96 protein-coding genes and 4 pseudogenes (2 of these 100 running past the window's edge) are annotated in these 115,343 nt (G+C 61.6%); 38 read left to right on the plus strand and 62 right to left on the minus strand.

Going from position 1 to position 115,343, the window contains the following annotated elements; genetic code table 11:
- Positions 1–342: the 5' portion of an alpha/beta hydrolase gene (locus tag BWP39_RS23170; RefSeq protein ID WP_096724454.1), read on the minus strand. The gene continues 321 nt to the left of window position 1, outside the view; 342 of the gene's 663 nt are visible here — the first part of the coding sequence; its start codon is at positions 340–342; its stop codon lies beyond the left edge, outside the window.
- A gap of 197 nt (positions 343–539) precedes the next feature.
- On the opposite strand from BWP39_RS23170, the gene BWP39_RS23175 reads away from it, so the two are divergent.
- A complete protein-coding gene (locus BWP39_RS23175; protein WP_096724456.1) occupies positions 540–2,108 on the plus strand; it encodes a DHA2 family efflux MFS transporter permease subunit in 1,569 nt (522 codons plus the stop codon).
- Between the two features lie 168 nt (positions 2,109–2,276).
- Here BWP39_RS23175 and BWP39_RS23180 read toward each other — a convergent pair whose 3' ends face one another.
- Positions 2,277–3,047, minus strand: coding sequence for an AraC family transcriptional regulator (locus tag BWP39_RS23180; protein WP_096724458.1), 771 nt, complete (start codon positions 3,045–3,047; stop codon positions 2,277–2,279).
- A gap of 212 nt (positions 3,048–3,259) precedes the next feature.
- On the opposite strand from BWP39_RS23180, the gene BWP39_RS23185 reads away from it, so the two are divergent.
- Positions 3,260–4,174 carry a glutaminase gene (locus BWP39_RS23185; RefSeq protein WP_096724460.1) on the plus strand — a complete coding sequence of 305 codons (915 nt, stop codon included), beginning with the start codon at positions 3,260–3,262 and terminating at the stop codon, positions 4,172–4,174.
- 70 nt (positions 4,175–4,244) lie between these two features.
- On the opposite strand, the pseudogene BWP39_RS23190 reads toward BWP39_RS23185, so the two are convergent.
- A pseudogene (locus BWP39_RS23190) lies at positions 4,245–4,439 on the minus strand (helix-turn-helix domain-containing protein); the annotation flags it as partial.
- 198 nt (positions 4,440–4,637) lie between these two features.
- Between BWP39_RS23190 and BWP39_RS23195 the strand changes: the two are divergent.
- The 3 genes from BWP39_RS23195 (at position 4,638) to BWP39_RS23205 (ending at position 7,624) form a co-directional block, all read left to right on the plus strand.
- On the plus strand, positions 4,638–5,429 hold the full coding sequence (locus BWP39_RS23195; protein ID WP_096724462.1) for a PadR family transcriptional regulator: 792 nt from the start codon (positions 4,638–4,640) through the stop codon (positions 5,427–5,429).
- 73 nt (positions 5,430–5,502) lie between these two features.
- Positions 5,503–6,315, plus strand: coding sequence for a siderophore-interacting protein (locus BWP39_RS23200; protein ID WP_096724464.1), 813 nt, complete (start codon positions 5,503–5,505; stop codon positions 6,313–6,315).
- Positions 6,316–6,367: 52 nt separating this feature from the next.
- A complete protein-coding gene (locus tag BWP39_RS23205) occupies positions 6,368–7,624 on the plus strand; it encodes an MFS transporter (RefSeq protein WP_096724466.1) in 1,257 nt (418 codons plus the stop codon).
- Between the two features lie 77 nt (positions 7,625–7,701).
- Here BWP39_RS23205 and BWP39_RS23210 read toward each other — a convergent pair whose 3' ends face one another.
- Complete coding sequence (locus tag BWP39_RS23210; protein WP_096724468.1) at positions 7,702–9,435, minus strand: AMP-binding protein; 1,734 nt, start codon at positions 9,433–9,435, stop codon at positions 7,702–7,704.
- 50 nt (positions 9,436–9,485) lie between these two features.
- Positions 9,486–10,619, minus strand: a complete 1,134-nt coding sequence (locus BWP39_RS23215; protein WP_096724470.1) for an acyl-CoA dehydrogenase family protein — start codon at positions 10,617–10,619, stop codon at positions 9,486–9,488.
- Positions 10,620–10,882: 263 nt separating this feature from the next.
- Between BWP39_RS23215 and BWP39_RS23220 the strand changes: the two genes are divergently transcribed.
- From BWP39_RS23220 to BWP39_RS23230, 3 genes are all read left to right on the plus strand, one after another.
- Positions 10,883–11,932, plus strand: coding sequence for an AraC family transcriptional regulator (locus tag BWP39_RS23220; RefSeq protein ID WP_096724472.1), 1,050 nt, complete (start codon positions 10,883–10,885; stop codon positions 11,930–11,932).
- 112 nt (positions 11,933–12,044) lie between these two features.
- Positions 12,045–13,346 (plus strand): NCS2 family permease, encoded by a 1,302-nt coding sequence (locus BWP39_RS23225; RefSeq protein WP_091007143.1) that lies wholly within the window; start codon positions 12,045–12,047, stop codon positions 13,344–13,346.
- A 53-nt stretch (positions 13,347–13,399) separates the two neighbouring features.
- Positions 13,400–13,930 carry a cytochrome b gene (locus BWP39_RS23230; protein WP_096724474.1) on the plus strand — a complete coding sequence of 177 codons (531 nt, stop codon included), beginning with the start codon at positions 13,400–13,402 and terminating at the stop codon, positions 13,928–13,930.
- An 82-nt stretch (positions 13,931–14,012) separates the two neighbouring features.
- Here BWP39_RS23230 and BWP39_RS23235 read toward each other — a convergent pair whose 3' ends face one another.
- Positions 14,013–14,303 (minus strand): DUF1488 family protein, encoded by a 291-nt coding sequence (locus BWP39_RS23235; protein ID WP_091007147.1) that lies wholly within the window; start codon positions 14,301–14,303, stop codon positions 14,013–14,015.
- Positions 14,304–14,693: 390 nt separating this feature from the next.
- Here BWP39_RS23235 and BWP39_RS23240 point away from each other — a divergent pair, with 390 nt between their 5' ends.
- The 3 genes from BWP39_RS23240 (at position 14,694) to BWP39_RS23250 (ending at position 18,219) form a co-directional block, all read left to right on the plus strand.
- Entirely contained in the window at positions 14,694–16,658 is a 1,965-nt protein-coding gene (locus BWP39_RS23240; protein ID WP_096724476.1) for a sigma-54-dependent Fis family transcriptional regulator, read from the plus strand.
- A 129-nt stretch (positions 16,659–16,787) separates the two neighbouring features.
- On the plus strand, positions 16,788–17,918 hold the full coding sequence (locus tag BWP39_RS23245; RefSeq protein WP_096724478.1) for a VIT1/CCC1 transporter family protein: 1,131 nt from the start codon (positions 16,788–16,790) through the stop codon (positions 17,916–17,918).
- A 7-nt stretch (positions 17,919–17,925) separates the two neighbouring features.
- The gene (locus BWP39_RS23250) at positions 17,926–18,219 is read left to right on the plus strand and encodes a 2Fe-2S iron-sulfur cluster-binding protein (protein ID WP_096724480.1); all 294 of its coding nucleotides are present in this window, start codon (positions 17,926–17,928) and stop codon (positions 18,217–18,219) included.
- Positions 18,220–18,271: 52 nt separating this feature from the next.
- Here BWP39_RS23250 and BWP39_RS23255 read toward each other — a convergent pair whose 3' ends face one another.
- The 5 genes from BWP39_RS23255 to BWP39_RS23275 all read right to left on the minus strand — a co-directional run bounded on the left by BWP39_RS23255 (position 18,272) and on the right by BWP39_RS23275 (position 20,773).
- Positions 18,272–18,790, minus strand: coding sequence for a hypothetical protein (locus BWP39_RS23255; RefSeq protein ID WP_133116918.1), 519 nt, complete (start codon positions 18,788–18,790; stop codon positions 18,272–18,274).
- A 227-nt stretch (positions 18,791–19,017) separates the two neighbouring features.
- Positions 19,018–19,443 (minus strand): helix-turn-helix domain-containing protein, encoded by a 426-nt coding sequence (locus BWP39_RS23260; protein ID WP_096724484.1) that lies wholly within the window; start codon positions 19,441–19,443, stop codon positions 19,018–19,020.
- Positions 19,431–19,712, minus strand: coding sequence for a type II toxin-antitoxin system HigB family toxin (locus BWP39_RS23265; protein ID WP_096726116.1), 282 nt, complete (start codon positions 19,710–19,712; stop codon positions 19,431–19,433). The genes BWP39_RS23260 and BWP39_RS23265 overlap by 13 nt, the downstream gene beginning before the upstream one ends.
- A gap of 153 nt (positions 19,713–19,865) precedes the next feature.
- Positions 19,866–20,057, minus strand: coding sequence for a DUF1653 domain-containing protein (locus BWP39_RS23270; protein WP_096726117.1), 192 nt, complete (start codon positions 20,055–20,057; stop codon positions 19,866–19,868).
- A 71-nt stretch (positions 20,058–20,128) separates the two neighbouring features.
- On the minus strand, positions 20,129–20,773 hold the full coding sequence (locus BWP39_RS23275; protein WP_096726118.1) for a helix-turn-helix transcriptional regulator: 645 nt from the start codon (positions 20,771–20,773) through the stop codon (positions 20,129–20,131).
- Positions 20,774–21,034: 261 nt separating this feature from the next.
- Between BWP39_RS23275 and BWP39_RS23280 the strand changes: the two genes are divergently transcribed.
- The 8 genes from BWP39_RS23280 (at position 21,035) to BWP39_RS23315 (ending at position 30,263) form a co-directional block, all read left to right on the plus strand.
- The gene (locus BWP39_RS23280; RefSeq protein WP_091007165.1) at positions 21,035–21,250 is read left to right on the plus strand and encodes a hypothetical protein; all 216 of its coding nucleotides are present in this window, start codon (positions 21,035–21,037) and stop codon (positions 21,248–21,250) included.
- A 483-nt stretch (positions 21,251–21,733) separates the two neighbouring features.
- Positions 21,734–22,015 carry a hypothetical protein gene (locus BWP39_RS23285; RefSeq protein WP_096726119.1) on the plus strand — a complete coding sequence of 94 codons (282 nt, stop codon included), beginning with the start codon at positions 21,734–21,736 and terminating at the stop codon, positions 22,013–22,015.
- A 21-nt stretch (positions 22,016–22,036) separates the two neighbouring features.
- On the plus strand, positions 22,037–22,321 hold the full coding sequence (gene infA / locus BWP39_RS23290) for a translation initiation factor IF-1 (RefSeq protein ID WP_096724486.1): 285 nt from the start codon (positions 22,037–22,039) through the stop codon (positions 22,319–22,321).
- A gap of 653 nt (positions 22,322–22,974) precedes the next feature.
- Complete coding sequence (gene nirB / locus BWP39_RS23295) at positions 22,975–25,407, plus strand: nitrite reductase large subunit NirB (protein WP_096724488.1); 2,433 nt, start codon at positions 22,975–22,977, stop codon at positions 25,405–25,407.
- A gap of 11 nt (positions 25,408–25,418) precedes the next feature.
- Entirely contained in the window at positions 25,419–25,748 is a 330-nt protein-coding gene (nirD, locus tag BWP39_RS23300; protein WP_235851469.1) for a nitrite reductase small subunit NirD, read from the plus strand.
- Positions 25,749–25,807: 59 nt separating this feature from the next.
- Positions 25,808–28,498 carry a nitrate reductase gene (locus BWP39_RS23305; RefSeq protein WP_096724492.1) on the plus strand — a complete coding sequence of 897 codons (2,691 nt, stop codon included), beginning with the start codon at positions 25,808–25,810 and terminating at the stop codon, positions 28,496–28,498.
- A 27-nt stretch (positions 28,499–28,525) separates the two neighbouring features.
- Positions 28,526–29,101, plus strand: a complete 576-nt coding sequence (locus tag BWP39_RS23310; RefSeq protein ID WP_096724494.1) for an ANTAR domain-containing response regulator — start codon at positions 28,526–28,528, stop codon at positions 29,099–29,101.
- Positions 29,102–29,111: 10 nt separating this feature from the next.
- A complete protein-coding gene (locus BWP39_RS23315; protein ID WP_096724496.1) occupies positions 29,112–30,263 on the plus strand; it encodes a CmpA/NrtA family ABC transporter substrate-binding protein in 1,152 nt (383 codons plus the stop codon).
- A gap of 63 nt (positions 30,264–30,326) precedes the next feature.
- On the opposite strand, the gene BWP39_RS23320 is transcribed toward BWP39_RS23315, so the two are convergent.
- Positions 30,327–30,935 (minus strand): histidine phosphatase family protein, encoded by a 609-nt coding sequence (locus BWP39_RS23320; RefSeq protein ID WP_096724498.1) that lies wholly within the window; start codon positions 30,933–30,935, stop codon positions 30,327–30,329.
- A 240-nt stretch (positions 30,936–31,175) separates the two neighbouring features.
- Here BWP39_RS23320 and BWP39_RS23325 point away from each other — a divergent pair, with 240 nt between their 5' ends.
- From BWP39_RS23325 to BWP39_RS23355, 7 genes are all read left to right on the plus strand, one after another.
- Entirely contained in the window at positions 31,176–32,072 is an 897-nt protein-coding gene (locus BWP39_RS23325; RefSeq protein WP_096724500.1) for a fructose bisphosphate aldolase, read from the plus strand.
- 110 nt (positions 32,073–32,182) lie between these two features.
- Positions 32,183–32,737: a TetR/AcrR family transcriptional regulator gene (locus BWP39_RS23330; protein ID WP_096724502.1), complete on the plus strand. Its 555-nt coding sequence runs from the start codon at positions 32,183–32,185 to the stop codon at positions 32,735–32,737.
- 37 nt (positions 32,738–32,774) lie between these two features.
- Positions 32,775–33,698, plus strand: a complete 924-nt coding sequence (locus tag BWP39_RS23335; protein WP_096724504.1) for a CPBP family intramembrane glutamic endopeptidase — start codon at positions 32,775–32,777, stop codon at positions 33,696–33,698.
- Positions 33,699–34,110: 412 nt separating this feature from the next.
- Positions 34,111–34,953 carry a class I SAM-dependent methyltransferase gene (locus BWP39_RS23340; protein WP_096726120.1) on the plus strand — a complete coding sequence of 281 codons (843 nt, stop codon included), beginning with the start codon at positions 34,111–34,113 and terminating at the stop codon, positions 34,951–34,953.
- A gap of 452 nt (positions 34,954–35,405) precedes the next feature.
- Complete coding sequence (locus tag BWP39_RS23345; RefSeq protein WP_096724506.1) at positions 35,406–38,600, plus strand: efflux RND transporter permease subunit; 3,195 nt, start codon at positions 35,406–35,408, stop codon at positions 38,598–38,600.
- On the plus strand, positions 38,590–39,777 hold the full coding sequence (locus BWP39_RS23350; RefSeq protein WP_096724508.1) for an efflux RND transporter periplasmic adaptor subunit: 1,188 nt from the start codon (positions 38,590–38,592) through the stop codon (positions 39,775–39,777). The genes BWP39_RS23345 and BWP39_RS23350 overlap by 11 nt, the downstream gene beginning before the upstream one ends.
- Entirely contained in the window at positions 39,770–41,263 is a 1,494-nt protein-coding gene (locus BWP39_RS23355) for an efflux transporter outer membrane subunit (RefSeq protein WP_096724510.1), read from the plus strand. Before BWP39_RS23350 ends, BWP39_RS23355 begins: the two co-directional genes overlap by 8 nt.
- A gap of 90 nt (positions 41,264–41,353) precedes the next feature.
- On the opposite strand, the gene BWP39_RS23360 is transcribed toward BWP39_RS23355, so the two are convergent.
- The 5 genes from BWP39_RS23360 to BWP39_RS23380 form a co-directional block, all read right to left on the minus strand.
- Positions 41,354–42,208, minus strand: coding sequence for an oxidoreductase (locus BWP39_RS23360; RefSeq protein WP_096724512.1), 855 nt, complete (start codon positions 42,206–42,208; stop codon positions 41,354–41,356).
- A 338-nt stretch (positions 42,209–42,546) separates the two neighbouring features.
- Positions 42,547–44,127: a CocE/NonD family hydrolase gene (locus tag BWP39_RS23365; RefSeq protein ID WP_096724514.1), complete on the minus strand. Its 1,581-nt coding sequence runs from the start codon at positions 44,125–44,127 to the stop codon at positions 42,547–42,549.
- A 257-nt stretch (positions 44,128–44,384) separates the two neighbouring features.
- A complete protein-coding gene (locus BWP39_RS23370) occupies positions 44,385–46,019 on the minus strand; it encodes an AMP-binding protein (protein ID WP_096724516.1) in 1,635 nt (544 codons plus the stop codon).
- A 421-nt stretch (positions 46,020–46,440) separates the two neighbouring features.
- Entirely contained in the window at positions 46,441–47,442 is a 1,002-nt protein-coding gene (locus BWP39_RS23375) for an AraC family transcriptional regulator (protein WP_207557060.1), read from the minus strand.
- 123 nt (positions 47,443–47,565) lie between these two features.
- On the minus strand, positions 47,566–48,024 hold the full coding sequence (locus BWP39_RS23380; RefSeq protein WP_096724518.1) for a helix-turn-helix domain-containing protein: 459 nt from the start codon (positions 48,022–48,024) through the stop codon (positions 47,566–47,568).
- A 188-nt stretch (positions 48,025–48,212) separates the two neighbouring features.
- Between BWP39_RS23380 and BWP39_RS23385 the strand changes: the two genes are divergently transcribed.
- From BWP39_RS23385 to BWP39_RS23405, 4 genes are all read left to right on the plus strand, one after another.
- Positions 48,213–49,028 (plus strand): DinB family protein, encoded by an 816-nt coding sequence (locus BWP39_RS23385; protein ID WP_096724520.1) that lies wholly within the window; start codon positions 48,213–48,215, stop codon positions 49,026–49,028.
- A gap of 90 nt (positions 49,029–49,118) precedes the next feature.
- The gene (locus BWP39_RS23390; protein ID WP_096724522.1) at positions 49,119–49,751 is read left to right on the plus strand and encodes a LysE family translocator; all 633 of its coding nucleotides are present in this window, start codon (positions 49,119–49,121) and stop codon (positions 49,749–49,751) included.
- Between the two features lies 1 nt (position 49,752).
- Positions 49,753–50,589, plus strand: a complete 837-nt coding sequence (locus BWP39_RS23395) for an EamA family transporter (RefSeq protein WP_096724525.1) — start codon at positions 49,753–49,755, stop codon at positions 50,587–50,589.
- Between the two features lie 540 nt (positions 50,590–51,129).
- Positions 51,130–52,215: a porin gene (locus tag BWP39_RS23405; RefSeq protein ID WP_407944804.1), complete on the plus strand. Its 1,086-nt coding sequence runs from the start codon at positions 51,130–51,132 to the stop codon at positions 52,213–52,215.
- A 77-nt stretch (positions 52,216–52,292) separates the two neighbouring features.
- On the opposite strand, the gene BWP39_RS23410 is transcribed toward BWP39_RS23405, so the two are convergent.
- The 5 genes and pseudogenes from BWP39_RS23410 to BWP39_RS23430 all read right to left on the minus strand — a co-directional run bounded on the left by BWP39_RS23410 (position 52,293) and on the right by BWP39_RS23430 (position 57,448).
- On the minus strand, positions 52,293–53,246 hold the full coding sequence (locus BWP39_RS23410) for a choline ABC transporter substrate-binding protein (protein WP_096724531.1): 954 nt from the start codon (positions 53,244–53,246) through the stop codon (positions 52,293–52,295).
- Positions 53,247–53,272: 26 nt separating this feature from the next.
- The gene (locus tag BWP39_RS23415) at positions 53,273–54,262 is read right to left on the minus strand and encodes a GlxA family transcriptional regulator (protein WP_096724533.1); all 990 of its coding nucleotides are present in this window, start codon (positions 54,260–54,262) and stop codon (positions 53,273–53,275) included.
- Positions 54,263–54,359: 97 nt separating this feature from the next.
- Positions 54,360–55,262, minus strand: a complete 903-nt coding sequence (gene choW / locus BWP39_RS23420) for a choline ABC transporter permease subunit (protein WP_091007211.1) — start codon at positions 55,260–55,262, stop codon at positions 54,360–54,362.
- Positions 55,255–56,549: pseudogene (locus tag BWP39_RS23425) on the minus strand (quaternary amine ABC transporter ATP-binding protein); the annotation flags it as partial. The pseudogene BWP39_RS23425 and the gene choW, both read right to left, overlap by 8 nt.
- 209 nt (positions 56,550–56,758) lie before the next feature.
- Positions 56,759–57,448: a TetR/AcrR family transcriptional regulator gene (locus BWP39_RS23430; protein ID WP_157915169.1), complete on the minus strand. Its 690-nt coding sequence runs from the start codon at positions 57,446–57,448 to the stop codon at positions 56,759–56,761.
- 108 nt (positions 57,449–57,556) lie between these two features.
- Between BWP39_RS23430 and BWP39_RS23435 the strand changes: the two genes are divergently transcribed.
- A complete protein-coding gene (locus BWP39_RS23435) occupies positions 57,557–58,132 on the plus strand; it encodes an NnrU family protein (protein WP_096724537.1) in 576 nt (191 codons plus the stop codon).
- Positions 58,133–58,152: 20 nt separating this feature from the next.
- Here the strand turns inward: BWP39_RS23435 and BWP39_RS23440 are convergent, their stop codons facing one another.
- The 4 genes from BWP39_RS23440 to BWP39_RS23455 form a co-directional block, all read right to left on the minus strand.
- The gene (locus BWP39_RS23440) at positions 58,153–59,190 is read right to left on the minus strand and encodes a reverse transcriptase family protein (RefSeq protein ID WP_207557062.1); all 1,038 of its coding nucleotides are present in this window, start codon (positions 59,188–59,190) and stop codon (positions 58,153–58,155) included.
- Positions 59,191–59,728: 538 nt separating this feature from the next.
- Positions 59,729–60,907 carry a serine hydrolase domain-containing protein gene (locus BWP39_RS23445; protein ID WP_096724541.1) on the minus strand — a complete coding sequence of 393 codons (1,179 nt, stop codon included), beginning with the start codon at positions 60,905–60,907 and terminating at the stop codon, positions 59,729–59,731.
- A gap of 213 nt (positions 60,908–61,120) precedes the next feature.
- Positions 61,121–63,112, minus strand: a complete 1,992-nt coding sequence (locus BWP39_RS23450; RefSeq protein WP_157915170.1) for a filamentous hemagglutinin N-terminal domain-containing protein — start codon at positions 63,110–63,112, stop codon at positions 61,121–61,123.
- A 236-nt stretch (positions 63,113–63,348) separates the two neighbouring features.
- Entirely contained in the window at positions 63,349–65,031 is a 1,683-nt protein-coding gene (locus BWP39_RS23455) for a ShlB/FhaC/HecB family hemolysin secretion/activation protein (protein WP_133116919.1), read from the minus strand.
- 746 nt (positions 65,032–65,777) lie between these two features.
- On the opposite strand from BWP39_RS23455, the gene BWP39_RS23460 reads away from it, so the two are divergent.
- The 5 genes from BWP39_RS23460 (at position 65,778) to BWP39_RS23480 (ending at position 70,796) form a co-directional block, all read left to right on the plus strand.
- Entirely contained in the window at positions 65,778–66,437 is a 660-nt protein-coding gene (locus BWP39_RS23460) for an NADPH-dependent FMN reductase (RefSeq protein ID WP_096724547.1), read from the plus strand.
- Between the two features lie 378 nt (positions 66,438–66,815).
- Positions 66,816–67,031: an HlyU family transcriptional regulator gene (locus tag BWP39_RS23465; RefSeq protein ID WP_091007240.1), complete on the plus strand. Its 216-nt coding sequence runs from the start codon at positions 66,816–66,818 to the stop codon at positions 67,029–67,031.
- A 296-nt stretch (positions 67,032–67,327) separates the two neighbouring features.
- On the plus strand, positions 67,328–68,782 hold the full coding sequence (gene iaaH, locus BWP39_RS23470; RefSeq protein WP_096724549.1) for an indoleacetamide hydrolase: 1,455 nt from the start codon (positions 67,328–67,330) through the stop codon (positions 68,780–68,782).
- A 3-nt stretch (positions 68,783–68,785) separates the two neighbouring features.
- The gene (locus BWP39_RS23475) at positions 68,786–69,568 is read left to right on the plus strand and encodes a CDP-diacylglycerol diphosphatase (RefSeq protein ID WP_096724551.1); all 783 of its coding nucleotides are present in this window, start codon (positions 68,786–68,788) and stop codon (positions 69,566–69,568) included.
- Between the two features lie 232 nt (positions 69,569–69,800).
- Positions 69,801–70,796 carry a fatty acid desaturase gene (locus tag BWP39_RS23480; RefSeq protein WP_096724553.1) on the plus strand — a complete coding sequence of 332 codons (996 nt, stop codon included), beginning with the start codon at positions 69,801–69,803 and terminating at the stop codon, positions 70,794–70,796.
- Positions 70,797–70,805: 9 nt separating this feature from the next.
- Here BWP39_RS23480 and BWP39_RS23485 read toward each other — a convergent pair whose 3' ends face one another.
- The 21 genes from BWP39_RS23485 to BWP39_RS23585 form a co-directional block, all read right to left on the minus strand.
- Positions 70,806–71,252: a hypothetical protein gene (locus tag BWP39_RS23485; RefSeq protein ID WP_096724556.1), complete on the minus strand. Its 447-nt coding sequence runs from the start codon at positions 71,250–71,252 to the stop codon at positions 70,806–70,808.
- 36 nt (positions 71,253–71,288) lie between these two features.
- Positions 71,289–72,086, minus strand: a complete 798-nt coding sequence (locus tag BWP39_RS23490) for a hypothetical protein (RefSeq protein WP_096724558.1) — start codon at positions 72,084–72,086, stop codon at positions 71,289–71,291.
- Positions 72,087–72,131: 45 nt separating this feature from the next.
- Positions 72,132–73,373: a bifunctional glutamate N-acetyltransferase/amino-acid acetyltransferase ArgJ gene (gene argJ / locus BWP39_RS23495; RefSeq protein ID WP_096724560.1), complete on the minus strand. Its 1,242-nt coding sequence runs from the start codon at positions 73,371–73,373 to the stop codon at positions 72,132–72,134.
- Between the two features lie 24 nt (positions 73,374–73,397).
- Entirely contained in the window at positions 73,398–74,255 is an 858-nt protein-coding gene (locus BWP39_RS23500; RefSeq protein WP_157915171.1) for an SUMF1/EgtB/PvdO family nonheme iron enzyme, read from the minus strand.
- A gap of 145 nt (positions 74,256–74,400) precedes the next feature.
- Positions 74,401–75,147, minus strand: coding sequence for a tetratricopeptide repeat protein (locus BWP39_RS23505; RefSeq protein WP_096724564.1), 747 nt, complete (start codon positions 75,145–75,147; stop codon positions 74,401–74,403).
- Positions 75,148–75,187: 40 nt separating this feature from the next.
- Positions 75,188–76,081 carry a DMT family transporter gene (locus BWP39_RS23510; RefSeq protein ID WP_170043894.1) on the minus strand — a complete coding sequence of 298 codons (894 nt, stop codon included), beginning with the start codon at positions 76,079–76,081 and terminating at the stop codon, positions 75,188–75,190.
- A gap of 262 nt (positions 76,082–76,343) precedes the next feature.
- Complete coding sequence (locus tag BWP39_RS23515) at positions 76,344–77,132, minus strand: enoyl-CoA hydratase/isomerase family protein (RefSeq protein WP_096724568.1); 789 nt, start codon at positions 77,130–77,132, stop codon at positions 76,344–76,346.
- Positions 77,129–78,619 (minus strand): asparagine synthase family protein, encoded by a 1,491-nt coding sequence (locus BWP39_RS23520; RefSeq protein ID WP_096724570.1) that lies wholly within the window; start codon positions 78,617–78,619, stop codon positions 77,129–77,131. The genes BWP39_RS23515 and BWP39_RS23520 overlap by 4 nt, the downstream gene beginning before the upstream one ends.
- Positions 78,620–78,639: 20 nt before the next feature.
- Positions 78,640–79,449: an amino acid kinase family protein gene (locus BWP39_RS23525; protein ID WP_157915172.1), complete on the minus strand. Its 810-nt coding sequence runs from the start codon at positions 79,447–79,449 to the stop codon at positions 78,640–78,642.
- 308 nt (positions 79,450–79,757) lie between these two features.
- Complete coding sequence (locus BWP39_RS23530; RefSeq protein WP_096724574.1) at positions 79,758–80,624, minus strand: TauD/TfdA dioxygenase family protein; 867 nt, start codon at positions 80,622–80,624, stop codon at positions 79,758–79,760.
- A gap of 318 nt (positions 80,625–80,942) precedes the next feature.
- Positions 80,943–81,956: an autoinducer binding domain-containing protein gene (locus BWP39_RS23535; protein WP_096724576.1), complete on the minus strand. Its 1,014-nt coding sequence runs from the start codon at positions 81,954–81,956 to the stop codon at positions 80,943–80,945.
- Positions 81,957–83,013: 1,057 nt separating this feature from the next.
- Positions 83,014–84,648: a GMC family oxidoreductase gene (locus BWP39_RS23540; RefSeq protein ID WP_170043895.1), complete on the minus strand. Its 1,635-nt coding sequence runs from the start codon at positions 84,646–84,648 to the stop codon at positions 83,014–83,016.
- 58 nt (positions 84,649–84,706) lie between these two features.
- The gene (locus BWP39_RS23545; protein ID WP_096724580.1) at positions 84,707–85,888 is read right to left on the minus strand and encodes a cytochrome P450; all 1,182 of its coding nucleotides are present in this window, start codon (positions 85,886–85,888) and stop codon (positions 84,707–84,709) included.
- 28 nt (positions 85,889–85,916) lie between these two features.
- A complete protein-coding gene (locus BWP39_RS23550) occupies positions 85,917–86,759 on the minus strand; it encodes a hypothetical protein (protein ID WP_096724582.1) in 843 nt (280 codons plus the stop codon).
- Between the two features lie 67 nt (positions 86,760–86,826).
- Positions 86,827–88,362 (minus strand): class I adenylate-forming enzyme family protein, encoded by a 1,536-nt coding sequence (locus BWP39_RS23555; RefSeq protein WP_096724584.1) that lies wholly within the window; start codon positions 88,360–88,362, stop codon positions 86,827–86,829.
- Between the two features lie 3 nt (positions 88,363–88,365).
- Positions 88,366–88,905: a coronafacic acid synthetase gene (locus BWP39_RS23560; RefSeq protein ID WP_096724586.1), complete on the minus strand. Its 540-nt coding sequence runs from the start codon at positions 88,903–88,905 to the stop codon at positions 88,366–88,368.
- Between the two features lie 30 nt (positions 88,906–88,935).
- On the minus strand, positions 88,936–90,021 hold the full coding sequence (locus BWP39_RS23565; RefSeq protein WP_170043896.1) for a beta-ketoacyl synthase N-terminal-like domain-containing protein: 1,086 nt from the start codon (positions 90,019–90,021) through the stop codon (positions 88,936–88,938).
- A 94-nt stretch (positions 90,022–90,115) separates the two neighbouring features.
- The gene (locus BWP39_RS23570; protein ID WP_096724590.1) at positions 90,116–90,811 is read right to left on the minus strand and encodes a thioesterase II family protein; all 696 of its coding nucleotides are present in this window, start codon (positions 90,809–90,811) and stop codon (positions 90,116–90,118) included.
- Between the two features lie 51 nt (positions 90,812–90,862).
- A complete protein-coding gene (locus BWP39_RS23575; RefSeq protein WP_096724592.1) occupies positions 90,863–91,687 on the minus strand; it encodes an aldo/keto reductase in 825 nt (274 codons plus the stop codon).
- Between the two features lie 25 nt (positions 91,688–91,712).
- On the minus strand, positions 91,713–92,111 hold the full coding sequence (locus BWP39_RS23580; protein WP_096724594.1) for an ectoine synthase: 399 nt from the start codon (positions 92,109–92,111) through the stop codon (positions 91,713–91,715).
- Between the two features lie 27 nt (positions 92,112–92,138).
- A complete protein-coding gene (locus BWP39_RS23585; protein WP_096724596.1) occupies positions 92,139–93,494 on the minus strand; it encodes a class I adenylate-forming enzyme family protein in 1,356 nt (451 codons plus the stop codon).
- A gap of 697 nt (positions 93,495–94,191) precedes the next feature.
- Here BWP39_RS23585 and BWP39_RS23590 point away from each other — a divergent pair.
- The gene (locus BWP39_RS23590; RefSeq protein ID WP_096724598.1) at positions 94,192–94,452 is read left to right on the plus strand and encodes an acyl carrier protein; all 261 of its coding nucleotides are present in this window, start codon (positions 94,192–94,194) and stop codon (positions 94,450–94,452) included.
- 81 nt (positions 94,453–94,533) lie between these two features.
- Positions 94,534–95,721: a multidrug effflux MFS transporter gene (locus BWP39_RS23595; RefSeq protein WP_096724600.1), complete on the plus strand. Its 1,188-nt coding sequence runs from the start codon at positions 94,534–94,536 to the stop codon at positions 95,719–95,721.
- Positions 95,722–95,806: 85 nt separating this feature from the next.
- On the opposite strand, the gene BWP39_RS23600 is transcribed toward BWP39_RS23595, so the two are convergent.
- The 15 genes and pseudogenes from BWP39_RS23600 to BWP39_RS23670 all read right to left on the minus strand — a co-directional run.
- A complete protein-coding gene (locus BWP39_RS23600; RefSeq protein ID WP_133116921.1) occupies positions 95,807–96,922 on the minus strand; it encodes a hypothetical protein in 1,116 nt (371 codons plus the stop codon).
- A 145-nt stretch (positions 96,923–97,067) separates the two neighbouring features.
- Entirely contained in the window at positions 97,068–98,384 is a 1,317-nt protein-coding gene (locus BWP39_RS23605) for a sulfate adenylyltransferase subunit 1 (protein ID WP_235851501.1), read from the minus strand.
- Positions 98,385–98,395: 11 nt separating this feature from the next.
- Positions 98,396–99,358 carry a sulfate adenylyltransferase subunit CysD gene (gene cysD, locus BWP39_RS23610; protein ID WP_096724606.1) on the minus strand — a complete coding sequence of 321 codons (963 nt, stop codon included), beginning with the start codon at positions 99,356–99,358 and terminating at the stop codon, positions 98,396–98,398.
- Between the two features lie 101 nt (positions 99,359–99,459).
- Positions 99,460–100,254 (minus strand): annotated as a pseudogene (locus BWP39_RS23615) (glycosyltransferase family 2 protein); the annotation flags it as partial.
- 78 nt (positions 100,255–100,332) lie between these two features.
- The gene (locus BWP39_RS23620; protein ID WP_096724610.1) at positions 100,333–101,427 is read right to left on the minus strand and encodes a phosphoserine transaminase; all 1,095 of its coding nucleotides are present in this window, start codon (positions 101,425–101,427) and stop codon (positions 100,333–100,335) included.
- Between the two features lie 39 nt (positions 101,428–101,466).
- The gene (locus tag BWP39_RS23625) at positions 101,467–102,594 is read right to left on the minus strand and encodes an acyltransferase family protein (protein WP_096726123.1); all 1,128 of its coding nucleotides are present in this window, start codon (positions 102,592–102,594) and stop codon (positions 101,467–101,469) included.
- Positions 102,595–102,684: 90 nt separating this feature from the next.
- On the minus strand, positions 102,685–103,776 hold the full coding sequence (locus BWP39_RS23630) for a hypothetical protein (RefSeq protein WP_170043897.1): 1,092 nt from the start codon (positions 103,774–103,776) through the stop codon (positions 102,685–102,687).
- Positions 103,773–104,681 (minus strand): transketolase family protein, encoded by a 909-nt coding sequence (locus tag BWP39_RS23635; RefSeq protein WP_096724612.1) that lies wholly within the window; start codon positions 104,679–104,681, stop codon positions 103,773–103,775. Before BWP39_RS23635 ends, BWP39_RS23630 begins: the two co-directional genes overlap by 4 nt.
- Positions 104,678–105,502, minus strand: a complete 825-nt coding sequence (locus tag BWP39_RS23640) for a transketolase (protein WP_170043929.1) — start codon at positions 105,500–105,502, stop codon at positions 104,678–104,680. Before BWP39_RS23640 ends, BWP39_RS23635 begins: the two co-directional genes overlap by 4 nt.
- A gap of 19 nt (positions 105,503–105,521) precedes the next feature.
- The gene (locus BWP39_RS23645; protein WP_407944805.1) at positions 105,522–106,601 is read right to left on the minus strand and encodes a sulfotransferase; all 1,080 of its coding nucleotides are present in this window, start codon (positions 106,599–106,601) and stop codon (positions 105,522–105,524) included.
- Positions 106,595–107,374 (minus strand): ATP-grasp fold amidoligase family protein, encoded by a 780-nt coding sequence (locus BWP39_RS23650; protein WP_096726126.1) that lies wholly within the window; start codon positions 107,372–107,374, stop codon positions 106,595–106,597. Before BWP39_RS23650 ends, BWP39_RS23645 begins: the two co-directional genes overlap by 7 nt.
- A gap of 41 nt (positions 107,375–107,415) precedes the next feature.
- Positions 107,416–108,264, minus strand: coding sequence for a class I SAM-dependent methyltransferase (locus BWP39_RS23655; RefSeq protein ID WP_096724616.1), 849 nt, complete (start codon positions 108,262–108,264; stop codon positions 107,416–107,418).
- A gap of 73 nt (positions 108,265–108,337) precedes the next feature.
- Positions 108,338–109,213 (minus strand): annotated as a pseudogene (locus tag BWP39_RS23660) (TauD/TfdA dioxygenase family protein); the annotation flags it as partial.
- Between the two features lie 4 nt (positions 109,214–109,217).
- Positions 109,218–109,988 carry a sulfotransferase family protein gene (locus BWP39_RS23665; RefSeq protein ID WP_096724620.1) on the minus strand — a complete coding sequence of 257 codons (771 nt, stop codon included), beginning with the start codon at positions 109,986–109,988 and terminating at the stop codon, positions 109,218–109,220.
- Positions 109,985–115,343: the 3' portion of a non-ribosomal peptide synthetase gene (locus BWP39_RS23670; protein WP_096724622.1), read on the minus strand. Its footprint extends 3,596 nt past the window's final position; the window shows 5,359 of its 8,955 coding nt (coding positions 3,597–8,955); its start codon lies beyond the right edge, outside the window; it ends in the stop codon at positions 109,985–109,987. The genes BWP39_RS23665 and BWP39_RS23670 overlap by 4 nt, the downstream gene beginning before the upstream one ends.

Genomic DNA, 115,343 nt, shown 5'->3' on the forward strand with positions numbered 1-115,343 from the left:
ACCGACCAGCGCAAGCTTTTCGTAAGTAACACCCCAGTGCGCGAGTTCGGCGGTCAGCGTGTGTAGCAACGCCGGGTACGCCTGCGCGACACGCTCCACGCGGTTCGCTGCGTCGATCTCGCGCAGGCTAAACCATTGACGCCCGCCGAAGCCACCGTCGAACGGCTCACTGCCATCCAGCGACACGAACGCCGTGTCCGGCAGCACGCCACGCCAGAAATCGGCGAGCGGCATCAGGTCTCGCGCGTTGCTGCCCACGCCGTGTAACAGCACGACCAGTGACTTCGCCGGCAGGTCCACCGGCGCGAGCCGCCAGCCATGTTCGAATTGCTCCCAGGCCATCCTGAATCCCGTCGATGAGTTCGCGCAACGCGAACCCCGCTGCGCACAGCCGCGAGAATACTTCACCACTATGTTTTGCGGCAGCTTGTATACCCTGAAGCGCCCCGCCCCTGTTGAGTTCGGCGCCGCGATCCCGCGAATGAAGGTATCCTTTTCCACGCCTTACAGCCCTTATAGTCCCAAGCCCGGAGTTCCGTTTGAGTCAGCCTGCCGCCGCCCCTGCACCAGCCTCGCCACCCCCGCTTAAAGGTGGCCAGCTCGTGCTCGCAACCATTGCGGTCGCGCTCGCCACCTTCATGACCGTGCTCGACTCGTCGATCGCCAACGTCGCGATCCCGACGATCTCGGGCAATCTCGGCGCATCGGTCGATCAGGGCACGTGGGTCATCACCGTGTTCGCCGCGGCCAACGCCGTTTCGATTCCGCTCACGGGATGGCTCACGCAGCGCATCGGCCAGATCAAGCTGTTCGTCGGCGCGATCCTCGCGTTCGTGGTTGCCTCGTGGTTGTGCGGCATCGCACCGACCCTGCCGATCCTGCTGTTCGCGCGCGTGCTGCAGGGCGCGGTGGCCGGCCCGTTGATCCCGCTGTCGCAGGCCATCCTGCTCGGCTCGTATCCAAAGAACAAGTCGTCGACCGCGCTCGCCTTATGGGCGATGACCGCGACGGTCGGGCCGATTGCCGGGCCATTGCTCGGCGGCTGGATCACCGACAGCTACAGCTGGGCGTGGATCTTCTTCGTCAATATTCCGGTGGGCATCTTTGCGGCCGGTGTCACGTGGAGCATCTACCGCCATCGTGAAACGGCGACGAAGCGCCTGCCGATCGACGTCGTCGGTCTCGGGCTGCTCATCGCGTGGGTCGCGTCGCTGCAAATCATGCTCGACAAAGGCAAGGACCTCGACTGGTTCAATTCGCCGACGATCGTCATTCTTGGCTTATCGGCGGTGATCAGTTTCGCGTTCTTCCTCGTCTGGGAGCTGACCGCTGAGAACCCGATCATCGATATCCGGCTCTTCGGGCAACGCAATTTTCTGGGCGGCACCGTGGCGATTTCGATTGCCTATGGCGTGTTCTTCGGCAACTTCGTACTGCTGCCGCAATGGATGCAGGAGTACCTCAACTATCGTTCCGTCGATGCCGGGCTCGTCACCGCGCCGCTCGGCGTGTTCGCGGTGATCCTCGCGCCGATCATGGGCCGCGTGCTGCCGCGCTCCGACGCACGCATCATCGCCACCTTCGCATTTATCGGCTTCGCGATCGTGTTCTACATGCGCTCGAAGTACCTGATCGAGATCGACACGTGGCATCTCGTGCTGCCTACCTTGCTGCAAGGTATCCCGATGGCGATGTTCTTCGTGCCGCTCACCGCCATTATTCTGTCGGGGCAACCGCCGCACCGCATTCCGGCGGCCGCGGGGCTGTCGAATTTCGTGCGGGTGTTTTGCGGCGCGGTCGGTACCTCGCTGGCGGGCAATGCATGGAACAACCGCACGGTGCTGCATCATGCGCGGCTTACCGAGCAGGCCAGCATCGATAATCCGCTCTTCAACCAGCAGATCGCTTCCACACAATCGTTGCTGCAACTGAATACGCAGTCGTCGCATGCGCTGTTCGATTTCACTGTGAACACCCAGGCGGCGATGATGGGGCTGAACGATATTTTCTATGTGTCAGCGATCATCTTTCTGCTGATCATTCCACTGATCTGGATTACGCGGCCGGCGAAGGGTGGTGGTGGGGCGGATGCGGCAGGCGCGCATTGAGGGTTGAATGCGGCGGGCGCGGATGCATAAGGTCGATCATTGAGCGTTGAGCGCCGCGGGCGCGGATGCATAAGGTCGATCATTGAGCGTTGAGCGCCGCGGGCGCGAATGCATAAGGTCGATCACTGAGCGTTTAGCGCAGCGGGCGCGAATGCATCGCTCGATGCCTCAGCGCCCGTCCTGCCGGAAGTAACGCGCCGGAGTCTCGCCAAGTAAATCCTTGAATACGGCGATGAACGACGACACGTCGCTGTAACCGACTTCGAGTGCGACCTCCGTCACGCTCGCGCCGGTGTCGAGCCGTTCGAGCGCGACCAGTAGCCGCAACTGCTGGCGCCACTGCCCGAAGGTCTGGCCGGTTTCCTTGACGAAGAGGCGCGCCGCCGTGCGCGCGGTCACGCCCGCTGCGAGCGCATGGTCGTCGAGCACAGTGGGATCGGCGGGATGGGTGGTCAGCGTTCCGGCGATGCGCTGGATGCGCGGGTCGCGCGGATACGCCAGCGCGAGCGGCACCGCGGCGAGCTGCGGCAGACGATCGAGCAGCACACGCATCAGCCGCGCGTCGGGCCCATCGGCCGTATAGTCGGCGCCGAACCTGGCCGCGGCGCGCAGCAGTGCATCGGCGAGCCGGTCGATCGCCACGACGCGGCCCGGCAACGCGTCCGGCAGCGACGGCCATTCATCCGCGTCCACGTACAGCGTGTGCCACGCGAGCGGCCGCGACGACGACAACCGGAACAGCAGCCCCGGCGCGATCCATAGCGCGTGCTGCGGCGGGACCACCCACAGACCGCTCTCCGTGCGCACGGTCAGCACGCCGTCACACGCATGCAGTAGCTGCAGGCGACGGGATGCGTGCCAGGGTTCGTCGAGTGTCTCCGTGTGTTGCGCAACGACGAACGCCGCGCAATCGGTGCCATCCGGATCGGTTACTTCCATGAGGCTTTCGTTTCGCCCTACGGGTATTCAAAACGAATCAGACTAGCACGACGCCCCATCTCTGTGCACCGTGCAGTGCGGTAGCGGCGGCTCGGCCAGCAAGGGTTGGGACGGCTGCGACTACGCACTCGCCGGCCGTCGTCGTGGGCCATTACAATCGCGGCTGCATGCCCCGCATGATGCGTTGGCCCCGCGCTCAACCAGTCTCCTCCATGAACTATCCCGCGATCCTCGAACAGATTCACCGCGACATCCAGCCCTACCTCGGTACGGGCCGCGTCGCCGACTACATTCCCGAGCTGGCGAAGATCCCCGCCGATCGCTTCGGCATGGCGGTCGTCACTGCTACGGGCGACGTCCATCGCATCGGCGACGCCGACGAGCGCTTCTCGGTCCAGAGTATTTCGAAACTGTTCGCGTGCACGCTGGCGTTTCAACTGATCGACGACGAACTGTGGTCGCGGGTCGGACGCGAACCGTCCGGCACCGCGTTCAACTCGCTCGTCCAGCTCGAAACGGAACAGGGCAAGCCGCGCAATCCGTTCATCAATGCAGGCGCGCTGGTAGTCACCGATGTGCTGTGCCGCCGCTTCGTGAGCGCCGAAACCGCGCTGGTGGAATTCATGCGCCGGCTGACCGGCGAGCGCACCGTCGACTACGACCTGCGTGTCGCGCAATCGGAGCTGGCGAACGCACACCGCAACCGCGCGATGGCGCATTTCATCGCGAGCTTCGGCAATCTCGAGATGCCGGCCGAAGTGGTCGTCGATGCCTATTGCCGGCAGTGCGCGATCTCGATGAGCTGCGTCGAGCTTGCGCGCGCAGCGCTGTTTCTATGCAACGGCGGCGTGGTGCCGGCAACCGGTGAGCGGATTCTCGATAGCAGCTCGACGAAGCGGCTCTCCGCGCTGATGCTGACCTGCGGGACTTACGATGCCGCCGGGGACTTTGTCTTTCGAGTGGGCTTGCCGGCGAAAAGCGGCGTGGGCGGCGGCATCGTCGCGGTGCTGCCGGGTGAGATGGCGGTGTGCGTGTGGTCGCCGGGGCTCGATAGTAATGGGAATTCACTGGCGGGGACGCTGGCGCTTGAGTGGTTGACTACGCATACGGGGCAGTCGATTTTTTGAGGGGCTTCAGGGTGCGCTGCGGAAGTGGCTTGCATCGCAAGCATGCGCCTGACCCGGCCTGCTCCATTCAAAACTTGATCGCCTCGATCGGGTTCGGGCCCGGCAACGGGAAATGCGCGTCTTCGTATTGTTCCACCAAGATCGACAGGATCTCAAGACGATCTCCATCGGGCGTGCCGGGCTCCGGATCGGCGTCAATGAGTTCCGACACCACTGCGAGCGCGGCCTCGTAATCTTCCCCGGTGTGTAGCGGGCAAATATCCATGTGTCTTACTCCATCTCCACCGTTTCGGCATTGACCTGTCGAACGCGGCGTATGCGCCTGCAAATTTCACCGGAACCACGTCGATCCAACCCCCGCCGGCCATTGTGCCTGCCACGCCTAGCCCCAAAAACAAATTTGACAAACACTCTTAAGATATATATCTTACGACACATCTTATGACACATCAGGAGTGTCGCGATGCACCGTAACTCTCATCACACCCATCATTCACATCATTCCCGCCGCCACGCGTCCGACCGCGACGGCCTGAGCTTCCCCGAACGTTTCCGGGACTTCCCCTTCCATGCGCTGTGGCACGCTATCGGCCGTCATCGCGGCGGTGGTGGAGGCGGCGGCGGTCGTGGTGGCGCCTTCGGCGGCGGCACTGGCGACGGCGGCTTCCCCGGTGGTTTTGGCGGCCGCGGCGGTTTCGGCGACGGCGACGGTTTTCCGCGCGGCCGGACCTTCACCTCCGCCGATCTGCAACTGCTGTTGCTGGCACTGCTCGATAAAGAACCCAGCCACGGCTACGAACTGATCAAGGCGCTCGAAGCGCGTTCGAACGGCTTCTATAGCCCGAGCCCCGGCATGGTCTATCCGTCGCTGACGTATCTCGAAGAGCTAGGCTTCGTCACCGTCGAAGTGGAAGGCAACCGCAAGCGCTATGCGCTCGCCGAGCCGGGCGGCGCGCACCTCGCTGTGAACCGCGAACGCGCCGACATGATGCTGGCGAAGCTCTCGCACATCGCCCGCAAGATGGACTCGGTACGGCGCGCGTTTGCTGGCGAAGACCCGTCCGACGCAGCAGAAGGCGGCTGGGTGCCGGAGTTGATCCAGGCACGCCGCGCGTTGAAAACCCTGCTGTTTAGCCTTGACGACGTCCCCGCCGCCGAACAGCGCCGCATCGCTGCGATCCTGCAGCGGGCGACGCAGGAAATCGAAGACGGCCGCAAGCAGGACGACGCCAAACAGGACGGCAGCAACCCCTAACCGGCGCACCGTGCGCTCGCGCGAGCCGCGCGGGCACGTCTGCCGCCCTCCGAAATTCAGAAACAGGAACACCATGCAAGAGCAAACCGATCTGACGGTCGTCCGCGTGCGCCATCCGCTGAAGTTCCGTCTGCTGCGCGTGGCACGCATCGAATCCGTCACACCGCATCTGCTGAGCGTCACCTTGACCGGCGACGACCTGCACGACTTCGCCTCGGCGTCGTTCGACGATCACGTGAAGGTCTTTTTCCCTGCCCCCGGCGAAGACAAGCCGGCGTTGCCCACGGCCGGTCCGAACGGCCCGGTGTTCGCTGAAGGCACCCGGCCGGTCGCACGCGATTTCACGCCACGGCGCTTCAATTGCGAAGCACGCGAGCTCGATCTCGAGTTCGCGCTGCACGAAGCGGGTCCGGCCGCCGAATGGGCCGCGCAGGCGCAGGTCGGGCAGTACCTGGGTATCGGCGGCCCGCGCGGTTCACTGGTCATCCCGACCGGGTTCGACTGGCATCTGCTGATCGGTGACGACACTGCGTTGCCCGCCATCGCGCGGCGCCTCGAAGAACTGCCCGCGAACACGCGTGTCGCGGCCGTGGTCGAAGTCGCCGATCCGTCGGCGCGTATCGAGTTCGAGACCGCAGCGAACCTGCATATTGTCTGGCGCTATCGCAGCGACTCGCCGTACCGAGGCGATGCCTTGCTGCAGGCGGTGCGCGACACCTACCTGCCCGAAGGCGAGGGTTACGTATGGGCCGCCGGCGAATCGGCAACCATGCGCGCGGTCCGCTATCACCTGTGCACGGAGCGCGGCGTAGACAAGTCGCGCATCCGCGCCGCCAGCTACTGGAAACAAGGTGCGCAGGCCGTCCACGAAAACCTCGACGACTGATACCACGCGCCCTTTCTCTTTACTGCGGCCCGCTCGGCCGCAAGGACAATACATGTACTCATTGAGTGCACCACGCGAACGCCAGCTACTCTGGCTGCTCGCGCTGACGCAGTTCACCGTCATCATGGACTTCATGGTGATGATGCCGCTCGGACCGCAGATCATGCACGCGTTCCAGATCACGCCGGCCGCGTTTGCCGCGGCCGTCTCGGCGTATTCCTGGTGTTCGGGCCTGTCGGGTCTGTTCGCTGCCACCTACATCGACCGCTTCGACCGACGCAAGCTGCTGCTCACCGTGTACGCGTTGTTTGCCGTGTCGAACCTCGCCTGCGCGTTTGCCAGCAGCTATCCGTTGCTGCTCGCTGCACGCGCGTTCGCGGGCCTGACCGGCGGCATCCTCGGCTCGATCATCATGGCGATCGTCGGCGACCTGATTCCGGTTGCACGGCGCGGTGCGGCAAGCGGCACGATCATGACCGCGTTCTCGATCGCGGCGATTGCCGGCGTGCCGGCCGGTGTGATGCTCGGTGCGCATTTCAGCTGGGCCGCGCCGTTCGTGCTGCTGGTCGTGCTGTCGGTGCTGGTCTGGTTCGGCTGCTCGCGCATCCTGCCGTCGCTCGACCAGCATCTGTCGCAGCGGCCCGCTCCGCTCTCGCAGGTTCTGCCGGAGCTGTACCGGCTGTTTGCCAACCGGCGACACCTGAACGCGTTCGCGCTGACCTTCATGGTGATGGTGTCGCACATGCTGGTGATTCCGTTCATCTCGCCGACGCTCGTGGCCAATCACGGTATCGCACCGGCCCAGTTGTCGTGGCTGTATATGGCGGGTGGCGCGGCAACGTTCTTCACGTCGCGCGCAGTGGGCAAACTGTCGGATCGCTACGGCAAGCATCGGGTGTTTCGCATCGTCGTACTGCTGTCGATGCTGCCTGTCCTGTTCGTCACGCATCTTCCCGACGTGTCGCTTGCCGTGATGCTGGTGTTCTTCCCGATCTTCATGGTCGCGATGTCCGGGCGCTTCGTGCCGATGCAGGCGCTGCTGACGACCGTGCCGCAACCGCAACAGCGCGGCGCGTTCCTCAGCGCGAACAGTGCGTTGCAGGCACTCGGTATGGGTTGTGGCGCGTGGATCGGTGGGTTGATGCTGTCGACAGGTCCTGCCGGACAGATCGAAGGCTATGGCATCGTCGGTTGGGTCGCCGTGGCGATCGCACTGTGCGCGATCGTGTGGATTGGCCGCGTCACGTCGGCGGGGGATCATCCGGCTGCGCGGCCGCCGCTCGGTGGCGAAGCAATGGGCGAGATGTAATCGGGTAATCGAAGCAGCATGCTGAACGGTATGTCGGCCGGTGCGGAGCACCGGCCTCGTTCAGCACAGCGTTGATCTCACGACGCGTCGCCTTCGCGGCGCGCCGACAGGTCCGGAAAATCCTCTTCCCAATACTCGCCTGGCAATCGGGCCGGTTCCGCTTCGCGTTCCAGTTCCCGGCGCCGCAATTCGACACGGCGGATCTTGCCGGAGATGGTTTTCGGCAGCTCGCTGAATTGCAACCGACGAATCCGCTTGTACGGCGACAGCTTTTCCCGTGAAAACGCGAACACGCTGCGTGCGAGTTCGGGTCCCGCTTCGAAGCCATGACGCACGGTGACAAACGCTTTCGGCACCGACAGACGTAGCGGGTCGGCGCTCGGCACAACTGCCGCCTCGGCGATCGCCTCATGTTCGATCAATACGCTTTCGAGTTCGAACGGGCTTAGCCGGTAGTCGGACGACTTGAACACATCGTCAGCGCGGCCGACGTACACGTAGTAACCGTCCTCACGACGCAACGCGACATCCGACGTGTGGTAATAGCCGTTGCGCATCGCGTGCGCAGTCGCGTCCGGGTTGTTTGCATAGCCGGTCATCAAGGCGACCGGACGGTGCGCGAGCGACAGCGCGATCTCGCCTTCAGTAGCCGGTTGATCGTCGGCATCGACGAGTTCGATCGTATAGCCCGGCAACGGCCGACCCATCGATCCTGGCACGACCGGCTGCCCCGGCGAATTGCCGATCTGGCAGGTCGTTTCAGTCTGGCCGAAACCATCGCGTATCGTCACGTTCCAGGCGTGACGCACGCGCTCGATCACTTCCGGGTTCAATGGCTCGCCTGCTCCGACGATCTCGCGCAGTTGCACCGGATACGACGCAAGCGGCTCCTGCACGAGCATGCGCCAGACGGTCGGCGGTGCGCACAGCGTGGTCACGCGGAAATTCACCAATACATCGAGCGTGTCCTTCGGCACGAAGCGTGCGTAATTGAAAACGAACACGCAGGCCTGCGCATTCCACGGCGCGAAGAAGCAGCTCCACGCATGCTTCGCCCAGCCCGGCGAGCTGATGTTCCAGTGGATGTCGCCTGGTTGCAGACCGATCCAGTACATCGTCGACAGATGGCCAACCGGATAGCTCTCGTGCGTATGCTCGACGAGCTTCGGCTTCGAGGTCGTGCCGGATGTGAAGTACAGCAGCATCGGATCGCTCGCGCGGGTCGGCGCGTCGGGAACGAACGACGCCGACGCATCGTAGGCTGCAGCGAGATCGGTCCAGCCGGCACGCGGCGTGCCGACCGAAATGCGCTTGAGGTTCGCATCGAGCGTATCGAATTTGCCCAGCTCGGCACTATCCACGACGACGTAATTCGCACCGCCGATCTGCACGCGATCGCGCACATCATCCGCCGACAACTGGGTCGTAGCGGGCAACACGATCGCACCGAGCTTCATCGCGGCGAGCATCACGTCCCACAGTTCGACGCGATTGGGCAGCATCAGCAGCAGACGGTCGCCGCGGCGCACGCCGAGCCCGCGCAGAAAATTCGCCATGCGCGCGGAGCGTTCCGACATCTGTGCAAACGAGAGCTTGAGCCCAGGGCTTGCCGGATCGTCGACGATCCACAACGCGGGGTTGTCGTTGCCGCGCGCCATGACATCGAAATAGTCGAGTGCCCAGTTGAATTCGCCGAGCACCGGCCACGCGAATTCGCGGTACGCGCTCGCGTAGTCGCTGCGATGCCGCAACAGCAGATCGCGCGCATCGACAAAAGCCTGCGCGCCGGTGGCGCTGGTAGTCCCGCTCATGGTTGTCTCCTCACTGGCGCGGCTGCGCTCTCTGACGGATTATTCTGCGCTCAAACCTGGCGCGCGATCACCATTCTCTGTACTTCACTGGTGCCTTCATAGATCTGTGTGATGCGCGCATCGCGGTAGTGACGCTCGACCGCGTAGTCCTGCAGATAACCGTAGCCGCCGTGGATCTGGATCGCGTTCGAGCAGACCTCTTCGGCCATTTCCGATGCAAACAGTTTTGCCTGCGATGCCTCGGACAGACACGGCAGTCCCGCACTGCGCAGACGCGCCGCGTGATGCACGAGCAGCCGTGCAGCATTCAGCTGTGTCGTCATGTCGGCGAGCAGGTTGGCGATGGACTGATGTTCCTTGATGGCCTTGCCGAACTGCACGCGCTCGTTCGCATACGCGCGCGCCGCTTCGAATGCCGCGCGCGCGATGCCGACCGCCTGGGCCGCGATACCGATCCGGCCGCCTTCGAGATTCGACAGCGCGATGCGCAGGCCGTCGCCTCGCGCGCCGAGCAGATTCGCTTCGGGTACCGCGCACTGATCGAATGAGATCGGGCAGGTATCCGACGCGCGGATGCCGAGCTTTTTTTCGGGTGGCCCGACGTTGAACCCCGGCGTATCGGTAGGCACGATGAAGGCCGACAGACCGCGCTTGCCGAGTTCCGGATCGGTGACCGCGAAGACGATCGCGAGATCCGCGCGCGAGCCGTTCGTGACGAACTGCTTGCTGCCTTCCAGCACCCACTGGCCATCGCGCAGCGTCGCGCGGGTGTGCAGGTTGCTGGCTTCGGAACCCGCGTGTGGCTCGGTCAGACAGAACGCGCCGAGCTTACGGCCGGTCGCGAGGTCGCGCAGATAGCGCGCTTTCTGGTCCTCAGTGCCGAAGCTCAGGATCGGCCCGCAGCCGACCGAGTTATGCACGCTCATCAACGTTGCGCAGGAAGCGCAACCCACGGCCACCTCTTCGAGCGCAAGCGCATAGGCAATGTAGTCGGTGTACGAGCCGTCCCACTCCGACGGCACGATCATGCCGAGCAGTCCAAGCGCGCCCATCTCGGTCACGACTTCCGGCGGCAGCCGGCTCTCGCGATCCCACTGCGCCGCGTTCGGCGCGAGCCGCCCGGTTGAGAAATCGCGCGCTGCGTCGCGGATCATCCGTTGATCTTCGGTATAGAAATCGTTCATTGCGTCCACCTTTCGTGCCTGTTCATAGCGACTTTATCGCCGTTGCGACAAAGCGTGCCCCGGCCCAGTGTAGGCAACCTGCTGGACAGGTTCGATGCCGGGGCCGATCATTCTGGATGAGCGCATTTGCCATACTGACGTTTGCGCTTGCAGCAATTGTGGCCTGCCGATCTGTGCGGAAGGCCACAAACACGCCCCCTAACTGAGCGATTTTGCCAGCTTTCGCACCACCGCCCAACCCTCACTTACCAGCACGATGCCCGATGAAAAGCGACAAGGGAACCATCTCCGTTAGTCTCGTCGAGGAAACCCTGGCGCTCGCGCGCGCTCGCGGCCTTGACGTGGGGCCGCTCATCGAGGCCGCCGCCATTGCGCCGCCGATGCTCGCGTCGCCGAAAGGACGCGTCTCGCCGGAGCAGTACGGCGCGCTGTGGGCCGGCATCGCTCGCGCGCTCGACGACGAGTTCTTCGGCCAGGATTCGCATCCGATGCGCAGCGGCAGCTTCATCGCGATGACCCAGGCCGCGCTCGGCGCGCGGGATGGTGCGCATGCGCTCTCGCGTGCAGTCGGCTTCATGCGGCTGATTCTCGACGATCTGCGCGTGGAGATCGACACCAACGCGACCCGCGTGCGCCTGGTGTTCACGCATAGCGAAGGCACCCCACTACCGACGATGTTCGCGTATGCGACGTACTTCATTCTGGTCTACGGTCTGGTCTGCTGGCTCGTGGGACGGCGCATTCCGCTGCAGCGGGCGCACTTTCGCTGCGCGGAGCCGCCGGCCGCGCACGAATACCGCTTGATGTTCTGCGACGACATGGCGTTCGGGCAGCCCGCGTCGTATGTCGATCTCGCACCCGAGTTCATGAGCCTGCCGGTCGTGCAGACCACGCGCTCCGTCAAGCCGTTTCTGCGCGATGCGCCGGGCAGCTTCGTCGTCAAGTACCGCAATCCCGGTTCGTTTGCCGCGCGCGTGCGCAAAACGCTGCGCGCGCTCTCGATGTCGGCATGGCCCGCCGCCGACCAGATGGCCGCGTCGCTGCACGTCGCGGAAGCAACCATGCGCCGACGCCTGAAACAGGAAGGCCATACGTACCAGTCGATCAAGGACGACCTGCGCCGCGATATCGCGATTGCCGAGTTGCAGGACACCGACCGGACGATCGCGGACATCGCACAGGCGGTCGGTTTCGCGGAACCGAGCGCGTTTCATCGGGCGTTCCGTAAGTGGACCGGCATGCGGCCTACGGATTACCGCGCGACGCGCGCCGCAATGCACCATCCACACCGCACGCGGCAATCTGTCACCTGAAGCCCGATCCTGATTACAATTCAGCCTGCGCATACCCGGCCCCGGCCGCACTCATGCAGACGGCCGCCGCACCTCACCCTTCGATCCCCTCACATAACAAGAGATCCGGCTCATGAACTCCGTCAAACAGTATTTCGGCTTCGACGAAGCGGGCACGAACCTGCGCACGGAAGTGCTCGCGGGCCTCACCACCTTCCTGACGATGGCCTACATCGTCTTCGTCAATCCGTCGATTCTCGGTGACGCCGGCATGCCGAAAGACGCCGTGTTCGTCGCCACCTGTCTCGTCGCGGCGCTCGCCTCGCTGATCATGGGGCTGTACGCGAATTACCCGATCGCCTGCGCACCCGGCATGGGGCTCAACGCGTACTTCGCGTACACGGTCGTCAAGGGTATGGGGTTCACCTGGCAGGCGGCGCTCGGCGCGGTGTTCATCTCGGGGTGTCTGTTTCTCATCGTGACGCTGTTTCGCGTGCGCGAGGTGATCGTCAACGGTATTCCACATTCGATCCGCATTGCGATTACCGGCGGCATCGGGCTGTTCCTCGCGATCATTTCGCTGAAATCGGCCGGCGTCGTAGTCGGCAATCCGGCCACGCTCGTCACGCTCGGTAACCTGCACGATCCGCACGTCGTGCTCGCGATCATCGGCTTCTTTACCATCGTCACGCTCGACTTCCTGCGCGTGCGTGGTGCGATCCTGATCGGTATTGTCGGTGTGACGGTGCTTAGCTTCTTTTTCGGCGGCAACCAGTTTCATGGTGTCGTCTCGGCGCCGCCGTCGATCGACACGACGCTGTTTCATCTCGACATCCGCGGTGCGCTGTCCGCCGGTGTGCTGAACGTGATCCTCGTGTTCTTCCTCGTCGAGCTGTTCGATGCGACCGGTACGCTGATGGGTGTCGCGAACCGCGCGGGGCTGCTGGTCGAAGGCAAGATGCACCGGTTGAACAAGGCGCTGCTCGCCGACAGTACCGCCATCCTTGCGGGCTCCCTGCTCGGCACGTCGTCGACAACCGCGTATATCGAAAGCGCCTCGGGCGTGCAGGCTGGCGGGCGCACCGGCATGACGGCGATCACCGTAGCCGTGCTGTTTCTCGCCTGCCTGTTCTTCGCGCCGCTCGCGGGCGTTGTGCCCGCTTACGCGACCGCACCGGCGCTGCTGTACGTGTCGTGCCTGATGCTGCGCGAAATGGCCGAACTGCCGTGGGACGATGCAACCGAAGTCGTGCCGGCCGCGCTCACCGCACTGCTGATGCCGTTCACGTATTCGATCGCAAACGGCGTCGCGTTCGGCTTCATTTCATACGCGGGGCTCAAACTACTGACCGGACAGGCGCGCAAGGTGAAGCTCGTCGTCTGGGTCATCGCGGCGGTCTTCCTGTTCCGGTTCTTCTATCTCGGCGCGGAATAGCCGCTGTTACAGACCCTGTTCGCACGCCCAGGCCGGTTACCGGAGCAGCCCATATGCATTCCCGTTCGTCCGCCGACCGCTACTCGCGGCCGGCCATCTTCTTTCACTGGGCGATCGTACTGCTGATCGCACTCGCCTATCTGGCCATCGAGATTCGCGGCCCGAAAGGCAGCGACAGCCGTGTGTTCTGGACCGCGCTGCATCTGTGGGCCGGCACGCTCGTGCTCACGCTCGCGGTTCTGCGGCTGCTATGGCGCCTGTGGCGCCCCGCGCCGCCGGAGGTCAATACGAATGCGCTGCTCGCGTTTCTCGCCCGGCTCGTGCATCTCGCGCTCTATGTGTTCATTTTTGCGCAGCCGCTGCTGGGCATGCTGATGGTCAATACCGGCGGGCATCCGGTCACGCTGGCCGGATTGAATCTGAACATCACGCTGGTCGACGCGGACCCCGCTGCCCGTACAGCGCTTAAAACCCTACACGTGCTGCTCGGCAACGCGTTCTACTGGGTGATCGGCGTGCATGCGCTCGCCGCGATCGGGCATCAGGTTATTTTCCGCGACCGGACGTTGCAGCGGATGCTGTGACCGCTTTCGGTCGTTCTTCCGGTCATGCGAATACCGCGCGCGGGCATGGAGCCGGCGCGCGGAAGCATGGGATAAGAGGGAATCAGTTGCGCCAGTTCGCGTTGTAGAAGCGGACATAGCCGCTGCGCAGCACGAGACACTGCGCGCGCGTTTCCGACAGCAGACGACGGGTGGCTGCCTCGATCCGCTCACGATGCGTATCGAATGCGCCGACCATATCTTCGAGCCGCGTCGATGCCGCCCCGAAGTGATCTTCCAGCGCCTCGGCGGTGATCATGCATTCCACCCTCTCGCCATCGACCAGGGCCGGAAAGGCCAGAGTCAACTCGGGCCCCGAATAAGCCGGGGTTTCGTACGGGAAATTGATCTGCATGGGATTCACCTTCGATTGACCAACCGTCTCGGGGCCGCGCCTGCTTCTATCGAGCCTGCCTCCCTGTGATCTCACGCGCGGGCTGCCCAGCCAGGTGGCGGAGGGAACACCCGCTTTCTCCGGCTGATCTTATTCACTTTAGACGACTTCCAGCGCGCCGCAAGTTTTACTGAGCCTGCCTGCCCTGTCGCGCTTCGGCGCGGCGTGAAGGGCACGCCGCCGGCGTGGGTTTCGTGCGCTACGATCCTGTACCATGGCCGTTCGGCCGCGCTGCATCCGTGCCAGCAGTACGCGGATAGCAGCGCGCCAACGGTATTTGCTGCAGTGCACGCAGTTCGCCGCGCAAGGCAACGCACCTTGCGACGCCACCGATATGACCGGAGACAAGCAGTGACCCATCGTCCCGCCACGCCCTCGACGGCCGGTCGGCCCGACGTGATCGCGCAGGCTCACGCGCGTTCGCTGCAGGTCGGACTGCGAGCGTCCGAAATACCCGATTTCCAGCCCCTCGCGCGTTCCATGCTGCGCGGCGTGATCGAGCGTAACCAGTCGCTCTATACGCACGCGTTACCGGTGATGGAAACGCTGCATGCGCAGATCGTCGATACGCAAAGCATGGTGGTGCTCACCGACAGCAACGGCGTGATCCTGCATAGTCTCGGCGACAGCGACTTCATCGAAAAGGCCAACCGCGTGGCGCTGTGCCCCGGCGTGTCGTGGGCCGAAAGCGACCGCGGCACGAATGCGATCGGCACCGCACTGGTCGACGGCCAGCCGACCGTCGTGCATGCCGGCGAACACTTCCTGCAAGCGAACCACATCCTCACCTGCTCGTGTGCGCCGATTGTCGATCCGTTCGGCAACACGATCGGCGCACTCGACGTGAGCGGCGACACGCGCGGCTTTCACAAACACACGCTCGCGCTCGTGCGGATGTCCGCACAGATGATCGAGAACCACCTGTTCTCGAACCAGTTCGCCGATGCCGTGCGGATTCATTTTCATGCGCGTGCTGAGTTCATCGGTACGCTGTTTGAAGGGCTCGCTGCGTTCACGCCCGATGGTTTCTTTCTGTCGGCGAATCGCAGTGCGCTGTTTCAGCTTGGACGACCGCTCGGTGGAATGCGGCGGCAGCCGTTCGAAGCACTGTTCGGTTGCAGCTTTCCCGCGCTGTTGCAGCAGGTCGCACGCGCGCCCGGCGAAGCAATGACGCTGACGCTGCCAAGTGGTGTGCGCGTCGTCGCGCGCGGCGAGTTCAATGCGCCACGTGAGCGGATGGTGACCACGCTGACGAAGCTTATCGAGCGCCACGATCTGCCCACCGCACGCCTCGCCCCGCAGGCTGCCGACACCATCACGCTCGCCGCGCTCGATACCGGCGACGCGCAGATTGCCGCGATCCTGCGCCGCGTCGAGAAGGTGCACGGACGCGATATTCCGATTCTGGTGCTCGGCAAAACCGGTACCGGCAAGGAATGGCTCGCCCGCGCGATCCATCAGGATTCGCCGCGCCGCGACGCGCCGTTTGTCGCGGTGAATTGCGCGTCGCTGCCAGACACGTTGATCGAAGCCGAACTGTTCGGCTACGAAGACGGCGCATTCACAGGCGCGAAAAAGCGCGGCAGCGCGGGCAAGATCGTGCAGGCAGACGGCGGCACGCTGTTTCTCGACGAGATCGGCGATATGCCGCCCGCGCAGCAGGTTCGATTGATGCGCGTGTTGCAGGAACGCACCGTCGTGCCGCTCGGTGGCACGCGGGCGGCGCCGGTCGATTTGCGGATCGTCTGTGCGACCCACCGCAACCTGCGCGCGATGATCGAAGCGGGCACGTTCCGCGAAGACCTGTACTACCGGATCAACGGGCTCGTCGTCACGTTGCCTGCACTCGCCGAGCGTACCGATCTCGCCGCGCTGGTCAGCCGGATACTCAAACAGCAACGCGACAGCGAGCGGATTCCGCTGCGCGTGTCGGCGGCCGTGCTCGAGCGTTTTGCGCGCTGCCGCTGGCCCGGCAACCTGCGGCAACTGGCGAACGTGCTGCGTACGGCCGGCATCATGGCCGAAGGCGCGGCGCAGATCGACGTCGAACATCTGCCCGATGATTTTCTGCAGGACTGCATTACCGATGCTGCTAGTGTCGACAGCGGCCTTACCGCATCGGCGCCGGAATCGGCAACCGCCGATGCCCTGGCGATGCAACGCCCAGCGTCTGCGCACCGGATGGAAGACTGGCAAACCACCTTGATCGAGCAGACACTCGCGCGACATCGCGGCAACATATCGGCGGCAGCGCGCGAGTTGGGGTTGGCACGCAATACCGTGTATCGCTTCCTGCGGCGGCGCGACGCGCACTGATTAGCACGTCACTCGCGGCACAACCGGGCACCGTTCGCTGCAAATGGGCGAACGCGCCGCCTGCCATCCCACGCACGTGCCAGGGTAAGCTTCGAGCGTACCGAATGCAGACTCGTACGCTAATCCGACATGCCTTCCCGACACGATCTCAAACGCTTTCGCACCAACCTCGCCGACGAACTCGATAGCGCAACGCTCTACGAGACGCTGGCGCGCATCGAAAAAGACCCCGCGCGCAGCAAGCTATACGGCCAGCTGGCCGCTTCCGAGCGAGAGCACGCCCGCGTATGGCACAACAAGCTGAGCGCGAACGGCATACGCGTGCGGCCGCATCGGCGCAGCCTCAAGACCCATCTGATGCGCGTGCTGATCCATACGTTGGGACCATCGTTCGTACTGCCGTCGCTCGCTGCCGCCGAATACGCGGACCGTGACAAGTACGCAAACCAGCCCGACGCCGCACACCTTTCCGCCGACGAGCATCGTCACGCAACCGCCGTCCAGGCAGTCGCCACCGAGGACAAGCAAAAACGCACGTCGGTAGGCGCGCAGATCGCGGATGCGGAGACATGGCACAAGGGCGTGACATCGGGCAACGATCTGCGCGCCGCGGTACTCGGCGCGAACGACGGCCTCGTGTCGAACTTCTGCCTGATCATGGGCGTGGCCGGCGCGGGTACCGGCAACAAGGCGATCCTGCTGACCGGACTCGCCGGATTGATCGCGGGTGCATGCTCGATGGCGCTCGGCGAATGGCTATCGGTCACCAACGCACGCGAACTGGCGCGTACGCAGATCGCGAAGGAAGCCGATGAAATCGAACACACACCCGACGCCGAACGCAACGAACTCACGCTGATCTATCAGGCGAAGGGCATCGATCCAGAAGAAGCGCGTCGCGTTGCCGACCAGATCATGCGCGACAAGCAGAAGGCACTCGACACACTCACGCGCGAGGAGCTAGGCATCGATCCCGCCGAACTGGGTGGCAACCCGTGGTCGGCGGCGGGTGTGTCGTTCTGCCTGTTTTCGCTAGGCGCGATTTTTCCGGCGATGCCGTTCCTGTGGGCACACGGTCTCACCGCCATCTATCAGTGCATCGGTTTGAGTGCGTTCGGCCTTGCCGCGGTCGGTGTGTTCACGTCGCTCTTCAATGGGCGCAGCGCCGCGTTTTCAGCGTTTCGCCAGATCGCGATCGGGCTCGTCGCCGCGGCCTTCACGTACGGCGCGGGACGGTTGCTCGGCGTGTCGATCTCATGAGGACCGCATGAGCGAGCGTGTGTTCTCAGTGCGTGTCGAACCGCTTGGACAGACGTTCGAAGCGCCCGATTCGCTCACGGTCCTCGAAGCTGCGGGCTTTGCGAACTTGCGGCTGCCGCGGATGTGCCGCAACGGCACGTGCCGGACCTGTCTATGCCGGGTGACCAGCGGCGAGGTGCGCTATCTGATCGAATGGCCCGGCGTATCGCGCGAGGAAAAGGCAGAGGGTTTTATCCTGCCTTGTGTGGCGGTGGCGCAGTCGGATCTGGTGATCGAGGTGCCGGACGCGACCATGGAGTGACGACTTGGGTCGATCCAGGATCGGTCCGGCCTCGCGAACGGCAACGCATTCGCTAGTGGGGCTTCACAGCCAGCAATTGATGAATCTCGTCCTTGTGCGCCTCGTAGAACGCCATGTTGGCCGCGCTCACGTCCTTCGGCGGACCGAGTTTCTTCGCCAGGTCCGGACTCCGGGTCAACTGCATGTCGCGCAATCTGGCGCTCCCCAGAACGAAAGTGCCGAGCACAGCCTGCCGTGCCGTCAAACCATGCCGCTTCAAGATATCCATTTCGCCGGGATTCTGTTCTATGGCGACGGTGAACGTATCGAGCGTGGGCGTTTTACCCGAGGTTTGCTTCTGGATTTGACCCGGGTGTGTACCGACACCTTTTGCCTGAACCTCCTGATTGGCGGCCCCAAAGCGTTGCACAAAATCTTCTGTCAACGTGAAATTCTGGACTTCATCCTGTTCCGTCGGCGTGAGCGCGTGAGCCGCCGGCGAGCCCAACACCGTCATGCACAACAGGAACGCTGACACTGCAAATCTGGCGCTTCTGATATGTCCGCTCAATCGTTCGAATCCCTTGCTCATGCCATTACCTCCGGATAGGTGCATAAATGCGCGCTTCGTTGCGGAAATCGCACGAAGACGCTCGTAGACGAATGCGCGCAATTTCAACGCGCAGCACATGTCAAACGATGCAATCCGTTTTTTTTGTAAGGGATGAGGTTCTACTTGCGCACACTACTTCGGCATGCCGAGAGTTGTGTGTCGCCGGGATGTTTTCGGCGACTGCATAAGCAGATCTGGAAATCAGACTAGAGGAAGATGACCGGATTGACGCCAAAGCGCTCGGAGACTGCCCGGATTTGCCTCACGTTGAGCCCGCGCTTTCCGCTCAGAATCTCAGACACAACACCCTGGCTTCCGATTTCCGGCAAGTCGGCCTGGCGCACGCCGTTCTCGAGCATCAGATACTTCAAGACGTCCCCTGCCGACACGTTTGGCAACGGGTGGTGTGCGTCGTCATACTCACCGATGAACTCACCCAACGCGTCCACTAGTGCCGCCAGCCTATGATTTTCGTCAGCAGCGCCAGCATCGAGCAATCCATTCAGCGCACGCACTGCAAAATCGTAGTCCTCATCCGAAGTGATGGGACGCAGCGGAACCTTGTGCAAAATAGCTTCGAAGTGCCCTGCCAGATCCTCGATGTCAGTACGCGAGAATTTCAGCGCTTCCATTTGTCGTACTCCTTGTGCGTAAAGACGTGCCGCACGTACAGCTTCTGCACATTGAAATGCACGGCAGCAATCAGTCTGAACTTGTTGCCACCAATATTAAAAACGTAGAGATCGCCAACCTTGTCAACGGCGTTGAAAGCCCGCTTCAGACCGGCAAAATTCGTGAAAAAAACAGCTTCAACGGTCTTTCGCCAAATTTGAAGTGGAATGCCCGCATCCGGATGCTTCACTGAAAAATCGACCAGCGCCTTGTTGGAGATCACTCGCATGAACATGAAAAAGATAGTATCTCAACTTGAGATTAACTGCAAACATCATTCAACCAGCGGTCTGCCGGTCGGCCTCGAACTGCCGACGAAGCATGACTTCCAGCCCGGGCCTTGTCCCCTCGGCCTAACGGGCTACGCTCAAGAAAACAATATTCAATCGATCAACGCAAACCGCGCGACCAGCTTCCCCTCGTGCTCAACCTGCTCGAAGAACACCGAAGCCGGACGCGTCCAGATCGTTCCGTTGTGCGCGCGGTACACCACCATCGTCACGCCCGGATCGGACTCGAGCGTAGCCTCGCAGACGAGTTCGTACAGGCCGCCCTTGTAGTGCCGGTAGCGCACGGTTTTCTGTTCTTCGGAGGAAGTAGTAGAACGGGTATCGCGATCGATACCTTCAGGCTTCGCAGGCGACGTCAACTCGTACTCTCCTTCATCAGCTTCAGATGTTTGTAGACCGTGGCGCGCCCCATACCGAGCACGCTCGCGACGTAGTCCGCCGAGCTGCGGCCGCGAAACGCGCCTTCCGCATACAGCGCCTCGACCAGTTCCCGCCGATGTTCGCGCGTGAGGCCGTTCAGACCAAGCTGCCGTTCGCGCAACCAGCCATGCAAAAACGTGTTGATGCGTTCCTGCCAGTCATCGCGAAACAGTTCGTCGGGCTGCGCCACGATACCGGCACCCTTGATGAAGAGATCGAGCGTCGAGCGCACATCTTCGAACACGGCGATGTTGAAGTTGATGCACATCATGCCGGCCGGCTGACCAAGATCGTCGAACAGGACGTTACTCACGCAGCGCATCCGCCGGCCGTCCCAGTTCAGTTTTTCATACGGACCGATAACGCGTTCGCGCGCGGAACGACCGATCTCTTCGAGCGCGGATTCGTCGCCGATCTCGCGCTTCGACAGGTTGTTCGAGAGATACAGCACCGTCTGGTCGTGCAGGTCGTGAATCACGACCTCGGCGTACGGAAAAAAAAGCGCGGCGATGCTGTCCGCGATCGGCGCGTAGCGTGTCAGCAGCAGGTCCTTCACAGGAGAGGCTTTTTTCTTGCGCATCGAAATCGCTACCTTCAGTGGATCGGCGTCGCGCTGCCTGGGCAGAGCGAAAGCGGCCGGGATGAATCCAGTCTTCTTGAGCGGGCCAGACGCCCGCCTCGCATTGTAGCCATACCGACCGGCACGTTTCGCACGACATCGAAACACCCGGAAAGCCGAGCGACGCAAACCACCGCACACGACACCACCGCGAATTTTGTCCGCCTGCACAGGTCTTTTTGACATGCGATAACAGGAGCAACCCTTTACCGGAGCAACCCGATGGCCACGCTCGAAGCGTTCCGGGCCGTGCTCGACGACGAACGCACGCCCGAGATCATCCGCAATCACATCATCGATTCGCTGCAGTACACGCTGCGCAATCACGGTCAGGTCTTCACTGCGAAGGAAGTCGAATGGCTTGCCGTGTGGGACGACGCACGGATTCCACTCGCCGCATCCCGGGAACTGAAAAAGCGGGTCGTCGAACCCGGTTGAAAACCGGCCCGATACCCCAGGCTCCCCTGTCTACAGGCGGCTCCGCCCACGGCGGAAGCCCGCGTATTCCGGTCGTCCAGCGGACCACCGGAACATTCCACTATCCAAAAAGCTGCATTTAGGGCATCATGCGAGGATAGTTGTAGCCCGCAGTGTGCTGTACCAGTCGGCTGTACCGACCGGCATTTCCGCAACACCCCCGACTGCTCGAGACCGCCGCCCGCCGGCGGTCCCGTCATTTCGGCAATGCGCTGCACGCATTCGCCGTCGCGAGTTGCACAGCTTTTCATGCGCCCGGCATCCGCGCGATGCCAGCGTGTTTCTTCTCCATCGAATCCGCGCGTTCGCGGCTGCGTTCAAGCCCTCGTTTGGGCCTGAGCCAGGCTTTTTCCATTGCGGCGCGCCCTCGTGCGCGGCGCCGCTGAGCTGCCGTGGCCGCGCCCTGCGCGAAAACTGCGGCAACGTACTACACAGGACATGTTTATGACTCAAGCTGTAAAGACCTACAAAGGTTACGAAATTCATCCGCTGATCTATCCGCGCCGCCCGGCGGACGGCCAGCCGAGCCGCCGGCCCGATGCGGGCTACGAGGCATCGGTGCGGATTTGCCGGGTCGGTGCGAATCCGGCCGCAGACGGCCGCGTATTCCGCCTGCCTTACCTCTGGCCGTTCGAGGCCTCGGGCAAGGCCCGGCTTGCGTGCATGGCGCACGCGGAACAATTGATCGACGGCCGTGTTGACGGCCAGTCGGTCGCCGATCTTTGATTCATCGCCGAGGAGCTATGCATGGCAAAAGAAGAACTGCTTGAACTGGACGGTATCGTCGACGAAGTACTTCCGGATAGCCGCTATCGCGTCACGCTCGACAACGGCGTGGTGGTAGGTGCCTATGCGTCCGGACGCATGCGCAAGAATCACATCCGTATTCTCGCGGGCGACCGCGTCACGCTCGAACTGTCGGTCTACGATCTGACCAAAGGCCGGATCAATTTCCGCCACAAGGACGAGCGTGCTGGCGGTGGCGGTGGTGGTGGCGGCAACCGGAACGCAGCAGCACAGCGTCGCCGCTAATACAGCTGGCTGCAGCCATCGCGGCTGCAACCTGCTGGCATCACGTTTGAAGTTCCTCGTCGCTCCGGTTCGCATTGGCGAACCGCGTCGCGCGCCTGCATCGGCCCAGTCCGGCCGGTGAGGCGTGCAACGGCGGTGAGGTGTTGTATCGGGACACGCTCCGTCATCCCGCCCGCTTGCGTAGCCGCATCGGCGCCGCATGGCACAGCGCACGCGGCGCATCGTCCTGCGCCGCTTGCCGCGCACACCAACTCCCTTCGCTTCGCATCTACTCCGCACGTGAGTGTTCGGGCCATGCGCATCGACCATGCCGTTCATGCACGACGGTACACGGCGATCGCCTTGCCGCTCGCCACCGCAACTCATCGTTGCGCCACATCTGTGCAGCATCGCGGAAGGCGCACAGGCGCGGTGCGCCATGCGCGAGCATCGCTCGCCATAACACGCTCCAGCGCCCGGAAATCACCGCGAAACACCAGATGGCATACAGGTTGCTTAATACGTTGCAGCGCTTGCAACGATGCAAGACAGCATGAATCTGGTCGCGCCGCGCAACGTACCTGCCGCAGCCGGTCAATCCAGTCGGGCAACGACGTTCGACGTTTGTCGCATCCGCCGCATCGCGTAGCGGAGCGCTCCAACGACGGATCATCATGACTCAACCCCGACTCGTCGTCATCGGCAACGGCATGGCCGGTATCCGCACGCTCGAGGAGCTGCTGGCGATCGCCCCTGGCCACTACGACATCACCGTGTTCGGCGCGGAACCGCATCCGAACTACAACCGCATCCTGCTGTCGCCGGTACTCGCGGGCGAGCAGACCTTCAACGACATCGTGCTCAATCCGCTCGCGTGGTACGAGGAGCACGGCATCCGTCTGCATGTCGGCAAGACGGTCGAGCGCATCGACCGCGTACGCCGCACCGTCACCGCCAGCGACGGCACCGAAGCGCCCTACGACCGCCTGCTGATCGCCACCGGCTCGGTACCGTTCATCCTGCCGGTGCCAGGCAACACGCTGAAAGGCGTGATCACGTATCGCGACATTCACGACACGCAATCGATGATCGATGCGGCCACGGTGAAACGCCGGGCCATCGTGATCGGCGGTGGGCTGCTCGGTCTCGAAGCGGCCAACGGCCTGAAGCTGCGCGGCATGGACGTCACCGTCGTGCATCTGGCCGACACGCTGCTCGAGCGTCAACTCGACGCGACCGCGGGCAAGCTGCTGCAACGCTCGCTCGAAGCGCGCGGCCTGCAGTTCCTGCTGAACCGGCAAACCGCCGCGATCACCGGCAACGAAGCCGGTGAAGTGACCGGCGTCAGCTTCAAGGACGGCGAGAGCCTCCCCGCCGATCTCGTCGTAATGGCCGCCGGCATTCGCCCGAACACGGCGCTGGCGGAATCGGCGGGTCTTTACTGCAATCGCGGCATCGTCGTCAGCGACGCGCTGCAGACTTACGATCCGCGCGTCTACGCCGTCGGCGAATGTGTGAGCCATCGCGGCGTCGCGTATGGTCTCGTGGCACCGCTGTTCGAACAGGCGAAGGTCTGTGCGAACCATCTCGCGCTGATGGGCATCGGCAGCTACAAGGGCTCGGTGCTGTCGACCAAGCTCAAGGTCACCGGCATCGATCTGTTTTCGGCGGGCAACTTCTACGGCGGCGACCACACCGAAGAAATCGTGTTGTCGGACCCCGCGGGCGGCGTCTACAAGAAGCTCGTGATCAAGGACGATCAACTGGTGGGCGCGTGCCTCTACGGCGACACCACCGACGGCGCGTGGTACTTCAAGCTGCTGCGCGAAGGCCGCAAGCTCGGTGAGTTGCGCGACCACATCATGTTCGGCGAATCGAGCGTCGGCGATGCGGGCGTGCAAGGTCAAAGCCGCGCGGCCGCGATGGCCGACAGCGACGAAGTGTGCGGCTGCAACGGCGTCTGCAAAGGCACCATCGTCAAGGCAATCACCGAAAAAGGGCTCTTCACGCTCGACGACGTGAAGAAGCACACGAAGGCATCGAGTTCCTGCGGCTCGTGTACGGGTCTCGTTGAGCAGATCCTGATGAGTACGGTCGGCTCCAGCTTCCAGGAAACGCCGAAAACAAAAGCGGTATGCAGCTGTACCGATCGCAACCACGACGAAGTGCGCAAGGCGATCCGCGAACATCATCTGCTGACGCATCGCGCGGTCTACGACTTCCTCGAATGGCGCACACCGAACGGCTGCGCGACCTGCCGCCCGGCGATCAACTACTACCTGCTGTCCACCTGGCCGCGCGAAGCCATCGACGATCCGCAAAGCCGTTTCGTCAACGAACGCGTGCACGCGAACATCCAGAAGGACAACACGTTCTCGGTGATCCCGCAGATGAAGGGCGGCGTAACGACCGCGGCGGAACTGCGCCGCATCGCGGACGTTGCGGACAAATACCACGTACCGATGGTGAAGGTAACGGGCGGCCAGCGTATCGATCTGCTTGGCATCCGCAAGGAAGACCTGCCGCACGTCTGGCGGGATCTCGGCATGAAATCCGGCCACGCGTACGGCAAATCGATCCGTACCGTGAAGACCTGTGTAGGCAGCGAGTTCTGCCGCTTCGGCACGCAGAACAGCACGCAGATGGGCATCGACCTGGAGACGATGCTCGCGAACATGTGGTCGCCGCACAAGGTGAAGCTCGCGGTATCCGGTTGTCCGCGCAACTGTGCCGAAGGGGGTATCAAGGACGTTGGCGTGATCGCGGTGGATAGCGGCTGGGAACTGTACGTGGGCGGCAACGGCGGCATCAAGACCGAGGTCGCGCAGTTCCTCGTCAAGGTAAAAACCGCCGACGAAGTGAAGGAATACAGCGGCGCATTCCTGCAGCTGTATCGCGAGGAAGCGTACTACCTGGATCGCACCGTGCACTACATCGCGCGAGTCGGGCTCGACTACGTGAAGCGGAAAGTGGTCGACGATGCGGTCAACCGCAAGGCGCTCTACGAACGGCTGCTGTATTCGCTTGAAGGATTGCCTGATCCGTGGGAAGCGCGTATTGGCGGTGCGCAGAAGCAGGAATACATCCCGCTGAAAATCGTCGCATGAAGGATGCACCTATGGATATGCAAGTCACCTACTCATGGACGCGCGTGTGCGACGTGAACGACATTCCGCTGCTCGGTAGCCGTGTGCTCGAACGCGCCGATGGCAATGTCGCGATTTTCCGCACCGCACAGAATGCGATCTTCGCGCTGCTCGATCATTGCCCGCATAAGGGCGGTGCATTGTCGCAAGGCATCGTGCACGGCGAGAGCGTCACGTGTCCGCTGCATGCCTGGAACATCGACCTTGCGTCGGGTGAGGCGAAGGCGCCTGACGAAGGTTGTGCGCGTCATTTTCCGGTGCGCGTGGACGATGACGGCTCGGTGTTTGTCAGCCTCGTCTGAACCGCGTAAACGCACAATGAGCACACGATGAACGCCGCCCCCATCCGCCCGGAGATCCGATGAAGACTGTCACCCGCTCCACCTGCTGCTATTGCGGCGTCGGCTGCGGCGTACTGATCGAAGCGGAGGATGGGCGTATTACGGGCGTGGCGGGGGACCCTGAGCATCCGGCGAATTTCGGCAAGCTGTGCAGCAAGGGCATGGCGCTCGCATCGACGGCGCAGAGCGACACCGGTCGCGCGCTGCAACCCGAACTGCGCACGACACGCAACGCGGCGCGCGTGCCCGTCACGTGGGACACCGCGCTCGATACGGTTGCACAGCGCTTCACCGATATCGTCGCGCAGCACGGCCCGGATGCGGTCGCGTTCTACGTCTCCGGCCAGTTGCTCACCGAAGACTATTACGTCTTCAACAAGCTCGCGAAAGGGTTGATCGGCACCAACAACATCGATACCAATTCGCGGCTCTGCATGTCGAGCGCGGTCGTTGCGTACAAGATGGCGCTCGGCGCCGATGGCCCGCCGACCTGTTACGAAGATCTCGAACACGCGCAGACCGTGTTGTTCGCCGGCAGCAACATGGCGTGGGCGCACCCTGTCCTGTACCGTCGACTCGAAGAAGCGAAGGCGGCCAACCCCGATGTGCGCTGGATCGTCGTCGATCCGCGCCGCACCGACACCGCCGCGATGGCCGACCTGCACCTCGCGATCCAGCCCGGCACCGATGTCGCGCTGTTCAACGGCATGCTGCATCACCTGATCTGGGAAGGACTGATCGACCGTGAGTTTATCGCTCAACATACGTCGGGCTTCGATGCGCTGAAGACGCTCGTGCGCGATTTCACACCGCGTGTCGCGGCTGAGTTATGCGGCATCGCCGAGCGCGACCTGATGCAGGCGGCCGAATGGTTCGGTGCGAGCGACGCCGCGTTGTCGCTGTATTGCATGGGCCTGAACCAGTCGAGCCATGGCACCGACAAGAACCTCGCATTGATCAACCTGCATCTCGCGACGCGTCAGATCGGTCGTCCCGGTGCAGGTCCGTTCTCGCTGACTGGTCAGCCGAATGCGATGGGCGGCCGCGAAGTAGGCGGCATGGCGACGATGCTCGCCGCTCATCGCGACATCGGTAACCCTGCGCATCGCAGCGAAGTCGAGGCATTGTGGGGTCTCGACGGCATCCGCACGTTGTCGGATCGACCGGGGCTGCCAGCCGTCGAACTGTTCGATGCGGTGCGCAGCGGCAAGGTCAAGGCAGTCTGGATCGCGTGTACGAACCCGGTTCATTCGATGCCCGACATCGCGCGTGTACGCGAAGCGCTTTCCAGCGCCGAATTCGTCGTCGTGCAGGAAGCCTTCATGCAGACCGACACGGTGCCGTACGCCGACGTCGTGTTGCCCGCTGCCACCTGGGGCGAGAAGTCCGGCACCGTAACCAATTCGGAGCGGCGCATCTCGCGCGTGCGCGCAGCCGTGGCGCCGGCCGGCGATGCGCGCGCGGACTGGTGGATCGCCGCCCAGGTCGCACAACGCATCGAACGGCTGGTCGGCAGCCCGGTGAAACTGTTCGAGCATGCATCGCCGGAAGCGATCTTCGACGAGCATCGTGTGTTGACGAAGGGTCGCGATCTCGACATTGGCGGCCTTGGCTATGCGACGCTCGAAGCACGTGGTCCTCAACAGTGGCCGTTCCCGGACGGCGCACAAACTGGCGCCGCGCGCCGCTACACCGACGCCGTGTTCGCCACCGCCGACGGCCGTGCCCGCTTCCATGCGACGCGTTATCTACCGGTCGCCGATCCGGTCAACGCGCGCTATCCGTTCCGTCTGCTGACCGGACGCCTGCGCGACCAGTGGCATGGCATGAGCCGCAGCGGACGCATCGCGAAGCTGTTCACGCACGCCAGCGCGCCCGCATTGAGCATGGCGCGCGGCGACGCAGTCCGACGTGGCCTGCGCGAAGGCGAACTGGTGCGCGTCGCCAGCCGGCGCGGCAGTCTCGTGCTGCCGCTACAACTGTCCGACGAACTGCAATCGGGTACCGTCTACGCGCCGATGCACTGGAGCGCGCAGTTTCTGGCGAGCGGCGGCATCAACGAAACGACGGTTCCCGCCGTCGACCCGCTGTCGGCGCAGCCCGAATTGAAACACTCGGCGGTGCGCATCGAAGCGGTCGATCTGCCGTGGCGCGCCGTCGCCGTGCGGCGCGGCGAAATGCTCGCGATGCAAGCGGCCCTGCAACCGTTGCTGGCCGAATGCGCCTACGCAGCGCTCGCCGTCGAAGCCGACGACCTGATCGTGCTGCGCGCCGCCGACGTCGCGGCCCCGCCAGGCTGGCTCGAGCGGCTGTACGCGGCGCTCGACCTCGCCACCGGCGACGACACGCTCGAATACCGCGACGCGCGGCGCGGCCTTGACAAGCGCGTCGTATGGCGCGACAACATGATCGACGGTTTCGTTATGGCCGGCGATACAACGAACGCCGACGCGTTGCTCGCCGATCTGCGCGAACGCAAGCCCTGGGTCGGCCCGCGTTTCACGGTATTCGCGGCGCGACGTGGCAACACTGCGCCGCGCGAACGCACGATATGCAGTTGCAAGCAGGTCGGCGAAACGCAGATCAACGCGGCCATCGCACGCGGTGCGGACGTGGCCGAACTGAAGGCGACGCTCGGCTGCGGCACGGTGTGCGGCTCATGCGTACCGGAACTGAAGCGGCTATGCGACGCAGCCGCCCTCGCTCACTAGTTCTTTATCGACAACGACCCACCCTCGATGCTCCGCGTACTGCTCGTCACCGATACCGACAAGCCCATTGGCGATCTGCGCGACGCGCTCGCGCGGCTCGGCTACGACATGCTCGCCGGCACCGCGACACCGCAGGCGCTGCATCGTGTAGTGGAAAGCGAACGGCCCGATGTGATCATCATCGATACCGAATCGCCGTCGCGTGACACGCTCGAACAGCTTGCCGTGATGAACGAAACCGCACCGCGCCCGGTGCTGATGTTCAGCAACGATTCGAACCAGCAGTTGATCCGCGATGCAGTCAGTGCGGGCGTAACGGCCTATCTGGTCGAAGGACTCGCCACCGAACGCCTCGCGCCCATACTCGAAGTCGCACTCGCCCGCTTTGCCCAGGAAGCGCAACTGCGGCAGCGGCTCGCACAGGCCGAGAATGAACTCGCCGAACGCAAGCTGATCGATCGCGCGAAACGTCTACTGATGGATAGCCAGAAGCTCACCGAACCCGCCGCCTACGCCGCACTGCGCAGACTCGCGATGAACCAGGGCATGAAGCTCGCGGAAGTCGCGCGGCAGATCGTCGCCGCGTCCGAGTCGCCCCAATGATGCCCCGCCCATGAACCCATCCACTCCCCTCGCCCCCACCTCCGCCGCGGGCCGGCTCGAGAAAACGCATCTGCGGCTCGGCTTCGTCGCGCTCTCCGATGCCGCCCCGCTCGTCGCCGCGAAGCTGCTCGAATTCGGCCATGCGCACGGCCTCACGCTCGAACTGCAGCGCCAGCCTTCGTGGGCCGCCGTGCGCGACAAACTGCTGTCCGGCGATCTCGATGCAGCGCATACGCTGTATGGGCTCGTCTATGGTGTCGAGCTGGGCCTTGGTGGTCCGCAAACGGATATGGCCGTGCTGATGGTGCTCAACCGCAACGGCCAGGCAATCACACTATCGAGCCGCCTCGCCGCCGCACTCGCCGAACACGGCACACTGCCACAGGCGCTCGCGTCGCTCGGTCGCGCTCCGGTGTTCGCCCATACCTTTCCGACCGGCACGCACGCGATGTGGCTGTACTACTGGCTCGCGGCACAGGGCGTGCATCCGTTGCGCGAGGTCGACAGCGTCGCGATTCCGCCGCCGCAGATGGTCGCCGCGCTCGCCGAAGAAAAGCTCGACGGATTCTGCGTCGGCGAGCCGTGGAATACGCTCGCGCAGACGCGCGAACTCGGCACGACGAACCTCTATACGAGCGAGATCTGGCCGGATCATCCGGAGAAGGTACTCGCGTGCCGGCGCGATTTCGTGCGGCGCTATCCGAACACCGCGCGCGCGCTCGTGCAAACGATGCTCGAAGCATGTCGCTGGCTCGACGACGCCGGGCATCGGCGGGAGATTGCGGACTGGCTCGCGCGGCCCGAGTTTGTCGGCATCGGCGCAGGAACGATCGCCGCGCGGTTGATCGAGAACGCGCAGGGTGAGCGACGCTTGCCGATGCGCTTCTTCGACGGTGGCACAGTGAATTACCCGCGGCCGTCCGAAGGTGTCTGGTTTCTCACGCAGTACCAGCGCTGGGGCATGATCGACGCGGGTCACGATTTTGCCGCGATCGCGTCGGCGATCAATCAGACTGCGCTGTATCGCGAAGCGGCGGCGGGTGTGGGCATCGCGGTTCCCGACGAACGTGCGGCACCCGTGATGCTCGACGGACGTGTGTGGGATGCGCGCGATGCGGATGCCTATGCCACCTATACGGCGAGTTTCGACATCCGCGCGTAGCAGTAGCGAGCGGGCGTGCCTGCGCTTACGCTTCTTGCGAGGCCGCCCGGTTAAAGAATCGCCTCAGGTCGCCAGAGCCGGCGGCCGCAGATTCCATTGACGTATCGCACGGTTTTCGTGATCGAAACCGAGCACGCTGACGGACGCCGTATCGAGCACAAGATGTGCTCCCAACACAGCCGAATCCCCCATCCAGCACCCCGCCAGCACACGCAGAAAATGCGCATGTGAGAACAGCGCAATACGTCCATGCATCGTCAGAAGACGCCCAACCAGCGATAGCGCCCGCGCCTGAATCTGCTCCAGACTTTCGCCTTCGGGAATCGGCGAATTCCATACCGCCCAATCCGTTTGCTTCTCGCGAATCTCTTTGGTCGTGCGACCCTCGTAGACGCCGTAGTCCCACTCGAGCAGAGCGGATTCGCGCTGCATCTGTGCGCCCAGTCCGGCCAGATTGCAGGTTTCAACCGCGCGCGACAGCGGACTGGACAGCACCGTGTCGAAATGTTGTGCCGCGACCACCGGTACCAGCGCACGCGCCTGTTCGCGCCCGTGGTCGGTCAACGGAATGTCGGTGCGGCCCGTGTGCTGGCCGGACAGGCTCCATTCGGTTTCGCCGTGGCGGATCAACCAGATTTCGGGTGGGTCGTGTGCGGCTACAGCAGCGTTCATCGAAGCGCTCCGTGAAGAGACGCCGCACCGGACGAACGGCGCGACGACATCGGGGGTGGATTCCTGCAGGGGTGGATTTTACGACGGCAGCGTGAATGTCGTATGCAAGCCGCAATCTACCGCATCACTGCGTTTCGGGAAGATCGGGCGACAATACCGGTACACTTGTTGCATTGGACGCAAAGAGCCCGGATCAGAAGCGCCTCTGTCCGGTGTTGGGTTTTGAAAAGGGAAATACTCATGGCCAATGACAGGATGCTTGCGCAAGTTCGTGAAAAACAAGGCTTTATCGCTGCCCTCGACCAGAGCGGCGGCTCGACGCCAGGTGCGTTGAAACAGTACGGCATTCCGGAGAGCGCTTACAGCGGCGACGCCGAAATGTTCAAGCTGATGCATGAAATGCGCGTGCGCATCATCACCGCGCCGGCCTTCACCGGCGAGAAGATCATCGGCGCCATCCTGTTCGAAGCCACCATGGACGGACAGGTCCGCGGCAAACCCACCCCCGCCTTCCTGTGGGAAGACCGCGGCGTGGTGCCATTCCTGAAGGTCGACAAGGGGCTCGAAGCCGAAGCCGACGGCGTGCGTCTGATGAAGCCGAATCCCGGGCTCGATGCGCTGCTCGACCGGGCGGCGAAGCTCGGCGTGTTCGGCACCAAGATGCGTTCGGTGGTCGGCAAGGCCTCACCGGACGGTATCGCTGCAATCGCCGCGCAACAGTTCGAAGTAGGCGCGCAAATCAATGCGCACGGCCTCGTACCGATCCTCGAACCCGAAGTGACGATCAACATTCCCGACAAGAAGGAAGCGGAAGCGATTCTGATGGCGGAGTTGCTCAAGGGTCTCGATGCGTTGCCAGCTGACCGCCAGGTGATGCTCAAGGTGACGATTCCCGAAGTTGCTGATTTCTATCGTCCGCTGATCGAGCACCCGCGCGTTGCACGGGTCGTCGCGCTGTCGGGCGGCTATACGCGTACCGACGCGTGCAAGCGCCTTGCCCACAATCACGGGATGATCGCCAGTTTCTCGCGGGCCCTGATCAACGAACTCAGGGAACCGATGAGCGACAGCGAGTTCGATGCGACGCTGGGAGAAGCCGTCGATGAGATTTATCAGGGGTCGGTGGTGAAGGTTTAGTGAAAATCGGTTGAAGATCTAGCGCGCATTTCCCCAGGACGGGCCCGGCAAGCGGGCCCGTTCTGTCACTGCACTTGCATGAAGCAGTCGCTTCATGTAACGTTCGCTTCATGCAACGCAAAGACGAACTCTGCGACAAGGCGCTCGAGTATTTCCTTGAACATGGGCTGGCGGATCTGTCGCTGCGCCCGCTCGCCGCCGAGATCGGCAGTAGCTCGCGGCTGCTCATCTACCACTTCGAATCCAAGGAAGGGCTGATCACCACGGTGATGGACGAAGCGCGCCTGCGCATCCAGCAGTCGCTTGCGGCGTTGATGAGCGAAAGCGATCAGACCGATGGTTTGACGACGGTCTGGCAGTGGGCAACGCATCCGCAAAACAGTCCTTATCTGCGCCTGTTCTTCGAAGTGCAGATGCTCGCGTTGCAAAATCCCACCGACTACGCGCGTCATGCCGAACGTAGCTCTTCCAGCTGGCTAGATCTGATCGAAAGCGCGCTTCCCCCGTCAGCCGATCGCCGTGCGAAGGCCACGCTATGCGGCGCGGTGATCGACGGTTTGATACTGGAATATCTGAGTAGCGGCGATCTCGATCGTACGACCGAGGCGCTCGATATTTTTAGGCGAATGCTGAAGGCGTCGAAGCCCGACAAACGTAAATCCTGACAGCACATTCATCCACTCGACAACGGGACGGCCGCATATGGAAACTGCTGCACTCACAAAACATCGTTCGGTTACATGGTCACGTTTCAAGGCCATCTGGATGGGGCGAAATGGTTTGCGCGCGGGTTGGGCCGCTCTGCTGTTCGTGATTATTTGCGTCGCGTTCGTGGTGGGTGTCCTTCATGTCGCGTACGTGTTGCATCATCCTTTGCAACATCGGGGTGAACTTACGCCGGGGCGTCAGATTGTCCTCGATACCGTGCTGATTTGTGCGGTGTTGGTCGCAACCAAAGTCTTGAGTCTGATCGACAGAAAGTCGTGGCTCGATTACGGTTTGCGGGCGCCGCATCGTGCAGCGCATTTTGTACAAGGGCTTTTCTGGGGCGTGGTGCTTGTGTCGGGCACGATGGCGGTGTTGATGCTCTCTGGCGGCGCGAAGATCGAATTCTCCGGGCTCGATTTTCGCTCGCTGATCTCGGCGGCTGCGCTCTGGGCCTTGGTCTTCCTGCTCGTCGCCATCGCCGAAGAACTGTTGTGCCGCGGTTACCTGTTCTTCAAGCTTGCGGCAGGAACGAATCCGTTTGTCGCAGCCATTCTCACGTCCTTGCTGTTCGGGACAGCACACCTGGGCAACCACGGTGAAAGCATCAGAGGAGTGGTACTCGCCATCCTGTTCGGACTGGTCGCCTGCGTTGCCGTGTGGCGCACAGGTTCGCTCTGGTGGGCGATCGGTGTGCATGCGGCATGGGACTGGAGCCAATCCTTCTTGTTCGATACGGCGAACAGCGGCGGACTCTTCACTGGCGATCACTTTCTGACTACCCGCGCGATCGGCCCCGACTGGCTGAGCGGCGGTTCCGTCGGTCCCGAAGGAAGTCTGTTGATGCTTCCCGTGATGGGCCTGCTGGCGTTCATCGCTCTGCGCACCTTACCTTCACGCCACCAGCAAACGACAGGCTAAAAACCGCGCAGGATTCGTGACCTCGAAGACTCAAGCGTTTCGCCCGCGTCGCAATCCTCATCCAAAATAACCTCCAGCCCATCACCGACACGTATCGCACCCACGATGTGCGCAGCCGTACAGATGCGCTCACACCCCGCGCGTTAAATCTCGGTCATGCCCGTCATACACGGCCTGCAATGCACTGCGCCGACCGTATGACTGGAGGAGACCAGAGCGAACTTCGACGAACCTGCAGTCTCGCGAAGCCATCGCACGAAAATGACAACCGGGTCCTGTCGTTATCGACAGTCGCCATGCTCGCTCGTCCTGTATCCGACGATCGAGCACGGCGCCGTCGATGAACTTGAAGTTCGGGTTCCGTGCGCAAGCGGCACGCAAAACGGCAAGGTTCCGATGGAGGAGCATGTCGATGAGCATCCGCCCGCCGCTCGACCGGATCAACCGGCGCGCGTGGAATTCACGCGATGCATTGCGCGAATTCACCCGCAGCAAAACGTGGACCGACCCGGGCGAACAAGCCGCCTTCGCCCGGGTTGCAGTGGAGTGTCGCGATCAACCCCTGCTCGACATCGGTATTGGTGCGGGCCGCACCATTCCGCTGATGATGCAGATCTCGTCCGACTACACCGGCATCGACTACACAGCAAAGCTGCTCGAACAATCGCGCGCCCGCTTCCCGGACGCCAGGCTGTACCACATGGACGCGCGCGATATGTCGACGCTGCCGTCCAGTCACTACGCGCTGACGACCTTCAGCTGGAACGGCATCGACTGCGTAACCGGCGAAGACCGTGTACTGATCCTGCGGGAAATGTCGCGTGTGACACGGCCCGGCGGTCTGATTCTGTTCTCGAGCCATAACCGCGACGGCCCCGGATTTCGCCAGAACATCTGGCAACTGATGCCGCGCTTCACGCTGAACCCGCTGCGCTACGGCTGGCGGATTCTGCGCACGCTACGAACCTTTCCGCCGGCAAGCTACAACTACCTGCGACACGTGCGCTTTCACCGCGACTACCCGGGGTATTCGATCAGAACGGCAGCCGCACATGACTTCGGCATTCTGATTGTCTACACGACGCTCGCTGAGCAACGACGTCAGTTGGCGTCGCTTGGTCTGATCGTCGAAGCCGTGTTCGGCAGTCGCGACGATCAGCCCATCGTTGACGACACATCCACCCGCGATGTGTGGTGGTTTCATTTCATCGCGCGCAAACCACACGGCTCACCTCCACAGCCTGAATCGAAGTAATTCAATCGAGCACCATTCAAGCGCTACCGCGCTGCCGCGCTCCCAGCGCAAAAAAAATGATTGAGTTAGCATCACTCGTCCTGTTTGTGATGCGACGTCCGCTGCACGATTTCCGTCGTTTGTGTACATTCGCGCTTCGCGTCGCCACGCCGTTGTCTCCCTTGATGCGAACGATTGCAAAAGGCTTCTGATGTCGTAAAACCGTAAGATCCAAGAAAGAATTCGCGCGGACCTGCGTGCGGCTGAACCTGCGTACGAAACCACTAACGGCAACCTGACAACCCTGCGGAGTCCGGAGCAAAAACGGACACCGGGTCAGTCTTGCCAGAGCGGAAACGATCTCATGCGGCCACCCACCCTCGCCTTCAATCCCGCCCTGACCAGCATGAGTGACATCTCGCGCTAACCAGTGCGAAAGACCGCTTCGATCGACTCCAAGCTCTGGAATTCCAATGCTCGCCCTAGTACGTATCGCCCTGTCCCGACCGTACACGTTTGTGGTCCTGGCGATCTTCATTCTGATCATCGGTGTGCTTTCCGCCCTGGGAACACCGACCGACATCTTCCCCGATATCCGCATTCCGGTGATCAGCGTCGTGTGGCAATACACGGGGCTGCCGCCGGACCAGATGGCCGGGCGGATCACGTCGCCGTACGAACGCGTGCTCACGACCACCGTGAACGACATCCAGCACATCGAAGCGGAATCGGTGAACGGCTTCGGCATCGTCAAGATCTTCTTTCAGCCCGGCGTGAACATCAGTACCGCGAACGCGCAGGTGACCGCCGTGTCGCAAACGATCCTGCGCCAGTTGCCGCCCGGCAGCACGCCGCCGCTAATCCTGAACTACAACGCGTCGACCGTGCCGATCATCCAGCTTGCGCTGTCGGGTGCAGGGCTCTCCGAGCAGAATCTCGGCGACCTCGGGTTGAATTCGCTGCGGCCGCAACTCGTCACGGTAGCCGGGGCCGCGATTCCTTACCCGTTCGGCGGCAAGACGCGTCAAGTGCAAATCGATGTCGACCCGGCGGCTCTGCAGGCGCACGGCCTGTCCGCACAGGACGTCGCGAACGCGCTGGCCGGACAGAACCTGATTACACCTGTCGGCACAGAGAAGATCGGCGATCACGAATACGTACTGCAACTGAACAACGCGCCGTCCGCGATCAAGGCGCTCGGCGACCTGCCGATCAAAACCGTCAACGGCACCGTCGTGTATATCCGCGACGTCGCGAGCGTGCTGGACGGCAGCCCGCCGCAGACCAACATCGTCCATGTGAACGGTCACCGCTCGGTGCTGATGTCCGTGTTGAAAAACGGCTCGGCGTCCACGCTCGGGATCATTTCCGGCATCAAGGACCGCCTCGGGATCGCAAAGCAGTCGCTCCCCGATAACCTGCGGATCGATCCGATCGGCGACCAGTCGCTGTTCGTGCGGGCAGCTATCAGCGGCGTAGCACGCGAAGGTGTCATTGCCGCCGCGTTGACAAGCCTGATGATCCTGCTGTTTCTCGGCAGCTGGCGCTCGACGGTCATCATCGCCACCTCGATCCCGCTTGCCATTCTCGGTTCGATTGCAACGCTGTCGGCGCTCGGTGAAACGCTCAACATCATGACGCTCGGCGGGCTCGCGCTCGCGGTCGGGATTCTCGTCGACGATGCAACCGTTACGATCGAGAACATCAACTGGCACCTCGAACAGGGCAAGGCAGTCGAGCCCGCGATTCTCGACGGCGGTGCGCAGATCGTCACGCCAGCTTTTGTGTCGCTGCTGTGCATCTGCATCGTGTTCGTACCGATGTTCTTCCTGAATGGCGTAGCACGTTTCCTGTTCGTGCCGATGGCGCAGGCGGTGATCTTCGCGATGGTGTCGTCGTTCATCCTGTCGCGCACGCTGGTGCCGACGATGGCGAAGTTCCTGCTGCATCCACATAATCTCGATGAAGACGCCCACGAGGCAAAACGCCCCGGCCCGCTCGCCCGCTTTCAGCGTGGCTTCGAAGCACGCTTCGAGAAAGTCCGCGACGGCTATCACGGCTTCCTCGCACTCGCGCTGCGCCACCGTCAGCCGTTCGTCAGTTGCTTCCTTGGTTTCGTGCTGCTGTCGTTTGCGCTGGTGCCGTTTCTCGGGCGCAACTTCTTTCCATCGGTCGACGCGGGACAGATTCTTCTGCACGTGCGTGCACCAGTCGGTGTCCGCGTAGAAAAGACCGCCGAAATCTTTGCGGACGTCGAAGCATCGATTCGTCAGATCATCCCGCCGTCGGAACTCGGCACGGTGGTCGATAACGTCGGGCTGCCGGTCAGCGGGATCAATCTTGCGTACAACAACACCGGCACGATCGGCTCGCAGGACGGCGACATCCAGATTGCGCTGAAAGAAGACCACCGGCCAACCGCCGACTACGTGCGCGACATGCGCGCGAGACTGCCGCGCGAATTTCCGGGCGTCACGTTCTCGTTCCCACCGGCGGACATCATCAGCCAGATCCTGAACTTCGGTTCTCCCGCGCCGGTCGATCTGCAGATTCGCGGCAATAACCTCGCCGGTAACTTCACCTACGCGAACCGGGTGCTGCGCGAGATTCGCCGGGTACCGGGCGTGGTCGACGCGCGTATTCAGCAATCGCAAGGCAGCCCGACCTTTAACGTCGATGTCGACCGTACCCGCGCGCAATTGCTCGGCATCGCCGAGCGCGATGTCACCAATAGCCTCGTGGTGAATCTCGCAGGTTCGAGTCAGGTCGCGCCGACGTTCTGGCTGAATAACGACAACGGCGTGTCGTACCCGATCGTGATGCAGACGCCGCAATACAGCCTCGATTCGCTCTCGTCGCTGCAAAACCTGCCGATCACCGCGGGCTCCCAGGGGACACCGCAAATTCTCGGCGGCCTTGCAACCGTCCAGCGCACGGTCAGTAACGCGGTGGTCAGCCAGTACAACATCCAGCCCATGGTGGAAATCTTCGCGACCACCCAGGACCGCGATCTGGGCGCGGTGGCAGCCGACATCCAGCGCATCGTGGCGCAGAACGCTCAGGTGTTACCGAAGGGTTCGTCGATCGCTCTGCTCGGTCAGGTACAGACGATGAACAGCGCGTTCGGCGGCATGTTGTTTGGTCTGCTGGGTGCGGTCGTACTGATCTACCTGATCATCGTGGTCAACTTCCAGTCGTGGGCCGATCCGTTCGTGATTGTTACGGCGTTGCCGGCGGCGCTTGCGGGCATCATCTGGATGCTGTTCGCTACCCACACCACGCTCTCGGTGCCTGCGCTGACCGGCGCGATCATGTGTATGGGTGTCGCGACGGCCAATTCGATTCTTGTCGTCAGCTTCTGTCGCGAGCGTTTTGCCGTTCATGGCGACGCTTTTCGGGCCGCGCTCGAAGCCGGTTTCACGCGCTTCCGTCCGGTGCTCATGACCGCTCTGTCGATGATCATTGGTATGGCGCCGATGGCCCTCGCCCTCGGCGAAGGCGGCGAACAGAATGCGCCGCTTGGCCGCGCTGTGATCGGCGGTTTGATTTTTGCCACCACCGCATCGCTGTTCCTGGTTCCGGTGATCTTCTGCATCATCCATTCGCGCCCTGGGCGCGCAACTGCTACCCCGGCAATTGCTACGGGAGGTCCTTCACATGCCGTCTGAACCCGTTATTGCCCAACCCGTGTCGCGACGCACGATACGCCTGATTGCCGTGACCGGTATCGCGGTCGCTGTGATCGTGGTCGTGTCGGGTGTCGCAGTACGCGCCGTCGGCGCCCGTGACCTGAGAGCCTGGACCAGCGAGCAAACGGTTCCGACCGTCAATCTGGTCCAGCCCAAAGCTGCATCGAGCGGCTCGACACTCGATCTGCCGTCGCGCCTCGAAGCGTTTTCGCGGGCGCCGATCTTTGCGCGCGTCAGCGGTTATCTGAAGTCGTGGAACGTCGACATCGGCGGTCAGGTGAAAGCTGGGCAGTTGCTCGCGGTGATCGAGTCGCCTGAACTCGACCAGCAACTGATCCAGGCCCGCGCCGATCTTGCCACCGCCCAAGCCAATGCCGCGCTGGCCGCGACAACAGCGAAACGCTGGCAGGCGCTGCTCGGTACCGACTCGGTGGCCAAACAGGACGTCGACGATCGTACCGGCGACTACGCCGCGAAAAAAGCAGTCGTCGCCGCAGCGCAGGCCAACGTCGAGCGACTGATGGCAACCAAAGGCTTTGAACGGATCATCGCGCCGTTCGACGGCACCGTGACCTCACGCGACACCGATATCGGCGCGTTGATCAACGCCGGCAGTGGCGGCGTCGGACAGGAGTTGTTTACCGTCTCCGATGTGAAGCAGCTGCGCGTGTATGTGCAGGTTCCGCAGAACTATGCGCCCATCGTCCAGGTTGGCACGGTGGCTACGCTGAGCGTGCCCGAGTACCCGGGGCAGCACTTCACAGCGCGGGTGATTGCATCGGCCAATGCCGTGAACGCAAGCTCGGGCACCACGCTGGTCCAGTTGCTGGTCGACAACAGCAACGGCAAGCTGATGCCCGGCGGCTTCGCGAGCCTGCAATTCAAGCTGCCCGTGCAAGCCGATGCAGTACGGATTCCAGCGAGCGCGCTGGTCTTCGACGCGCGCGGCCTCCGGGTCGCGACCGTCGATGCGAACGATCACGTCGCGTTCAAAACTGTCACGATCAGCCGAGACTTCGGCGATGCGGTCGAGATCGGTTCGGGGCTCACTGCTGCCGATCGCGTGATCGATACGCCGCCTGACGGGTTGATCGACGGTGACAGCGTCAAGGTGGCCGTGGCGGCCGCCACGAGCAAGGCGGCAAAAAATGGCTAGGCCGCCGCGTGCGACAACGAGCGTAGCGGCCCTGCTCGCCGGATCGCTTACGCTCGCGCTAGCGGCCTGCTCGCTCGCGCCGGAGTACAAGGTGCCGCCCTCGCCTGTCGCCGCGCAATACAAGACCGTCGGCCCGTGGATCAGCGCGCAGCCCGCCGATCAGTTGAGCCGCACCGGCTGGTGGAAGATTTACGGCGATGCGCAGCTCGACGATCTCGAACAACGCCTGCTCGAAAACAATACAGACCTCGCCGCCGCGCTCTCGCACTACCAGCAGGCGCAGGCGTTCGTTGAACAGGTGTCGTCGGCGCTTTATCCGAAGCTCAGCGCGAGTGCCGTTCCGCAGCGCGACCGTCAGTCGGATAATCGGCCGTTGCGCTCGGGTGGTCCGAATGACTACAACTCGGTCACGCTGGGTGGCGAAATCGATTACGACCTCGATCTGTGGGGACGTGTGCGCGATTCGGTGGCGGCGGGCAAGGATGAAGCGCAGGCATCGAAGGCCGATCTGGCATCGGTTCAGTTGAGCTTGCAGGTGCAGCTCGCGGACAACTTCATCCGGATCCGCGGTCTCGACCAGCAGACTGCATTGCTGACCGAAACCGTGAAGGCTTTCGCACAAGCGCTGCAACTCACGCAAACGCGGCACAGTGGTGGGATCTCGTCAGGCCTCGATGTATCGCGTGCGCAGACGCAGTTGTCATCGGCGAAATCGCAGTTGTCGCAGAACCTGGCACAGCGTGCGCTGATTGAACATGCGATTGCCGTGCTGGTCGGTGCGTCGGCTTCCGAGTTCACGCTCGCCGAGCAGACGACACCGATCCAGTTGCCGGTGATCCCCGCAGGCGTGCCTTCTACGTTGCTGCAGCGCAGACCCGATATCGCCGCTGCGGAACGCCGCGTCGCTGAAGCCAATGCAAAGATCGGCGTTGCGCGCGCCGCTTACTTCCCTTCGATCACTTTGAGCGCACAGGGCGGCGTGCAGAGTTCCCAGTACGCGCAGTTGCTTACCGCGCCGAATTTTCTGTGGGCAATCGGTCCGCAGCTGGTGCAGTATGTTTTCGACGGCGGTTTGCGGAAGGCGCAGTTGAAAGAAGCGAAAGAAGCGACCGCCGAAGCCGGGGCGCGATATCGCGGTGTCGTGTTGTCGGCGTTCCAGCAGATCGAGGACAATCTTTCGCTGCTCGCGGATCTAGGCACGGCGCTTGGGCAGCAACGCGATGCCGCCGATGCCGCGCAGCATTCGGTAGATCTCGCGTTGAATCTGTACAAGCAGGGAGCGGTGGGATATCTCGACGTCGTGCAGGCGCAGACCGCTGCGCTCGATGCGCAAAGAAGCATACTCGATGTGCAGACGCGCCAGTTAAGCGCGAACGTACAGTTGATTCATGCGCTGGGTGGTGGATGGTCTAGCGAGGAGCTGGCTAGCTCCAATGCAGCGCCCGAGCTGGTGAATGTCGGCGGAGGCGAAGCGAAGACGAATTGAGGGTGTCTTCGCTTCGCCTCCGTCGGCGGTGTGCTCACGTTGTCGCACCGAGGTGAGCTCAGGCACCTCGGCTCACGCTTCTCACACTTCTTACGCTTCACCTTGCGGAAAATCCGCGCCTACCGTCGTCGCTTCCCACGTATCGAAGTCGTGACGCAGCAGATCGAGTTTCTTGCGCGCCAGTTCGAGCGCCATCTTGCCGAGCAGCAGGCGCAACGGCGGCGTATCGGAGAGCGCCGCATCGATGATCGCCTGCGCGGCACGCACCGGATCGCCAGGTTGATTGCCGCTACGCGCTTCGGTCTGCTTGCGGCGTTCGCCAGCGGTCGCGCTGTAATCGGCGATTTGCGTCGCCGACTGCTTGATCGACGGTCCCGCCCAGTTGGTACGAAACGCGCTGGGTTCGACGATCAGCACATCGATACCGAGCGGCTTCACTTCCTGTGCAAGCGATTCGGAGATGCCTTCCACCGCGTACTTGGTGCCGTGGTAGTAACCGGTCGCGGCGAAACTCGTCAGACCGCCAATCGACGAAACGTTGACGATGATGCCGCTCTTCTGCGCGCGCATCGTCGGCAGGACGGCTTTCGTCATGTCGACGAGACCGAACACATTGGCCTCGAACATGTCGCGCACCGCATCGTCTTCGCCTTCTTCGATCGCGGCGAGATAGCCGTAACCGGCGTTGTTGACGAGCGCGTCGATACGGCCAAAGCGGGCGATAGTCTGTGCGACGGCGTGGTCGATCTGGTCGCGTTTCGTCACGTCGAGCGGTAAGACGAGCGCCTGGTCCTCATACCCACGGACGATGTCCTGCACCTTCGATTCATCGCGCGCCGTCACCACTGCGCGCCAGCCGCGTGCGAGCACGAGTCTGGCGAGTTCGCGACCAAAGCCGGTCGAGCAGCCTGTGATCAGCCAGACGGGATTGTTTCGGTTCATCATGAGGAAGACTCCTGTTCGGGTGACGGCGACGCTGGGTCGCGGGTCGGATCAGTCGAGCGGTGGGCGTCGGGTGAAACATGCCGGACGCTCGGGAGGTGCTGTGGCCGCTTGTGGCCAGACGCATATCCTAGGCCGCGAGGAGCCCGCAGGGAATACCCGATTGTCTTGAAGGTTTGCCGGATTCTCGCGAACGAAGCTGGGTTCGGCCCGCTATACGGCGAACGGCGACGACCGGTGTCATATTGGATTTTTCCGGCTTGAGACGATGTGCCTCATGCCGTTCCGGTTGTCGTCGTTTTCCTGAAGGGCCGCTCAACAGGGTGAGCGGCCCGCAACTACTAATGCAGCGGCACCGTCAGCGTCGACGGATCGCCCTGCGGCGAGCTGAACGACACGACACCGCCCGCCTGAGTCACCCCGGCATAGCGAAAATCGACCGCACCGATCACGAGCACCAGCTGATTACCGGCCGGAATATTCCAGCTATTCGCTTCGAGACGAACATCGAGCGGCACGGCGAGGTTCGGCGTGGCGTTACGCAGCGTGTACGGTTTGTAGGAAACCAGTTGCCCGTTGCCGAATCCGTCGACGCTGTACAGGTACGCATAGAGCGACGTGTTCGCCTGGCTCGGTGTGATGGTCATGTGCAGCATCGACATGCCGTCAAGACGTTGCGCAGTGGCGAGCCTGGGACCGGCCCACACACCCGCACCCAGACGCGATACCAGCGGAATCAGTGCGGCCGGCGGTTGACCCAGCGACTGCAGAAAGCCGGACACCTCGACGATGCCTGACGACGCAACCGTCGGAAGCGCGGTAAAGATCGACGAATTCCAGCCGGTGCTCGCCGACGCAGCCAGTTGCCCGGTCGGGAGCAACAGCCCTTTCGGTCCGCTGAGATAGTAGTGCGTTGCACCGGCCTGTACCGCAGACCAATCGGCATAGCCGTGCCAGACGTTGTCCTGCGAACGCAACTTCACCACCGGTTCTTTCTCGACACCGTTCTGCACACCCTTCAGATAATGATCGAACCAGCGCCCAACCGCCGTATAGACGTCGTTGGGCAAACCGAGCGCACCGGGCACTTCCGCGGTCGCATGATCGCCCTGGCTGAACATCATCTGCTTCGGGGTCTTGATGTTCTGGAAGAGGTCCACCAGTTGTCCCGGCGGAAACAGCCCGTCGTCGAACGAGTTCGCGACCAGCACTGCGGCGCCGTTCGCGTTGAGCTTCGATACATCGGATGCCGGGCTACGTATCGCGTTGGCCGGCGTCATCGAGGTCACGATCGCATCGTAATTGCCGGCCAGCAGGTCGGCATCGACCGACGCCAGTAGCGGTCCCGCGCGCCCTGTCACCGCACCGCCCAGACCCAGCACAGCAAGGGCCTGCGCGCTCGGTGTCCGGTTGGCATCGAGCGCGGCAAGCAGATCGGCCCAGGCGCTGAGCGAAGCTACGGCCTTGATGCGGGGGTCGCGTTCGGCGGCCAGCAGGCCGAGGCCCGCTCCGTACGAGATGCCCGACACGCCGATCGCTTGCGGGTTCGCTGGCGTATTGACCAGCGCCCAGTCGATCACCGCGCTGACATCCTTGACCGTGTCCGGCCCGGCAATATCGATCGACCCTTGCGAATCAAAAAAACCGCGCGACGTGTAACTCACGACGACATAGCCGTTAGCGGCCATTTCCGCGCCACGTCCCACGTATTCCAGATTCGGCGCGCCCCAGCTTGCCGGCATGACCACCAGCGGAAACGGACCGCTACCCTGCCCCTGCGGAAGCAACACAACCGCCCCTAACTGCGTTCCATCCCAACTCGCAATACGTTGATACGTCGCTGAAAAAGTTGCGGCCCAGACCGGCGACGCAAACAACAGCGCCGCCATCCAGGCCGCCAGATACCTCGTGAATTTACGCATGTCTCGCTCCGTGTTTCAGATCGTTAATCGATGCTACGGGCTATGATTTTTATGGCACTGCTGTCTGTTGCACAAATGCGGCACAAATGCGGATACGCGGCTCGCCCGCATTCAAGATGCGGCGTTCGAGCCATTCCCCGACCTCCCTGAGCCTGGGTCCTGCGCGCTATTCGATTTTTTCGAGTTTTTATCGGCCGGTTTTTCCGGTCTGATTGTTCGAGTCTTGTTGTTGATGTTTTAACCGGGTATCAGCGCGATCACTTGGTGTGACGAAGCTCGCGCCGCAGAATCTTGCCTACCGTCGATTTAGGAAGCGCCTCTACGAAGGTGACGAACTTGGGAATCTTGTACGCGGCGAGTTCCGTCCGGCAATAGTCGATCACCTGTTCCTCGGTCAATGCACCGCCGGGGGACCTGACGACAAAGAGCCGCACCGCTTCACCTGTTTTCTCGTTCGGCTCGCCGACACACGCACATTCCGCGACACCGGGGCATGCGGCAGCGACCGCCTCGACCTCGTTCGGATAAACGTTGAATCCGGACACAATGATCATGTCCTTCACGCGATCGACAATCTTGAGAAAGCCCTGCTGATCGAACACACCGATGTCGCCGGTGCGGAAGTAACCATCGGCGGTGAATGCCGTGCGGTTCGCCTCCGGCTGATTCCAGTAGCCGCTCATCACCTGCGGCCCCTTCGCACAGATTTCTCCCGATTCGCCGATTGCAGCTTCGCTACCGTCGGCGCGCAACAACTTGATATCGGTGGAAGGCAGCGGCAAACCGGCGGTGCCGTTGAATGATTCGATGAAGACCGGATTGAAAGACAGCACCGGGCTGGTTTCCGACAGCCCATAGCCTTCGCGGATAAAGCTCCCCGTGACCTCCTGCCAGCGTGCCGAGGTGGTGGCGATGATCGCGGCTCCACCGCCGCCCGACAAACGCAACTGGGAGAAATCGATGTCCTTGAGACCGGGATGCATCACGAGCGCGTTGTACAGCGTATTGACGCCCATGATGCAGGTCATTCTGGAGTCACGCAGTGCGCCGATCAACTCGTTCGGATCGCGCGGATTGGCCACCAGCCAGTTGTCCGCGCCGATCGAGAAGAAGGTGATGAAATTCACCATCAGCGCGAAGATGTGATACAGCGGCAACGCGGTGACGATCACTTCCTGCCCCGGACGCATTGCACCCGGCATGAAGACCTTGAACTGTTCGGTATTCGCGACGAGGTTGCGGTGCGTCAGCGCAGCGCCTTTCGATAGCCCCGTCGTTCCGCCCGTGTACTGGAGGAACAGCAGGTCGTCGCCGGTTACATCGACGGGCTTGAACGGCAGCGCGGCACCTGCGGCAAGCGCGTCGCGAAACGCGATGGTCGTGTCGAGTCGCGCATCGACGGCAGGCGTGGGCAGATTGACGGAGGTACCATCACCCGGGCCGACGGTCACGATCGTCTTGAGGCCGACCTTGTCCTTGACCTCGGCGATGACACCGGTGCTTCCCGTGAAGACGACGATCGTTTCGACGCCCGCGTCCTTCAACTGATGCTCGAGTTCTCGCGGCGTATAGAGCGGATTGACATTCACCTGCACGGCGCCCGCGCGAATGATGCCGAGAAACGCGATCGGAAAGGCGAGCAGGTTTGGCGTCATGACGGCGACGCGATCGCCCTTTTTGATGCCTAGTGTGCCTTGCAGATACGCGGCGAAATCGCGCGACAGCCGGTCGATGTCGGCGTAAGTCAGCGTGTTGCCGAACGAGCGGAAGGCCGGCAGATCCGCAAACGTGCGCATCGCGCCTTCCAGCATATGCGTGACCGACGGATAAGCGTCGGCGTCGATTTCAGATGGAATATCGCCGTAACTGGCCACCCAGTGTCTGCTGTTCAAACGCTGCTCCCTTCTTTTCTCGGTATAAAGACCGGACGGCAACGGTGTGCCGGTGTCCAGCCGTACTGATCAGCCATGCTGGCTGACAGGATCACACGCCCCGTTGCCGTCGGCCCTGCGGACGCAAACAGCATATCGTCGAGCGGTGCGAGAGCGCTCCTGACCTGTCTCCAGCATTGTTTGATTCGATATTTCAGGCGGCGGGTTCAAGTCCTTACCTGCGCCTGTTAGCAGACCGATGCTAGGGTCGATGGCGCGCTTCCCCTATATCCATTCTTGCCAATTTATTGACAGAATCTGCCAACTTCAGCGTGGACGCAAATTCATTTGGCACATGACGTGTGACGTCAAGTACGGATCGGGTGGCCGTTGGGTTGACCGTTCTCGCCAGGTGCGGGCTTGCATGGACCGCTTACGCGCGCTATTGAATCTTTCGATAAGCTTGCGGCGTACTGCCGGTCCAGCTGCGAAACGCGCGATGAAATGCGGTCGAATCGTCGAACCCGATGTCGTCAGCGATGGCCGCGATCGTGTCGTCGGTGCGTGTCAGCCGTTGAATCGCGATGTCGCGTCGCAGCTCGTTCTTGATCGCCTGAAACGTGGTGCCCTCGTCGGTCAGCCGGCGGCACAGCGTGCGGACTGAATGATTGAGCGCCTGCGCGGTGGCCTCGATGGTCGCCACGGCTGGCAAACAACTGCCGATGTAGTGACGAACGCGATGACACATCATCTGTTCCGCAAACGACACGAAGATCCAGTCTTCCGGTGCACGAGCCAGAAAATCCTGCAGATCGGCCTTGTGGCGGCGGATCGGCATGTCCAGATAGGCTGCGTCGAAGGACATGCAGATCTGCTCCGCGTCGAAACGCACCGGCCCCGGGAACAGATACGGATAGTCGCCGACATACGACGGCTTGGGGAAACTGAACTCGATAGCAAGCAACGGAATTTTCTGCCCGACCAGCCACGAGGCGATGCCATGTGCGCACTTCAACAGCAGTTCGCAACCGAGCGCGTTGGTCACGTACCCGCTCTTCATCGGAACGAGCGTCACGCGACCCCGCGTTTCGTCACGTTCGCATTCGACCTTGAAGTCCTCCAGGATCAGATGCAGAAACTGACTGAACCGGTGCATCGATACCTCGAGCCGCGGTGCATCGAGCAGGCTCAGGCACAGGTATTTCAAGGTCCCGCTGCGAAACGGTCGACTGAAAATACCGGGCATCTCATCATCGAGTTCGTTGGCGAGCAAGCGGTAGAGCGTCGAAAACTGTTCCTGTGTGACGCGCGCGCCGGGCTCGTGCAACAACGCTCGCGAAATCCCCGAACGCTCGGCAAGCCGCTCGACCACCTTCTGATCGGCGCCAACCAGGAAGCGCTTGACGAGAGAGATCGGTACGGTCGCGGAGAGTAGATTGGCCAATTTCTAAACGAGGCAATCAGGAGGGAGGTGTGCGAGATCGTCGCACAGTTTCTGCGGCATCGACAAGGATGGTCGGTCGCAGCGGCGTCTGCCGGTTCAGCGATCGAATGATCGCGCAACAGTTCAATCGTTGCTGCTCGACCGCGCACGGGCGCTGCGTAATCCGGAAGGCAAACCCGCCTCGCGCGCGGAATAGCGTGCTACGGCGACCTTGACGAGGCGCCGAAACTTCGGACACTCCATATGGCTCGGCGCAGGACACGCCGCCGCGTGACGCAGACCATCGCGCAACGCGCCAAGCCGCCGGATGATCAGATCGAGTTCGTCGGCCTTTGCGGACAACTGTTCGCGACGGATATCGGGCTGGCCGCCGGGCGTGAGCATCCCGGCGATCTCATCGAGTGAAAATCCCGCCGTGCGCCCGACCGCAATAAGCGCAAGGGTCTGTAGCACCGAGGCATCGAACAGACGGCGCAAACCACGGCGCCCGCTGGACGCGATCAGTCCTCGTTCTTCATAGAACCGCAACGTCGAGGCGGGTACCCCTGACTGCTGGACGACTTCTGCAATATCGAGGTTCATGGCTTTTAGCCTCAAATCGAACTGAGTGCTTATAGTGATCAAATCGATCGCCGAAGACAAGCAGAGGTCATATGTGCGAGACCATGCGACATCGATCGGAAAGATCATCGAGTCAGATCTCCTTGACGGGCCCCTCTCCGTAACGTATCGTTTTGACACGTTACTAGAGGCTACCCAGCTAACCGCTCATGCACTCGCGCTTCGATCGATTCCGGACCACAGCACTTGGGCAACAGCTCGAAACGCTGATAAACACGCCTGAGCGCTATATCGAGTTCGCGGCGCTATCGCGTGCCGGCGTCGCAGCGATTGCCGCGGTCAAGGACGAAATCGCCGAGAAATTTCCCGAGATCGAAGACGATACGACGGCCCGACAGTTTTGCGGCGCGATGACTGCAGACGTGATGCGACGCTACGGACACGAGGTCGTGCAATCGCGTGGACGGGTCGGCGGTGCGCTGTTCAGTTATGGCGCCGTCTTCAGTCCGCTGCCGATTCTGCTGCCCTTCGCCGAGGTGATCGGCGCGCTTGCGACAATGCCGACGAAGCTGACTGAAGCGGTGTCGCGCATACCTGCTGTCCAATGGTTGCAACGGCCCACGGGTACGGGTTTTGCACTCGTCGAACACGCCTGCCACCTGCGCGATCTGGATGCGGTCTTCGCAGCGCGGATTCGCGCCGTGCGCTCGTCGTCGCTTCCGCTACTCGAGTCGGTCGACGGAACCGTATGGGCCGCCGAGCGGCATTACCTGCGTCAGGATCTAAATGAGGCTGTGACGGCATTCGAGCAGTCGCGCCAACACCTGTGCGCGGAACTGAAGCGATTGAAGCCCGCACAACTCAAGCGCTGCGGGTTGCGCGACGGCGTGCGACGGATGACGCTAGAAGACCTCGTGCGCGAAATGCTCGATCACGACCGGACGCATTGCCTCGAACTCGATGAGCTTTGCACGGAACTCCTTCAGTCCACTGCACGTTCGTCGCGGCGAAAGGCCAGCGTATGAGCGGTTACGCTCCGGTTGTCTTCATGCGCCACTGCGCCGCTACGATCGCATGATGCCTCGGTGACGAAACCACGCTCAAGGAAACCCACGATGTCTAGCCTCTCCACCCTCGCGCTCTTCGCCGGTGCATGCGTCGCACTGACGATGACACCCGGTCCCGACATGCTGCTAATCGCCTCGCGCAGTGTCAGCCAGGGGCGCGCCGCCGGCTTTGCGTCGCTTGCGGGCATTCAGGTAGGGACGTACTGCCACGCGATGGCTGCGGCATTCGGCCTGTCCCAGCTGTTTCTCGCCGTGCCCGTTGCGTATGACATCGTTCGCTTTGCTGGCGCGGCTTATCTGCTGTATCTGGCGTGGAAAACCATTCGTTCGCGTGACGTCGCGATGTCGCCTGCAAGCGGACGCGATCGTCACTCGTTAGCGACGATCTTCCGCCAGGGGTTACTGACCAACCTGTTGAATCCGAAAATGGCGCTGTTCGTTCTTGCGTTGTTTCCGCAGTTCGTCCGGCCTGAGGATGATGCGGTCGCCGTGCAGATATTGATCCTGGCGACGATCCTCAATCTGATCGGTCTGGTGGTCAACGGTGCGGTAATCGTGTCCGCCAGCAAGCTCAGCCGGCATTGGAGCCAACGCCGGCGCCCGACCCGTCTGCCGCAGATTCTGCTTGGCTCCGTATTCGCAGGGCTCGCGTTGCGACTAGCAGTAACAAGTCGCAACTGATATGAGTCCGGTCGTCATCGCACTCGCGCTCGGCGCAGCTGTCCTGCACGCGAGCTGGAACGCCGCACTGCGGACTGGCGCCGATCGACTCTGGTCGGTCACCGTAATGAGCTTCGCCGCGACGGCCGTAGCGATTCCGGTTGCGGCAATACTCCCGCTCCCCGCTCCCGCAAGCTGGCCGTATCTAATCCTCTCGTCGTGTCTGCAGATCGCCTATAGCCTTTTCCTCGTTCAAGCCTATCGACGCGGTGAACTCGGACAGATCTATCCGATCGTGCGTGGCAGTGTGCCGCTGCTCGTCACGCTCGGCGCGTTCCTGCTGACCGGCAAGCACCCCGCTCCGCTATCGCTAGCCGGTGTCGCGCTCGTTGCGGGCGGAATCCTCAGTCTTTCTCTCGGCAATCAGCGGGCTCATACGGAATCGATTGTGATGGCGCTCGTCACCGGGTTGATGATCGCCGCCTACACGACCACCGATGCGCTAGGTGTCCGCCACACCGGCAATCCGCAGTCATACGTTGCGTGGATTTTTCTGCTCTATGGCGTGTTGATGCCGATAACCTTCGTCGCGTTACGCGGCAAGCCGACGCTAAATTTAAGAGCGCCGGAAACGCTCAAGGCATTAGCGGGCGGCGTCGCTTCGCTCGTCGCGTATGGCGCGGTCGTGACGGCATTCACACTCGGCCCGGTTGGACCGATCGCTGCGTTACGTGAAACCAGCATCGTGTTCGCGGCATTGATCGGGCGAATGTTTCTCGGCGAGACCTTGACGGTGCGTCGCATCACCGCGTGTGTGATCGTTACCCTGGGTGCGCTCTGTCTCGGATATCAGGCGTAATTACGCGGTAGACCAAAGCGGCGCCGGCTCGTCGCTCGACGGGTAGTACGTCTTTAGCCTGTCCCAGGGAAATCCATGAATCCAGATCCCCTTTCCCTTCAGTTTTCCTCGCAAATCAGCCTCGCTCAGGCGATCGAATGACATTACAATTAGCTTTCTTTCGATAAAACTTCCGTCCAGAAGGAGGACGAACTGATCGTCTATTCGGCGTCGATCAACACCGGTTTGCCGGCCCACCTCGACCCGTCGAAGCGTTCGAAATTTCCGCAATAACGGCAGCTAGCGTCGACGCTAGTGCACCGATACACCCACCCAGTTCATTCCATTCGATATGCGGCCACTGTGCTGCAGGGGAACACTCATGCTTCCAGTTTGCACAACCGACCTCCGCAAGCAACGCATCGCCATCGTTCCCATGCGGCCCGAATCCGGGCGCGCAAGCTACTGTGCTGCGCGCGATGGACCAACACCGCGGTCGCGTTTCCGGCAAACCAATACCGGGCCATCACGCAGGTGAACTGACGAATTCGCAGCAATGAAATGAAGGGAGAGAAAACAATGAAACGGCGTATTGCAAAACTGGCGCTGGGCGTATCGTGCATCGATCTCGCTGGAGCAGCACACGCACAATCGAGCGTGACGCTGTACGGCATCGTCGACGCGGGTATTGAATACCTGAACCATACCGGCGGGGGCCGCGGCACAGCACATTTCGTCCCGGGCGCCAAGAACGTATCACGCTGGGGCGTGCGCGGTGTCGAGGATCTGGGCGGCGGTCTGAAGGCGGTTTTCCAGCTGGAGAATGGCTTCGACATCGCGAACGGCGCCTTCGACGGCGGCGAGGGTGTGCTCTTCGACCGGCGTGCCACGATCGGTGTGAAGAACCGCTTCGGCCAGTTGATCCTCGGCCGCACCTTCACGGTCACCTTCGACTACATGCTGCCATTCGATCCGATGGGCTATGCAGGGAACTACTCGTGGGGGATTTCGACCACCGCACCACGCGGCCGCAGGGACGGCCTGCTCGCGCGCTCGTCCAATGCCGTGCGTTATGACGGCGAGTTCGCGGGGGTCAAGATTGGGGGGCTGTATGGTTTCGGCAATGTGCCGGGCAGCGTGAAGACCAGTTCGAGATACAACATCGCGCTGGGCTACGGCAAGGGACCGTTCGCCACGATCGTCACCTTCGACCGCCAGAACGGTGCCCGCAACAGCGTGACGCCCGCCGATAGCATCCACTACATCCAGGGCATCCACGCGGGTCTGAGCTACGACTTCGGCGCGGCCAAGGTCATGGCCGGCTACCGCAACCATAGGCGCTCCGTCACCACGGCCGCCGCAGCGTTGCGCAGCGCCACTTACTGGTTTGGCGGATCCTGTGATGTCACGCCGATCCTCTCGCTGATCGGCGCTGTCTATCACCAGAACATCAAAGGCGGTAGCAACGCCGATCCGACCTTGTTCTCACTGCGCGGCCAGTACGCGTTGTCCAAGCAAACGCTTCTGTATCTGGCAGGCGGCTATGTGATGGCGAAACACGGCCAGCAAATCAGCCTGTCGCGCGATCTGACGGCAGCGGCCGATAACCAGGCGGGCGTGACGGCCGGCGTTCAGCACCGCTTCTAGTCGTAGAGACGCGCGGGGCGCGCGACAGACAACCCGGTCTGTCGCACGCCCCACTTGCCGCAAATCATCAGTACCCGTCAATGCGCAGCCAGATACGCCTTCACCGCGGGCAACCCAGCCTTGCCATCCAGTGTCGTCACTCCCGCTAACCACTGATCCAGCACCTGCGGGTTCGCCTTCAGCCAGTCGGTTGCCGCCTTGTTCGCGTCGGTCTTGTTCATGATCGGCACCATCACGTGGTTTTCGATTGCCGTCGTGAAATGCAGATTCGATACGAGCTTCGCGGCATTCGGACAACGCGCCGCGTAATCGGGCGGTGTCGCGGTAAAGACCTTCGCCTCGCCGTAGTTCGGACCGAAGACGTCGTCGCCACCGCTCAGATAATCGATCTTCATCGTCACGTTCATCGGATGCGGTTCCCAACCGAGGAACACAATCCACTGTTTCTCGCGAATCGCGCGGCCCACTTCGACGAGCATGCCCGCCTCGCTCGACTCGACCATCTTGAACTTGCCGAGCCCGAACTGGTTGCCATCGATCATCTTCTTGATCAACGCATTGCCGTCGTTGCCGGGCTCGATCCCGTAGATCTTGCCGTTCAGCTTGTCCGCATACTTCTGGATATCGGCAAACGATTTCAGGCCGCCGTTATAGACGTAGTCCGGCACCGCCAGCGTGTATTTCGCGCCGGTCAGGTTCGCCGGTTGCAGCACCTTGATCGTGCCGGCCTTGACGAACGGCGTGATGATCGGGTCCATCGTCGGCGCCCAGTAGCCGAGAAACACGTCGATCTGCTTGCTCTTGATACCGGCGAATGTAATCGGCACCGATGCGATCGTTTTCGTCGGATGGTAGCCGAGCCCTTCGAACACGGTCGATGCAAGACCGGTCGTCGCAGCGATATCGGTCCATCCAACATCGGCAAAACGCACGTCACGACAGACCGCGGGGTCGGCTGCATAAGCGGTTGTATAAGCGGATGCGGCGGCCAGACCCAGTACACAGGCTGCGGCCATTAGCGGGTATTTCATGGTTTCTCCTCAACGGTTTTTTATAGCTAGTGGGGTTGGCGCCGCTCGATGCTAGGTGCGTGACCGAACTGCGCGCGATAGGCCTTGCTGAAATGACACGGGGAATGAAACCCGCACACGGCCGTCACGCGTGCAATCGACGCGTCGGTCGTACGCAGCAGATCGCGCGCGCGACGCAGACGCAGCGACAGGTAGTAATGCGTCGGCGATACGCTCAGGTAGACCTTGAACATCCGCTGCAGATGTCGCTGCGAAAGCTGCACGAGGCGCGCCAGTTCTTCAAGCGACAGCGGCTCTTCGATGTTGGCTTCCATCAGCCGCACCACTTCGATCAGTTCCGCGCGCGAGAAGCCGACGCGCGCATCGACCGGAATCGGCTGCGGATCGCTTGCACCGCGAATCCGTTCGAGGATGAACTGCTCCGATACCTGTGCCGCGAGATTCTGTCCGAGCCGGTTGCCGACCAGATGCAACATCAGATCGAGCGGTGCGGTGCCGCCGGTGCAGGTCAGACGATCGCGATCGATCACGAAAAGTTCGTCGGCGAAATGCACGTGCGGAAATTCCTTGTGCAGCGCCGACAGATCTTCCCAATGCGCGGTGCAGCGGTAATCGTCGAGTAGCCCTGCCGACATCAACGCATACGCACCTGTGCAAATACCGCCGAGCGGCACGCCCTGGCGCGCCACGTCGCCGAGCAAGGTCTTGATGGTCGTATCGACCGCACTGCGGATCTGCGTCCCGCCACACACGATCAGCACATCGGGCATGCCCGCTTCTTCGATCGTGCGGGTCGGCTTGATCGCCATGCCGTTGCTCGCCCGGACCGGCGCGCCATCCGGTGTGAGAATCGACCACCGGTAGTGCTGCGCGCGTCCGACGTAGTTCGCCATGCGCAGCACTTCGACCGCGCTCGTGAACGCGATCATCGAAAAACTCGGCAGCGTGAGAAACCCGAAATGCGCAAGACCTGACAACGGCGATTCAGTCGTGGCGGACGTCACGTCGCTCTCCATGATGCACAGGCTGTGGTTGTCGCGAGAACGACGGGCTCTCGCGATACGTGAACATACAAAAAAGCAGCGCTCCTGGTGAGGAGCGCTGCGGTGTCGATCAGCTCTGCGTGGCCGGTTCTGCGCGGCGCACACGCATCACGTTGCGCAGCCCAGCAAAGCGCGGCGCATTCGCGGTACCGGGCGTGCGACCGAAGCTCTCGGTGATGCGATCGAGAATGATCGCCAGCAGCACCACCGACAAACCGCTTTCGAAACCCAGTCCAATATCGAGCCGCTGGATGCTTGCAAGCACATCGTTGCCAAGACCGCCCGCACCGACCATCGATGCAATGATCACCATCGACAGCGCCATCATGATGGTCTGGTTCACGCCCTGCATGATCGACGGCAGCGCATTCGGAAACTGCACCTTGTAGAGCAGCTGCCACGGTGTGCAGCCGAACGCCTGGCCCGCTTCGACGATCTCGCGGTTCACGTGGCGAATGCCGAGACTCGTCAGACGTACGGCTGGCGGCATCGCGAAGATCACCGTCGACAGAATGCCCGGCACACGGCCGAGACCAAACAGCATCGCAGCAGGAATCAGATAGACGAAGGCCGGCATCGTCTGCATCAGATCGAGAATGGGCCGCACGATCATCGCAACGTGTTTGTTTTTCGCGGTCCAGATGCCGAGCGGAATACCGAACACGAGGCTGATCAAGGTCGACGACAACGTAAGACCGAGCGTGATTACCGTTTCGTCCCAGAAGCCGGTCGCGTAGATCAAGAGCAGCGATAAGGTCGCGAAGATCGCGAAACGCCAACCCACACGCCACAGCCCGATGCCGATGAAGAACGCCATCAGCGCCCACATCGGAATCGCCTGCAAGCCGTGTTCGATCAGTGCGGCGAAGCTCTCGATTGCCTTGCCGATCGCATCGAACGTGTTGGCGTCGTGATCGAGCAGGTAGTGAACCGAATCGTCGACCCAACGGCCAAGCGGGATGATCTCAGACATGGGAACCTCGACTGCGCGTAAGGACCTTGAGGACAACGGCGCGATCGACCGAGCCGCAATAGCAGCCGTCGTCGTCGACGACCGGCACAGCCGTCGTGGTCGCGCAGACGCGCGACACGACGTGATCGAGCGACGCCGCGTGCGAAATGCACTCGACCTTGCGCAGATCCGGGCTCGCGTTGCCGATCGCGTCACGCGTCACAAAACCGCGAATGCGGTGCTCAGCATCGAGCACAAACGCATACTCAGCGCTGCCGTTCAGCGATGTCTCGATGCTCGACGCGTCGAGATTGCGCAGCAGCGGCACCTCGTTGGTCTGCATCATGTCGCCGGCCGTCAGATAGCGGCTCGTATCGATACCTTCGAAAAACGCGCGGACGTAGTCGTCGGCGGGATTGGCGATGATGTCCTGCGGCGTGCCGATCTGCACCACACGGCCGCCTTCCATGATCGCGATGCGGTTGCCGATGCGCAGCGCTTCCTCGAGATCGTGGGACACAAACATGATCGTGCGACGCTGGTTCTTCTGCAGTTCCAGCAGCACGTTCTGCATTTCCTTGCGCTTGAGCGGATCGAGCGCGGAGAACGCTTCGTCCATGATCATCAGCGACGGATTCACTGCGAGCGCACGGGCGAGGCCGACGCGTTGTTGCATGCCGCCCGAGAGTTCGGCGGGCAGTTTCTGTGCGAAGGGCGCGAGACCGACCTGCTCGAGCACCTCAAGTGCGCGCTTCTCGCGCACCTTGCGGCCCATGCCGGCCACTTCGAGACCGAATGCCGCGTTCGACAGCACCGTGCGTTGCGGCATCAGTGCAAACGACTGGAACACCATGCTCATGTCGGTGCGGCGCAACGCGGTCAGCTCGGAGCGACGTACAGCGGCTACATCGCGACCATCGATCAACACCTTGCCGGCGGTCGGCTCGACGAGCCGGTTGATCAGGCGGATCAGCGTGGATTTGCCGGAACCCGACAAGCCCATCAGTACGAAAATCTCGCCTTCCTGCACCTCGAAGGACACGTCGTGGACGCCGACCACGTGACCGGTCTTTGCAAACACCTCGTCCTTGGTGGAGCCACCCGCCAGCATGTCGAGCGCGAGCCGGGGATTGGCTCCAAACACCTTACATAATCCTTCGACCACGACCTTAGGGGAATTCATTGACTCCATCTCCTCGTGGTGCAGGCGCCGGCCCGCACAGTGTGCATACATGGTTGCCAGAAAAAACCCCGACTAGCCGACTAATTCCGACAGACGCTTGCGGAAATGCGACACGGGGAGAAAAGCACAAACCTTAGAAGCAGGCGCTGTGCCTTGATGCGTAAGCGATTGCGCCGATGGTGCGTCGCACGATGGCAAACGGCTCGTGTCGTTTATGGAATGATCGGCGTCCGATTGGGCTGATCGGGGTGCAGAAGGGGCGTTGCTGCGCTTGTTTATGAAGGAAAACCCGTAGGGTTTTGATGTCTGGAAGTCACCGGGTCGCCGTTTCTTTTCATTTCTGCTGGCTGACGAGCGGTTGAGGGGCTGTCAGTTGACCACCGCCCGCATCGAGAATGACATCGAGCAACGCCATTGCATCGATGCCCTCCGGCAGACTGTGGCCTATCGTGTTCAGACGACCGTCGATCTTCAGCATCGCGAATCCATGGACCAGTGCCCACGCGGCAACGACCCGCGCGGCGCCGAAGGTGGGCAACATCGCGTCCGGCTCCTGTGGCACCCCCACTGCCGCGCGCAGCACCGACGACGCGCCGCTCATCGCCTCACGCAAGCCCGGGCGTTCGAGGTCGAGCCGCTCGCTGCGAAACATCAGCATGAAAAGACCCGGGAACTGCGTCGCAAACTCAACGTAGGCACGGCCTAGAGCGGGAAGGCGCGTCTCGGGTACATCGGGCGTATCCGCTGCGTCTGACGCGGCCACCGCGGCCGCCGCATCGAGAAGACGTCGCTCGAAGCGTTGAAAACCGACGATAGCCAGATCGCTAAGCAGCCCGGTCAGGTTCTCGAAGTGGTTCTTGGGCGCGGCGTGAGAAGCGCCGGCTTCGCGTGCCGCGGCGCGTAGCGTGAGCCCCTCGATGCCTTCGCGATTGAGAATGCGCTCTGCCGCCTCCAGCATTGCCTCGCGCAATGCGCCATGGTGATAGGGACGCCTGGCCTTGCCGGTAGAGGTGTGTTTGCTCATCGGTTCGCTGGTTATCCACCCATATATTGACGCTGTCAATTTTATCTTGACCAAGCGGAAACCGTCATCTAATTTGGATGTTGTCGATGTCAACATCAGGTCGGATTTATGCTCATCTTGATTGCCGGTCTCGTGATCTTCCTTGGAATCCATTCCATCTCGATCGTCGCGCCTCGCTGGCGCGACGCGCAGGTTGCACGCATGGGCGCGAACCCGTGGCGAGGACTGTATTCGCTGGTGTCGATCGTGAGTCTGGCTGCGGTCATCTACGGTTATGGCATCGCGCGACGCGCACCGGTCATGCTCTATGTGCCGCCGGTTGCGTTACAGCACCTGACGCTGCTGCTCATGCTTCCCGTGTTTCCTCTGCTGATCGCGACTTACGTGCCGGGCCGCGTGAAACGTATTGCCCGCCATCCGATGCTGCTTGCCGTAATCCTGTGGGCGGCGGCGCATTTGCTCGCCAACGGTACGTTGAACGATGTGTTGCTGTTCGGTGCGTTCCTTGTCTGGGCAGTAGCGGATCTGATTTCAGCCGGCCGGCGCCCCAACGTTCGTGCAGTGCCGTCGGTGCCGGCTTCGGCGGTCAATGACGTGATCGTTGTCGTTGCGGGGTTGGGGTTGTATGCGTTCACCGTGATGTCGGCGCATGTGCATGTGATCGGCGTCGCGCCGCTCGGGTGAATGCCCGCGCGTAGACCGGTCTATAAAGCAGAGGTGCCGTGTTCGTCACCGACAGGCTCACTCCAGTCGATGCAATCGAAAATGGCTTTAAGTTTTGCCCCGCGCGCGCTGTTCAGCATGGTGACGTGCGCGATGTGCCCCGCAAGCGACGCGCGAAAGTCCCTGTGCGCAGATCTATTTTGCGACGCGACGCCGTGTTTCACGCAATTGTTGAGTGTCGCCTTGAGCGTGTCGAACTTGTCGCGTGAAAAATTCGGATGCTGGTTCACGACTATGCCTGCGAGCTGTTGCCGTACACCGCGCGGCATCACACGCGTTTTGCGCGGCTGTACGGAGAATCCTTCTTCGATGGCGATCGCCGCTACTTTGACTGGCAGCCGGTCAGCTACGCTCATGAGCTGTGCGCCACCAGAGAAAGCGAGATCGTCGGCATAGCGTGTGTAATTCGCATTCAAGGAACGGGCGAGCGCCGCGAGCCGCGTATCGAGACGGAACGCACACAGGTTGGCGAGCGCGGGCGAAGTCGATGCGCCTTGCGGCAGATGTCTCGTACGAAACCGCTGTTGTTCAAGCCAGTCGAATTTCCCCTTCAGATCAGGCGCAAGCAACTGGGCACTGGGAACACGGTTGGTGACCATTGCTGTCATCGCGCGCGCTACTGCGCTCGTGTAGCCAAGCGTCCGGAATACTGAGTGGACGCGCGCCTCGGTCACAGAGACAAAGAAATCGGCAAGATCGAGACGGATGACGAGTGGCTGGCCCACGTGAGGTGCCGCGAATGAGACGATGTTTCGCCCCTTGCGGAAGCCATGTGCTGCCTCATGGGGTGGTACGCGATCGAGCAGGCCATGCAGAAGTTTGTGCTGTGCCGCGCGCAGCAACGACTTGGGACGCTCGATCAGGCGGTATCGACCACCGCGTTTCTCACATACCCGGTATGAATAGTGATGCAGCGGCGACGGGCCGTCGCGTGCCCCGACTCGCCAGCGATTCGCCAGCCACCCCAGATCGGCCGGGCTCAGCTCGAGCCAGTCAGCCAGATCGCCGAGTGCTGGCAACTGGGGGATTTCAATCTGAGCGAGGGGCGGCGGCAAGCGCCGCTGAACGGGCGCGCGTCGAAGTATGCGGATGACGCTGAGCCGCTCCTCACTCATCCATGAGGAAACGAAACCGGGCAAGTCAGCGATGAAAGGTGCCACCTCATCCGGTTGCGTGTCATCCCAACGATGACCGAATCGGTGTACCGCATCGTCTGCAGCCTCGCTTAGCCACGGCAGCTGCGCTCCGAGAATCGACGCTGCCCGGGCAGCAACGCTGTCCCTGTAGGGCTCTCCCGCCAGCATGGCCTCTGCGATCGCGATGACGGTTTGATGCAGACTTAATTGCATAGATGGAGGCGGAGCGATGAATCAACGCGCTAGTTCTGCGAGAGCTATCTTGCGCAGCGCGCAACGCTGGCTCTTGCGACGTAATGCAAACTGGAAATCAGCCACGGGGTAACCCCGTAGTCCAGGAACATCGGTTGCCTGCTCCCGGGGTGTGCTTGACTCACCGCACCGCGCAAGCACAATAGGGTTCGCGGTTGCCGTTGTCAATTCAATCTCCATACACCGCGCCGCGTACTTCCAGCGTCAATGCACCCGACATCCCTTCATAGGCTGTGTTGGTGAGCAGCAGCACTGTCAGTCCACGCGCCGCATCGATGAACCAGCTGTGGCCGTACACGCCGCCCCATTGCAGCGTGCCGGCGCTTTGCGGCGATCCGGCGAGCAGCGGATCGTTCAGCACTGCCGCGCCATAGCCGAAACCCCATCCGGGCCCTCTTGTCTCGGTGCCTGGCGGCGTGTGGTCCACATACATCGCGGCTCGAAGCGCATCGGGCAGAAACGTCTTGCCGTCGCGCACGGCTTCCAGCACGCGCAGAACGTCATCTGCGCTACCGTACATACCGGCCCCGCCCGACGGATAAGCTGCCGGCTCGAACACCCTCGATGGAGCAAACCGTACCGCCACGCCATGCCCCTCCGGTAGCGGAACGGAAACGTTCTCCGTCATTTTCACGGGCTCCGGCACACCGTCCGCGTACGGTACGGCAAAGCGTGCAGGCTCGTCTGACACGAACCCGGTATCGCGCATTCCCAGCGGGCCAGTAACGAGTTGAGCAATCGCCTCCGCGAGCGGGGCGCCGGTCGCACGTTCGATCACGGCGCCCAGTACGTCGAGCGCAAGCGAGTACCGCCACGCGCTACCGGGTGCAAACACCAGTGGCGCGCTAGCAAGGCGCCGCAGATTTTCTTCCAGGCTGAAATCGACACGATCAATCCCATCGGAAATGCCGAGCCGATCGTATTCGCTACCCGGCCCTTCCAGCAGGCCATAGCTCAACCCGGCCGTGTGCGTGAGTAGCTGATGTAGCGTCAGCGGCGGCTGACTGCCATCGGGTAATCGGGGCGTGAAATCCGGCAGCCAGCGCGACACGTGATCGTCGAGTTGCAGCTTGCCATCGGCAGCGAGGCGCAATACCGCTAACGTCGCGATCGGCTTTGTCACCGATGCGAGCCGGAACAACGTATCTTCATGCATCGGCCGTTGCGTTTCGCGTTCGGCCCAACCGTGCGCCCGTCGGTAAATCACCTTGCCGTGCGACGCAACCACGGCGACTGCGCCGACGATCCGGCGTTCTCGCAATGCGGTCGTGAAAACGGCATCGAGTCTGTCCGCCAGCGTCGATGCGTGGTGTCCTGCAACGGTCCCGGGTTCTGGTTGTGTAGTCATGGCTGCCTTCGTCGTGGGTTCGAAGGCTCACTATAGGCCAGGACCGTGATGAGCGATTCCAATGGAAAGCGCGTTTGAGGGAATGCACATGCTAGCCGGACATCGGTTTTGCGTGTGCATTCCATGCTGCCTCGCTGCATCGACTAGCAGCGTATCGAATCAATCAGACGACGCAGGGACGTCACCCTCAGTGCGTCCTGGTATGCGCCGTTGTCACTTACGGCTGGACGATACGAATGGCTTGATCCACGCCCACGGTGTCGGGACCCGTACATCCGCGGCCTTTAGCTGTGCGTTCGTCCACTGCTGAACGGCAGGGGCCGGGGCCGCTTTCGGTTCGCGTGCGACCTGTGCCTGCTTTTGCTGGTGTTGCCCGGCTGCCCGCGCCAGGCTCAGGGCAACCTGCGCCGGTGCTTTCTCCGGCTGCCGGGCGGCCTGTACCTGTGGTACAGCGGACGTCACACGTTGGCCCGCGCCACTATTAGAGGACACGGTCGGACTCGGAGCCACAGTTCCGGACGGTTGCGGCGATGCCAGGGTGGGCTGCGGCGTCACGTTTTCGCTCGCGCCACTATTGGAGGACGCGGTCGGAATCGGAGCAACAGTTGCAGACGGTTGCGGCAACACCGGGGGAAGCGACGGCGTTGCGCTCTGGTCCACACTATTGTCTGCGACGAGCGGCGCCGCTACGTCTTGCAGCACCGGTTTTACATCCTCGTCGATTCGCCCTTCATTGCGCGTTCCACCCGTGACGTCGATCTTGGCTGTGCTGGTGATGACCCCCAGTGCCGAGTTTGACAAGCCGCCGGTCACTGAGATAACACCACTCCGTATCGTCCCCTGATTCGTGATACCCCCCGTCACATCGAGGGCATCAATTGCCGTCACCTTGCTCTCGACACCGAGATTCTTGAGACTGCCCGACGCCAACACACTGTTACCGCTGACCGCCCCTTCATTGACGAGTCCACCCGACACATCGAGGACACCGATTGCCGTCGCCTTACTCTCGACACCGAGATTCCTGAGACCACCCGACACCAACACACCGTTGCCGCTGATCGTCCCTTCATTGACGAGTCCACCCGACACATCGAGGACATCAGTTGCCGTCGCCTTGCTCTCGACACCGAGATTCCTGAGACCGCCCGACACCGACACACCGTTGCCGCTGATTGTCCCTTCATTGACGAGTCCACCCGTCACATCGAGAACATCAATTGCCGTCACCTTGCTCTCGACGCCGAGATTCTTGAGACCGGCCGACACCGACACACCGTTACCGCTGATCGTCCCTTCATTGACGAGTCCACCTCGCACATCAAGAGCATCCTTCGCAATCACTTTGCCCAGGACATTAACGCCAACCCCCGCCGACCTGGCCACCATCCGGATCGAACCCGCCTGCAGACTACCGAGTTTCGACACGTCGATTGCAACGGCAGGCCGCTCCAGTCCGCCGTCGATGTCGGCCGTCGAGACGTTAGATATCGAGATTGCCCCTGTAACAGGGTCCACGAACGTCATGAACTTTGTCACACCCTCCTGGAGTTCTAGTACATCTCCCTCGAGTGTCGTCCTGCCTTTATTCGCCACGACGTTCAGCTTTGTCGCGCGAATCTCCGCGTTCACCTGCAAGCTGCCGGCAATGAGATCCAGCTGTTGAGTCCCACTGGCGTCGATCCCGCTGCCCTCGACGGCCAGGCGGCCGTTGTCTGTGCTGAAGCCCGAGACATTGCCATCTTCACCAAGGACCGGATGACCCGCGACGAGTGTTGCCCGGGTCGCGTTGATGAACCCGACGCCATCGGCCGTAATGCCGTTCGGATTCGCTACGATCAGGTGTGCTGCCTGGCCAGCAATCTCGGTGGTACCACCCAGCCTCGATGCGTTACCGCCCGTCACTTCGTTCAGGATCACACGCGCGGGCGCGCTGCCGAGTTGCGCGTTGCCGCTAATCAACCCGCCAAGCTGGGTTTGCACGGACGTGTTGCTGTTGTTCAGGATCAGGCCAGCTGCACCGACGTTGTAGTCCGTGAACTTGTTGTGCGATACGCCGGCGCCGTTCGGCGCGACGATATCGATGACCGGCACGCCATTTGCAGCAGCGCCGATGGCCGCTTGATTCACTGCGGCCGGATCGATTGCTAGGGTGGTCTGGGCGTGGATCACCTGGATCGACAGCAACGGCATCACAATTGCCATTTTCGCAATCAATCTGGTATGCGAAATTACGTTGCTGCTACGATTTTTTTGTTTGATTACGCGTTTCATATTTTTCCCGAATCTTGTGTGGAAATGGATTTTCGGCGTCAACCGCCTCAACTGACGTGAGCATCCAGAATCATCTGTGTCGTCACGCTATATATGACCTCCCTGATTAAAGTGAATGAATGGGTCGTAGTCACTCGAAGCACATCCGTCGATACGACGAGCCAGACTCAGAACCGGTAAGTCATCTGGACATTCAGTGACGGCGTTCCGGTCTGGATCGTGTCCGGGCGCAGCAACGGCACACCGACAGAAACGTCATAGCCGAGCCCGCGGTAACTGCCGCGGATGCCAAACGCGCTGCCGATCAACGTGCGCCCGCCCGCCGCTGCGAGGTCGCCCGATACCTGCCCTGCATCGAGTGCGACATAGGTCTCGCTTCCCGCGAACAGGCCCGTTGCAAGTTCGTTGCGCCATGTCCATCCGCTTTGCGCCGCGAGGGACCGGTTGCCGTCAAAACCGCGCACCGAATAGCGTCCGCCGATCTGCAGGTATTCCGTGAATGGAGTGGGCTGAAGTGCGTGCTGGAGAAAGAACGTGCCGCGATAGCCGAATGCCCGTGAATCGATCCGGAACGGCACGTTTAGTGAGGCGCTCGTGGTAAGAATCTGGTAGCGACCGCTCCAGTTCGACTGCCCGTAGACGAAACCAGGGGTCTGACTTAGCCCAGCCAGGCTGCCGCGCAATCCAATCGCCGCATGTAACGACGCATCCGAGAACATTTCCAGGTGGCTCGCGCGAATCTCATAGCTGGTGATATCGCGTTTCTGCACACCGATTTCTTCGCCACCGAGCGAGGCCTGGTCCTGTCGACGCACGAGGTTGAGCTGGAGCGAACCCTTGTTGTGACTTGTGCGGTAAGGGACGTAGGTCAAGCCCGCCTCGAAGCGGCGGGTTCGGGCGGTGTACAGAATGTCCGCGCCGACAACCGGCAAAGCCTGTTTCGACGACCACTCGCTAAAACCCAGCGAAAACGATGCATACCCGATCGGCACATTCCACGCGATGCTCTTCGAACGCGACCCGGCTCTGTCGTTGCCAAGCCCGGCGTCGTTGTTGACGGTGGCGATCAACTGGTCGTAGAGGTGGAGCGGTGAATCGATTGCAACGATGGCACCCAACTGGTTGCGGCCGGTCGCGTCGATGCCGGAGTTGTCTGCGGTGAGCACGAACCGCACTCGCCGTGTGTTTTGCGGGTGCCGGATGACGATGTCGGTTTCGCCGAGGTCCGCGCCCGGCACGAGATCGAATGCTGTAACGCCCTGCCCCGGCAACCTGCGGATGTTTTCGAGCGCCTGGTCCAGATCGCGGATATTCAGCAGCGCATGAGACCGCTCGGGAAAGACTATGCGCGACCAGCCGACGCTGGTGCCCTCGTCGCGGATGGCTCCAACGCGACCTGGAACGATCTCGATGACCAGATGACCAGTGGTGAAATCCTGCTCCGGAATAAAAACCTGCGTCGTGATATAGCCGTCCGCAATCAGCTGACGCGCGACCCATTGGCTCAATATGTCGCGGCCCTGCGCGCCAATGCATGCGCCTTCGACCGGCACTCGCCCGGGTAACCACGGAAAATGTTCGGCGCCGCGCCATTCGACTTCCGCGACGGTGACGCATGGCGTTTCGACGGGGAAATCAGGGAGTTCTGACTTTTGCCGCACTACCGGCGTGAGAACCTCCGGAGGCGCAAATGCCTGCTCCTTGACGACCTGAAGTTGCTGCTCCTGATAGCGCTGCGTGTCCTGGGACGGAAGACGGTCCGGATTGCCTGCCTGCGCGTCGGCATTCGAAGCGGCTGTAAAAAACCGCGCGACAATCGCCGCGCATATCGAATATTTTATATTTCTCAATTTACGTACTGCGAACAATATTAATCATTATTTAATTTCCAATCTGCGCAGACAATTTCTACGATTTCTATCGCACTTCTTAATTTAATCAATCTCAAATTGACGGAGTAACGTACGCATGACTCTACCCGCATGATTTATTAGGAAAATAGGACTGCTCTTAAAACGACGCGGCGTCGTATGGCCGGTGCGCAAAAGGAAGAGATGAGTGCGTGGACGAGTGTCACGCGATGCAATGCCGAGCCACCTGCGCAGGCACAACCAGACCGGCAGGATATCGACCCGCTTCGACGCGATGAGCGCGGTCCTTCGGGGCGAAGCACCAGGGCGCGCGGTGAATTGCGGTGAACCTCCTGCGAAAGCAGGTCGGTAGAAGACGTCCGCGGCGTGAAGCAGACATGCTCGCGTTGCAAACGAAAAAAAGCCCCGTGCATCAGCGATGCCGGGGCCTAATCCCATGTCAAGGAGATGTCATGGAGGAGACGATTCGATCATAGCGGCGACACCATCTGCGACCCAACAAATCCTTTCCGATAAGCTTATCCATGAATGTTCGCTGTACCCAACCGCCCCAATGAGATAACCCTGCTCGCGTATATCGTTATCAGAATATGTCGGTTCTCGCTGCTACCATCGGTCACTAAGATGACGGTTTGAATAGCGGTCCCCGCGGTGGAGACCGTCCGTGCCCGCCGCGCGCAGCACCTTGCGCGGCCGCCGGCAGCCGCTCACGAAGGAGCATTCCGTTGACCAGTTTCGATCATCATCGCCGGCCGCTCGTCATTGGCATCGGCGGTACGACGCGCGCAGCTTCGTCGACCGAGCGTGCGCTCGGTTTCGCGCTGCGCGGCGCCCAGGATGCAGGCGCGCGCACGCGTCTGTTCGGCGGCGAGTTTCTGCATAGCCTGCCGCACTACGCCCCCGAAAACCCGCAGCGCACCGCCGAACAGCTCGAACTGATCGAAGCCGTGCGCACCGCCGACGCCCTCATCATCGCGACGCCCGGCTATCACGGCGGTGTGTCGGGTCTCGTGAAGAACGCACTCGATACGCTCGAAGAACTGCGCGCCGACGAACGTCCGTATCTCGACGGCCGCGCGGTGGGCTGCATCGTCACCGCCTATGGCTGGCAAGCCGCGGGCTCGGTGCTGACTTCCCTGCGCTCGATCGTGCATGCGCTGCGCGGCTGGCCCACGCCGTTCGGTGCCGGCATCAATACGCTGGAAACCCGCTTCGACAGCGTCGATACGTGTTCCGATCCGAAGGTCGTCGAGCAACTTGCGACAGTGGGCCGCCAGGCCGCTGACTTTGCGCTCGCGTTCAATGCGCATCGGCAGCCGGTGCGTCTTGGTGCCGACACGGTGACGGAGTCGCGTACGGCGAAAGTGCTGTCGCTGGCCAGTTAGCTATCGAGACTAGTTCCGCCCAGGGTGCACCGCGCGCCCTGGCGCACTGCAAACACACATTACGCAGCAATCACCGTTTCACCTTCCCAGCCCGCTCCCACCTGCTCCGCTTCTACGCCCAGTACCTGCACGGAAGAAGCGCACCGCGTGCGCCAGCCAACAGACCGTTCGCAGTCCGCGACGGATAGTCGACACCAGTTTCTCGCTTGCGATACCACGCGATCCGTGAAGACCGTTCCCGGCTCCCGCTGATTTGCTTGCGACGAAAGATTGGTTCACCGGGCGCACGGCACACCCTACGCTTGTGCCAGCCCGTTCACTTTCCGATCGTCGACATGCGTACTCTTACGCAACGCGGGCACGATCATCGCGACGACCATGAATCGACACATTCATTACAAGGGTTACGAAGTCGCACCGGTAGCACAGCGGCTTCCCAACGGCCTCTTCGCGGCCAATCTCACCATCGAGAAAGCCGTGGCAAACCAGAGCCGCGCGTACTCGTTCGATGCGCTCGACTACTTCTTCGATGAAGAGCATGCGCTCGCCTATGCGTTCCGCTGGGGACGCATGTGGATCGACAACCGGCAGTAGCATTTACCCCGGCCACAGGTAAAAAACACCAGCGGTGCTGCGGCACCGACCGGCCACGGCTGGTGTCGTCGTCGGGAGCGGCCGGGTTGTGCCAGAATACGCAACATCCTCGCTTCGCCCATTTCCCCCACCATGTCTGACACGCTGACGCATGCTGCCGGAGATCGCACGATCTGGGCGAAGCTCGTCCGCGATCGCGTCGCGTTTGTCGAAAGCATCGCTGCCGATGGCGTTATACCGAAGCGCATGCCCCTTGCGCTGCGCTTCATGAAGCCGTCATTCCAGGAACCTGCCAGATGGCCCTGACCGTCGACGAACAGCTCGCTCTGAGCGCCACCGAAGCGGTCGCGGCAATCCATGCCGGCCGCCTCAAGGCCACCGACTACGTCGCTACGCTACTGGCCCGCGCAGCCGCGCTCGCGCGCCTGAACGCACTGACCGTGCTGGCGATGGAAGAAGCACTCGCCGCCGCGCAGCGCATCGACGCACTGCCACCGGACGTGCGCGCGCAGTTGCCTCTCGCCGGACTGCCGATCGTCGTGAAGGACAACATCAATACGCGCGACCTGCCGACGTCGGCCGGTACGCCCTCGCTGGAAGGCTTCGTACCCGATAGCAACGCGCCGTCGGTGCAGCGGCTGCTCGATGCCGGCGCGATCGTGCTCGGCAAGGCCAACATGCACGAACTCGCGTTGGGCATCACCAGCACGAATCTCGCGCCGCACGCAGGGCCTGTGCGCAATCCCTACGATCCGAGCCTGATTCCCGGTGGATCGTCGGGCGGCACGGCCGCCGCCATCGCCGCACGCATCGTGCCGGCCGGCCTCGGCACCGATACCGGCGGATCGACGCGGATTCCCGCCGCGCTCACCGGCACCGTCGGGTTTCGTCCGTCGGTCGGCGACGGTAAGGCACAACGCCGCTATCACGATCCGAACGCCGTCGTACCGATTGCGCACACGCGCGACACGGTGGGCCCGATGGCGCGCACGGTTGCGGATATCGCGCTGCTCGACGGCGTGATCACCGGCGATCACACGCTGCCCACGGTCGACCTGGCGCATCTGCGGATCGGCTTGCCCGCGCCGCTGTGGGAAGGGCTCGCGAAATCGGTGGAAAACGTCGCGCGCGATGCGCTCGAGCGGCTCGAAGCGGCCGGTGTGACGTTCGTTCCGGTCGAGATGCCCGACCTGTTGTCGTTGAACGCGCGGGTCGGCAGCGCCATCGCCCTGCACGAACCGCGCGAAGACGTGCCCGCGTGGCTCGTCGCGAACCGTGCGCCGGTCCAGACCGTCGAGGCCGTCGCAGCGCGCATCGCCAGCCCGGACGTGCGTGCTGCGTACGACGCGATTCTCGCCGACCGGTTCGGTGGCGACTATTACGAGGCACTGACGGTCTGGCGTCCGCAACTCCAGCGGCACTACGCGGACACCTTCGTCGCCCACCAACTCGACGCGCTGCTGTTCCCGACCACCCGCCTCGCAGCGGTACCGCTCGACGAGATCAACGGGTCGTCGAAGGTATCGATCGACGGCGCCGAACCGATCGACGAAATGAGCGCATACCTGCGCAATACCGATCCGGCTAGCGCCGCCGGTATCCCCGGGCTGTCGCTGGCTGCGGGCATGACGAAGGAGCGTCTGCCGGTCGGCATCGAGATCGATGGTCTGATCGGTAGCGACCGTCGCCTGCTGGCTATCGGTATCGCGCTTGAGCAGGTGCTCGGTCAGCTGCCTGCTCCGGTGCTCTGAGCGATGCTGCACACGATCTCCGCACGTCCGGCGCTACGTTTCGTCTTCGCGGCCCTGCTCGCCTGTGCGGTAGCCAGCTGCGCAAAGCTCGCCGCAGTCGACCACGATGCCCTGTGGAAAATCGTCTATCTGCAATGCGTGCCAGCCGCCGAGGCCGGTAGCCACAATTACGGCCAGTGCACGACCGTCGACCTGCAACGCCGCTACGCGATTCTCAAGGACATCGCCGGCCGCGCGCAGCATCTGCTGATTCCAACCGATCGCGTGACGGGCATCGAAAGTCCGCAGATTCTCGTGCCCGGTGCGCCGTCGTACTGGGCCGACGCATGGACGTCGCGTCGCTATGTCGATGCGTCGCTCGGGAAGTCGCTCAAGCAGCCGCTCGCGGACAACCAGATCGGCATCGAGATCAACTCCGAGTACCGGCGCTCGCAGGACCAGTTGCATATTCACATCGACTGTATGCGCGCCGATGTGACAGACGCGCTCGCGCGCCATCGCGACGATGCGCCAGGCGAGTGGCGCTGGGATACGGTCGACGGCAAACGCTACCGGATCATGCGGATCACCGCTTTAACCGATGCCAGCGATCCATTCCGCCTCGTCGCCCGCGATCAGATCGGACCGCAGGCGATGGCCCTGCAGACCATCCTCGTCACCGGCGCGGGCCCATCCGCCCCCACCGATGGCTGGCTCGTCCTGAACAGCGACCTCGACATGACTGGCGGCACCGGCACCGCCGAGGGCCTGCTCGACCATGTGTGCCGGATCGCGAGTCACGGCTAGCCGCCTGCCACCCGCACACGGTTCTATCCTCGCTGCATGGCGCCACGTAGCCCGCACGCGCTATGCAGCTTCCCGCACAAGCTTTGCGCAACAAATTGGTTCTGTGCCGCAACCCCAGCCGATAGCATCGGCCCTGTTGCGTGTCCGGGCGCCTGCTGCGTCCGCGTCTTCCTGAACCGCCTGTAGTCTCCGCCGCCACGCTTCCGGCATCCAGGCCCGACCGATCCTGCCGATGGCGATCTACCTCGACGATACGCAACGCAACGCCCTGGCGCGTCTTAGCACCGGCTGGACCTGGCGCACCCAGTGGCCCACGTGGTTGTTGATCGTCGTGATCTATGGCGGATGGTTCGGCGTTGCACTGCATGCACGCACGCTTGGCTTGCCGCTGGCGGTCGCATTGCTTGCGGTATTGAGCGCATGGTATCTGTCGCTGCAGCACGAACTGCTGCATGGTCATCCGACTCGCTCACGGGTCTTCAACAGTCTGTTCGGTCTCGCGCCGCTGGCCGTGTGGTTTCCGTACGGCATCTATCGCAATTCACATCTGCGGCATCACGACGATACGCAACTGACGCATCCCGAACTCGATCCCGAAAGCTATTTCGTCGACGCCCCCGCATGGCAACAGACCGGTACCGTGCTACGCGGGCTGCTGACCGCGCGCAACACGTTTGTCGGGCGCCTCTTGCTCGGCCCCGCTTTCTCGATCGCCGCGACCGCGACGCATGCGGTGCGCAAGGTGGTCTCCGGCGACTGGCGCGATGTGCCGACATGGCTTGCGCACGGTGCCGCGCTCGCTGCGTTGACGCTGTGGCTCGATCGCGTCTGCGGTATTCCGGCGTGGTGCTTCATCATCGGCGCCGGTTATCCGTCGCTCGCGATTGCATCGATCCGCTCGTTCCACGAACACCGGGTTGCCGACGCACACGAACACCGCACGGTGATCAACGAGGCCGCGTTGTTCTGGCGTCTTCTGTTCCTCAACAACAACTACCACCTCGTGCACCACGACCTGCCGCATGTGCCGTGGTTTGCACTTCGGCAAGTCTATGAAGCGTCACGCCAGCAATACGTGGAACGCTCGGGAGGATTTCTCGTACGCGGTTACAACGAATGGTTGCGCCGCTATGCATTCGCACCGGTTGCGAGTCCGGTTCATGGCGATCTATTCGCCTCGACCCGGAGCAATTCGCCTGCTCGCCAGGCCGTAAAGCAAGCCCGATAAGCTCCGTAGTCATCTGCTGGAGAGATGTCGCGCTGCTGCGTCGTGCATGATTTCGTAGACGAGCGGATCATTGGTCACCCGGATTCTGCCGCTCTGAACCATCTTTCCGTCGACAAGCGTCGTCCCATAGACAAACTGACAACCGTCGTAGCAGGTCAAGGTTCCGTTGCTGGCGCCGTCCTGATAGCGAACGACCGGCTCACTGTCGTGCGTACCGTCGTCCCAGACAAGAACGAACGATTCATCGGTTGAGTCGTTCGTTGGAATCTTCGCGTATTCGAACGCGGTTCCTCTTCTCGCGACATAGTAGTGATCGGGTTCCGCTTCCTTTGCCGCGAGCGTTGACCGTTTGGACGCCGGCTCTCTACGTGCATCGGCGAAGCATAGCGCGAGCAAAACGACCAGCAAAAGTCCGGTAGCAATGGCTATCCCGTATCGCTGCGCGCGACCGCGCATAGTAGTGCCCCCTCGCTAAACCGAAAAAGCCCCCGACTACTGCTTCGCTACGGGCGCCGCGCTCTCCCCGAGCATTTTCGCGTTGAGGTCAATGTTTTGCGCCTTCAGAAAGGCTGCCTTCGTAGTCCACTTCACCGTGCCATCCGGCAAGCCGAATGCGAGTTCGTTGTCGTCGGGTTGATCAGTGGTAGAGGGAGCTTCGACAAAGCGCTTGCGTCGCCATGCCAGCGCGACAAGCGTTCTCTTTCCTGCAGGAGATACCTTGAACACGCGTATCCATGCCGGGCGGTCGCCGAGATCTGAGGCGTCGCTATCGTCATCGTCCTGAGCCGACTGGCGTGCCCAACCGATCGCAATGACCTTGATCGTTCGCCCAGACCGGTCTAACTGCTCCTGGCGCTGCACGTGTCGACCTAACAGGCGAAATCGTGCGACGGGTACGTGAGACCCCGCCTTGAAATACTCGGCTATGACCCAATCGCCTCCGGAAGACACAATGGGGACATCTCGTCGACGGTCGTATCGATAGATTCGGGCGAGGTTGTGAACCACCTCCTGCGGAACAACGGTATTCGGGAAAGCGTACCTCGCGGATTTGAAATCACCCGTTTCAGACGCTATCGAGTTTTCCGCATTCATGTCCAGCGCCAGCAACTTCGGCGGCAGGGAGATCGAGATCAGCGTATCGCCAGAAATCCTGGCGATATACGGTGGACGCGACGACTGGATCGTCTTGACGGGAAGTTCTGCTCGCGATGACGCAAACGCGCCTGGTGAAATCATCAGACTGGCAAGCGCGCTCACCACAAAAAAAGCTTTCTGGCGGAAATTCATGAGAGGTGCGATGAGGTAGCTGAAAAAGCGACAAACAACCCGCTGTCACGTCGAGTAGTCGGCATTGATGCGGATGTATTCAGCCGACAGGTCGCAACCCCACACGGTGGCGTGACCCTTACCACAGCCCAGATCGATCGCGACGCGCACATACTCGCCGCGCATCACTTCGGACAAGCGGTCGAGATCGGCGACCGATAGCTGCTTCGGATAGACCTCGCTATCGCCGAACGCGATGCGAACGTTTTCCGGATTGATGTCCGTGTCCTGCTCGCATTTGCCAATCGCCATGGCGACACGACCCCAGTTTGGATCTGCGCCGTGAATTGCCGTCTTGACCAGCGGCGAGTTAACGACCGCTTTCGCGACCCGCTTGGCCTGCGCGTCGTCTCGCGCGCCCTCGACGCTGACTTCCAGGAGCTTCGTCGCCCCTTCGCCATCACGCGCGATTTTCTTTACCAGCTCGATCGCCACTTCATGTAACCGCGCTTCGAATTCGGTTTCCGGGACGTCGCCCGCCATGCCGTTCGCAAAAATCGCGGCCGAGTCGCTCGTCGACGTGTCCGTGTCGATGCTCAGGCAGTTGAACGTCGCATTCACGACCTTGCGGAAGATGCGGTCCAGCGTGGGCTGAGGCACCAGGGCGTCGGTGAAAAAGAACGTCAGCATCGTCGCCATGTTGGGCTCGATCATGCCGACGCCTTTTGCCACGCCGACAATCGTCGCGTTGCCCACACGCGTATGGACGTATTTCGACACCGTATCGGTTGTCATCATCGCGCGCGCGATGCCGGCGAAGTCACAGCCTGCGGATTCCGGATCGAGGTCGTCGATGAACGCACGCACCTTCTCCATCGGATACCGGCGCCCGATGATGCCCGTCGATGCGACGAGCACGTCTTGGGCATCGATCTGCAGCTTGCCCCCAACCCGCCCGGTCAACTCGATCGCGTTGGCAAGTCCTTCCTCGCCGGTCGCGACGTTGGCGTTTTTCGACACGACAACGACGGCACGCGGATGCCCTTCAGCCAGGTGAAGGCGGCTCACTTTTACGCTCGGACCCGCGAACAGATTTTGACTGAACATACCCGACACCGTGCACGGCACGGTCGAGTACACACAGGCGAAGTCGTCCGTAGCGTCCTTGATGCCGATATTGCCTACTAGGGTTTTGAAGCCTACGGGTTGCGGGTGTTTATCATTTAAGTCCACGTTGTAAGCTCCAGAATTGGAAGATAACTGTCGGCGCGGAACGATAGCATACGTACGTTGAAAATTTATGCGCATTGCGTTTTGATGCGACGCCGCCCCCTAAGAATGATCCTCAGAATTTCTTGCCAGGCGAAAACCAATGTTCGGGTCCACAGTCCGTGACGAATGAAAGTCACAAGAATATAAATTCTCCTGGGGTGACGATGAAAAATTCTCGCCGCAATAGAAGTACATATCGCTGCTCCCTGAAGGAGCATCGAGATTCATCGGCGTACTCGTCCATTCCGAGACATTTCCGGACATGTCATAGATCAGCAGCTGATTCGGTTTTTTATTCTTGACCCGCCAGGTGTGTCCATCGGAGTTGGCTTCGGTCCACGCGACATCATTGGGATTGTCGCTGCCAGAATGACGATAGCCATACGTTCCATCCTTTAAAGCTTGCGCTCCACCACGCGCTGCTATCTCCCACTCCACGACGCTGGGTAGACGGAATCCGTCAGCGCTTGAGTCAATGTCGACTACGCCCTGAGGCGCAGCGTTATAGTCCCGCAAAACGGAGTTTTTATATCGATAGACAGGCTTATGGCCATTGATTTCGCTAAGCGCATTGGCGAAAATGACTGCATCGATCCATGTCACTCCGCTAGCAGGCTGTTTAGGACTGTCTTTATCGTCTACTCGACAATCTCCCCGATCACTTCCAGAACAAACGTTTTCCATGTTGTAGCCGTATCGCGGGGCCCGTTGCGCAACTGTGTGATACAGGGCGACGGTTACCTCCGAATCCATGATGAAAAATTCCTTAACGCTCGTATTGACGTGATCCTTATAATTCTGGGTGCCAAAAACATTCCCGACATAGTATTTCCCGGCGATTATTTTAACTTCATCTATTTTAATAGGCTCAATTTTCCCAGACCCGGAGAATTTCACGACTAAAATAAGTGCAATCATACCCAACATCAGTAATATTTTCGTACGTGCCTTCAACACAATCTCCCTTCATTTGTCTACCTCTCCTGCCACCTCGAAACCCACGTTTACCGCGGCCGTATCCCTCTGGCGCGAAAGTAGCAAACATGGCAGGCAAGACGACCATTCATCTAGATACCGAACCAAACCCAAATCTGGAGCATCGCGCTCGAAGCGCATATTTAGCTTCTTCTATTCCTTGTGCTCCCGCAGCACAATACCAGTACTCCGCCTTGCAGTAATTTGGCGTGACTCCGTCGCCACGTGCATACATATACCCAGTAATGAACGTAGCCTCTACGTCACCGCGAGCGGCGGCTGTTTCGAAGTGGTGCAACGCTCTAGTGGGATCTCTTCGGCCATTTTTCCCTCGAAAATCTGCGACGCCAAGGGAAAACGGATCGGAACCCGGAGTATTAGCATCGCTTCTGAGCGAGATCATCGTCTCGACATCCTGCGATGTCCCTATCGAACGTAACAACTTCGCGTCCGACGCACATGAATGCGTGGAACTCTCTTTTGCCTGACAGAGGTTATAAGCGCCGATCGAAAAAACCAACATTGCCCAAACAAACACTCTGCCGACATTCTTGTGCATATAAGTATTTCTGAAGTATGAAAATCCGGTCGAATTTCTCCGCATCTTCGGGACACATTGGCGAACCGGTTTTTCGCTCGAGTTTCCGACGCAGTAAGCAGCGATCTGGGGAGCGTTGAAGGAAGTCCATTCGGCATTGGGTCGCCCGTATTCGAGCGGCGGCCGATGGCTATTGTCAGTTTGACTATTGATTCGCGCCCTGGCTTTGATAACGATGTACCAGGCATAAATCGGGGCAAGAGGTAGATCGCGGTAAAGCAATGTTGTGTTCTCCATCGCGTGATCTTACCCGACCCTCCCGGCTACGCGATAGTGACTATTTCTCGACACGTCCCAGTGTGCGCGAATGGCTCATTTCACGCGACTTTCTGAGCACGACAACGTTGAGCCCAATGACAACAGAAAAGAGGCCGATAATTTGCCTTTCTGTAATCGCCTCACCGAGAAATAGTGCGGCCAATGCACTGGCAAATGCCGGGATCAGGCAGTTGAATTGAGCCCCTGTTACTCTCCCAACGCGCTCAATACCTCGGTCATAAAGCGCATAAGCCACCACTGAAGCCGGAATACCCAGATATAGAAGCTGGGCACCGCTGCGCAGAGTCGGTACGGAGGTACCGCCAACCGCTACGTCGTAAAGGAAGAACGGTAGCAACACAGCCGACGATACGAATGCCATACAGAACATCGTGGTCATCGGCGATAGCCCCTCGCAGCGCGTGACACGCATCGAGTAGAACGACCAGCACAGCATCGCCGCGACGGCTGCGGCGATACCCGCCCAGGACAAAGCGTCGCGCGACGCTGCGGGACCATTTCCGTGGCAGACCAGCCAGACGCCCACGAGCCCGAGCGCAATTCCCAGCATGACCGTCGGCGCGGGCCATGCGCGACGCAGGAACGCTTCCGCCACCGTCACGGTGACGGGCGTCATACCGATGATCACCGCGACCTCGCTCGCCGGCATCCTTGCGAGCGCGTAGTACTGCAGCAAGTGGTAGCCCGCCATCCCGCAGATGCCACCCATCACAAGCCGGCTTATGTTGCGCCGGACGTACTTCAGTTCCGCGCCGATTTCCTTGAAGTTGATGAGGTAGAAGCAGATGCACGCCATACACCAACGATAGAACGTGAGCTGGAGCGGGTCGTACAGGTGGCGAAGATCGCGACCGATGACCGCGTTGCCCGCCCATGCCAATGTTGCCAGCACGAGGCCCGCGCACGGCAACAGCAAATGGCGCGTTGCCGGCGCAAACGCGGCATTCGAAATGCGATGGTCAGACATAGTCTCGTGCTTGCTTATGGGTTTTGCTTGCCTGGATATTGCAGCCAGGGCGCTTGAATACGTCTACCCCGAACCAGCCATTGCGGGAAATACGCTTTGGCTCACAAGATGTCGCCGCGATGGGCCTCACTCGTTTCAGGCACAGACTACAACGAGTGGGCCATCGCGGCGACACGCAAGGGACCCGTTATTGCACAGCGACCGCGTCCTCGTACTTGGTTCCGAGCACACGCGCAAAGTGACGCTGCGCACTGCGATCGGAGAAGGAAGCCCTGTGGACAGCCTTCGATCTGTCGGCGGATTCATACAGCAGGTCGACCAGACCTTGTCCGACAGCCGCTTTCGTCGATTTGTAGGAAGCACGCGGGTACGACGCCAGTTGACGCGCAATGGCTATCGCACGCGTGAGCAGCTGGTCCGGCTCGACGATCTCGTTGATGAAACCGTAGTCCTGCGCCCGTGCGGCGGAGATACCGTCGCACTCGTAGATGATTTTCTGCATCGTACTGAAGCCAAGAACGTAGTTCAAAATCGTGCCGCCCATCGAACAACCGATGCCATGTCTGAGTTCCGGCATACGGAACTCAGCCTGCGACGACGCGACACGCCAGTCAAACATGAGCGCAAACTGAAAGCCCATGCCAATTGCGTAGTTGTCCACCGCGGCAACGGTCGGCTTCGACACGCGCAGCGCCGACGCATAGAGGTCAGTCACGCGATCGATCCATCGATCGACATCGGCACCGCCCGACAGGTTCTTGACCTCGTTGAAGTCACCGCCCGCGCTAAACGAGCGGCCCTCGCCACCCGTCACGACGATCGCCGCCACGCTAGGATCCGCGTCCGCTTCGCGCAGCGCCTGCTTGATGTCATCTTCAAGCGCGGCACTGAATGGGTTGTTGCGGCTCTCGTGGTTCAGCGTGATGACGCGAATGCCGTCGTCGTTCACAATCTTCACTAGCTTTTGCTCACTCATTTCAGACTTCCTCCTGGCGTAGCGTGACCATTCAAGTAGGACATGTACTTCTCGTAGCAATAAATCGTTTTCTGCTTGTAGTCCTTGACGTCCGCACCAATGTGGTCGGCAAAGATGGCATTCACCGATGAGCCCTCGTGGATGCCGATCTTCTTGCGCCAGACGATGCTGGCCGGCAACAGATCGCATTCCTCCGCGCACTCGCGCAAAGCGATCTTCACGTCGCGATCGGACAACTTCAGTTGCGGCGCGAGACTCGCAGCAAAGCCGATGACAGCGGGCCGCCAGAACGGGTGCTGCACATCGAGCCCGAACGCCGCAGCCCCGAACGGCGAGAATTCACCAGTCCAGCGGGTGCGATAAATCTGCGACCAGAGCCGTGCATTGATGCTTTCGAAAGCGTCGTGTCGATCGAGTACGCCGCCAAACAGCAGATCGGAACCGTAGCCGGTAACGACTCGCGCCTGCTCCGTACCGACGCTGCGGTAGAAACACATCAAGGTTGACTGGATCTCGGCGGACAACCCGTCGAAGATCTCATTGTGAAAAATCGCCTGATCGATGCCGTCGATGATCTCCTGCGACGAGAAGTCGATCTCTCTGTGCTGGGTATTCAGGTGATCCGCGACGATGCGTGCGAACGGGAATTCGTTGCTACGGCCCGTTCCGAGCGCGAACGTTTCGATATCCGTCCGTTTTCTCGATGCAAGCGACGTCACCATGCTCGAATCCAGCCCACCGGAAAGCGGTACGAAGATCCGGCTATCGGTATCGACTGAAGACTGGACCGTCGCTGTCAGCAGCTCTGCCATCCAGCGTTTGGCTTCAGCCGGCGGGAGATCCTGCGCGATGGTGAGGCGGGGAACGTGGTAGGTGCTCGTGTTCGTCGTTGCGTGACCTGCGCCGTCCTGAGAGAGTCTCATGGACGAACCTGGCTTGAGACGCACGGCGTTATCGATGGGCAGATAGTCGTCGGGCCGGTTGTCCGATTCGACGACGGCCTGCACCGGACGGAAGCGGAACACGCCCGGTTCGATCTGACCGATGTGCTTCAACTCCGACGTGAGCCAGAGGTGACGCCCGTACACGACATGAAGCGGCTGCATGCCTAGCGCGTCGTTGGCGGCAAAGACGGTGTCTTCGGTGAACTCGAGATAATTGAACGGGCCTTCGACGAGCGCAAACGCCGCCGTGCCGAGTGCTGTGTACAAGATCCGGAACACCTGCGCGAGGGAGGCCGTTACGGCATCGCTGTTGAACACCGTCGCCACTGAACGCAGCGTGGTCAGGTTCGTCGGCGAACCGAGGACGACACATACGCGTCGATCAACAACATCGACCCGGCCTTCGGACGATACGCCAGGTAACGAGCGCACCAGTATTTCCCAGCCTCTGGCGTCGATGACCTGCCAGCCCTGACTGCCGATCTGGTCGCGAGCCACCACACTTCCAGCAACCTGCCGACGTGCAATGATGGAATAGGTCACAATCGATAGTCCTCTTCAAGTTAGGCGTTAATAATTGTTGGTGTGCGGTCCACTGCTGTCTCCGGCATGATCCAGGTGCCGAGCCGCTCTCCGTCGACGATGCGTTGAAGTTTGCGGGGAGCGTAGTTCGTGATGACAGTGACGGCGCCATGTTCAGCCGCGATCTGTGCGGCGAGTATCTTCGACTTCATGCCGCCGGTACCGGTGGCGGTGGGAATGTCGGACGCGGCTGCAAGCAATTGCTCGTCCCATGCGCCGATCGTCTCGAAGAGGCGTGCCTGAGGATGAACGCGCGGATCGGCTTCGTACACGCCCGGGCGGTCCGTAAAGATCACCAGCTTCGACACGTTAAGCAGCGCCGCGAGCGCTGCGCTGAGTTCATCGTTGCTCGGGAACCCGCGTCCCCCGGACGTCACATCGTTTTCGTTGATCAACACAATCGCGTCGCTGCAGGACAGCGATGTGATCGTGCCGATAAGCTGGGCACGCGTGTGCTGACACAGGAAGTCTTCGTGCTTCAGAAGTATCTGTGCCAACGAGTAGCTGTGCGACGAAAGACAATCGGCGAATGCACTCATCAAGCGAATCTGCCCCACCGCGGCGAAACCTTCGCGGGTAGCCGACACGCAGCAGTCGGTGCGACGAACCGGCACACCGAGTTGCACTGCGCCGGACGTGACCACGATCGGGTACTGGCCGCGTTCGCGCAGCTGTTTTAGTTCGTCGCAAAGCGCGGCAATCACAGCGCGGTTCGGGTGACCTCCGCTCGTTAGCGTGCTCGACCCGAGTTTGATGACGATACTCGGAGCTTCCTGTGCTTTATTTGACACCGTTGCCCTCTGTATACTTTTGTTTCAGCACGAAATGGTGCCAATCGCGTTGGTACACGCGCACGTGTGTTAACAGGGTGTTTCCGCGGCATGCTTCTGGAACGAAGCGGATATGACGACCCACTGAATCGCCATGCCGTCACTGATACGACGTTGACACCTCGCTCTGAAAAGCAAGCTGCGCATTCTGCAAAGCCGATTGAATCAACCACTCGTTTTTCTGGTCGGAGACTGGCAACAGCCCGGGCGCAGGAGCGATCCGCAACAACGAATCGCCCGGCACCCCGGCTTTGCTACGGCATCCTCACTCAACCCAGGCCGATGTCCTTCACCGGGCCGCCCGTCGCCGTGTCGGCAGTCTGGCCACGCCAAAGGGTTCTCTCAATCGCCGCGTCGTTGAACTCTTCACGCTCGTGAATGCTCCGACGGTTGTCCGATATGAGCAGGTCACCTTCACGCCAGTAATGCGTGTACGTATAGCGCGGATTCTTGAAAAACTGCGACAGCTCGCGGAAGAATTTCTTGGTTTCGAACGGCGTGAAACCCACAATTCTGGACTCCCAACTGGCCGGCTGATCATCATCGAACGGAAAATAAACCAGCATTTTCCTGACCCATCCCAGATCGGTGAATACCGGTACCTTGAACCATCCGTCCGGAGAGACATTCGCGTAGTAACCGCGCTCAGTCACCCGCACTTCGAACGTTTCCTGTTCGAGCACATCGCGCAGATGGCTGGGCATCTCCTCAATGGCCAGCACATGGTCTGTCATCAAGGTGGCGCCGCGGAAACGCATGTTCTTGATGCTGGCGCCATAGAGGAACACGATGTCTACCTGACTGAGCAGCAATCCCCCGTCCGCGTGAAATGGCAGTTGACCTCGACCGGTTACGATCTTGCGTTTGTCGCCGTCGAGTTCCAGTGTGTCCCGATAGCCATAACCCACCTTCTCCCGGTCATTGACGTAGGCGACGATATGCCCAAACTGGGAATACATCTTCAGAAAATCCTGCTTGCTCAGCTCGAGGCCTCTGACCAATGCGAATCCCTTCTGCTTGAGGATTTCCTTGATTTCCTCGGGTTCCGTATTGAGAAACACGTCACGATTCAGATGGGTTCCGAATCCAGAAGCAAGAAAGGACTCTTTCTCGAACAAATTTACTCGCTTATCCATTCACATCTCCGTTCAGGGTCGCGTGGTACCTGATGGTAGCCACCGCACACAATCACACCGGGTTGGTCGCTTGTCTTTCTATTCAGAAAACGTTATTGCGTGGATTCCGCTGCTGCGAGTCGGGCTGACATTTGCACACAAAGGACGGGGCAGTTCCGTTGTTAATCGCCCGCTGCATTGCAGCGCAAGCTTCTTTCATCATCTGACTACGATTTTCTAATTCACCTTGTGCACCCTTGGTCAAAGCATATAACGGGCACCCCCGGTAAATCCTTAGATTACTTGCATGCTTAAGCGATGCATTGCTAGTTGATATGGTTATATAGAACCGAGTAATCCGTACGTCTGCGCCGCCCCTGCGCTCACGCGAATATGGCCGCAGCCCATTTTTACGTTGATTTGACGGAACAGCCGGTAAGCTTCACGCTCGGTAATACTGAGTTCATGTGCAACATGGGCCGCGCTGCCGCCGCGACGGATCACACGAAGCGCTACAACCTCAGGCGTGCTCAGGGGAAATTGCTGTGCCGCTGTCTGCCGAAGTTGCATCACTCTCCACTCGAGCAGTTCGGCTGCCAGACCACGCAGGTTCTGACGGTTCTGCCAGATCAGATCTTCGCCTTCAGGCGATGGCATATGCGAACTGACGTGAAGCAAACCAAACATCGGATCGCGACGGCGATGCGCAGGAAAGAACACATTACTGTTCAACCCGTAGACACCTGCTTTCTGTGCCAACCAGTGTTCGTCGCGATACGGTTTGATATCCGAGCCACGCAGCGGCGCTGTTTCGTGCCTCGCATAATCGACAGCCGGGTCGTTTAGCACCCAGTGGTTATGGACATAGGATTGCGTCCACGCGGGATGGCAGTGGGCAAGGATGACGTGGCTCTCGATCACCATATCCTGCTCACCAACGGTGATCCAGCGATACAGACACTCCATTCCACCGTTGCTGGCGCAGATGCTGCGCATCAGGGCTAGCACTTCCAGTTCGTCCCGGCATTCGGAGACATGCGCCGGAAGAGCCGCAACCGGCACAGACGGTTGGCCAACCGAGCGGATCGTGGTGAGTACGCGGTTGTAGCTGTCGCGGAGCAGATCGATGTAGGGGTCGCTCTGCAGGAACGCCATGAGCTGGATCTCATTGCCCGCATCGAGCCGCTGGATAGTTCGCGCGCCGTCCCGGTCGATGAACACGCGTTCGAGCAGAAGGCCGTTGTCCTCGCAATCGATCAGACACAGTGCCACCCGGCCATCGTTCACCAACACTTCGCGAGTTTGCACCAGGCGCCGGTCCGACTCGCTTTCCGGCCAGACATCAAGTTTCATGCCCGCGCACTCCGGGCAGCACGCCCAGTCCGGCACGCAAAGGCACCCGAACTGGCATGTTCGGGGACGCGGTAACGCAATGAAGCAGCGGATATCCGGCGAAAAAATGGACGATGCGTAGTACCGTCGCGAGCACGTGGAAAATGTCCGGCACCCAACGCGACCGGTCCGACCTGGCGGATGAGTGCGGCCAGCACTCACCCGCGTGCGCGAGCTTCGACGTTTCCTTGATCATCGATATTGGGGTATTTACCTGGGGCAGTAGTGTCGACACGGACTGTGTCTGAGTCGTGCTTTCTACAATCCCACTATTCAGGTGTGCGATATAATTATGACAACGCAAATCAAGCTCAAGACCCAAGCTTCAACCGCCGCGCAACCGATACCTATCGAGCGCACTGTTGTGCCATCGCCGGTACCGTAATCATGAATTCGTCTTCACCCAATCGGCCGGGGCCGTGTGAAAACCCAAACGTATTAGGTTTTCGGATCTCGCCTTGCCCTTCTCGAGTTACCGCCGGGCCAACGGGCTAAAACGCCCATCTCCCGAAAATGAAAATCGTTCCGGCCTAATTGTTATGTTTGCGATGTTATCCGGCGTATATTCCGCCTCTGGATTTATTGCGATCGATCGGTTATTTTCTATGCAAATTGAATAACATGCTTAGACTCTAATTTATGAGAGACGCATAGCTCGCAAAAATTATAATGCTGTTTGAAGCCAGTGTAAATCACAAATTTAACGATCCTTATTGGAATGAATGAAGTCACGAAATCCCGTAGTTGTTTCCAAATGTAATAATGCTGAATGAGTAATTAGAACGCTTTGATTTGAAATATATGTCGTGGGGATATTGGGAATCATATGGCCGGCACCGGCTCGACGCACATGAGCAGGTGCTGTGCAGTTGACCTGCATTTGAACAACGGTGTGGTGGCGCTCAGCGAAGATGCTGATCGTGTGCTGTATCAGAGGCAGTGGCTGAAGAAATCATTAGCCGTCGCCGGGCTGCGAGAACAGATTCACGCCGCCCGGCACTACCCATCCTTCGTCTGCTTACGGAACAAGCTGGCAATACGATGCCGCAAGTTGCGCGATCGTCAGCATCGGCGCGTGCGCATTGACGGCGGGCACCTCAGGTATCACCGACGCATCCACGACACGCAAACCCTCAACGCCCCACACGCGAAAATGCGAGTCGACGACGCTCATGGCCGGGTCGCGGCCCGCCGCGCAGGTACCGGCGTAATGCATCCCCGGCGCCGCGTTCGCAGTGATGAACGCGAGCTTGTCAGCGCGACTGCGCAGCGGGACATCCGGAACAAGGCTGCCGTAGAACTCATGCATGCCGCTACCGATATCGATCGAGCGCTCAACGCCTGCAATCACGTTATCGCGGTCGACCGCTTCCTCGAGGTAACGCGGATCGATGGCGAGCGGCGCAAGCGGATCGGCGCTCGTGAGCGATATGGCGCCACGGCTACGGGGCTTCACCAGGAACGGCTTGACGGTATAACCGGCACCCGCCGGCACATCGGTGCCATACGGATACTGCATGCCGATCACCTGAATGTCGGGCGCGTATTGCTGTCCGCTCATGCCGTAAAAAGCCATCGTCGAGAAGCCGTTCGACACCGGGGGCGGCACGGCAGTCTTCGCCTTGAACACGAAGCGCAGCAGCAGGTGGTCGTGCAGATTGCGGCCGACAGCCGGCAACGCCTGCCGCACCTGAATATTGTGTGGCGCCAGCTGGTCGATCGGCCCGATCCCGGACAGCATCAAAATCCTCGGCGATTCGCAGGCACCGGCGCACACGATCGTCTCGCGATTGGCGTTGCAGGTCACGCGCTCACCATCCACGACAAGCTCCACGCCGTGGCAGTGCGTACCTCGCATCACGAGTCGAGTGACGAGCGCCCCTGTGATGACGTCGAGATTCGGCCGCACGAGCGCCGGTGCGAGCATGGCCTCTGCCGGCGCCGATCGGTGGCCATCCGGCGTCGCATTGACATACGAAACACCGACGCCGTCGAGCGCCAGCCCGGCGCTCAGGTCGATCGCGCGCAAGCCCGTTTGCATGCTCGCCGCAAGGAAGGCCCCGGTCAACGGATGCGCATCGGCATAGCGACCGACCGTGAGGCGGCCAGCCACAGCGTCGCCCGCGTGTCCCGCTGGCTGCACGACGTCGAGATAAGCGCGGTTGAGCGCTTCGGGGCGCCAGGGGTCACCGACCAGACGATGCCACTGAAGATAATCGCGCGGGTCGGCGCGCTGCCAGATCATTCCGTTGATGCTCCCCGAACCTCCCCAGACCTTGCCCGCCGACAGCGTCTCCGCGCGGTTTGCGAACCCCGGCTGCGGCACGCTTTTGCGCGCCCAGTCGGTATCGCTGCCAAGATTCTGGGCCCAGTCGGCGACCTGTGAGATTTTCGGTTTTTCAATCAGATTGCTACCGGCTTCGATGAGCAGCACAGAAGCCCCCGTCGCCGAGAGACGGTCGGCGAGCAGGCAGCCCGCGGACCCCGCACCGACGATCACGTAGTCGTGGCTATCGGCGATGGGCGCACGCTGGCTGGCCTGTGCGGCGGCCGCATAGGTCGCTGACAGACCAGGACCGGCTGCACTCGCGCCGAGTGCGATGAGCTTCGCCAGAAAATCGCGTCTTCCGCGGGGGAGCGTCTGCCTCTTCATGTTTTGATCCGTAAGTGAATTGACCCGCAAACGAAGGCGATTGCAACGCCAGCCCATGTCATGAGATGAATTGCGCAGGGAGCGTCGCGAACGAATAGAGCGTGTTGTTCAGGATCATCGTGGGCTCACCGACACGAATCTCTTTGACGCGTGCAAGGATTGCGTTCAGGAGGCTGCTCATTTCCAGCTCGGCGAGGTGCACCCCGATACACATATGAATGCCGCGGCCAAAGCTCAGGTGCCGCCTGGGCGGCCGTGTGACATCGAAGCGGTCGGGATCGGGAAACACGCGAGCGTCCCGGTTCGCCGATGCGAACACCATCATCACGCGCGCATTCTCCGGAATCGTGATGCCGTCGACTTCGACGGCGCGCGAGGTGTGCCGTGCGAGCGACCGCGCCGGTGTGCCGATCCGCATGGCCTCGTTAACTGCGCCGCGCACCAGCTCCGGTTTTTGCTGCAGCAGCGCCCATTGATCAGGATTCTTGCCCAGCCGGTAAACGAGCTGGCCAATCGCCGAGATCGTTGTCTCCAGGCTCGGGGTCACGTAGTTGCGAATCGCGACCAGTGTGTCCTCCGGCGGAAGCTTGCCTTGCTCGACCATATCGAAGATGCGTCGCGACCAGCTACCCGGGATCAGATTCTCCGGACGGATTTCGTTCATCAGGAATTGCCGCATCTCGGCGAACACCTCGACGGCGGCGCTGCCTCGCGCGTTCTGCACACCGACCAGGTCGAACGCCGCACTCGCCCAGCGCAACATGTTGTCTCTGCCGAAATCCGGAAATCCGACCAGTTTCGTCACGATCGATAGCGGCATGTACGACGCGAATTTCTCCATCAGATTGAATTCGCCCTTGTCGACGAATGCGTCGACGAGTTCGTCGGCCGCTGATTCGATGCTGGCGCGTACGTCCTCGAGTGCGCGCGGCAGCAGCGGCTCGGACGTGACCGAGCGAATCAGCGCGTGACGCTCTCCGTCGGACGCTGCACCGTTACGGATGCCGAGCGTCAGTTCGTTTCCTCTGGCATCGGCGGCGATGCCCTTGCCGCTAATGAACGTCTCGTGATCGCGCAACGCCGATTCGAGCGCTTCGTACCGCGTCAGCGCGTAATTTTCGTGCTGCGGCATCCAGACCACCGATCCCAGTTCGCGCATCCGTTCATAGTGTGGCCAGGGGTTCCGAATGAATTCGTCCGAATAGAAATCGGCGTCATACGACGGGGCTGCGATAGTCATGTCATCGTCTCCGCTAGGATTCGCAGGTTTATAGGTTGAGCAGGGAATGACGCATCGTGCGCCCGGTCAGATCATCGCCACGGGCCAGATGTGCGCCACTACGAATTTCAGCGACACGCTGGTCGTTCTGCATGAACACCACGGCCTGCCGGTCATCGTCAGTCAGTACGTCGAACATCTGTCTCGGATCGGTATAGCTCAGGAAATCTGCGTCGAGTCCCAGGTGCCCCGCATCCGGATGCATCGCCCCGCTAACGGACAGTGCGATATCGATCAAGGTCAGTGCCGGAACGTGATCGACGCGTTTGCCATCGGACAGCCGGTCACTCTCCGATGGGAAATAGCGGTAATGGCCGTCGGCAACGGTCGACAGATCAGACACTTCGCGGTTGATAGCGATGTCGGCGTAATCGGCAAATTTCCTTGTCCGCCGCACGAACGACACGAGTGACGGCGGCAGCACGTTAAACAGCATCTCGACGCGGCGGCTTTCTGCAGCGTGTTTAACGACCAGCGTCGATCTGAATGTCGTAACCCGCGCTTCCCGGTTAGTCGTCAGTTCAGCGTGCCAGCTGACGTGATAGCCCTCGACCGGATCGATCGGTGTTGTCGCGCTCTCGATGGACTTGATGGCAAGCGACGCTTCTCGCTGGATCGCGTACTTGTGACGACCGATCGACACAGCGAGTCGATGACCGATCGCCAGTTCGTTGAGTATCGGCGCCGGCGAGCGAAATTCTGCGGTCTGCGGGTCCCGAATGGCAGCCGGAACCTGGAATTCGAACCCGTTATCCGTTTCGGCACAGGCGAGAAGTTCCTGTCCTCCGTAACACGACTTCATCAGATCGGCGATCGTTTCGTTTGCGTACATTGACACTCCACACGGAATCGGCAGGACGGATTGGGACGCCCCTCATCCGGGGACGCCCATGACAGGATCAGGTCGCTTTCAATGCCTCATGCAGATCCCGCTTCCTGATCGCCTTGCGATCGATCTTTCCGAAGCTCGTCAACGGAATCTCGCGCGTCAGTTCGACGAGTTGCGGCACCTTGTACCAGGACAGATGGCGGCGGACATGTTCCTGGATCACGCCGAGCAGATCATCCGCGTCGACGTCCTGACTGGCCGGCACGATCAGCGCCTTGAGCAACGGCTGGCCGTCGGGCTGCACGCTCGAATACACAACTGCGTTTCGCACCTGCGGCAGACTGAGCAGCATCGATTCAATCTCCGCTGGATGCACGTTCTGAGCGCCGACAATCTCGATGTCGTCGATGCGACCTGAAATATGGACGAACCCCTCTGTATCGATCACGGCCGCGTCTCCGGTTCGATACCAGCCGGTCGACGGAACGCGTACCGGGGCTCCCGTACCGTGCTCGACGCCGAGCGCGATCGTGGTGCCGGACACTTCAAGCCGCCCTTCCCGGCCCGCCGGTACGGCCTCGCCCGCTTCGTCCACCACACGCACGTCATACGGCGCCAGCACGCGGCCCGATGCGCCCTCGAGTTGATGCCCCGGACCGTTGACCACCATCGCGTGGCCGATCTCCGAGCTGCCGAAGATGTTGACCAGTCGATCATCGAGGCAGGACCTTAGCCTGCGTTCGAGTACGACCGGCAGCGTCGCGCCGCCGCAGGCCGCGAGGCGCAGCGTACATAACCGGTCTCCCAGGCCATCGGCGAGGATCTGCCCATAGAAACTGGGCGGTCCGTAAAGGAGGGTTGCGCGATGTTTTTCGATCAGTGAACACGCCAGCTTCGGCGTCAGACGCTCACGGCTCAACACAGCGGCGCTCCCGCGCAGCAGCGGAAAGAAAAACGAGTTGCCGAGACCCGCGGCAAAACACATACGCGCGGCGGACACGCTCGTGTCGCCAGGACCCAGGCCGAGATGGGAGGCGAATGCCGACGTGAACACCAGCGGGTCGCCATGGCTATGGAAGATGATTTTTGGCAGCCCAGTCGTACCCGATGAGAACACACCGTACGCAATCTCGTCGTGCGTGCGATGTGCGATCGTGACGACTTCTGCAGATTGCGGCGCGGGAACGAGCAGATCCTCGGGGGCAACCGATACCTCACCCGCCATCGCAACCGCCGACACGACGAGTCTTGTATTCGAGCGCTCAATCAGCGCCGCTCGCTCGTCGACGTGAACCTCGGGATTCAACGGGATCGGCACAGCGCCGATGCGAAGCGTGCCGAGAAACGTCACAACGAAATGCCACGAGTCGGGCAAAGCGATCAGCAAACGGTCACCGCTGCGAATGCCGAGCGCAGTCAGAGCGGCAGCGACGTTTGCGCTACCCGCGAATACATCGGCAAACGTATACGTTTCAGCGCCCTCATGAAACACGGCGCGCTCACGCCAGCGGAATTGCTCCACTCTCTGCTCGATTACGCGAAGCAGGTTGTCGTTGCCGCGCGTCGTTTCCGGACAGCCTGGGGTTTTCTCGATCTCGATAGCCATGTCTTACTCATTCCTGTCGGGAAAAGCGGGTTCGTCGGATGCCGCGTTGCAAAGCTGCATGACCTGCTGTCCCAGTTCCGCGTCGATCGAACGAACGACCAGCCCCTTGAACAGATGAGACCGGACGCCATGCCGATGGTGAGCGACGACGATCGCCGCATCGATCCCGCTGTGCGTCAACCAGTAGGTGATCAGCGCAATGACCGGAGCGACTGCGTGTTCTGGTGACATCGTCAGGGCCAGCGTCGGTCCGCGAATACCTTGCTGAAGCGCTGGAAGGCCAACAACGATACTGGGACTCGCACCAGCGAAACGCAGCGGCGACAGCTTTCCCTGCACCGCCGTCGCGGCAAGCTCGCGCACGGTATCGAGACTGCAGTCGTCACTCACCACGATCATTCCTGTCTCAGACGGTTGGATTTCACCCGCCTCATCGATCAGCGTCTGCACAAAGTCACTGGTCGCCCATGCAAGCGGTGTGGCAAACAACGACGGCTTGTTATGCGAGCGGATGTCTTCGCATAACGTCGATCTCACGTTCATGGGTTTAGCCTCCGTACTCACGGGCGCAAGTCATCGCGCCAGTCCACGCGCAACGAGAGCCGTGTTGAACCCGCCGAAACCCAGCGTGACACTGACACCGTACGGGCTGCCGAGCACACGCCCTTGTGGATCTGGAAAGCGGGGAGCGAGATGGCCGACCGGGTCGGTCAGCCCAACCGTCGGCGGCGTACGCCGACGGTTCAGCATCTGCAGAAGCAGGATGAACTCGACCACGCCACACGCGCCGAGCGAGTGCCCCAACGCACCCTTGGTGGCAACGATCGCGAGATCGTCGTGATCCGCGAAAACCTCCTCGATGACTTTCGCCTCGATCGCGTCGTTCAATTGCGTGGCCGTGCCGTGCGCGAAATAGAGCGAGAGATCGCTATAGCCGAGCCGAGCGGCCTGCAACGCGCGATCGAGCGCGTAACGCACCGACACGCCAGAAGGATCGGGGGCCGTCACGCCGAACGCATCGTTCGCGGCGCCCACGCCGATCAGTTCGCCTTCATGTTCCGCCAGGTCAGCGCTTCTCATCAGCACAACCGCGGCCGCTGCTTCGCCGAGCAACATGCCGCTTCGAGCGGTATCGAAGGGTTTGTGCTCGCCCGTCGTCATGGTTCCCAGACTCGAATGCGCAATGCGCTTCGCCGCCGTGACGATATCGACCGCCACGACGATCGCGACGTCCACCGCCCCGGTGTCCAGCATCGCGGCTGCGACACCGAGTGCATCGGAGCCCGACGAGCAGCCGGCCCCGACCACGATCGGTTCGAGATCCAGTTCGAGGATTCGAGCGCTATCGCGCGCCCACGTCGACATCGTGTCGTCGCCGGTATCGTCGATCAGATGCCCGTAACTCGTTGCAAAGATAAGTGCGCAACGATGCTGTGCGCTTCGAACATCGAACGCGGTTCGACGCAAGGCGCGGCCAGCGACACGCGTCGCGAGATGACGCTGCCATGCGCGATCGGATTGCGCGCAATCCGGCCGATCCGCAATCACCGCGGCAAGCGGGTTGCGCAGCGGCCACGGCGACACCTGCGGCGTAAAAGCCGAGCGGCCTTCGAACAATGCATCGAGCGTAGCCTCGTCCTCCCCGAACGGGGTTGTCATGGACCATGCGGCAACGGCGAGTGGTTTCATGTCGATCTTTTTCAGTGTTCCGCCCAGCGCACGCAGGATCGGACCCAGCGAACGGTTCGATACCTCAGTGACTGACCTGACGGGAGAACTCCTCGATGCACGACGCGACTTCACGCGCCTGGTCGAAGATGAAATAGTGCTGCCCTTCGAGCCACTGCACCGACACGAAGTCGGACGTGTAGTTTTGCCATTCGGCGAGCGCGGCTGCATTCGTCATCCCGTCATCGCGGCCGGCCAGCGCCAGGATCGGTACGCTGATTTTCGTCTCGCCCGGATCGTAATCGCGTGACATCGCCTGATCGTGGCGGATGACGATCAAGAACTGCCGCGACATGGCGAAATTGAGCCCGCGCGGCACACCACCCACTTCCTTTAACGCGTAGAAGAACTGCTCGTCGTCGAGCCCCGCCACCTGCTGCGACCAGTTCGTCCTGTATTTCGGTGCATTGCGGCCCGATGACACCATGAAGCGTGGTAGCCGCCGTCCACGCGCCTCAAGCAACTTGATCACCTCGAAAGCGAGTAACGCGCCCATGCAATGACCGTGGAGGATGTAGTCCTCCTCCACCGACTCCAGTTGATCGACCGTGACTGCCGCGCACTCCGGAATCGAGGTGGCGAAATTCTCATGCGATCGCTTGCCTCGCCCAGGAATCTCGACGGGAACGACAACGCCAACGTGCTCTGGAAAGTCGGCAACATAAGGGCGGTAGCCCGACACACTGCCGCCGGCGTAAGGAAGCAAGAATATGTTCTTCATCGCTGGATACCTTGCGTGGAAAGTTGACTCATACACATTTCGACTGGCACGTCAGGCCTCGCTTCTAGTCTCGCTCCTGGCCTGCACGACACGGACCCCTGAGTTCAACGCGAAAATCCGGCTCATATCGTCGTCACTCAATTCGAAGTCGAAAATCTCGAGATTCTGCATCAGGCTCGCCGTCGACGACGCCTTCGGAATCGCCCCCACGCCTTCCTGCTGCACGAGCCAGCGCAAGCCGATCTGGGCTGCGGTCCGGCGATATCGCTCACCGATTTCGTTGAGCAAAGGCTCATTGCATAAACGCCCCTGGGCGAGCGGACTGTGCGCGACGGTAACCAGCGAATCGTTGCTTGCCCGCTCAAGCGCGTCGCGCTGATCAAGCAACGCGTGATACTCGATCTGACTGCAGGCGAGCGGAATGCCGTGAATCTGCGTGATTTCCTGAATCTGCTGCGCACTGAAATTGCTGACACCAATCGCACGCGCGTGGCCGCGCGTGAGCAGGCTCGAAAGTGCCTCGAGCGTCTCAGCTAAAGGCACCTTTTCACTAGGCCAATGCAGCAAGATAAGGTCGACATAGTCACATCGCAGTTTGCGCAGAGAGCTCTCGGCAGCAAGCTGAACGAATTTTTTTCTGAAGTGCGTCGGCCATATCTTTGTCGTGACAAAAAGCGCGTCGCGATCTATCTGCGCATCACGGATCGCGTCACCGACTTCAGTTTCGTTGTCGTAAGCCTCTGCGGTATCGATATGTCGATAGCCGATCCCAAGTGCGTCGCGGATCACCTCGTAGCCCGCGCGACCCTCGAGCCGGTAGGTTCCCAACCCCAAAGCCGGCATGGCTCCGCCATCGCGAAGATGCAAATACTTCATCTGGTTCCCCTGACCGCGCGCGGATCTATTCGGTGTCGGTCAGCAGCGGAAATGACCCGTCGGCATCGTGATCCTCGCGACCGGTCAAGGGAGGGTTGAAGACGCTGATCGCACGGAACGCCGTTTTCGTTCGGACGATATGACGATCATGCTGGTCCAGCAGATACATATCGCCTGACTTGATCGTGAACGTCTCGCCCGTTTTCTTGTTGGTCAGCTCGCACTCACCCTCGAGGCAGATGACCGCCTCGATATGATTCTTGTAGCAAAGCTCCACTTCGATCCCGGCCTTGACCGTCGTCATGTTCATCGAAAAACCCGCTCCGTCTTTCGCGAGGATGAAGCGCCGGCTTCGCCAGTCGCCCGTCTCTGCTACCACGTCTCGCTCCGTGCCCTCAATGCTTTCCAATGACCTGACTATCATGGTGTCGTTCCGATTTTCGATTGACGGTTATTTATGGAAGTCGTCCGGCTGCTTCTGGATGAGCTGATCCGGAACCTCATGCAGTCGCAGTGACGCCTTCATGAATTTCCTGATCTCATCGAGATCGAGTGCCTTGTTGTCTCTCGCCCAGACCAACGTCACGAGCGAACTCGCCTCGCCCTCGACCGTGCGCGAAAACTCGATGTCCGGATGTTGCCGGGCCACCTGATCCACACTTCGCACGTTGATCTTTTCGCCCTTGATGATCAACACATCCGACTTGCGCGCCACGTAACGCAGATAGCCGTTTGCGTCCTGAGTGAACAGGTCGCCGGTTTCGAGGAAACCGTCGTCCGTGACTGGCTGACGCGAAATATTTCCACCGACCTTGCGGCGGCACATCGACGGTGTCTTGACCAGCAACTGGCCGACACCATCGGCATTGGGCGCATCGATCCGTGTTTCGACGCCACTAAAGGCCAACCCGACGGAGTCGTGGGTTTCCGGAAGCGACTTGTGTGCTGGCAACACGGACACGCGCGGTCCCGCTTCCGTCAAGCCATAGGTCACGTAGAGTTCGTTGATGAAAGGCTTGCTCAGAAGCGCCCCTACCTCGTCTCGCGTCATGCGATCGCCGCCAATGCTCAGTGAACGCAAAGGTGGGAGAACGGCGTCTCTTTCGAGCAGATCGCGCGCTATGGTCGGCGTAATGCCGCTTACCGTAATGCGCTCGTCGCGAATGATCTCTGCATAGCGTTTCGCATTGAACGGCGGACCATCGATCTTGAGTTCGCAACCGCTGATCATCGCCCCGATACTTTGCGTGATCAGCCCGTAGGAGTGATACATCGGCAGTACGACAAGCTGCCTGTCGGCGGCGCCGATGTTGAGCGTCCGATTGGTCATGCCCGCGTTGCACGCGAGCGTATCGACACTATGGACACAGGCCGTCTGCGATCCTGAGGTACCTGTCGTGAGAATGAGCACATCGAACGCCTCGTACGCCGGCGGAACGCGTTGCACGACCACGGCGCCGAACGTACCGATCCTGCTGCTGTCCTTCGACTGATAACGTGCGGCATCCACTTGTGGCCCGACGACGGCCGAGATACTCAACGACTCACAAAGCCGCTGGATGAACGCGCTTTTCGTCGACGGCGCAATCGCGCATGGCACGAGACCATTGGCGAGAATGGCGATCCAGTGAAACAGAAACTCAGCGCTATTGGGGGCGAGTATCACGACCGCGGACCCCGGCTGTAACTTCAGATCCGCATATCCCTGGAATAACAGCTCGTACTTCGGCGTACTGTTACCGAAATCAGAAATACGACGCGTGAGATCACCCACGCCGTCAATGATCATGCTGGCGGCTTCACTCATTCCATTTTCCTGTGACTGGAAGAACTACGCGAAGAAGAGACTGGTCGGTATAGAACCTTGTATTGTGGTCTGGGGCTCTGCAATAGCAGAATTTATTTGCGCGCCCATCTTAGTCTGCGAAAATGTCGAGAGTCAAGAAGGTTGTCGCGTATTCAAGTTAAATTCATAAATGCTTCATGGCACACACCCGATGTTCGATCAAATGAAACGACACCCGGCTTAAGAAACGTACGGTAGACTATAGAAATAGAGTGCGAGTCGGTGCGATAGTCGGAAATCAATTCCATTTGCCGCCGGAGGGGCAGTTGTTGCGAGGATTTTTTGCCGGTCATCGTCAGCCGACCAGGAGGCTGGAACAGCTTCGATCACCGCCTGAAGCAGGATTCACGGGGTTTCAGCGTGACGCCAACCCATGTCGTCCAGAAATTGACAAGGTCTGTACGTTGCCCTATAACTGCTCGCGAAGTCGCATCGAGCAGCCGTGTTCAAACGCAATAGCAATCTTCAAACGAAAATCAAATCGTGGTTTACCTCGATCACTATGAACCCGTAATACCTCATCAATCATGATCTGAAAAAACGCATCTTTCCATGCGGTACGCATAATGCATTGATCAATCTGGGCGCATCCGGTTTCCGGATATGCCAGGGAATTGTATTTCCGGACGTAAAACCTTCACACATCAGGAGAAACACTATGGAAAATATCCAAAGCCGCCTCAAAGATATTCTGGTCGAAGAACTTTATGTCGAAGTCGAAAAAGACAAGATTCTCGACACCCATTCTCTTCGCCAGGACCTCGGCGTCGATTCGCTGGGCTTTGTCGAACTGAAAGACCAGATCGAAAAGCACTTTCAGGTTAGTGTCGACGACGACCAGTTCACGCCAGAAAACTTTGCGACGATTGATTCCTTAACCAGCCTGATCGTCAGCCTGAGCCACGTCAAGGCACAGTAATGTCGATTGCGTGACGCTCGCTTGCGCGCACCGGCTGCGAGCGTGCGAAAACTGGCCATAGCTGCTCATGGGATACAACTGATGACCCCCGAGGAAAGAAAAAGGCTGGTTCTGATCATCCTTCTGGTCGTACTGAGCCAGATGACGATCGACATTTACCTGCCGTCGGCTCCGGAGATGGTGCATGTCTTTTCCGCGACCCAGCAGGAAATCCAGTTCAGCATCGCGATTTTTCTGTTCGGATACGGCGGGTCGCAAATCATCTACGGCCCGCTCTCTGACTATCATGGACGAAGGCCGGTCCTGCTGTTCGGGCTCGTGCTGTTCCTGCTGTCGACCATCGGCATCGTACTGTCGACCAATGTCACCGTGCTCCAGATACTGCGCGCAACCCAGGGCATCGCACTGGGCGCCACCAGCGTCTGCGCCCGCGCCATCATGCGCGACAGCTTTCAGGCGGCGAAGCTGCCGATCGCGTCCTCGTCTCTCGCCATGGCCTGGGCACTCGTGCCGATTCTGGCACCGACGGTTGGCGGGTATCTGCAGGCCTATTTCGGATGGCGTGCGTCGTTCTGTCTGCTGATCGTATTCGGCTTCGTGCTTGCGCTGTTTATTTACCTTCGCATGCCGGAAACCTTGCCGCGCCCCCGTCAGGACATCCGCCTGCTCTCGCTCTACCGTGCCTACGGAACGCTTTTCGAGAATCCCGCATTCCGTTCGAACGTGATTCTGCTTGCGCTGCTGTTCGGTATTTTCAGTCTCGTCAACGTGGCCTGTCCGTTCGTCCTTCAGGTGAAGTATCAGCTCGCGGTGACGGACTACGGCTGGGCCATGCTGTTCATTTCATGCGGCTACCTGATTGGCTCGACCACCAATAACCGAATCGCGAGAAAGCGCGACCCGGTCACGATCATCGGTTATGGCATGGGTATCCTGATCGTCGCCGTGACCGCCAACCAGTTGCTTTCCGAATTCGGCCGCGACGATCTCCTCACGCTCATCCTCACTTTGTTCTTCATCTACATGTCACTCGGGATGATCTTCCCGAGTAGCCTGTCGTCCTGCCTCAGACCGTTCGTTCAGAATGCGGGTACTGCAAGCGCGATGTACGGCCTGATCGTGTTCTGTGCCGGCTTCGCCATCAGCAGCCTCTATGTCTACGGGTTCGTCGTGAGTCGTCAATCGCTCGACTGGGTACTGATGATCAGCGCGTTCCTGATGCTGGCCTGCTTCCTGTTCTACGTTCGTCCGGCGCGCAGACTCTCCTGATTCCGCGGTTTGTGCGATGCCCCGCCGGCGTGCCACACACGCCGGCGGAGTCTCAACACTCAACGCTTAGCGGATGCCATCTCCATCATGCGTTTGCAGCTCGCGTGCCAACCGCGGCAATCGCGACACGCGGAGCAATCAGATAACGAACGCCATCGATCGACTTGACCGTCAGCTCGCGCACGAGCAATGCGTCCGCCACATCGTTCGTATCCGTATCGCGGCGCAGTTCTGTCAGATCGTCATCGGTGAGCCGGAAATACGGCGACATCAGATTGTCGAGCGTGCGCGTGGAAAGCCCTTCCAGCTCGACGATCCTCTGCAGGCGATCGAGCGCGAATAGTTCGATCAGATAGTCGTAGAACCTGCCTCGCGCGTCGAGCTCGTCGCAGGTTGCGTCGAGCTGCATCACGAACGGGTCGTAGATCAGATGCTCGGACACGTCGACGAAACCCGCGCCGTCGAGCAGGCCGGCAAGCTCGTTGCGCTCGAAGTGCCGGTACTCATGGCCGCAGCTGCGAAACTGATGAATACATTCCGCGTACCAGTCGGCTGTCGGACTGCCTTCGATAAAGTCCTGCAGCACAAAGGTCCCGCCCGCCTTGATCCGTCGCCCGGCTGCCGCGGCGAACGCCCGGCGCTCTTCGGGCGGCACATGGTGTGTCCCATACGACGACACACCGTAATCCGCAAACGCTTCCCGTACGAGCGGCGTACGCAGATCGCTGTAGAAGACCAGGCGGTTGTCGCCGTGCGCCTGCCGCACCATCGTAATCGACACGTCGTTGCCGACATATCTGGGCCGCTCATCGACGAGACCTTGCATGACGCGATCGAACGTGCCATTGCCCGCCAGCACATCGAACAGAACGTGGTCGCGCTGCCAGCGATGGCTACGTTGCAGCAGGCGAGCGAGCGCGAGATAGCCGTGACGCCGCGACAGCACCTTGCCCACATTCAACTGCTGGCGTCCGTAGTGGCCGCCCACGCTCTCGTGAGAAAAACCGCCCGCGTCAATCTTGCGCAGGTCGTCGTGTACCGCCACGAGATCCATGCTGCGGATTCTGTCGAGATCCAGATATCGCGATGACTCTGGAAACCGGTCCGTCATCTCCGTGAGGAGGTTGGAGTACGAATCGTCGGTGTGGCGAATTTCTGTTGAGCCGGATCTCTCGTTCGCCATCAAAGCAGTAAGCGTCATGCGTATTCTCCGAATGGTCATGCAAGACCAGTTATGTGTGGGGCCTGCGAATTGCAAATCAAAGAAGCCATGTCGACCGTTCTTCTGGTCGGGCATGTGCGTATCGGCACGCGAGCCGGGACGGTGAGGCGTGGCTTGCCGCCCTTCACGTGGAGCAGGCGTGAATCATCCCGGCGGCTACCGTGTGGTGCGACACCTCGTCGATCAGCACGAATGCACCGGTGCCCTGATGCGTCGCGTACGTGTCGCAAACGAGAGACTGCTGAAGCGTCACCGTCACGCGGCCGATGTCGTTCATCGCGAGATCGTGGCGGTCGACTGCGTGCGACAGCGTATGCACGTCGAGCACTTCACGGACTGCGCCGATCCGTGCGAACACCGTGTTGGTGGTGTGCTTCAGCAGGTACTTGTGTTGTGTCGACAGCGGCACTTCGTCGAACCAGCACAGGTCCGCTTCGAGCTTCTTTGTCGACTCAACCGATTGCCCGGCCGCCACAAACGTATCGCCGCGCGACACATCGACATCCTCCGCGAGGCGGATCGTCACCGTCTGTCCGGCAAACGCGCGATCCACCTGTGCCGTACCACCCGGCACCGGCGCGATGATTTCGCTCACCGTCGCTTCACGGTTCGCGGGCAGCACGACGATCGTATCGCCGAGCTTCACTTCGCCAGATTCGACACGGCCCATATAGCCGCGGAAATCGTCAGCCTGGCTGCCGTCCTGGCGCGCCACCCACTGCACCGGGAAACGTAGCGCCTGGCCGGTCGGCTGTTCGACGGGCAACGCTTCGAGCACGTCGAGCAGCGGCTCGCCCGCGTACCACGGCATACGCTCGCTGGCTGTGACGATGTTGTCGCCCTTCAGCGCCGACACCGGCACGAAACGCACATCGGCAAGCCCCAGATGACGCGCGAGTTCGACATACGCATCGCGGATCTCGTTGAACCGCGCTTCGCTGTAGTCGACCAGATCCATCTTGTTGATCGCGACGATCGCGTGCTGCAGACCGAGCAGCTTGACGAGCGCGCTGTGACGCTTGGTCTGCGGCAGCAGTTGCGCGACGCCGTTCTCGAATGTGACGCGCGTCGCGTCGACGAGAATGATCGCCGCATGCGCGGTCGAGGCACCCGTCACCATGTTGCGCGTGTACTGCTCGTGACCCGGCGTATCGGCGATGATGAACTTGCGTTTCGCGGTCGCGAAGTAGCGATACGCGACATCGATCGTGATGCCCTGCTCGCGCTCGGCTTCGAGGCCGTCGGTCAGCAGCGACAGGTCGATTTCGTCGCCGACGGTGCGCTTGTTCTTCGCACGCGACAGCGCCGACAGTTGATCCGACAACACGGCCTTGCTGTCGTACAGCAGGCGGCCGATCAGTGTGCTCTTGCCGTCGTCGACGCTGCCCGCCGTGATGAAGCGCAGCACGCCGAGGTCTTCTGGTTGATGAATGCTCATGATTAGCGAATGCCTTAGAAATAACCCTGCTTCTTGCGCTGTTCCATCGCGGCTTCCGACGTCTGGTCGTCCATCCGCGTCGCGCCGCGCTCCGTGATTTCCGTCACGGCCGTTTCGGCGATGATCTTCTCGAGATCGTCGGCATCGCTTTCCACCGGGCACGTGCAGCTGATATCGCCAACCGTACGGAAACGCACCAGCGCGGTTTCGCTGGTCTCACCCGCGCGAATCGGCGTCAGCGGCGTAACCGGCACTAGCAGACCATTACGGCGCACGATCTCGCGCTGATGCGCGTAATAGATCGACGGCAGTTCGAGCTGTTCGCGCGCGATGTATTGCCACACATCGAGTTCGGTCCAGTTCGAAATCGGGAACACGCGCAGGTGTTCGCCTTGATGCAGCCGCGCGTTGAAGAGGCTCCACAGTTCGGGGCGCTGTGCCTTCGGATCCCACTGGCCGAATTCGTCGCGGAACGAGAAGATGCGTTCTTTCGCCCGCGCCTTTTCTTCGTCGCGGCGCGCGCCGCCGATCATCGCGGTATAGCCGTGCTGCGCGATCGTCTCGAGTAGCGTGACAGCCTGCGCGGCATTGCGCGAATCGGTCTCGCGGCGCAGACGCACGGTGCCGCGTTTGATCGAATCCTCAACGTGACCCACCACCAGTTCCGCGCCGATTTCCTGCGCGCGGCGATCGCGGAAGTCGATCACTTCAGCGTAGTTGTGACCGGTGTCGATATGCACGAGCGGAAACGGCAGCGACGTCTTGCGGTTCGCACCGAGACCAAAGGCCTTCAACGCGAGATGCAGCACGACCACCGAATCCTTGCCGCCCGAAAACAGCAGCGCGGGCTTGCTGCATTCAGCGACCAGTTCACGCAGGATGTGAATCGACTCGGCTTCGAGCCAGTCGAGGTGATCCATCCGGTGGTCGATGCCAGCAGATCCAGCAAAAGTGGATCGATCGAGCATCGTGCTCATTGTCCAGGTCCCTGGCTCTGAAGGCGAGTCGGGTTGCCCGACGCGGGACTATCGCCATATAGTCCGGAACGCGTGGCTCCTGGGTACGTGACGACCAGATCTGCCGCGAGATGCTCGACGTCCTCGGCAAACGTGCCGCGAAAATCGTCGTCATCGTAGTAGGCCAACGCCTGCCGGAACATCTTGTCACGGCTTTCCCAGCGGTTCTCCATCGGGTACTGCGATACGCGCGCGTGGTCGTCGTGCGAAATATGCAGCGCGTGGCCGTCGATATGTCGCGCGAGCCCTGCCCCAAGAGTCAATCGCGAGACCATGTCCTGGTCCTCCCAACCCCAACCGTGCAGACGCCCGTTGTAGCCGTTCACCGACAGGAAGTCCTGCTTCCTGACGAACAGCAACCCGGGCGCCTGGCGCGTGCCGTCCTGCGCGTCTTCCTCGTTGTCGAGAATCGTGAGTTCGCGACCATTGCGGATCCTGACGTCGAGGCGATAACCGAAACGCACCACGTTCTTCGCCTGCCGCGAGTTCTGTTCTGTCTCGCGCACGCCTTTCAGCGTCGCGAACCGGCCTGGTGTGGCAACCAGCTCGCGCACCAGTGAGGCGATTGCGTCTGGATCGACGATGATGTCGCAGTCGCAAAAGAACAGCACATCGTGACGCGCCGAGTGCGCGCCGAGGTTCTGTGCCTTTGTCTTGTGGAAATACGGTTGTTCGCCGAGTTCGACGACCTGAACCGCGTGCTCATGACCCTCGATCTGTCGAGCCAGCACGCCAGCGTCGCCACCGAAGTTCACGATCACGACTTCGCCGTTCAGGCGGTTCGCGGTCTCAACGAGTCCGGGCAGCGCGCCGGCCAGTTCGTTGCGGTTGCGCCACGTCACGATGATGGAAAGCATGGTCAGTCTCCTCTGGGTTGCGCTCGCGTCGATGCAATGGGCGCCACGGTTACGGCGCGTTGCACGACGTCGTGCCGGTCATGCATACCGGACCGCGAACTCGTTGATGAATGTGGTCAAGCGCTTCACCGCCTGTTCCGACACGGCGTTGTACAGCGACGCACGCATGCCGCCGAGCGAACGGTGGCCGCCCAGGCCAGACAAGCCGGCTTCGGTGGATTTCTCCTTGAACAGCGTGTCGAGCCGCGCATCCTTGAAGCGGAACGCGATGTTCATCATCGAGCGCGCCGCTTTCTCCGCATGACAATCGACCACCTCGCGCAACCCGTCGAGCGTCGCGTAGAGCGCGGCGGCCTTACGCGAGTTGATGTCGCGCATCGCGTCGAGACCACCGATTTCGTCGCGGATCCAGTGCAGCACCTTCGCCATCACATAGATCGCAAACACCGGCGGCGTGTTGTAGTTCGAGCGATGCTTGATGTGCGTCCGGTAGTCGAGCATCGGTGGCAGGGTGTCGGGGGTGCGTTCGAGCAGCGCGTTGCGGATCAGCGTCACCGTCACACCGGCCGGTCCCAGGTTTTTTTGCGCGTGCGCGTAGACCATCCCATAGGCCCGCACATCGAACGGCTTCGACATGAAGTCCGAGGACATGTCCGCGATCAGCGGACTACCCGGCAGATCGGTGACCGCCGGAAACTGCAGCCCCTCGACGGTTTCGTTAGACACGTAATGGCGAAACGACGCGCGCGTGTCCCAGTCGAGCGCATCGAGCGACGGTAGCGCGCGGTAACCGCTGGCTGCGCCGTCCCAGATCACCCGCATCGCCCCGACGCGCGATGCCTCCTCCAGCACCTTGCGGCTCCAGTAGCCGGTTGTGACGTACTCCGCTGCGGCAGCGCCCGGCACCGAGAAATTCATCGGGATCATCGAGAACTGCAGGCTGCTGCCGCCTTGCAGGAACGCCACGCTGTAGTCATCCGGAACCTGCAGCAACGCACGCAGGTCCGCTTCCGTCTGCGCGAGCAGGTCCACGAACCAGCTGGACCGGTGGCTCATCCCGAGCACAGAGAGACCGGTTTCCGGCAACTCGACAACGGCTTGCTGAGCCTGCTGCAACACGGAGTCGGGTAGCGCGCCGGGGCCACCCGAAAAATTCAACTGATTACGATGCATCTGATGACGCTCCCGAAACAAGATGACGGCAGGAATCGATTACTTTTGCTGATAGCTGGGCGATGGGCGCGCGACACCGCGCCTGAGCCCGCGGTTGAGCGGTTCCGAGTAGTACTTGAAAATGACCTGCGCAACCACCGCCGACACGCCGAGGAAAAAAATGAACCACAGCGGCTTCGCATCAATACCGACGTTCTCCCGTGTGATGTATTCACGCAGGATGCCCAGCACGACGATGTGAAAGAGATACAGCTCGTAACTGCGCTGCCCGAACCAGCGGATGAAGCGCGACACCCAGGGGGACGCCGCCGCCTCGCGTGGCGCGGCATTCTTGATGCTATACAGCAGCACCGCCGTGCAGAGTGCGACGACCGAGACGCCCCAGACCACGTGCTGCATGATCGGGCCGGACAGGTAGGTCACCGCGATCGCGGCACCGGCAACCAGCTGGATCGCCCGACTCAGACCGCGCGAAAGCGTACGCGCGGGCAGCAGCGCGACGCAGCTCCCCATCGCTATCGCGTCGAAGCACGACAGATAGCCATAGAGCGCCACGATCTCGTCGTCGGCGTGCAGGCTGCGGTAGATCGGCCCGACGATAATCGGCACGCACAGGAACAGGAGGATGTAGCGATGGCGCCGCAACAGGAGGCAAATAATCGGGAACGACAGGTAGAACACCTCCTCGACCGACAGGGACCAGAGAATATTCATGCTGTAGTTGAAGTAGCCCACCTTGGCCATCAGCACGTTGTGCCAGAAGGTCAGCACGGACAGCACCGAGACGAGCACGCTCGCGGTGTCAGGCTTGTTGACGAACGAGCGCATGCCGAGCGAACCCAGAGCGACGATCACGATCAGCACGAGCACGAGGCACGGCAGGATCCGTGAGGCACGGAACCGGTAGAACGCGGCAGGCCGGATTTCACCGAGCGAGCCGAAGCGCTTGACCGACGTCGACGTGATCAGGTAGCCCGATACCGCGAAGAACATCGTCACACCGTAATTGCCGTTGCGCGCGACCGCCTTGATCGCATCGGACAGCCAGGGTGCATCGAACGGCGTGATGTTCAACCGGTACGTCAGGTGAAAATGCAGGATCAACACCAGCAGGATTGCGATCCCGCGTAAAAGGTCGACACCGTCGCTGCGTTTCTTCAAATCCATCTTCCATTCCTGTTTCAGAGTTCGTGTTTCAGAGTTCATGTTTCGCGCCGAACGGCTCGCCGCCTGTCCGCGATCGGCCGCTTATGCCGCTTATGCCGCACAACGTTGTAATCGCGCCTTCGTGTGGATCATCTGTTGCGCGATATCTTCGATTTCGTCGATACCGTAGGACCGTGGCAGCGCTGTTGCACCCTTACCGGCTACCTGGTCCGACGTGATGCGCACCATCCCGTGCGCATCGACCGTGACGCCTTCCTCCTGTCCCCACTCGCGATTGCTCGCCACGGCCTCGTCGCGCGTCACGCCAGGCGGCAGGTCCAGCTGAAGCTGGCCATCGACAAACACCACGGGGTAGCCGCCAGGCAGACCGAGTGGGCCGGGCGCGTGCCCCGCATACCGCTCGATACGACCGAGCGCTGCGCCAATCAATTGTGCGCCGGTTGCCCCGGTGATCAGGTTCAACGCCGGACCGGCCGGCAACCGCACGTCGGGCAACGCATCGGGCCTGCTTTCGGCCGCATCGCCGATCCACACGCGCGGCGGATGTCGTCGACCCTGCCCGGCGATTGCCGCGGTGATCTGCCAGTGATGCGCGAGCATACGGAGTCGCGCCGGCGCATCGAGATTCAAGCCGAGATGCCCCGCATACGTTGCCGTCAGCGTCGCGACATTGCCGATGCCGCACAGCACATCGTGACCGAGACGCATCAGGATCTCGTTCGACGCATCCGGATAGCACGCGTTGATCAACCGGCTCGACGGCGCGTGTGTGCCGATTGCGCGCGCGACACGCAGCGCCAGCGCGACCTGCAACGGCAAGGTCGCGCCGTAGCCGCTCGCACGGATCCCGGCGGCCCAGGCGTCGTTGCCACCTGCGATTTCCCACATTGATTGCAGCGACGCCGCATGAAACACCAGCTTCGGCGCGCACGCCTCGAGCAACCTCGCGAGATCGTCGGGCGCATCCCAGTCGAGTGCACGGTGCGCGACGCGATGGCGCATATCGAGCGCACACGCCCGCGCATTCGCGGCTTGCGACAGCCACGTGAGCCGGGACACGTTGCGCCCTGCCAGCATGATCGACATCGGCCCGGTACCCGTGGGCATCGCCATCAGATCAAACAGCACAGCTTCCGCGAGCGAGCCGGTGCCCGTCACCAGCAGATCGACCGGCACGCTCACGTGCCCCGTCCGAGATCGGCCGCAATCCGCCCGGCGATATCGGCGCCCGACAGGTGATACCGCCGCAGCAGTTCAGCGGTCGAACCCACGTCGCCACTCCAGTTCGCGGGCCAGCTGAACACCGGTTCGCGAATCGCGTAACCGTTAGAGCGAAGCAGATCGGCGAGACCGCCAAAGCGCGTATGGTCATCGACGATCCAGATTCCGTCGACACCATTCAGCAGCGCATCGAAGGCCGACGTGGGGAACGGTGCCAGCCGCGTCAGATGGATCACACCGGCATCGATGTCGAGCGCACGCAGTCGCTCGGCTGCGTCATCGGCTACGTGAGTGAACAACCCGCAGCTCACCAGCGCGAACCGGTGACGCTGACCGATCCAGCGACACTCGGCGGGTTCGCCAGGCAGTTCGCCCCACGGTTCGCGCGGATAGCGGATATAGGCGGGCCGGTTCGTCTTCATCACCTCGTCGACGACGAAGCGCGTGTCGGCGTCGCTGCCCGGCGCCCAGATATCGAGGTTCGGCAGCGACGCCATCACCGCGATATCGTTCAACGCCTGGTGGCTCTTGCCATTCGGCCCGCCACATCCGCCGCTGTGCGAACCGACGAGCGTCACGGGCATGCCGGTCTGCGCGAGACCCACACGTATCTGGTCATACGCGCGAAAGCACAGGAACGCCGCGAACGAGAATACCCACGGCCGCAACCCGCACGCGGCCATCCCGGCCGCCGTCGACACCATCGACTGCTCGGCGATCCCCGCCATCAGAAACCGCTCCGGGTGCGTGGACGCGAAGCGATCTGCGCCATACGAATCAGCGAGATCGCCGTCCAGCACCCAGATCCGCGGGTCGTGCCCAGCCCGTTCGACGAGCGTCTGTGCGCAATGTGCAGCGGGCCTCATACCACACCCTCCGCGACGGCCACGGCTTCCCTGAACTGATCGTCGGTCAGCGATGTGCAGTGCGACAGCCCGGGATCGAACTCGAATGCGGGAATGCCGCGTCCCTTCACGGTCCTCGCGAGCAGGACGCTCGGCCGGCCGCGCCGCACCGTCATGGCGTGCAATGCGGTCTCGAGCTGAACGAGATCGTGCCCGGGCGCCTCGTGGACATGCCAGCCAAACGCGGCCCACTTGCGTGCCGCATCGGGCAATGGATCGGGCACCACCCCGTCGATGCCGTGCCAGCCCATCTCCTGGAAACCGTTCAGGTCGACCACCGCGTGCAGGTTGTCGACGCCGTAGCGCGACGCGAACTGAGCCGCCTCCCACACCTGGCCTTCCTGGCATTCGCCGTCACCGAGAACGACCCAGACTCGCGCACCGGTTCCCCGCAACGCGAACGCCATCCCCAGGCCAACGGATAACCCCTGGCCGAGCGACCCCGTCGAGAAATCGACTGCGTCGAGCAGCGTCATGTCCGGATGGCACGGCAGGCGGCCGCCGCCCTTGCCGTAGGTTGCAAGCTCCTCTTCCGGCAGTGCACCGACCGATGCAAGCACCGCATACAGCGCAACCGATGCATGACCTTTTGACAGGATCAACCGGTCGTTGAGTCCATCGGCGAGACGTCCCGCGTCGCGCCGGAGCACACGGTGATACAGCACCACGAGCGTGTCCAGCACGCTCATCGCGCCGCCGAAATGACCGCCGTCCGCGCCGTGCAGCATCGTCAGCACGCGCTTGCGATTTTCCAGCACCTGATTGTCGAGATTCATCGAAATTCCCGTTCGGAAGAAAAGGTCAGCGCAGTTGCGACAGACCGTGCAGGTTCAGGAGCCGCTCGGGCCGGATCTCGCGCCAGCACGCCTCGAATGCAGCGAGCGCGCCGGCATCGTCGACCCGGGCCGCGAGCGACGCGCGTGACAGGTTCGAGCCTTCCTGCGCGTCGGTGCCAAGCGCCTGTTCGATCGCGGCGCGGTACGTGTCGAGATCGGTACGCGCGGGCAGGATGCGCTGTAGCGCACCTACCGGGTCTGCGAGCAGGTCTTCGTACCAGACGAGCGTGGGATCGACACTCGCCGCGTGCATCCGGTCAAATGCCTCGACCGACGCCTTCAACAGGTCAGCGAGCGCTTCGCCGCTGTCGCCAAAGGCACGCGAATTGGATCGCACCCAGTCATCCCGGTTGCGGCACATGAAGACATAGTGCGCAGCGGGCATCGCGTTCAGGAATACATCGACTGCGCGGTTGCAGCGCGCCCGCAGTTTGATGATCGGCTTGCGCCCGCACGCGGGCTCGAACGCCGCGACGCAGTTCTGCACGATCCGCTCGCGCGCGCCATCGGCCGCCGCACGCTCGGCGTCATCGTCGAAGTGCGCGACGTTCGTCAATACGTCGGGCTCCGACACGGCCTGCTCGCCCACCGCGGCCAGCAGCCGCGACAGCAGCGTCGAGCCGCAGCGGCCCACCGAAAAAATGAAGGTCGGTGCCATGTGCGTCGCGCGGCCGGACGTGTCGAGATGCTCGAACGGCACCTCGAGCAACCACCGTGCGGTGCGCCGCTGGCGCTGGTACAGGAACGGCACATCGGTCATCGCACAGTCGTCGTCCCAGCGGCTGTACAACAGCCGCGCCTCGCGCCAGTCGACGCACAACGGCACATAGCGCTGCCAGTCGTCGACCTCGCGCGGGCTTGCCGCCTGCGCGACCGCCTCGGTCACGAAATCGCCCGGCCGGAGCATCCGCGTCGAATCCACGTGCTGCGATGCCAGGACGCGTAGCACACGCACCGGCCGGGCCGGATGGGAGGTCAACCGGTTCATCGTCGTCTCATGGGCCCGGTCATGCGGCATCGGTACATCACGCGCGCCGCTCACCACAGCGAGCCGAGCAGAATCTGCGCGTCCTCGGTAAACCCTTCGCCGCCGTTCGTTCCGCCCGCGTACTCGCCGAACACCGGTCCCTTGTCCGAATCGAAGAGATCGACCCGCACGTGCTCGATGCCCGTCCAGTTCCGGTAGTACTCCGCGAGATGCTCGGCGAGCGCAATCACCATCGGGAAATGCACGGGGCGGGCAATGCCGCGCTCGACCGGTTGTGCGCTGTGATACAGCGCAACGCGATTCCAGTCCCGGTCGTAGTCGTAGGCGATGCAGCCGAGGTCGTAGCCGACGCTCACGTAGTGGATATATTCGACCCGCCCGTGGAAGGTCAGACACTTGAATTGCGACACGCACGGTGAACCATCGCGATTCTCGATCATCTCTTCGATCAGCACGTCGTTGTTCAGCCCGCGATAGCACCACTGCTGCTCGAAGAACGCGCGGATCTGCGCATTGTCAACCGGCCTGCCGGTCTTCAGATCGACCCCGTGATCCATCAGCATCAGCACACCGGTCTGGCACCGCGGCTTGATCACGTAACGCGCCGGCAGCTTCGCGAAATCGATGTCGGCGGGGTTGCCCTCGAAGTACAGCTTCGGCAGATATTCCGCATACGCCTGCAGGTGGCTGCGACACGTCAGCTTGCAATCGAGCTGGGTCTCGCTAGCCACACGCCGCATCTCGTCCTGCGTGGCGCCTCGCCGGAAGACGCCGCGCCGGTCGTCGTAATGCGGCCACCTTGCCTGCACTTTCTCTCTGAATGTATTCACCTTGGTCTCCATTCGCACACTATTCGAACCTCATTTGAACCTTACGCACGGCTGCCGCGTGCCACCCAGCTCTCGCGATTGCCGCGCCGATAATCTTCCAGCTCGCTCCAGTCGTCGACACCCTGCGCACGCCAGTCGACCCGTTCGTGCGTGAGCCCGAAGTGGTCGAACAGCATCTCGACGAGCGAGCAGTTAGCCCAGCCCATCAGGCCGCTCTGACGCGCGGTCGCGCCAGGCGCCGCGGCATCCTCGTAAAGGAACACGAGGTTGCCGGTGCGGCTGCGTGGACCCGGCACGACGTCGTTCAACCAACTCTGTACGCGACCGCGCAGAGAAGCGTTGGCGAGTCCGCCCTGCTGGGTACGCCGGACAAACGAGTTGACGCGATGGTTGCGCAACCGCTCCCAGAGGTTCCAGCGCTCGAGCGCAACCCATGTGTCGAGGATGAAGGCACCGGGCGCGATGCGACCGATCTCGCGCATGACGTCGACGTGTTCGATCAGATGGCTCAACACGCCGAAGCAGAGAATCGTGTCGAACCCACCGGGTTCCACCGACTTCAGATACTCGACCAGATCCGCGGACACCACCTCATAGCGGTCCCGGCTATGTCCGCCTTGCGCAAGATTGGCCCGCGCGCTGTCGATGTGATCGGCACGCACCTCGACCCCGACGACGCTCGTCGCACCGTGCGCGAGCGCCGCGTGCATGAAGCGCCCGTCGTGACTCGCGAGGTCGAGCACGCGCTTGCCGTTGAAATCGTTCGCATAGCCGCTGACCAGCACTTTCGAGCGCCAGTTCAGACGGTGTGCATTCGCACGCACGTTGCTCGATGCGAGAAATGCGCTGCCGGAAAAATCGACGTTCGACTGGATTAACTGATTTGACATGGGGACACTCGCGCTAGATTGAGGAAGCGGCCGTGGCCACGCTGCGGCGATCAGCGCCAACTGGGGCTGCTGCTGCGGCCGTCGCGGCCGCAGGTGCGCACTCGCCGACGCCGTAGGGCACATCTCCACGCACGCAGACACGTTGGGCGAAGCGCCGCCCCGTTCCGTAATCGTCGACCGCCGTGTGCATCGTGCAGCGGTTGTCCCAGAGGGCAACGTCGCCATTCGACCAGTGCCAGCGCACCGTGTACTGCGGCTTCTCCATCTCCGCATACAGGTAGTTCAGGATCGTCGCGCTCTCTGCCGAGTGGAAGCCTGTGATGTGGGACGTCATGAACGGATCGATGAACAGACACTTGCGCCCCGTCTCCGGATGCACCCGCACGACCGGATGCTCGGCACTGAACACCTTCGACAGATCGATGTCGGAACGGCCTTGCGTCTGGAACGCACCCGGCCGCTCCGCATACTGCTGGCTCATCATGTCGTGTACGGCGCGTTGCCCTTCGAGGAACGTCTGCATGCCCGGAGACAGCGCAGCGTAAGCGGCCTCGAGATCGGCCCACATCGTGTCGCCGCCGCTTTCCGGTGTCTCCTTCACGCACAGAATCCCCATCGCGGTCGGTGCTTTGGCGATACTCAGGTCGGTGTGCCAGATCGATGCGCGGCCGCTCGGTACGTTGGCGTCGAATACGGTGATCTCAGGCTGCCCTTCGGGCTTTGCAGAAAACGAAGGAAAGTTCGTTTCGATTTCACCGAACAGCTTGCCAAATGCGATCTGCGTTTCAGCGCTCAGATCAGGCTGGTTCGTGAAGAACAACACCTTGTAGCGCAGCAGCGCCTGACGGATCTCGTCGACATGTCCACTCTCGACGATGCCTGCGAGCGTGCGATTGCGCACCTCCGCACCAATGGTCCCGCTCAACCTGCGGATGTCCAGTGTTTCCATGTCGTCAGCTCCCGATAGTTTGAATGGCTGGATCCGCAGCGCGCTCGCTGTACGCGGCAGCAGACTCAAAATGTGCTGTGGCAAACCGGTACAGTTCGATATCGAACCGGTTCTTTTCCTCGACATACGCACGGCACGCATCGCTGAGCGTCATATCTCGCGCATAGGCGCCTTCGTTGCGGCGCTCCTGCGCTGGCAGCGGCCAGCCGAACGCTCGCGAAAAGCGCTGCATCGACACGTCGAACTGTTCGGTGAGGCCGAAGGCCGCGAACCGTTCAAGCAGATTGCGCTTCGCCAGTTCGAGATGCGCCTCGGTCACACGCTCGCGCGACGATGCAAATGTCGCGCCCGAAATCGCGCGCACCTGGCTGTTGTCGAGGTCGATACTCGCGTCGCTCATCAGGAAGCGCTCCAGTCCGATGCGGCGCTGGAACAGATACGTATGCAGGTAATGGGTCCGTTCCTTCAACGCGTAGAAGTAGTACGACACGAGGCGTGCAACAGGCTCGCGCAGCAACGTCAGATAGCGGCAGCCACTTTCGCCGTCGTCGAAGCCGTACACGAAATGACCGCGCAACAACTCGAACGACGCCTTTTCGTCAGCATCGAGTTCGCGAAACGCGTCGACCTTCGCGTTGACGACCGGATGCAACTCGTCCGCGTAAAATTTCGCCGCCTTCCGGCCCGCGTACAGGCCGTCGAGGTACACACCGAACGTCGTGCCGGCCGTTCTCGGGATGTGTACGAATGCGATGCGATGGTCGTTGGTTGTCATGCCGTCACACCTTTGCAGGACACGTGTTCCCATACGCTGCCGACTGCGCGCGCAATCGCCTCGGGGCAATCGCGCAGCAGGTAGTGGCCGATGCCCGCGTACTCGACGAGCTGCACCGGCCGCCCAATGTGCGACCAGTCCTGGAAGCGCACCGGGTAGTTCGGCACGAGTGGATCCTCGCTGCCGACGAGGCACCAGACCGGGATGTCCACGACCTCGAGCGCACCGCGGCTCATCAGGTCCACCAGATGGTTGTAGTAGACATCCGCGAGCCAGCCGTCGTAACGGAAGTCGTGCAGGAAGAAGGCCTGCTCGTCGGGCTGGGCTGGCAGCGTCGAGCCGGCCTTGCCGAGGAAGGCCAGGATCTCGTCGTCGGTGCGCGTGTCGCGCTTGCCCGTGACCGTACGCATCAGCGCGCCGCCGATGCACAGCGCCCGCACGTCGGCTGAACGCCGGACCAGCTCGCGCGTAATGGCAAGCGCCAGCGCCGAGCCGTTGCACTGCGCGAATACGATGGCCGGTAGGTCGGTGGCCGCGAGCAGATCGTCGCAGACCGCGTTCGACAACCGCCTCACTTCCTCGAGCATCGCCCCATCGCTGTCGACTTCAGTACGCGGCAACTTGACCCCGAACATCGCAACATCGCTTGCCTGCTCCGGCATCGCGCGGCTCATGTCGACGAAGTTGACCGGGCCGCCCGCCGCATTCGCGACGCAGACGACGACCGCCTTCGCCGTCGCAGGGTCGCCGGCCATCAGCACGATCGAGCTCGACTCTTCCGATGCGTGTTCCAGATGCTCGGCGAGTGCTTCGATGGTCGGGTGATCGTAAATGTCGGTCACTTCTAGCGGCGGGCCATACTTGGCCGCGATCCGGATTGCCTTGAACGAATCGCCACCGAGGTCGAAGAAGTCATCGCGAATGCCGAACGCTGCATGGCCCAGTACGCCGCGGAATATCTCCGTCAGACGTTCCTCGACCGGCGTGCGTGGCGCAACCGCAGTCGGGCACGGCACGTCGAGCTGGAACTGCTCGCGCAAGCGGTTGCGGTCCACCTTGCCACTCGGCAACTGCGGCAGCTCTGTCTCGAAGCGGAACACGGACGGCACCATGTAGGGCGGCAGCTTTGCCTTCAACGCGTTGACGATCGCGTCGCGCTCGTCAGCGTGCGGCACGACGTAGGCGCACAGAAACGCCTCGCGGTTCTCGGGCTGGATGACCAGCACCGCCGCCTGCCGGACCGTCGGAATCGCGCGCAGGCTCGCCTCGACCTCCTCCAGCTCGATCCGCATGCCGCGCACTTTCACCTGCCGGTCCTTGCGGCCATGGAACATCAGTACGCCGTCCTCGCGCATCGCGCCAAGGTCGCCGGTACGGTACAGACGTCCTTTGTAGCGATCGGGAAAGGGGCTCTTCACGAACGCCTGTGCGGTGACACCAGCCATGCCCACATAGCCGCGTCCGACACCGACACCGGTCACCACGATCTCGCCGCGGGTGCCGATCGGCACCGGGCGCAACTCGTCGTCGACGATGTAGATGTCGAAATTGGCCAGCGCGCGGCCGATCGGGACCGGATTCACGATCTCGTCGCCAGGCGACATGATGTGATGCGTAATGTCGTCGGATGCCTCGGTCGGGCCGTAAGCGTTGATGACCTTCGACGCCGGGCACAGCGCGAACCAGCGCTTGAGCAGCGCCGCATCGACGGTCTCGCCGTTCACCATCATGAAGGTCAGCGCAGCCGGCCGCGGGCAATCCGGATGCTCTTCCATATATTCGACGAGGGCCTGCAGATAGGTCGGCACGACCTCGAGAATCGTCAGGCTGTCGGTGTGCATCCGCTGGATCAACCCGGCGATGTCGTTGACCACGCGGTCGTCGTAGACAAACGTCGTGCCGCCTTTGGTCAGCGCGATAAACATCTGCCAGACCGAGACGTCGAAGCTCATCGACGCGTTCTGTGCGACGCGGCTGTCTTCGTCCATCGCGAGGTCGAGCGCCTTGTTCGCGATGTTGTTCAGCATGCCGATGTGCTCGATCATCGCGCCCTTCGGCTTGCCGGTGGAGCCCGATGTGAACAGCACATAGCTGAGATCGTTGCCCGACAGATGGACCTCGGGATTGTCCTCGAGCAGCGGGTCGTCCATCACGAGATCGTCGAACACGATGCGCGGCATACCGGCAACCGCCGGCTCTGCAGCCGCCACGGACGCATCGACGATCAGGGCTTTCGCGCCCGCCAGATCGAGCATGTCGTGCATGCGTTGCGCGGGCAGCACGGGGTCGATCGGAATATAGGCCGCGCCGATCTTCCAGATCGCGAGAACCGTCAGAGCCAGCCGGTCGCTGCGCGCGATCCGCACACCAACCAGTGAGTCCGTGCCCAGCTCCGGGAACGCCTGCATCAGCCGGTTCGCGATCCGGTTCGCGGCGCGATTCAACTGGTCGTAGCTGTACGCGCGATCGTTGTAGACCAGCGCGCGGCGTTCAGGCGTCGCCGCTGCGTGATCTTCGAACAGGTGCGGCACCAGATGGCGGCCGAGTCTCAGATCGCCCTGCCGGGTGACGCAGCTGAGCGGTATGCCGCCGTCGCCGTGCGCATAAGAAGAGGCACCAACGGACGCGTTACCCACACCACCGCGCAGTTCGCCGACCGCGTGCTCGAGGTGCTCGGGAATACGGTTCAGCATTGCTTTCAGGTTGTCTGCCATGATTTCGATATCCTCGATGTGGTATCTCGATCGATCAAAAGCGATTTCGAAGCACAAACGCGGCCCCGGTTTGGCCGATACGGTCAGGCCGTAGTGCGTGTCCTCCGCATAGCCGTGATCGCGCAGGCCGAGGATGCGTTGCCCATCCTGCTCGGCCAGCGGATAGTTCTCGACGATGAGCAGGCTGTCGAACAACGCCTGCCCGCCGCGCAGCCCGCTTTCGCGCTGAATGTCGATCAGATCCAGCTGCGCGTGTGTTTCCCGTTCGACGTGACGCTCGTGCACCCTGCGCAACCAGTCGCGCAGCGGCATCGACGGTTCGATATCGACGCGGACCGGCACGGTAGCGATCAGCGGGCCGACAATCGTCTCGATACCGTGTACGTCGATCGCGCGCCCCGATGTCGTCACGCCGAACACCGGTGAGCTTTCACCGCTATAGCGCCCGAGCACGAGTGCCCAGGATGCCTGCAGCGCGATCGCGAGCGTGGTCTGGACGGCGCGGACGACTTCCACGAGACGCTGTGTCGCCGCTTCGTCCAGCGCCCGCGTGACGACGTGCGGTGCATCGCTCTCCACCGCCCGTTCTGGTTGTTCGATGTGCAGCATCGTGCGTTGTGTTCGGGTGCCGATCTCTTCTTTCCAGTACCGGCGATCGGCGTCCAGCGACCGGTATTGCCGCCACGCCACGACCTCGCGGAACTGCGCCGCAGCCGGCAACGAGGGCGAGTGCCCTTGCGTCATTGCTGCGTAGGCGCTCAGCAGGTCGGACCAGATGAGCTGCACGCTCCATCCGTCGAGCACCGCGTGGTGATACGTCCAGATGAAGCGATACGTCGTATCGTCCTCGCGCACCAGATGAAAGCGCATCAGCGGCGCGCTGCCGAAATCGAACGGCGTCGTCTTGTCCTGCGCAAGCAGTGCATCGAACGCGGCCACGCGTGCATCGGGTGAGAGCCCGCGATGGTCGAGGTTGCGCCACGGGGACGCGGCCTGCGAAAGCACGATCTGCAACGGCTGCTCGCGCTCGAATCCGACGAAGGCCGTGCGCAGCACAGCGTGGCGCTCGACCAGCGACTCCCACGCTCGCTGGAAGCGCGCAGCGTCAAACCCGCCGCCGACGGTCGCGTAGATCTGGTTCGTATAGGCGCTCGCTTCGCCCGGCAGGAGGCTGTGGAACACCATCCCCCACTGGATCGCCGTCGCGGGGTACAGCGTTTCGAGCATGGGGTAACCCGTATGCCAGCCGGCCAGTTCGTCGCGCGTTACCGTGGTCAGCGGAAAGTCCTCTGGCGTCGGGCACCATGCGACGCACGTCTTGCAATGCGCGACGATCTCGCGAAGCGCATCCATGAAGTGCGTGCCGAGCGCTGCGATCGTTGCGGCATCGAACGCGTGTACCGCGTAGTCGATCTCGAACGCAAGACACCCGTCCTTGATCTCGCCGTTGATACCCAGCGTGTGCTCGCGTGGACGTGCCGCAGTGATGTCCTCGCGCGACGACGTGTCGAGCACGGCGATGCCGGTCGCTTCGTCGTCGGCAACATCGAACTGGCCGAGATAGTTGAAGACGATCTCCGGCGTGTGGTCCGCTTCTGCGGCGGCCAGTTCCGTGTCGCTGGCTACGTGACGCAGGATTCCGTAGCCCAGACCGTGGTGTGGCGTCGCGCGGTACTGCGCCTTCACCGCCATGATCGCCGTGACCACCGCGGTCGTCGTGGCCACCAGGTCCGACGTCGCGGCGACATCGCCCGCCAGCGTCAGCAGTTGCGGGTAGTAGCTCGTGAACCAGCCCACCGTCTCGCCGATGTCGGGTAGTGCACCTTCTACCCCATACTGCGCCAGCACTTCCGCTTCGCGCCCGTGCCCCTCGAGCGCAATGCGCAGCGTGTCGTGACCGCGCCACCGGTGGGTGGCAAGCAGCAGCCCGGCCAGCAGGAGTTCGATGAGATGGGTCCGGTACGCGTGATGCGTCTCCGCAAGCAGTGCGCGCGTATCGGCCGCGTCGAGGCCGAACGACTGGACGCGCGTCGCGCGTCGCGTCGGGTCGGCGCACTCGTCGTCAAGGTCAGGGCGCAGACGCGGCACCGGCGCACGCAGCACGCCTAGCCAGTGGTCGCGTTCAGCACGCAATGCCGGGCTGTCGCTTGCGGCAGCCACTGCTCGCGCCCAGGCCAGATAGCCGTCGCCCCCGGGTTCTGGCGTCACGGTGCGCCCTGCTGTCCACTGCGCAAGCGCCTGCCGGAAATCGTCGAGGATCACGCGCCACGACACGCCATCAACCACGGCGTGATGACCAACCAGCAGCAGACGACTGCGTCCCCGCACATCGCCCTCGGCCAACGCCGCGATGAACAGCGGACCGTCGGTCAGAGATACGCTGTGTCGCGCCGCCGAGAAGAAAGCATCAGCAGTCGCATCGGGCGCGTGCGCCGCATCGCCCCCACGCACCATCAGGCGCACCGTCCCGTCCCACGCATCCGGCTCAGTGAAGTGCGCGCGCCAGCCCGCGTCCGAACGCTCGAAGCGTAGCCGCAACGCGTCGTGGCGAACGACGAGCGCCTGCAGCCACGCTTCCATGAAACTCGCGTCAACGCTCGCGGGAACGTCGAGCAGCCGCGACTGGTGGTAATGATCGACG

It is taken from the genome of Paraburkholderia acidicola, from assembly GCF_002362315.1.
In the GTDB taxonomy this organism is placed as follows: Bacteria; Pseudomonadota; Gammaproteobacteria; order Burkholderiales; family Burkholderiaceae; genus Paraburkholderia; species Paraburkholderia acidicola.

Coding starts and splice junctions, on each gene's coding strand:
- BWP39_RS23180 (WP_096724458.1), bottom strand. CDS start 3,047: ATGGAAGTAACCGATCCGGATGGCACCGATTGCGCGGCGTTCGTCGTT.
- BWP39_RS23185 (WP_096724460.1), top strand. CDS start 3,260: ATGAACTATCCCGCGATCCTCGAACAGATTCACCGCGACATCCAGCCC.
- BWP39_RS23195 (WP_096724462.1), top strand. CDS start 4,638: ATGCACCGTAACTCTCATCACACCCATCATTCACATCATTCCCGCCGC.
- BWP39_RS23200 (WP_096724464.1), top strand. CDS start 5,503: ATGCAAGAGCAAACCGATCTGACGGTCGTCCGCGTGCGCCATCCGCTG.
- BWP39_RS23205 (WP_096724466.1), top strand. CDS start 6,368: ATGTACTCATTGAGTGCACCACGCGAACGCCAGCTACTCTGGCTGCTC.
- BWP39_RS23210 (WP_096724468.1), bottom strand. CDS start 9,435: ATGAGCGGGACTACCAGCGCCACCGGCGCGCAGGCTTTTGTCGATGCG.
- BWP39_RS23215 (WP_096724470.1), bottom strand. CDS start 10,619: ATGAACGATTTCTATACCGAAGATCAACGGATGATCCGCGACGCAGCG.
- BWP39_RS23220 (WP_096724472.1), top strand. CDS start 10,883: ATGAAAAGCGACAAGGGAACCATCTCCGTTAGTCTCGTCGAGGAAACC.
- BWP39_RS23225 (WP_091007143.1), top strand. CDS start 12,045: ATGAACTCCGTCAAACAGTATTTCGGCTTCGACGAAGCGGGCACGAAC.
- BWP39_RS23230 (WP_096724474.1), top strand. CDS start 13,400: ATGCATTCCCGTTCGTCCGCCGACCGCTACTCGCGGCCGGCCATCTTC.
- BWP39_RS23235 (WP_091007147.1), bottom strand. CDS start 14,303: ATGCAGATCAATTTCCCGTACGAAACCCCGGCTTATTCGGGGCCCGAG.
- BWP39_RS23245 (WP_096724478.1), top strand. CDS start 16,788: ATGCCTTCCCGACACGATCTCAAACGCTTTCGCACCAACCTCGCCGAC.
- BWP39_RS23250 (WP_096724480.1), top strand. CDS start 17,926: ATGAGCGAGCGTGTGTTCTCAGTGCGTGTCGAACCGCTTGGACAGACG.
- BWP39_RS23255 (WP_133116918.1), bottom strand. CDS start 18,790: ATGAGCAAGGGATTCGAACGATTGAGCGGACATATCAGAAGCGCCAGA.
- BWP39_RS23260 (WP_096724484.1), bottom strand. CDS start 19,443: ATGGAAGCGCTGAAATTCTCGCGTACTGACATCGAGGATCTGGCAGGG.
- BWP39_RS23265 (WP_096726116.1), bottom strand. CDS start 19,712: ATGCGAGTGATCTCCAACAAGGCGCTGGTCGATTTTTCAGTGAAGCAT.
- BWP39_RS23275 (WP_096726118.1), bottom strand. CDS start 20,773: ATGCGCAAGAAAAAAGCCTCTCCTGTGAAGGACCTGCTGCTGACACGC.
- BWP39_RS23280 (WP_091007165.1), top strand. CDS start 21,035: ATGGCCACGCTCGAAGCGTTCCGGGCCGTGCTCGACGACGAACGCACG.
- BWP39_RS23285 (WP_096726119.1), top strand. CDS start 21,734: ATGACTCAAGCTGTAAAGACCTACAAAGGTTACGAAATTCATCCGCTG.
- infA (WP_096724486.1), top strand. CDS start 22,037: ATGGCAAAAGAAGAACTGCTTGAACTGGACGGTATCGTCGACGAAGTA.
- nirB (WP_096724488.1), top strand. CDS start 22,975: ATGACTCAACCCCGACTCGTCGTCATCGGCAACGGCATGGCCGGTATC.
- nirD (WP_235851469.1), top strand. CDS start 25,419: ATGGATATGCAAGTCACCTACTCATGGACGCGCGTGTGCGACGTGAAC.
- BWP39_RS23305 (WP_096724492.1), top strand. CDS start 25,808: ATGAAGACTGTCACCCGCTCCACCTGCTGCTATTGCGGCGTCGGCTGC.
- BWP39_RS23310 (WP_096724494.1), top strand. CDS start 28,526: ATGCTCCGCGTACTGCTCGTCACCGATACCGACAAGCCCATTGGCGAT.
- BWP39_RS23315 (WP_096724496.1), top strand. CDS start 29,112: ATGAACCCATCCACTCCCCTCGCCCCCACCTCCGCCGCGGGCCGGCTC.
- BWP39_RS23320 (WP_096724498.1), bottom strand. CDS start 30,935: ATGAACGCTGCTGTAGCCGCACACGACCCACCCGAAATCTGGTTGATC.
- BWP39_RS23325 (WP_096724500.1), top strand. CDS start 31,176: ATGGCCAATGACAGGATGCTTGCGCAAGTTCGTGAAAAACAAGGCTTT.
- BWP39_RS23330 (WP_096724502.1), top strand. CDS start 32,183: ATGCAACGCAAAGACGAACTCTGCGACAAGGCGCTCGAGTATTTCCTT.
- BWP39_RS23335 (WP_096724504.1), top strand. CDS start 32,775: ATGGAAACTGCTGCACTCACAAAACATCGTTCGGTTACATGGTCACGT.
- BWP39_RS23340 (WP_096726120.1), top strand. CDS start 34,111: ATGAGCATCCGCCCGCCGCTCGACCGGATCAACCGGCGCGCGTGGAAT.
- BWP39_RS23345 (WP_096724506.1), top strand. CDS start 35,406: ATGCTCGCCCTAGTACGTATCGCCCTGTCCCGACCGTACACGTTTGTG.
- BWP39_RS23350 (WP_096724508.1), top strand. CDS start 38,590: ATGCCGTCTGAACCCGTTATTGCCCAACCCGTGTCGCGACGCACGATA.
- BWP39_RS23355 (WP_096724510.1), top strand. CDS start 39,770: ATGGCTAGGCCGCCGCGTGCGACAACGAGCGTAGCGGCCCTGCTCGCC.
- BWP39_RS23360 (WP_096724512.1), bottom strand. CDS start 42,208: ATGATGAACCGAAACAATCCCGTCTGGCTGATCACAGGCTGCTCGACC.
- BWP39_RS23365 (WP_096724514.1), bottom strand. CDS start 44,127: ATGCGTAAATTCACGAGGTATCTGGCGGCCTGGATGGCGGCGCTGTTG.
- BWP39_RS23380 (WP_096724518.1), bottom strand. CDS start 48,024: ATGAACCTCGATATTGCAGAAGTCGTCCAGCAGTCAGGGGTACCCGCC.
- BWP39_RS23385 (WP_096724520.1), top strand. CDS start 48,213: ATGCACTCGCGCTTCGATCGATTCCGGACCACAGCACTTGGGCAACAG.
- BWP39_RS23390 (WP_096724522.1), top strand. CDS start 49,119: ATGTCTAGCCTCTCCACCCTCGCGCTCTTCGCCGGTGCATGCGTCGCA.
- BWP39_RS23395 (WP_096724525.1), top strand. CDS start 49,753: ATGAGTCCGGTCGTCATCGCACTCGCGCTCGGCGCAGCTGTCCTGCAC.
- BWP39_RS23405 (WP_407944804.1), top strand. CDS start 51,130: ATGAAGGGAGAGAAAACAATGAAACGGCGTATTGCAAAACTGGCGCTG.
- BWP39_RS23410 (WP_096724531.1), bottom strand. CDS start 53,246: ATGAAATACCCGCTAATGGCCGCAGCCTGTGTACTGGGTCTGGCCGCC.
- BWP39_RS23415 (WP_096724533.1), bottom strand. CDS start 54,262: ATGGAGAGCGACGTGACGTCCGCCACGACTGAATCGCCGTTGTCAGGT.
- choW (WP_091007211.1), bottom strand. CDS start 55,262: ATGTCTGAGATCATCCCGCTTGGCCGTTGGGTCGACGATTCGGTTCAC.
- BWP39_RS23430 (WP_157915169.1), bottom strand. CDS start 57,448: ATGAGCAAACACACCTCTACCGGCAAGGCCAGGCGTCCCTATCACCAT.
- BWP39_RS23435 (WP_096724537.1), top strand. CDS start 57,557: ATGCTCATCTTGATTGCCGGTCTCGTGATCTTCCTTGGAATCCATTCC.
- BWP39_RS23445 (WP_096724541.1), bottom strand. CDS start 60,907: ATGACTACACAACCAGAACCCGGGACCGTTGCAGGACACCACGCATCG.
- BWP39_RS23450 (WP_157915170.1), bottom strand. CDS start 63,112: ATGGCAATTGTGATGCCGTTGCTGTCGATCCAGGTGATCCACGCCCAG.
- BWP39_RS23465 (WP_091007240.1), top strand. CDS start 66,816: ATGAATCGACACATTCATTACAAGGGTTACGAAGTCGCACCGGTAGCA.
- iaaH (WP_096724549.1), top strand. CDS start 67,328: ATGGCCCTGACCGTCGACGAACAGCTCGCTCTGAGCGCCACCGAAGCG.
- BWP39_RS23475 (WP_096724551.1), top strand. CDS start 68,786: ATGCTGCACACGATCTCCGCACGTCCGGCGCTACGTTTCGTCTTCGCG.
- BWP39_RS23480 (WP_096724553.1), top strand. CDS start 69,801: ATGGCGATCTACCTCGACGATACGCAACGCAACGCCCTGGCGCGTCTT.
- BWP39_RS23485 (WP_096724556.1), bottom strand. CDS start 71,252: ATGCGCGGTCGCGCGCAGCGATACGGGATAGCCATTGCTACCGGACTT.
- BWP39_RS23490 (WP_096724558.1), bottom strand. CDS start 72,086: ATGAATTTCCGCCAGAAAGCTTTTTTTGTGGTGAGCGCGCTTGCCAGT.
- argJ (WP_096724560.1), bottom strand. CDS start 73,373: ATGCGCATAAATTTTCAACGTACGTATGCTATCGTTCCGCGCCGACAG.
- BWP39_RS23500 (WP_157915171.1), bottom strand. CDS start 74,255: ATGATTGCACTTATTTTAGTCGTGAAATTCTCCGGGTCTGGGAAAATT.
- BWP39_RS23505 (WP_096724564.1), bottom strand. CDS start 75,147: ATGGAGAACACAACATTGCTTTACCGCGATCTACCTCTTGCCCCGATT.
- BWP39_RS23515 (WP_096724568.1), bottom strand. CDS start 77,132: ATGAGTGAGCAAAAGCTAGTGAAGATTGTGAACGACGACGGCATTCGC.
- BWP39_RS23530 (WP_096724574.1), bottom strand. CDS start 80,624: ATGGATAAGCGAGTAAATTTGTTCGAGAAAGAGTCCTTTCTTGCTTCT.
- BWP39_RS23535 (WP_096724576.1), bottom strand. CDS start 81,956: ATGAAACTTGATGTCTGGCCGGAAAGCGAGTCGGACCGGCGCCTGGTG.
- BWP39_RS23540 (WP_170043895.1), bottom strand. CDS start 84,648: ATGAAGAGGCAGACGCTCCCCCGCGGAAGACGCGATTTTCTGGCGAAG.
- BWP39_RS23545 (WP_096724580.1), bottom strand. CDS start 85,888: ATGACTATCGCAGCCCCGTCGTATGACGCCGATTTCTATTCGGACGAA.
- BWP39_RS23550 (WP_096724582.1), bottom strand. CDS start 86,759: ATGTACGCAAACGAAACGATCGCCGATCTGATGAAGTCGTGTTACGGA.
- BWP39_RS23555 (WP_096724584.1), bottom strand. CDS start 88,362: ATGGCTATCGAGATCGAGAAAACCCCAGGCTGTCCGGAAACGACGCGC.
- BWP39_RS23560 (WP_096724586.1), bottom strand. CDS start 88,905: ATGAACGTGAGATCGACGTTATGCGAAGACATCCGCTCGCATAACAAG.
- BWP39_RS23565 (WP_170043896.1), bottom strand. CDS start 90,021: ATGACAACCCCGTTCGGGGAGGACGAGGCTACGCTCGATGCATTGTTC.
- BWP39_RS23570 (WP_096724590.1), bottom strand. CDS start 90,811: ATGAAGAACATATTCTTGCTTCCTTACGCCGGCGGCAGTGTGTCGGGC.
- BWP39_RS23575 (WP_096724592.1), bottom strand. CDS start 91,687: ATGAAGTATTTGCATCTTCGCGATGGCGGAGCCATGCCGGCTTTGGGG.
- BWP39_RS23580 (WP_096724594.1), bottom strand. CDS start 92,111: ATGATAGTCAGGTCATTGGAAAGCATTGAGGGCACGGAGCGAGACGTG.
- BWP39_RS23585 (WP_096724596.1), bottom strand. CDS start 93,494: ATGAGTGAAGCCGCCAGCATGATCATTGACGGCGTGGGTGATCTCACG.
- BWP39_RS23590 (WP_096724598.1), top strand. CDS start 94,192: ATGGAAAATATCCAAAGCCGCCTCAAAGATATTCTGGTCGAAGAACTT.
- BWP39_RS23595 (WP_096724600.1), top strand. CDS start 94,534: ATGACCCCCGAGGAAAGAAAAAGGCTGGTTCTGATCATCCTTCTGGTC.
- BWP39_RS23600 (WP_133116921.1), bottom strand. CDS start 96,922: ATGACGCTTACTGCTTTGATGGCGAACGAGAGATCCGGCTCAACAGAA.
- cysD (WP_096724606.1), bottom strand. CDS start 99,358: ATGAGCACGATGCTCGATCGATCCACTTTTGCTGGATCTGCTGGCATC.
- BWP39_RS23620 (WP_096724610.1), bottom strand. CDS start 101,427: ATGCATCGTAATCAGTTGAATTTTTCGGGTGGCCCCGGCGCGCTACCC.
- BWP39_RS23625 (WP_096726123.1), bottom strand. CDS start 102,594: ATGGATTTGAAGAAACGCAGCGACGGTGTCGACCTTTTACGCGGGATC.
- BWP39_RS23635 (WP_096724612.1), bottom strand. CDS start 104,681: ATGAGGCCCGCTGCACATTGCGCACAGACGCTCGTCGAACGGGCTGGG.
- BWP39_RS23655 (WP_096724616.1), bottom strand. CDS start 108,264: ATGTCAAATCAGTTAATCCAGTCGAACGTCGATTTTTCCGGCAGCGCA.
- BWP39_RS23665 (WP_096724620.1), bottom strand. CDS start 109,988: ATGACAACCAACGACCATCGCATCGCATTCGTACACATCCCGAGAACG.